Source organism: Pseudomonas sp. NFX1 (assembly GCF_051123555.1).
GTDB lineage: Bacteria > Pseudomonadota > Gammaproteobacteria > Pseudomonadales > Pseudomonadaceae > Aquipseudomonas > Aquipseudomonas capeferrum.
In genome coordinates, this window is sequence record NZ_CP169366.1 from 1,713,397 (window position 1) to 1,828,215 (window position 114,819).

At 62.9% G+C, this 114,819-nt stretch carries 101 protein-coding genes, 2 pseudogenes and 1 riboswitch (2 of these 104 cut by a window edge); of the genes and pseudogenes, 59 read left to right on the forward strand and 44 right to left on the reverse strand.

The window, feature by feature from the left end; translation table 11 throughout:
- Positions 1-613, reverse strand: partial view of a 4-hydroxyphenylpyruvate dioxygenase gene (hppD, locus tag DJ563_RS07380; RefSeq protein WP_033698024.1) — the 5' portion only. Its footprint begins 464 nt before the window's first position; 613 of the gene's 1,077 nt are visible here — the first part of the coding sequence; it begins with the start codon at positions 611-613; its stop codon lies beyond the left edge, outside the window.
- A gap of 301 nt (positions 614-914) precedes the next feature.
- On the opposite strand from hppD, the gene DJ563_RS07385 reads away from it, so the two are divergent.
- Together DJ563_RS07385 and rarD are read left to right on the forward strand one after the other, a co-directional pair.
- A complete protein-coding gene (locus tag DJ563_RS07385; protein WP_274098808.1) occupies positions 915-2,501 on the forward strand; it encodes a cyclic diguanylate phosphodiesterase in 1,587 nt (528 codons plus the stop codon).
- A 33-nt stretch (positions 2,502-2,534) separates the two neighbouring features.
- Positions 2,535-3,422, forward strand: a complete 888-nt coding sequence (gene rarD, locus DJ563_RS07390) for an EamA family transporter RarD (RefSeq protein ID WP_274098809.1) — start codon at positions 2,535-2,537, stop codon at positions 3,420-3,422.
- On the opposite strand, the gene DJ563_RS07395 is transcribed toward rarD, so the two are convergent.
- Positions 3,385-4,956 (reverse strand): TerC family protein, encoded by a 1,572-nt coding sequence (locus DJ563_RS07395; protein WP_274098810.1) that lies wholly within the window; start codon positions 4,954-4,956, stop codon positions 3,385-3,387. The genes rarD and DJ563_RS07395 overlap by 38 nt on opposite strands.
- A gap of 256 nt (positions 4,957-5,212) precedes the next feature.
- Between DJ563_RS07395 and DJ563_RS07400 the strand changes: the two genes are divergently transcribed.
- Positions 5,213-5,794, forward strand: a complete 582-nt coding sequence (locus DJ563_RS07400; protein WP_274098811.1) for a LysE family translocator — start codon at positions 5,213-5,215, stop codon at positions 5,792-5,794.
- Here the strand turns inward: DJ563_RS07400 and DJ563_RS07405 are convergent.
- The 5 genes from DJ563_RS07405 to DJ563_RS07425 form a co-directional block, all read right to left on the reverse strand.
- On the reverse strand, positions 5,787-6,578 hold the full coding sequence (locus DJ563_RS07405) for an AraC family transcriptional regulator (RefSeq protein WP_274098812.1): 792 nt from the start codon (positions 6,576-6,578) through the stop codon (positions 5,787-5,789). The two genes, DJ563_RS07400 and DJ563_RS07405, sit on opposite strands and share 8 nt — an antisense overlap.
- 10 nt (positions 6,579-6,588) lie before the next feature.
- A complete protein-coding gene (locus DJ563_RS07410) occupies positions 6,589-7,131 on the reverse strand; it encodes a helix-turn-helix domain-containing protein (RefSeq protein ID WP_186653613.1) in 543 nt (180 codons plus the stop codon).
- An 87-nt stretch (positions 7,132-7,218) separates the two neighbouring features.
- On the reverse strand, positions 7,219-8,643 hold the full coding sequence (locus DJ563_RS07415) for a short-chain fatty acid transporter (RefSeq protein ID WP_434519165.1): 1,425 nt from the start codon (positions 8,641-8,643) through the stop codon (positions 7,219-7,221).
- A 92-nt stretch (positions 8,644-8,735) separates the two neighbouring features.
- Positions 8,736-9,392 (reverse strand): CoA transferase subunit B, encoded by a 657-nt coding sequence (locus tag DJ563_RS07420; RefSeq protein ID WP_258713643.1) that lies wholly within the window; start codon positions 9,390-9,392, stop codon positions 8,736-8,738.
- Positions 9,393-9,427: 35 nt separating this feature from the next.
- Positions 9,428-10,126, reverse strand: coding sequence for a CoA transferase subunit A (locus DJ563_RS07425; protein ID WP_033698034.1), 699 nt, complete (start codon positions 10,124-10,126; stop codon positions 9,428-9,430).
- A 140-nt stretch (positions 10,127-10,266) separates the two neighbouring features.
- On the opposite strand from DJ563_RS07425, the gene DJ563_RS07430 reads away from it, so the two are divergent.
- Positions 10,267-11,172 (forward strand): LysR family transcriptional regulator, encoded by a 906-nt coding sequence (locus DJ563_RS07430; protein ID WP_274098815.1) that lies wholly within the window; start codon positions 10,267-10,269, stop codon positions 11,170-11,172.
- Positions 11,160-11,981, forward strand: coding sequence for an aldo/keto reductase (locus DJ563_RS07435; protein WP_274098816.1), 822 nt, complete (start codon positions 11,160-11,162; stop codon positions 11,979-11,981). The genes DJ563_RS07430 and DJ563_RS07435 overlap by 13 nt, the downstream gene beginning before the upstream one ends.
- A gap of 21 nt (positions 11,982-12,002) precedes the next feature.
- Here DJ563_RS07435 and DJ563_RS07440 read toward each other — a convergent pair whose 3' ends face one another.
- Genes DJ563_RS07440 through lexA form a run of 4 tightly spaced genes read right to left on the reverse strand, consistent with a single transcriptional unit; the run spans position 12,003 to position 17,742 of the window.
- Complete coding sequence (locus DJ563_RS07440; RefSeq protein WP_434519166.1) at positions 12,003-15,083, reverse strand: error-prone DNA polymerase; 3,081 nt, start codon at positions 15,081-15,083, stop codon at positions 12,003-12,005.
- A complete protein-coding gene (locus DJ563_RS07445) occupies positions 15,080-16,498 on the reverse strand; it encodes a Y-family DNA polymerase (protein WP_434519167.1) in 1,419 nt (472 codons plus the stop codon). The genes DJ563_RS07440 and DJ563_RS07445 overlap by 4 nt, the downstream gene beginning before the upstream one ends.
- 6 nt (positions 16,499-16,504) lie before the next feature.
- Positions 16,505-17,125: a translesion DNA synthesis-associated protein ImuA gene (gene imuA, locus DJ563_RS07450; protein WP_434519168.1), complete on the reverse strand. Its 621-nt coding sequence runs from the start codon at positions 17,123-17,125 to the stop codon at positions 16,505-16,507.
- Complete coding sequence (lexA, locus tag DJ563_RS07455) at positions 17,125-17,742, reverse strand: transcriptional repressor LexA (RefSeq protein ID WP_033698044.1); 618 nt, start codon at positions 17,740-17,742, stop codon at positions 17,125-17,127. The genes imuA and lexA overlap by 1 nt, the downstream gene beginning before the upstream one ends.
- A 93-nt stretch (positions 17,743-17,835) precedes the next feature.
- Between lexA and DJ563_RS07460 the strand changes: the two genes are divergently transcribed.
- Together DJ563_RS07460 and DJ563_RS07465 are read left to right on the forward strand one after the other, a co-directional pair.
- Positions 17,836-18,492, forward strand: a complete 657-nt coding sequence (locus DJ563_RS07460; protein WP_274098820.1) for an HAD family hydrolase — start codon at positions 17,836-17,838, stop codon at positions 18,490-18,492.
- Positions 18,493-18,613: 121 nt separating this feature from the next.
- Positions 18,614-19,525 (forward strand): LysR family transcriptional regulator, encoded by a 912-nt coding sequence (locus DJ563_RS07465; RefSeq protein WP_434519169.1) that lies wholly within the window; start codon positions 18,614-18,616, stop codon positions 19,523-19,525.
- A gap of 35 nt (positions 19,526-19,560) precedes the next feature.
- Here the strand turns inward: DJ563_RS07465 and DJ563_RS07470 are convergent, their stop codons facing one another.
- The 4 genes from DJ563_RS07470 to DJ563_RS07485 are packed head-to-tail and all read right to left on the reverse strand — an operon-like array spanning position 19,561 to position 23,827.
- The gene (locus DJ563_RS07470; RefSeq protein ID WP_434519170.1) at positions 19,561-20,904 is read right to left on the reverse strand and encodes an MFS transporter; all 1,344 of its coding nucleotides are present in this window, start codon (positions 20,902-20,904) and stop codon (positions 19,561-19,563) included.
- Positions 20,905-20,952: 48 nt separating this feature from the next.
- Positions 20,953-21,282, reverse strand: coding sequence for an NIPSNAP family protein (locus tag DJ563_RS07475; protein ID WP_274100673.1), 330 nt, complete (start codon positions 21,280-21,282; stop codon positions 20,953-20,955).
- Positions 21,282-23,000: an FAD-dependent oxidoreductase gene (locus DJ563_RS07480; RefSeq protein ID WP_434519171.1), complete on the reverse strand. Its 1,719-nt coding sequence runs from the start codon at positions 22,998-23,000 to the stop codon at positions 21,282-21,284. Before DJ563_RS07480 ends, DJ563_RS07475 begins: the two co-directional genes overlap by 1 nt.
- A complete protein-coding gene (locus DJ563_RS07485; protein ID WP_033698053.1) occupies positions 22,997-23,827 on the reverse strand; it encodes an SDR family NAD(P)-dependent oxidoreductase in 831 nt (276 codons plus the stop codon). The genes DJ563_RS07480 and DJ563_RS07485 overlap by 4 nt, the downstream gene beginning before the upstream one ends.
- Positions 23,828-24,007: 180 nt before the next feature.
- Here DJ563_RS07485 and DJ563_RS07490 point away from each other — a divergent pair, with 180 nt between their 5' ends.
- Entirely contained in the window at positions 24,008-24,895 is an 888-nt protein-coding gene (locus tag DJ563_RS07490) for a helix-turn-helix domain-containing protein (RefSeq protein ID WP_274100433.1), read from the forward strand.
- 15 nt (positions 24,896-24,910) lie between these two features.
- On the opposite strand, the gene DJ563_RS07495 is transcribed toward DJ563_RS07490, so the two are convergent.
- The 4 genes from DJ563_RS07495 to DJ563_RS07510 all read right to left on the reverse strand — a co-directional run bounded on the left by DJ563_RS07495 (position 24,911) and on the right by DJ563_RS07510 (position 29,790).
- Entirely contained in the window at positions 24,911-25,684 is a 774-nt protein-coding gene (locus DJ563_RS07495; RefSeq protein WP_274100432.1) for an IclR family transcriptional regulator, read from the reverse strand.
- A 69-nt stretch (positions 25,685-25,753) separates the two neighbouring features.
- Positions 25,754-27,211 carry an amidase gene (locus DJ563_RS07500; RefSeq protein WP_434519172.1) on the reverse strand — a complete coding sequence of 486 codons (1,458 nt, stop codon included), beginning with the start codon at positions 27,209-27,211 and terminating at the stop codon, positions 25,754-25,756.
- On the reverse strand, positions 27,208-28,518 hold the full coding sequence (locus DJ563_RS07505) for a citrate-proton symporter (protein WP_434519173.1): 1,311 nt from the start codon (positions 28,516-28,518) through the stop codon (positions 27,208-27,210). Before DJ563_RS07505 ends, DJ563_RS07500 begins: the two co-directional genes overlap by 4 nt.
- A 96-nt stretch (positions 28,519-28,614) precedes the next feature.
- Positions 28,615-29,790, reverse strand: coding sequence for a M20 aminoacylase family protein (locus DJ563_RS07510; protein ID WP_274100429.1), 1,176 nt, complete (start codon positions 29,788-29,790; stop codon positions 28,615-28,617).
- A gap of 342 nt (positions 29,791-30,132) precedes the next feature.
- On the opposite strand from DJ563_RS07510, the gene uvrA reads away from it, so the two are divergent.
- The 3 genes from uvrA (at position 30,133) to DJ563_RS07525 (ending at position 35,490) form a co-directional block, all read left to right on the forward strand.
- Positions 30,133-32,649 carry an excinuclease ABC subunit UvrA gene (gene uvrA / locus DJ563_RS07515; protein WP_434519174.1) on the forward strand — a complete coding sequence of 839 codons (2,517 nt, stop codon included), beginning with the start codon at positions 30,133-30,135 and terminating at the stop codon, positions 32,647-32,649.
- Between the two features lie 61 nt (positions 32,650-32,710).
- Positions 32,711-34,360, forward strand: coding sequence for an MFS transporter (locus DJ563_RS07520; protein WP_274100530.1), 1,650 nt, complete (start codon positions 32,711-32,713; stop codon positions 34,358-34,360).
- Positions 34,357-35,490 carry an HlyD family secretion protein gene (locus tag DJ563_RS07525; RefSeq protein ID WP_274100531.1) on the forward strand — a complete coding sequence of 378 codons (1,134 nt, stop codon included), beginning with the start codon at positions 34,357-34,359 and terminating at the stop codon, positions 35,488-35,490. Before DJ563_RS07520 ends, DJ563_RS07525 begins: the two co-directional genes overlap by 4 nt.
- 407 nt (positions 35,491-35,897) lie before the next feature.
- Here the strand turns inward: DJ563_RS07525 and DJ563_RS07530 are convergent, their stop codons facing one another.
- The 5 genes from DJ563_RS07530 to fdnG are packed head-to-tail and all read right to left on the reverse strand — an operon-like array spanning position 35,898 to position 42,318.
- A complete protein-coding gene (locus DJ563_RS07530; protein ID WP_274098429.1) occupies positions 35,898-36,773 on the reverse strand; it encodes an AEC family transporter in 876 nt (291 codons plus the stop codon).
- A gap of 56 nt (positions 36,774-36,829) precedes the next feature.
- A complete protein-coding gene (gene fdhE / locus DJ563_RS07535; protein ID WP_274098430.1) occupies positions 36,830-37,741 on the reverse strand; it encodes a formate dehydrogenase accessory protein FdhE in 912 nt (303 codons plus the stop codon).
- Complete coding sequence (locus DJ563_RS07540) at positions 37,738-38,373, reverse strand: formate dehydrogenase subunit gamma (RefSeq protein WP_434519175.1); 636 nt, start codon at positions 38,371-38,373, stop codon at positions 37,738-37,740. The genes fdhE and DJ563_RS07540 overlap by 4 nt, the downstream gene beginning before the upstream one ends.
- Positions 38,370-39,254, reverse strand: a complete 885-nt coding sequence (gene fdxH / locus DJ563_RS07545; protein WP_274098432.1) for a formate dehydrogenase subunit beta — start codon at positions 39,252-39,254, stop codon at positions 38,370-38,372. The genes DJ563_RS07540 and fdxH overlap by 4 nt, the downstream gene beginning before the upstream one ends.
- A gap of 13 nt (positions 39,255-39,267) precedes the next feature.
- Positions 39,268-42,318 (reverse strand): formate dehydrogenase-N subunit alpha, encoded by a 3,051-nt coding sequence (gene fdnG / locus DJ563_RS07550; protein WP_274098433.1) that lies wholly within the window; start codon positions 42,316-42,318, stop codon positions 39,268-39,270.
- Between the two features lie 756 nt (positions 42,319-43,074).
- Here fdnG and DJ563_RS07555 point away from each other — a divergent pair.
- From DJ563_RS07555 to DJ563_RS07610, 12 genes are all read left to right on the forward strand, one after another.
- A complete protein-coding gene (locus DJ563_RS07555; RefSeq protein WP_033698075.1) occupies positions 43,075-44,364 on the forward strand; it encodes an MFS transporter in 1,290 nt (429 codons plus the stop codon).
- 229 nt (positions 44,365-44,593) lie between these two features.
- A complete protein-coding gene (locus DJ563_RS07560) occupies positions 44,594-44,905 on the forward strand; it encodes a hypothetical protein (protein WP_434519176.1) in 312 nt (103 codons plus the stop codon).
- Positions 44,906-44,953: 48 nt separating this feature from the next.
- Positions 44,954-45,505, forward strand: coding sequence for a YbhB/YbcL family Raf kinase inhibitor-like protein (locus DJ563_RS07565; protein WP_434519177.1), 552 nt, complete (start codon positions 44,954-44,956; stop codon positions 45,503-45,505).
- Between the two features lie 548 nt (positions 45,506-46,053).
- Positions 46,054-47,115 carry a 3-deoxy-7-phosphoheptulonate synthase gene (locus DJ563_RS07570; protein ID WP_434519178.1) on the forward strand — a complete coding sequence of 354 codons (1,062 nt, stop codon included), beginning with the start codon at positions 46,054-46,056 and terminating at the stop codon, positions 47,113-47,115.
- Between the two features lie 79 nt (positions 47,116-47,194).
- Entirely contained in the window at positions 47,195-47,476 is a 282-nt protein-coding gene (locus DJ563_RS07575) for a peptidylprolyl isomerase (RefSeq protein WP_186661390.1), read from the forward strand.
- A 100-nt stretch (positions 47,477-47,576) separates the two neighbouring features.
- Entirely contained in the window at positions 47,577-49,376 is a 1,800-nt protein-coding gene (locus DJ563_RS07580; protein WP_434519704.1) for an extracellular solute-binding protein, read from the forward strand.
- On the forward strand, positions 49,373-50,431 hold the full coding sequence (locus tag DJ563_RS07585; RefSeq protein ID WP_274098436.1) for a microcin C ABC transporter permease YejB: 1,059 nt from the start codon (positions 49,373-49,375) through the stop codon (positions 50,429-50,431). The genes DJ563_RS07580 and DJ563_RS07585 overlap by 4 nt, the downstream gene beginning before the upstream one ends.
- A complete protein-coding gene (locus tag DJ563_RS07590; RefSeq protein WP_434519179.1) occupies positions 50,431-51,447 on the forward strand; it encodes an ABC transporter permease in 1,017 nt (338 codons plus the stop codon). The genes DJ563_RS07585 and DJ563_RS07590 overlap by 1 nt, the downstream gene beginning before the upstream one ends.
- Before the next feature lie 44 nt (positions 51,448-51,491).
- Complete coding sequence (gene hbdH / locus DJ563_RS07595; RefSeq protein WP_434519180.1) at positions 51,492-52,262, forward strand: 3-hydroxybutyrate dehydrogenase; 771 nt, start codon at positions 51,492-51,494, stop codon at positions 52,260-52,262.
- 55 nt (positions 52,263-52,317) lie between these two features.
- Positions 52,318-52,797 (forward strand): serine protease inhibitor ecotin, encoded by a 480-nt coding sequence (gene eco, locus DJ563_RS07600; RefSeq protein ID WP_434519181.1) that lies wholly within the window; start codon positions 52,318-52,320, stop codon positions 52,795-52,797.
- A 59-nt stretch (positions 52,798-52,856) separates the two neighbouring features.
- The gene (locus DJ563_RS07605) at positions 52,857-53,132 is read left to right on the forward strand and encodes a peptidylprolyl isomerase (RefSeq protein ID WP_016499499.1); all 276 of its coding nucleotides are present in this window, start codon (positions 52,857-52,859) and stop codon (positions 53,130-53,132) included.
- Positions 53,133-53,279: 147 nt separating this feature from the next.
- Positions 53,280-55,613 carry an autotransporter outer membrane beta-barrel domain-containing protein gene (locus tag DJ563_RS07610; RefSeq protein WP_434519182.1) on the forward strand — a complete coding sequence of 778 codons (2,334 nt, stop codon included), beginning with the start codon at positions 53,280-53,282 and terminating at the stop codon, positions 55,611-55,613.
- On the opposite strand, the gene DJ563_RS07615 is transcribed toward DJ563_RS07610, so the two are convergent.
- A complete protein-coding gene (locus DJ563_RS07615; RefSeq protein WP_274098440.1) occupies positions 55,610-56,233 on the reverse strand; it encodes a LysE family translocator in 624 nt (207 codons plus the stop codon). The two genes, DJ563_RS07610 and DJ563_RS07615, sit on opposite strands and share 4 nt — an antisense overlap.
- A gap of 130 nt (positions 56,234-56,363) precedes the next feature.
- On the opposite strand from DJ563_RS07615, the gene DJ563_RS07620 reads away from it, so the two are divergent.
- A complete protein-coding gene (locus DJ563_RS07620) occupies positions 56,364-57,176 on the forward strand; it encodes an AraC family transcriptional regulator (RefSeq protein ID WP_434519183.1) in 813 nt (270 codons plus the stop codon).
- Positions 57,177-57,241: 65 nt separating this feature from the next.
- Positions 57,242-57,856: a LysE family translocator gene (locus DJ563_RS07625; RefSeq protein ID WP_434519184.1), complete on the forward strand. Its 615-nt coding sequence runs from the start codon at positions 57,242-57,244 to the stop codon at positions 57,854-57,856.
- Here the strand turns inward: DJ563_RS07625 and DJ563_RS07630 are convergent.
- On the reverse strand, positions 57,804-58,529 hold the full coding sequence (locus DJ563_RS07630; RefSeq protein WP_274098443.1) for a metallophosphoesterase: 726 nt from the start codon (positions 58,527-58,529) through the stop codon (positions 57,804-57,806). The two genes, DJ563_RS07625 and DJ563_RS07630, sit on opposite strands and share 53 nt — an antisense overlap.
- 75 nt (positions 58,530-58,604) lie before the next feature.
- On the opposite strand from DJ563_RS07630, the gene DJ563_RS07635 reads away from it, so the two are divergent.
- The 3 genes from DJ563_RS07635 (at position 58,605) to DJ563_RS07645 (ending at position 60,180) form a co-directional block, all read left to right on the forward strand.
- Positions 58,605-59,120 carry a DUF3016 domain-containing protein gene (locus DJ563_RS07635; protein ID WP_274098444.1) on the forward strand — a complete coding sequence of 172 codons (516 nt, stop codon included), beginning with the start codon at positions 58,605-58,607 and terminating at the stop codon, positions 59,118-59,120.
- 77 nt (positions 59,121-59,197) lie between these two features.
- Entirely contained in the window at positions 59,198-59,941 is a 744-nt protein-coding gene (locus tag DJ563_RS07640; RefSeq protein WP_274098445.1) for a carbon-nitrogen hydrolase family protein, read from the forward strand.
- A 14-nt stretch (positions 59,942-59,955) separates the two neighbouring features.
- On the forward strand, positions 59,956-60,180 hold the full coding sequence (locus DJ563_RS07645; RefSeq protein WP_274098461.1) for a hypothetical protein: 225 nt from the start codon (positions 59,956-59,958) through the stop codon (positions 60,178-60,180).
- Positions 60,181-60,203: 23 nt separating this feature from the next.
- Here DJ563_RS07645 and DJ563_RS07650 read toward each other — a convergent pair whose 3' ends face one another.
- Both DJ563_RS07650 and DJ563_RS07655 read right to left on the reverse strand, forming a co-directional pair.
- The gene (locus tag DJ563_RS07650) at positions 60,204-60,704 is read right to left on the reverse strand and encodes a methylated-DNA--[protein]-cysteine S-methyltransferase (RefSeq protein WP_274098446.1); all 501 of its coding nucleotides are present in this window, start codon (positions 60,702-60,704) and stop codon (positions 60,204-60,206) included.
- A 75-nt stretch (positions 60,705-60,779) separates the two neighbouring features.
- Entirely contained in the window at positions 60,780-61,580 is an 801-nt protein-coding gene (locus DJ563_RS07655; RefSeq protein WP_434519185.1) for a lipopolysaccharide biosynthesis protein, read from the reverse strand.
- 305 nt (positions 61,581-61,885) lie between these two features.
- On the opposite strand from DJ563_RS07655, the gene DJ563_RS07660 reads away from it, so the two are divergent.
- Positions 61,886-62,092: a hypothetical protein gene (locus DJ563_RS07660; RefSeq protein WP_033698116.1), complete on the forward strand. Its 207-nt coding sequence runs from the start codon at positions 61,886-61,888 to the stop codon at positions 62,090-62,092.
- Positions 62,093-62,239: 147 nt separating this feature from the next.
- Here DJ563_RS07660 and DJ563_RS07665 read toward each other — a convergent pair whose 3' ends face one another.
- Positions 62,240-62,599: a hypothetical protein gene (locus DJ563_RS07665; protein WP_274098447.1), complete on the reverse strand. Its 360-nt coding sequence runs from the start codon at positions 62,597-62,599 to the stop codon at positions 62,240-62,242.
- 194 nt (positions 62,600-62,793) lie between these two features.
- On the opposite strand from DJ563_RS07665, the gene DJ563_RS07670 reads away from it, so the two are divergent.
- From DJ563_RS07670 to DJ563_RS07680, 3 genes are all read left to right on the forward strand, one after another.
- Complete coding sequence (locus tag DJ563_RS07670; protein WP_274098448.1) at positions 62,794-63,015, forward strand: hypothetical protein; 222 nt, start codon at positions 62,794-62,796, stop codon at positions 63,013-63,015.
- Between the two features lie 102 nt (positions 63,016-63,117).
- On the forward strand, positions 63,118-63,579 hold the full coding sequence (locus tag DJ563_RS07675; RefSeq protein WP_434519186.1) for a GNAT family N-acetyltransferase: 462 nt from the start codon (positions 63,118-63,120) through the stop codon (positions 63,577-63,579).
- A gap of 75 nt (positions 63,580-63,654) precedes the next feature.
- A complete protein-coding gene (locus DJ563_RS07680) occupies positions 63,655-63,897 on the forward strand; it encodes a hypothetical protein (RefSeq protein ID WP_261871797.1) in 243 nt (80 codons plus the stop codon).
- Here the strand turns inward: DJ563_RS07680 and DJ563_RS07685 are convergent.
- The 5 genes from DJ563_RS07685 to DJ563_RS07705 form a co-directional block, all read right to left on the reverse strand.
- Positions 63,869-64,168, reverse strand: coding sequence for a hypothetical protein (locus tag DJ563_RS07685; RefSeq protein WP_434519187.1), 300 nt, complete (start codon positions 64,166-64,168; stop codon positions 63,869-63,871). The two genes, DJ563_RS07680 and DJ563_RS07685, sit on opposite strands and share 29 nt — an antisense overlap.
- A 152-nt stretch (positions 64,169-64,320) precedes the next feature.
- On the reverse strand, positions 64,321-64,518 hold the full coding sequence (locus tag DJ563_RS07690) for a hypothetical protein (protein WP_434519188.1): 198 nt from the start codon (positions 64,516-64,518) through the stop codon (positions 64,321-64,323).
- 62 nt (positions 64,519-64,580) lie between these two features.
- On the reverse strand, positions 64,581-64,877 hold the full coding sequence (locus DJ563_RS07695) for a hypothetical protein (protein WP_274098452.1): 297 nt from the start codon (positions 64,875-64,877) through the stop codon (positions 64,581-64,583).
- 108 nt (positions 64,878-64,985) lie between these two features.
- On the reverse strand, positions 64,986-65,396 hold the full coding sequence (locus DJ563_RS07700) for a hypothetical protein (protein WP_434519189.1): 411 nt from the start codon (positions 65,394-65,396) through the stop codon (positions 64,986-64,988).
- 539 nt (positions 65,397-65,935) lie between these two features.
- Positions 65,936-66,259, reverse strand: coding sequence for a Mu transposase domain-containing protein (locus DJ563_RS07705; protein ID WP_152604597.1), 324 nt, complete (start codon positions 66,257-66,259; stop codon positions 65,936-65,938).
- Between the two features lie 625 nt (positions 66,260-66,884).
- Between DJ563_RS07705 and DJ563_RS07710 the strand changes: the two genes are divergently transcribed.
- The 6 genes from DJ563_RS07710 (at position 66,885) to DJ563_RS07735 (ending at position 78,914) form a co-directional block, all read left to right on the forward strand.
- Positions 66,885-67,427, forward strand: coding sequence for a hypothetical protein (locus tag DJ563_RS07710; RefSeq protein WP_434519190.1), 543 nt, complete (start codon positions 66,885-66,887; stop codon positions 67,425-67,427).
- Positions 67,428-67,544: 117 nt separating this feature from the next.
- A complete protein-coding gene (locus DJ563_RS07715) occupies positions 67,545-69,686 on the forward strand; it encodes a type I secretion system permease/ATPase (RefSeq protein WP_434519191.1) in 2,142 nt (713 codons plus the stop codon).
- Between the two features lie 3 nt (positions 69,687-69,689).
- Positions 69,690-71,105, forward strand: coding sequence for an HlyD family type I secretion periplasmic adaptor subunit (locus DJ563_RS07720; protein WP_434519192.1), 1,416 nt, complete (start codon positions 69,690-69,692; stop codon positions 71,103-71,105).
- 33 nt (positions 71,106-71,138) lie between these two features.
- Positions 71,139-71,978 (forward strand): hypothetical protein, encoded by an 840-nt coding sequence (locus DJ563_RS07725; RefSeq protein ID WP_434519193.1) that lies wholly within the window; start codon positions 71,139-71,141, stop codon positions 71,976-71,978.
- 808 nt (positions 71,979-72,786) lie between these two features.
- On the forward strand, positions 72,787-76,866 hold the full coding sequence (locus DJ563_RS07730) for a calcium-binding protein (RefSeq protein ID WP_434519194.1): 4,080 nt from the start codon (positions 72,787-72,789) through the stop codon (positions 76,864-76,866).
- 974 nt (positions 76,867-77,840) lie between these two features.
- Positions 77,841-78,914 (forward strand): IS630 family transposase, encoded by a 1,074-nt coding sequence (locus DJ563_RS07735; protein ID WP_434519195.1) that lies wholly within the window; start codon positions 77,841-77,843, stop codon positions 78,912-78,914.
- A 260-nt stretch (positions 78,915-79,174) separates the two neighbouring features.
- Here DJ563_RS07735 and DJ563_RS07740 read toward each other — a convergent pair whose 3' ends face one another.
- Positions 79,175-79,747 (reverse strand): DapH/DapD/GlmU-related protein, encoded by a 573-nt coding sequence (locus tag DJ563_RS07740; RefSeq protein WP_434519196.1) that lies wholly within the window; start codon positions 79,745-79,747, stop codon positions 79,175-79,177.
- 267 nt (positions 79,748-80,014) lie between these two features.
- Between DJ563_RS07740 and DJ563_RS07745 the strand changes: the two genes are divergently transcribed.
- The 5 genes and pseudogenes from DJ563_RS07745 to DJ563_RS07765 all read left to right on the forward strand — a co-directional run bounded on the left by DJ563_RS07745 (position 80,015) and on the right by DJ563_RS07765 (position 84,531).
- On the forward strand, positions 80,015-80,272 hold the full coding sequence (locus tag DJ563_RS07745; RefSeq protein ID WP_186655665.1) for a hypothetical protein: 258 nt from the start codon (positions 80,015-80,017) through the stop codon (positions 80,270-80,272).
- A 495-nt stretch (positions 80,273-80,767) separates the two neighbouring features.
- Positions 80,768-81,097: a hypothetical protein gene (locus DJ563_RS07750; protein WP_274098454.1), complete on the forward strand. Its 330-nt coding sequence runs from the start codon at positions 80,768-80,770 to the stop codon at positions 81,095-81,097.
- Between the two features lie 183 nt (positions 81,098-81,280).
- Positions 81,281-81,538, forward strand: a pseudogene (locus DJ563_RS07755) (site-specific integrase); the annotation flags it as partial.
- Positions 81,539-81,559: 21 nt separating this feature from the next.
- Positions 81,560-83,146 (forward strand): ABC-F family ATPase, encoded by a 1,587-nt coding sequence (locus DJ563_RS07760; protein WP_047583047.1) that lies wholly within the window; start codon positions 81,560-81,562, stop codon positions 83,144-83,146.
- A gap of 191 nt (positions 83,147-83,337) precedes the next feature.
- Positions 83,338-84,531: an MFS transporter gene (locus DJ563_RS07765; RefSeq protein WP_434519197.1), complete on the forward strand. Its 1,194-nt coding sequence runs from the start codon at positions 83,338-83,340 to the stop codon at positions 84,529-84,531.
- On the opposite strand, the gene DJ563_RS07770 is transcribed toward DJ563_RS07765, so the two are convergent.
- Positions 84,493-85,539 carry an alpha/beta hydrolase family protein gene (locus DJ563_RS07770; protein WP_274098455.1) on the reverse strand — a complete coding sequence of 349 codons (1,047 nt, stop codon included), beginning with the start codon at positions 85,537-85,539 and terminating at the stop codon, positions 84,493-84,495. The two genes, DJ563_RS07765 and DJ563_RS07770, sit on opposite strands and share 39 nt — an antisense overlap.
- A 198-nt stretch (positions 85,540-85,737) precedes the next feature.
- Here DJ563_RS07770 and yghU point away from each other — a divergent pair, with 198 nt between their 5' ends.
- The 8 genes from yghU (at position 85,738) to DJ563_RS07810 (ending at position 95,370) form a co-directional block, all read left to right on the forward strand.
- Complete coding sequence (yghU, locus tag DJ563_RS07775; RefSeq protein ID WP_274098456.1) at positions 85,738-86,577, forward strand: glutathione-dependent disulfide-bond oxidoreductase; 840 nt, start codon at positions 85,738-85,740, stop codon at positions 86,575-86,577.
- Positions 86,578-86,714: 137 nt separating this feature from the next.
- Positions 86,715-88,421, forward strand: coding sequence for an amidase (locus DJ563_RS07780; RefSeq protein WP_434519198.1), 1,707 nt, complete (start codon positions 86,715-86,717; stop codon positions 88,419-88,421).
- A gap of 72 nt (positions 88,422-88,493) precedes the next feature.
- The gene (locus DJ563_RS07785) at positions 88,494-89,195 is read left to right on the forward strand and encodes a helix-turn-helix transcriptional regulator (RefSeq protein ID WP_186665043.1); all 702 of its coding nucleotides are present in this window, start codon (positions 88,494-88,496) and stop codon (positions 89,193-89,195) included.
- A gap of 15 nt (positions 89,196-89,210) precedes the next feature.
- Complete coding sequence (locus DJ563_RS07790) at positions 89,211-90,128, forward strand: pyridoxal-phosphate dependent enzyme (RefSeq protein WP_434519199.1); 918 nt, start codon at positions 89,211-89,213, stop codon at positions 90,126-90,128.
- Between the two features lie 211 nt (positions 90,129-90,339).
- The gene (gene nspC / locus DJ563_RS07795; RefSeq protein WP_033698248.1) at positions 90,340-91,437 is read left to right on the forward strand and encodes a carboxynorspermidine decarboxylase; all 1,098 of its coding nucleotides are present in this window, start codon (positions 90,340-90,342) and stop codon (positions 91,435-91,437) included.
- Between the two features lie 31 nt (positions 91,438-91,468).
- Complete coding sequence (locus DJ563_RS07800; RefSeq protein ID WP_258713666.1) at positions 91,469-92,713, forward strand: saccharopine dehydrogenase family protein; 1,245 nt, start codon at positions 91,469-91,471, stop codon at positions 92,711-92,713.
- 129 nt (positions 92,714-92,842) lie between these two features.
- Positions 92,843-93,223, forward strand: coding sequence for a RidA family protein (locus DJ563_RS07805; protein WP_033698252.1), 381 nt, complete (start codon positions 92,843-92,845; stop codon positions 93,221-93,223).
- Between the two features lie 146 nt (positions 93,224-93,369).
- A complete protein-coding gene (locus DJ563_RS07810; protein WP_156310045.1) occupies positions 93,370-95,370 on the forward strand; it encodes a peptidase U32 family protein in 2,001 nt (666 codons plus the stop codon).
- A gap of 83 nt (positions 95,371-95,453) precedes the next feature.
- Here the strand turns inward: DJ563_RS07810 and DJ563_RS07815 are convergent, their stop codons facing one another.
- Positions 95,454-96,776, reverse strand: a complete 1,323-nt coding sequence (locus DJ563_RS07815; RefSeq protein WP_274098070.1) for a sigma-54 dependent transcriptional regulator — start codon at positions 96,774-96,776, stop codon at positions 95,454-95,456.
- 342 nt (positions 96,777-97,118) lie between these two features.
- Here DJ563_RS07815 and DJ563_RS07820 point away from each other — a divergent pair, with 342 nt between their 5' ends.
- Positions 97,119-97,385: a hypothetical protein gene (locus DJ563_RS07820; RefSeq protein WP_013972506.1), complete on the forward strand. Its 267-nt coding sequence runs from the start codon at positions 97,119-97,121 to the stop codon at positions 97,383-97,385.
- A gap of 116 nt (positions 97,386-97,501) precedes the next feature.
- Here the strand turns inward: DJ563_RS07820 and DJ563_RS07825 are convergent, their stop codons facing one another.
- The 4 genes from DJ563_RS07825 to cobW form a co-directional block, all read right to left on the reverse strand.
- Positions 97,502-98,068, reverse strand: coding sequence for a vWA domain-containing protein (locus DJ563_RS07825; RefSeq protein WP_434519705.1), 567 nt, complete (start codon positions 98,066-98,068; stop codon positions 97,502-97,504).
- A 101-nt stretch (positions 98,069-98,169) separates the two neighbouring features.
- Positions 98,170-99,174 carry an ATP-binding protein gene (locus tag DJ563_RS07830; protein ID WP_033698257.1) on the reverse strand — a complete coding sequence of 335 codons (1,005 nt, stop codon included), beginning with the start codon at positions 99,172-99,174 and terminating at the stop codon, positions 98,170-98,172.
- Between the two features lies 1 nt (position 99,175).
- Positions 99,176-102,937, reverse strand: a complete 3,762-nt coding sequence (cobN, locus tag DJ563_RS07835) for a cobaltochelatase subunit CobN (RefSeq protein WP_434519200.1) — start codon at positions 102,935-102,937, stop codon at positions 99,176-99,178.
- Between the two features lie 3 nt (positions 102,938-102,940).
- Entirely contained in the window at positions 102,941-104,008 is a 1,068-nt protein-coding gene (cobW, locus tag DJ563_RS07840) for a cobalamin biosynthesis protein CobW (RefSeq protein WP_274098072.1), read from the reverse strand.
- Positions 104,009-104,107: 99 nt separating this feature from the next.
- A riboswitch (cobalamin riboswitch) is annotated at positions 104,108-104,320 on the reverse strand.
- A gap of 111 nt (positions 104,321-104,431) precedes the next feature.
- On the opposite strand from cobW, the gene DJ563_RS07845 reads away from it, so the two are divergent.
- From DJ563_RS07845 to DJ563_RS07870, 6 genes are all read left to right on the forward strand, one after another.
- Positions 104,432-104,809: a glyoxalase superfamily protein gene (locus tag DJ563_RS07845; RefSeq protein ID WP_434519201.1), complete on the forward strand. Its 378-nt coding sequence runs from the start codon at positions 104,432-104,434 to the stop codon at positions 104,807-104,809.
- Complete coding sequence (locus tag DJ563_RS07850) at positions 104,806-105,165, forward strand: hypothetical protein (protein WP_274098065.1); 360 nt, start codon at positions 104,806-104,808, stop codon at positions 105,163-105,165. Before DJ563_RS07845 ends, DJ563_RS07850 begins: the two co-directional genes overlap by 4 nt.
- Positions 105,166-105,334: 169 nt before the next feature.
- On the forward strand, positions 105,335-106,912 hold the full coding sequence (locus tag DJ563_RS07855) for an ATP-binding cassette domain-containing protein (RefSeq protein ID WP_434519202.1): 1,578 nt from the start codon (positions 105,335-105,337) through the stop codon (positions 106,910-106,912).
- Between the two features lie 136 nt (positions 106,913-107,048).
- On the forward strand, positions 107,049-108,068 hold the full coding sequence (locus DJ563_RS07860) for a branched-chain amino acid aminotransferase (RefSeq protein ID WP_047583041.1): 1,020 nt from the start codon (positions 107,049-107,051) through the stop codon (positions 108,066-108,068).
- Positions 108,069-108,225: 157 nt separating this feature from the next.
- Positions 108,226-108,906 carry a response regulator transcription factor gene (locus tag DJ563_RS07865; protein ID WP_033698266.1) on the forward strand — a complete coding sequence of 227 codons (681 nt, stop codon included), beginning with the start codon at positions 108,226-108,228 and terminating at the stop codon, positions 108,904-108,906.
- Positions 108,884-110,275, forward strand: a complete 1,392-nt coding sequence (locus DJ563_RS07870) for a sensor histidine kinase (protein WP_434519203.1) — start codon at positions 108,884-108,886, stop codon at positions 110,273-110,275. Before DJ563_RS07865 ends, DJ563_RS07870 begins: the two co-directional genes overlap by 23 nt.
- On the opposite strand, the pseudogene DJ563_RS07875 reads toward DJ563_RS07870, so the two are convergent.
- Positions 110,263-111,033, reverse strand: a pseudogene (locus DJ563_RS07875) (AraC family transcriptional regulator); the annotation flags it as partial. The gene DJ563_RS07870 and the pseudogene DJ563_RS07875 overlap by 13 nt on opposite strands.
- Before the next feature lie 113 nt (positions 111,034-111,146).
- On the opposite strand from DJ563_RS07875, the gene DJ563_RS07880 reads away from it, so the two are divergent.
- Positions 111,147-112,037: an EamA family transporter gene (locus tag DJ563_RS07880; protein ID WP_274098062.1), complete on the forward strand. Its 891-nt coding sequence runs from the start codon at positions 111,147-111,149 to the stop codon at positions 112,035-112,037.
- A gap of 71 nt (positions 112,038-112,108) precedes the next feature.
- Here DJ563_RS07880 and cysS read toward each other — a convergent pair whose 3' ends face one another.
- Positions 112,109-113,491: a cysteine--tRNA ligase gene (cysS, locus tag DJ563_RS07885; RefSeq protein WP_033698271.1), complete on the reverse strand. Its 1,383-nt coding sequence runs from the start codon at positions 113,489-113,491 to the stop codon at positions 112,109-112,111.
- Between the two features lie 9 nt (positions 113,492-113,500).
- On the reverse strand, positions 113,501-114,819 hold the 3' portion of the coding sequence (locus DJ563_RS07890) for a glutamine--tRNA ligase/YqeY domain fusion protein (protein WP_274098061.1). 385 nt of this gene lie beyond the right edge of the window; the window shows 1,319 of its 1,704 coding nt (coding positions 386-1,704); the start codon falls outside the window, past its right edge; it ends in the stop codon at positions 113,501-113,503.

A 114,819-nucleotide genomic window follows, 5' to 3' on the forward strand; every position in this document is an offset into this window, starting at 1 on the left:
TGGCACGCGAGGTCAGGCCGGTGTACTCGCCCTTGATATCGAAGTAGCGGATCTCGCGGAAGTTGAACAGCTTCTCGTAGAAACCGGCCCAATAGGCCATGCGCCCACGGTAGACGTTATGGGTCAGGTGATCGATGATCTTCAGGCCCGCACCCACAGGGTTGCGATCCACACCTTCGATGAAGTTGAAATCGATGTCGTAGATCGAGCTGCCTTCTTCAAAGCGGTCGATCAGGTACAGCGGCGCACCACCAATACCCTTGATCGCCGGCAGGCGCAGCTCCATCGGGCCGGTTTCGATCTCCACCGGCTGGGCGCCCAACTCCAAAGCGCGGGCATAGGCTTCATGGGCATTGCGCACGCGGAACGCCATACCGCAGACCGATGGGCCATGTTCGGCGGCAAAGTACGAGGCGATGCTTTTAGGTTCGTTGTTCAGGATCAGGTTGATACCGCCCTGACGGTACAGGTGCACCTCTTTGGAACGGTGCGTGGCAACCTTGGTGAAACCGAGTATCTGCAGAACCGGCTCGAGCACGCCAGGTGTCGGCGATGCCAGCTCGATGAACTCGAAGCCCATCAGGCCCATTGGATTTTCGAAAATATCTGCCATGTTCTTGTCCTCATCTACAGCGAAAAATTAGTGATTTCCGGGGATGTAGAACAAAAAAGGCGGTGAGCACGGGATGCCGCGCACGCTGCGAGCGAGGAAGTCACCAATGATCAGTTTGAACCCATGGTTTGTCATATGGACCCATTCTCGGCGGGCTTGATTCTCCGGAGGTGGAGAACCTTATTGTTGTATTCGTAACCGGATTCTACAGTGCGTAAATTGCTTTGTCGCGCTTTAGTTAGCCACCCTCACCGACAAGCGGCTATCCTCTGCACGTTATCTTCCACCAGATTAGGCCAGCATGCCCCTTACCACTAGACGCCGCGCCGGCTGGAGTTGGCGCACCCTGCTGCCCTGGGCGATTGGCGTAGTCCCGGTGGCGTGTGGCCTGGCGGTGATGAACTGGCAGATCGATCGCGACCTGCGCGCCAGCAGCCATGCCACCGCCGCCCAGGTGGTCGAGCATGTCGAGCGCATTCTCGACAGCTTGTCCAGCACCGCCCACGCGCTGCTGCCCTTGGCAGGTAGCCCCTGCGCACAGGTCAAACTGGCCCTGCGTGGCCAGGTCACCCGCAATGCCTTCGTCCGTTCGACCAACCTGTTCCAGCACAACACGCTGTATTGCTCGTCGCTGTTCGGGGAGTTCGATGAGGTCGTCGACGCGAGCGAGTACACCAACGGCACGCTCTGGCTGATGGATGGCAACTCAGTGACGCCGGGCCATCCGCTGCTTGTGTACCGGGCCAGCGAGGGCGACCACGGGGCGATCAGCACCGTGGATGGCGACCACCTGCTCACGGCCCTGCGCCTGATAGGCCCGGACGATACGTTGCAGATTCGCGTCGGCAACGACTGGATGGGCAAGGACGGTATCGTCCACAAAGGCGTGCCCCCCACGGCTGCGACTGCCGCCGTGACGCTGAGCTCGACCCGCTACCCGTTCAGCGTGTATGGCGGCTATGGCGCCGAAAAGCAAGGCCAGTTGCTGCGCAGCCACTATCCCGCCCTGCTCAGTTTGCTGATGGTGCTCGGCGTGCTGGCCGGGGCCGCGTGCCACTGGCAAATCCGCCGTGCCACCTCGCCACGTGCCGAGTTGCAGCGCGCCCTTGAGGCTGATGAATTTCTGCCGTACTTCCAACCCGTGGTGCGCAAGGGCGATTACCGCTGGGCGGGTGCTGAAGTGCTGATGCGCTGGAACCACCCGCGGGAAGGCCTGGTGCGCCCCGACCTGTTCATCCCCTACGCCGAACACAGCGGCCAGATCGTCGCCATGACCCGCGCGCTGATGCTGCACACCGCGCAGAGCCTGGCACCGTATGCCGCGCTGCTGGAAGATGGCTTTCACATCGGCATCAACATCACCGCCGACCATTGCCGCGACCTGCGCCTGCTCGACGACTGCCGGACCTTCCTTCAGCACTTTCCGCCCGGCCGGGTGGCTCTGACCCTGGAGCTGACCGAACGCAAGCTGATCGAAGCCACCCCAGTGGCCTTGGAGTTGTTCGAGAAACTGCATGAAATGGGCGTGATGATTGCCCTCGACGATTTCGGCACGGGCCAGTCGAGCCTCAACTACCTGCGCCAGTTCAAGGTCGACTACCTGAAGATCGACCAGAGCTTCGTCGCCATGATCGGTGTCGACGCGCTGTCCCTGCACATCCTCGACACCATCATCGAGCTGTCGGGGAAACTGGGCCTGGGCATCGTCGCCGAAGGCGTGGAAACCGAGGCCCAGCGCGACTACCTGGCTCAGCACGCGGTGGACTTCCAGCAAGGTTACCTGTTCGCCCGGCCCATGCCGGCAGAGGCGTTCCTCGAAGCGCTGGCCGGACGCTCCGGTGTCTCGCGGTTGCCGCATGACGCGCCCCCTGAGATCATGCGCGGCTGATCCACACGCTCAACTCCCCTATTCGAGGCATTCGTGTCAAAAGGCATCCTTTCATCGGTCATGGCGTCTTGCTTGTTCGCTGTGATGTACTTCTATACCTCCCTGCTCACGCCGCTCGATGGCGAAGAGATCTTTGGCTGGCGCACGCTGTTGACGCTGCCCTGCCTCACCCTGTTCATGCTGGCCTCGAAGGACTGGAAACGGGTCGGCGAGCTGCTGACGCGGGTGCGGCGCACACCGGTGCTGCTGCTGGGGATGGTCGGTACGTCCTGGCTTATGGGGGTGCAACTGTGGCTGTTCCTGTGGGCACCGCTGCATGGGCGCAGCCTGGAAGTGTCGATGGGCTACTTCCTGCTGCCGCTGACCATGGTCTTGACCGGCCGCCTGGTCTACGGCGAACGCCTGTCGCACCTGCAGAAGGTGGCGGTGTGCTGCGCCGCGCTGGGTGTCGGGCACGAGCTGTACCAGCATGGCAGCTTCGCCTGGGAAACCCTGGTGGTGATGATCGGCTACCCGATCTACTTCGTACTGCGCCGACGCTGCCGCACCGACCACCTGGGCGGCCTGTGGTGCGACATGTGCCTGCTGTTGCCATGGGCGCTGTACTTCGTGATCCAGGGGCCGTTGTCAGCGGCGGACTTGATGGCCCACCCTGGCCTCTACGCGTTGATCCCGGTATTGGGGGCGATCAGCGCCTCGGCCCTGATCGCCTATGTGCTGGCCAGCCGTCTGTTGCCGTTCAGCCTGTTTGGCCTGCTCAGCTACGTCGAACCGGTATTGCTGGTGGGCGTGGCACTGCTGCTGGGTGAAAGCATCGGCCCAGATCAGTGGCTGACTTACCTGCCGATCTGGACCGCGGTGCTGGTACTGATACTGGAAGGTTTCAAGCACCTGCTGCGTCAGCGTCGCCGTTCGGTATAAGCCGTACCTGGCGCACGCGCCGCTCTTCAACGGCCTCCACGGTCATGGTCCAGCCATTCCAGGCCAGGCGATCACCCACCACCGGCAGGCGGTCCAGCAAGCTCATCACCAGGCCCGCGAGGGTCTGGTAGTCCTCGGTGGCACGGGCGCTGAAGCCGGTACGTGCCTGGACCTGGCTGAGGTTCAGGGCGCCGCTGACGACAAAGCCATTACCCTCCTCAACGATACCCGGGCCTTCCACCTCGCTGGCATCCGGCAGTTCACCGGCAATCGACTCAAGGATATCGGTCATGGTCAGCAGGCCGGTGAAATCACCGAATTCGTTGACCACGAAGGCGATATGGGTGGATTGGCCACGCATCTGTTCCAGGGCATTGAGGATGCTGAAGCTTTCCAGCAGGTTCAACGGGGCCCGCGCCATGCGTTCCAGGTCTGGCTGGCTACCCGACAGCAGCTCCTTGTACAACTCTTTCTTGTGCACGAAGCCCAGCGGCTCATCGATGCGGCCATCGCGGATCAACGGCAGACGCGAGTACGGCGAATTCGCCAGGGCTTCGGCGATGGCCGCGGCCGGCTGCGCAAGGTCGATCACATCGACTTCGGCGCGTGCGGTCATCACCGTGCGGATCGGCCGTTCGGCAAGGTTCAGTACACCACTGATCATTACCCGCTCCCGGCGGTCGAACAGCACCTCTTCGCCGCCGCCCCCGACCAGGTCGGCGATTTCTTCGCCCACCTCGTCGGCCTCGACCCGACGGCCGCCCAGCAGGCGCAGCACCGCATGGGCAGTACGCTCACGCAGCGGCCGATGCTGCTGCAGGCTGCGTTTGCGGCGCGCGCGGGCCAACTGGTTGAACACTTCGATCAGGATCGAGAAGCCAATGGCCGCGTACAGGTAGCCTTTCGGGATATGGAAGCCCAGGCCTTCGGCAGTCAGGCTGAAGCCGATCATCATCAAGAAGCCCAGGCACAGCATGATCACTGTCGGGTGGGCGTTGACAAAGCGGGTCAGCGGTTTGCTGGCGACAATCATGATGCCGATCGAGAAGATCACCGCAATCATCATGATCGACAGCTGCTCGACCATGCCCACGGCGGTGATCACGGCGTCCAGCGAGAACACCGCATCGAGCACAACGATTTGCGCAACAATCGGCCAGAACGCCGCGTGGCGTACCACGCCACTGGCCTGGGTGGCGTGCCCTTCAAGCCGTTCGTGCAGCTCCATGGTGGCCTTGAACAGCAGGAATACACCACCGAACAGCATGATCAGGTCACGGCCCGAGAAGCTCTTGCCAAACATCTCGATCAGCGGCGCGGTCAGCGTCACCATCCACGAGATACTCGCCAACAGGCCCAGACGCATGATCAGCGCCAGGCTCAAACCGATGATCCGCGCACGGTCGCGCTGATGTGGCGGCAACTTGTCGGCCAGGATGGCGATGAACACCAGGTTGTCGATACCCAGCACCAGCTCGAGGACGATAAGCGTCAACAGGCCTAGCCAGGCCGTGGGGTCGGCTAGCCATTCCATTAGCGGGTACTCACAAGGGAAGCGTCACAGGGACGGCTGGAAGATGGCCGAGAAGGCCGAAGACTGGGGGGCTCCGCGAAGGTGCTCATAGTTACCTGGGTAGAAATTGGGTAAGTGATCCTACAATCACAGCAGGTTTTTCTGACAGTGAGAAACTATTACAAAACCTGTAACAGCCCACTGGGGACTTTTGTTCAATACGCCCGAGCGCCCCTGCCCGAAGATGCTCGACAACTCCCCTCACAGGATTGCCCTCATGAGTCTGTCTTTGTCCATGGCCGCTTTCGCGCTTGCGGCCTCGATCTCCCCTGGCCCGGTCAACATCGTCGCCCTGGGCAGCGGTGCCCGCCATGGCCTGCGCGCAAGCCTGGCCCATGTGGCCGGTGCGACGCTGGGGTTCTGCCTGCTGCTGGTACTGGTCGGGCTGGGCTTGCATGAACTGTTGCTGCGCTGGCCGCTGCTGGGCGTGCTGCTGCACTGGGGTGGGGTGGCTTTTTTGCTGTACATGGCCTGGAAACTGGCCAGCGATGATGGCCAGCTAAGTGGCGAGCAGCGGCAGAGCGCGCCCTCGGCCTGGCATGGCGCAGCGATGCAGTGGCTCAACCCCAAGGCATGGCTGGCTGCGGTGGCGGGTGTCGGCGCCTACACCGGCGGCGAACAGCATCTGCTGTGGCTGTTCACCTGGATCTATGGGCCGATCTGTTTTGTCTCGGTGGCCAGCTGGGCATGGGCGGGAAGCGTGATTCGCCAGTGCCTGGGCAACCCCCGGCAGATGCGCTTGCTGAACCGCGGGCTGGCCGTGTTGCTGGTGGCCAGTGCTGCGTATCTGGTCATCTGAGCGACGGGGCACTCTTGCAGTAATGCCCCGGCGTTGCCGCCAGGTGTTTCTTGAACGCCCGCTGCAAGTGCGCCTGGTCGGCGAAACCTGCCGCCAGTGCCACTTCGGCAATAGCACGGCCCTTGCGCAGGTACGCCCGGGCGAGCTGCACGCGTTGGTCAACCAGGTAGCCATGGGGCGTCAAGCCGAAACGCTGGCGAAAGGCCCGAATCAAGTAAGACCGGGATAAGCCACTGGCCATGCAGATGTCTTCAAGGCTCAGCGGGTCGGTACGGTGTGCGCGAATGAAGGCAGCGGCTGCCTCCAACCGAGGGTGTTCCGGCACGTTCACCGCAGGCGTGTCACCTAGCAGGCTTGGCAGTATGTCAAAAAACGTCGCTACGCGGCCTTCACGACCAGGCAGATCTTCGTCGAACAGGTCTGCAAATACCTGCAACATGTGGCTATAGAGGCGCGGCGAAGTGCTACTGGTCTGTACGGGAAGCTGAAAACCCAGCGCCTGCAGCCACGGCAGATCAACAAACAGCATCAAGTAAGACCAGGCCTGGCCCCCGATGGGGTTGCAGGTATGTACAACACCAGGGTTCATCAGCACCGTCGCGCCTGCATTCACTTCGATCTGGCTATCGCCGGTCAGGTAAGTACTGCGCCCACCGGTGATGACGCCGATGGAAAAACTCTCATGGGAATGGGCGGCGTAGCACACCTGGCGCCCGTCCCCTACGCGCCGGGCCTCGACGAAGGGCAATGCCGGATCCCGCCAGAACCGCGACACCTCGATCATCACCCTGCCCTCATTCGCCGTCGTCGTGTACCACAACCAGCAACTGCGCCGGCTGCGGCCCCACAGAGCGTAACCTGTGCGGCGTCTGGGCATTGAAATGCAAGGCATCGCCCTGCTCCAGCAGCACCCGTTCGTTCATGAAATCCACCTCTACCTGGCCTGCATGAACAAACAGAAACTCCTCGCCCTGGTGCTCCTTGAACGTCGGGTCACTGAACTCGGTCGGCGGCTGGATCAAGAACGGCAACAAGCTGCGCTGACCCACCTGGCTGGTGAGTGCCGCGTACCCCGGCCCTGTGCCGTCGCCCACCAGGGCCTGGCGCTCAGCATGACGCACCAGGCTGTATCGATGCTGCGCGGTTTGTTCTTCAGCGAACAATTCTTCGACATTGACGTTCAGCGCCCGCGCCAGCTTCAGCGCCGCAGCGATCGACGGCGTGTTCAGGCCACGCTCGACCTTGGACAGGTAGCTCTTGGTCATGCCGGTTTTCTCGGCCAGCAATTCCAGGGTCAGGCCCAGTTTCTTTCTCAGCAATTTCAATCGGATAGACATGTGACGCAGTTTTCCCAGGCGAAGGCAGATGCAAGGCTCGCGCGCACCGATGATACGTGGACTGCGCGCGAAATGCTGGCCCTGATCTCAAGGCATCACAGGCGGCACATACTGCAATGTCGTACCCAATGCCCACAGCAGCGCCAGTACCAAGGGTGCATGCACCAGCAATTGCACGAACGAGAAGCCGATCAGGTCGCGCGCCTTGAGGCCCAGCACGCCCAGCAGCGGCAGCATGTAGAACGGGTTGATCAAGTTTGGCAGGGCTTCGGCAGCGTTGTAGATCTGCACGGCCCAACCCAGGTGATATTGCAGGTCATTGGCCACCAGCATCACATAGGGCGCCTCGATGATCCATTTGCCCCCGCCCGAGGGGATGAAGAAGCCCAGCACTGCCGAGTACACGCCCATCAGCACGGCGTAGGTATCGTGGGAGGCGATCTGTACGAAGAAAGTGGAAATGTGGTGGGCCAGGGTCTGTTCGTCCACGCCCTTGACCTGGGTGAGGACCGCCGCGATCGAGCCATACAACGGGAACTGGATCAGCACCCCGGTGGTGGTGGGCACGGCACGGGTCACCGCATCGAGGAAGCTGCGCGGGCGCCAGTGCAGCAAGGCACCCAGCATGATGAACAGGAAGTTGTAGGTGTTAAGCCCGGAGATGGCGGTGATTGCAGGCTTGGTGGCGAACTCCTGGTACAGCCAGCCACCGGCCAGGGCCACCAGCAGCAAGGTCAGGATCGGGCTGTACTCCAGCCACTCGCCGGGCCGGCTGCGCTGGGCCGGTGGCGGCGCGGTGAAGCTTGGGTCGACGCCGCATTGTTCCGCCGTACGCGCGCTGGTCGCGCCTGGGGCGGTGGCATAGGCCACCACCAACGATACGATCACCAGCGCCGCCAGCATGACCCCCGACTGCCAGAGGAAGATGGTTTCGGTGAACGGAATCACCCCGGTGATCGACAGAATCGACGGCGGCAAGCTGGCCGGGTTGGCCTGCAGTTGCGCTGCCGAAGACGAAAGGCCCAGCGCCCATACCGCGCCAAGGCCAAGGTAGGCGGCGGCGCCAGCGGCGCGATAATCCATTTTCAGGTCAGTGCGGCGCGCCAGTGCGCGCACCAGCAGGCCACCGAATACCAGCGACAGGCCCCAGTTGAGCAACGAGGCCAGCATCGAGATCAGCGCAACCCAGCACACCGCCGAGCGGCCGTTGCTGGGGATACGCGCCAAGCGGTCGATCAGCCGCGCGGCAGGCGGCGAGCTGGCCACCACATAGCCGCCAATGACCACGAACGCCATCTGCATGGTGAACGGGATCAAGCTCCAGAAGCCATCGCCGAAGGCCTTGGCGGTGTCGGTCGGTTTGGCGCCCATCACCAGGGCGCCCAGGCACACCAGCACTACCGCAAGGGCGGCGAATACCCAGGAATCAGGGAACCAGCGTTCAGCCCAGTTGGAACAGCGCAAGGCAAAGCGGGCGGAACGGCTGTCTTGGATTTCAGCGGCCACAGTCATGTCCTTTTATTGGTTTTATCAAACTGATCTTGAATCAACAGCAAAAACCCTGTGCAAGCTCGCTCGCACAGGGTTGATGATCACAGCAGAGGTTAGAACGTCATCTCTTTCACATCATCCGGCACGATCAGCTTGCCGGCGGTTTTCTCGATGATTTCTTCGACGCTCACCCCCGGCGCCGTCTCGCGCAGGATAAAGGCGCCATTGTCGATTTCCAGGTAGGCAAGGTCGGTCAGTACCTTGCGAATGCAACCGGCACCGGTCAACGGCAGGCTGCAACGCTCCAGCAACTTGGACTCACCGTCCTTGGAGGCGTGGGTCATGGTGACGATGATGTTGTCGGCACCGGCCACCAGGTCCATGGCACCGCCCATGCCCTTGACCAGCTTGCCGGGGATCATCCACGAGGCGATGTTGCCTTGCACATCCACTTCGAAGGCGCCCAGCACGGTGAGGTCGACGTGGCCACCACGGATCATGGCGAACGATTGCGCCGAGTCGAAGATCGAGGCGCCACGGCGGGCGGTAACGGTCTGCTTGCCGGCGTTGATCATGTCAGCATCGATGGTGCTTTCGGTAGGGAACTCGCCCATGCCGAGCAAGCCGTTTTCCGACTGCAGCATGACATCCATATCGTCGGGTACGTAGTTGGCCACCAGTGTCGGAATGCCAATGCCAAGGTTGACGTAGTAGCCGTCCTTCAGTTCACGGGCGACGCGTTGCGCCATCTGTTCGCGGGTCAGTGCCATGGTCAGGATCTCTTTGTTGTTCTGAAGGATGGCGCTCAGGCCTTGACGGTGCGCTTTTCAATACGCTTTTCGAAGGTGCCGACAATCACGCGGTCCACGAAAATACCGGGGGTGTGGATCTCGCTGGGCAGTAGCACGCCCGGTTCGACGATCTCTTCCACTTCAACCACGGTGATCTTGCCGGCGGTGGCCGCCAGCGGGTTGAAGTTCTGCGCGGTGTTGCGGTACACCACATTGCCGTAATGGTCGGCCTTCCAGCCCTTGACGATGGCGAAGTCACCGGTGATGGATTCTTCGAGAATGTAGTGGCGGCCTTTGAATTCACGCACTTCTTTGCCATCAGCAACCGGGGTGCCATAGCCGGTGGCGGTGAAGAAGGCCGGGATGCCAGCGCCGCCGGCGCGCATTTTCTCGGCGAGGGTGCCTTGGGGGGTCAGTTCGACTTCCAGTTCACCACTGAGCAGTTGGCGTTCGAATTCGGCGTTCTCGCCCACGTAGGACGCGATCATCTTGCGAATCTGCCGCTCTTCCAGCAGTACACCCAGGCCGAAACCGTCGACACCGCAGTTGTTGGAGACCACGGTCAGGCCCTTGACGCCACGGCGCTTGATCTCGTTGATGAGGTTTTCTGGAATGCCGCACAGGCCAAAGCCACCGGCCAGTACCGTCATGTTGTCGGTCAGGCCGTCGAGGGCCTCTTCATAGGTTGCTACGCGCTTGTCCAGTCCGGCCATGTTGATCCGCCTTTTGTAGTTGTTGAACCGACGAGGCTGTCGGTGAGCGTGTGCTGCCATCTTCACCGCAGACGACTGATTTGTTAATTTTGTTTTCATCATCGATTGATAACTATTTCAAAACAAACAGTAGGCCCGTCATGAACGTCAAGCAACTCCGCGCCTTCGTCGCCGTGGCCAAGTACCAAAGCTTCGCCCAGGCCGGCGAGCATCTGCATGTTTCGCAACCGGCATTGAGCCTGACCATCAAGGCCCTTGAGGAAAACCTAGGCGGCGCCTTGCTCAGCCGCACCACCCGCAGTGTCAGCCTGACCGCCGAAGGTGAAGTGCTGCTGCCACTGGCGCGGCGCCTGCTGGCCGACTGGGACGACACCGAAGAACTGCTGCGCCAGCGCTTCACCCTTCAACTGGGGCGGGTTTCAGTGGCGGCGATGCCGGCTTTTGCAGGCAACCTGCTGCCCCGCTCGCTCAAGGTGTTTCGCCAGCGCTACCCGAAGGTCAACGTCACCGTGCACGATGTGATCAACGAACAGGTACTGGAACTGGTGCGCCATCGTCGCGTCGAACTGGGCATCGGTTTCGAACCGGACAACACCGATGGCCTTGTTTTCTACCCGTTGTACATGGACCGCTTCGTCGCCGTGGTACCCGCTGACTCACCGTTGGCGTTGTTGCCCAGGGTCAGTTGGGCGCAACTGCTGGCCGAAGACTTCATTGCCTTGCAGCGCCCTTCGGCGGTGCGTCTGCTGATGGAACAGAACGTCGCGGCCAGGCACGGCAAGTTGGCGGTGGCGTTCGAAAGCCATCAGCTGTCTACCATTGGGCGCATGGTTGCCAGTGGCCTGGGCGTCAGCGCAGTACCGGCGCTGTGCATCAACCAGATGCAGGAGCTCGGCGCCCGCTGCCTGCCCTTGGTCGAGCCCTCGGTCGAACGGCGCATCGGCGTCATTGCCCTGAGCGAGCACAAATTGTCCACCGCAGCGCAAGCGCTGCTCGAGGTACTGCTTTCCCATACCCTGATCCCGGAGGTGACATGCGACACGTGAAACTGGCAGGTTCGAGCGTTCCGGCCATTGGCCAGGGCACCTGGTACATGGGTGAAGACCCCGGCCGCTGTGCAGCTGAGGTGTCTGCCCTGCAACAGGGTATCGAACTGGGCCTGAGCCTGATCGATACCGCTGAAATGTATGCCGAGGGCGGCGCGGAGGAAGTGGTCGGCCAGGCCATCGCCGGGCGTCGCGACCAGGTGTTTCTGGTCAGCAAGGTCTATCCGCACAATGCCAGTACGCGGGGCGTGCCGGCTGCCTGCGAGCGCAGCCTCAAACGCCTGGGTACCGACTGCATCGACCTGTACCTGCTGCATTGGCGTGGCCAGCATCCACTTGAGCAGACCGTCGAGGCATTCGAGCGCCTGCGCGAACAGGGCAAGATCAAGCGCTGGGGGGTGTCCAACTTCGACGTCGATGACCTGCGCGAACTGAACAACCCCGATTGCGCCACCAACCAGGTGCTGTACAACCCGACGCAGCGCGGCATCGAGTTCGACCTGCTGCCGTGGAGCCAGAAGCGTGCATTGCCAACCATGGCGTACTGCCCACTGGCTCAGGCCGGGCAGTTGCTGCAGCATCCTGTGCTGCTGGAGATCGCCGAGCGCCATGGCGCGACAACGGCCCAGGTCAGTCTGGCCTGGGTGACCCGTGAAGATGGGGTGATCGCCATTCCCAAGGCGGTAGCGCCAGAGCATGTGCGGCTGAATGCGGCGGCGGGTGTGCTGACCTTGAGCAGCGAAGACCTCCGGGCAATCGACCGGGCGTTTCCACCGCCGACCCGCAAACAACGGTTGGCGATGGTCTGACCGACACCGCCCCTACACGGCTCAGTGAAAATCGCGGCTACGGACATCCAGCCCCTGCAGCAAGGGGCTGACATCCTCCAGCCGCCGCGCGATCAGGTGGCGAACGCCATTCTCCTGCTCCAGCCGCCCGCTCACCTTGAGCAATTGCGAGCCCACTAATGCTCGCCGCTGCCGCTCGGCCAAGTCACGCCACACCACCACATTGACCATGCCGTACTCATCCTCCAACGTCACAAACGTCACCCCGCTGGCGGTTTGCGGGCGTTGCCTGCCCACCACCAGCCCGGCCACGGCAATGCTGTCGCCATGCTCGACAGCTGCCAGCTCGCACGAACTGCGACAGCCCAACGCACGCAAGCGTGGGCGCAGCAGTGTCAACGGGTGTGGCCCAAGCGTGGTGCCCAAGGTTTGATAATCGCTGACCAGGTCTTCACCCACGGTCGGCGCCGGTAGCGCCACCGCGCCCTCCGGGGCTGCGTCAACTTCAGCGAACAAGGGCAGTTGCGGTTGCACTGCCGCCACCTGCCAGCGCGCCTGGTGGCGGTCACGCGCCAGGGCCCTCAGCGCCCCGGCGTCCGCCAGGCGGGCGCGCGCACGCTGGTCGAGCCCTGCACGCAAGCACAGATCCTCGACATCGCGCCAGGGCCGTTGCGCCCTCGCCTGCTCCAGGCGCCGGGCATCGGCCTCGGCAAAGCCCCGAATCTGCCGCAACCCCAGGCGAATGGCCAGGGCACTTTCAGCCACGCGCTCGAGCGTGCAATCCCACTCGCTGTGAAACACATCCACCGGCCGCACCTCGATACCTTGGCGCCTGGCCTCCTGCAGCAGTTGGTCGGGGCTGTAGAAACCCATGGGCCAACTGTTGACCAACGCACAGGTAAAAATGGCCGGCTCATGGCACTTGAGCCAACTGCTCGCATAACACAGCAAGGCAAAGCTGGCCGCGTGAGACTCAGGAAAGCCATAGCTGCCGAAGCCCTTGATCTGTTCGAAGATGCGCTCGGCAAACGACAGGTCGTAACCATTGCGCAACATGCCCTGTATCAGCCGCTCACGGTGCGGCTCCAGCCCACCGTGGCGCTTCCAGGCAGCCATGCTGCGCCTTAACTGGTCGGCCTCGCCCGGGCTGTAGTCGGCAGCCACCATGGCCAGTTCCATGACCTGTTCCTGAAACAGCGGCACCCCCAGGGTACGCTCGAACACTTCCTGCAACTTCGGCGAGGGGTAGGTGACCGGTTCCTGCTTCAGGCGCCTGCGCAAGTAAGGGTGGACCATGTCGCCCTGGATCGGCCCGGGGCGCACGATGGCCACCTCGATCACCAGGTCGTAGAAGGTGGTGGGTTTGAGCCGAGGCAACATGGCCATTTGCGCCCGTGATTCGATCTGGAACACGCCCATGGTCTCGGCCCGGCTGATCATCGCGTAGGTGGCCGGGTCTTCAGCTGGAATGCTCGCCAAGGTCAGTTGCCGGCCACGGTGGCGTTGCAGCAGGTCGAAACAACGGCGCAAGGCGCTGAGCATGCCCAGGGCCAGTACATCGACCTTGAGCAGCCCGACCATGTCCAGGTCGTCCTTGTCCCACTGGATCACCGTGCGGTCTTGCATCGCGGCGTTTTCCACCGGCACCAGTTGGTCGAGCGGCTGTTGCGAGATGACAAAGCCGCCAGGGTGTTGCGACAGGTGCCGGGGAAAGCCGATCAGCTCAGCGGCCAGAATCAGCACCCGCCGCAACGATGGGCTGCTGGCCTCGAAACCCGCTTCGGCCAGGCGCTGTGCATCGGGGATGCGATCACTCCAGCGGCCGCAGCACTTGGCCAATGCATCCACCTGATCGGCCGGCAGCCCCAGTACCCGCGCCACATCACGCACCGCACCGGCAGCGTGATAGGTGTTGACCACGGCGGTGAGTGCGGCGCGATGCCGGCCATAGCGACGAAACACATACTGGATCACTTCTTCGCGGCGGTCGTGCTCGAAGTCCACGTCGATGTCGGGCGGCTCGTTGCGCTCGCGTGACAGAAAACGCTCGAACAGCAGGCGGTGCTGCATGGGGTCGAGTTCGGTGATCCCCAGCACGAAACACACCACCGAGTTGGCCGCCGAACCCCGGCCCTGACAAAGGATATGCTGGCTGCGGGCGAAGGCGACGATGTCGTGCACGGTCAAGAAGTAGCTTTCGTAAGCCAGCTCTTCGATCAGTGCCAGCTCCCGTGCCAGCACTTCGCGCACCTTGTCGCTCGGCCCGGCCGGCCAGCGCAACGGCAAGCCTCGCTCGCACAGTTCGCGCAGCCAGCTTGCGGGGGTATGGTTTTCGGGCACCAGTTCACGCGGGTACTGGTACTTGAGTTCGCTCAGGTCGAAACGGCAGCGTTCGGCAATGGCCAGGGTCTCGGCCAGCAAATCGGCGGGGTACAGCTCCTGCAGTTGCTGCGGGGTGCGCAGGTGACGCTCGCCATTGGCGAACAGGTGGCGCCCGGCCTCGGCCACCTGGCAATGCTGGCGGATGGCGGTCATGCAATCCTGCAGGGCACGGCGACCGCGTACGTGCATGTGCACGTCGCCACAGGCCACGGCGCGGATACCGACCTTGCCCGCCAGTTCGCGAAGCTTGCCAAGGCGCACCTCGTCGTCACTGCCTCGGTGCAAGTGCACCGCCAGCCAGAGCCGCTCGGCGAACAACGTGTGCAGCCAGTGGCCAGGCGCAGGGTCATCGGGGTCGTCGGCAATCCATAGCGCCAGCAACCCTTCATTGTGCGCGCGCAGGTCATCGCCGAACACCTGATACGCGCCCTTTTCCGCCCGCCGTCGCGCACGGGTAACCAGTGCGCACAGGCTCTGGTAGCCCGCCAGGTTTTCCGCCAGCAGCACCAGCCTGGGGCCATCCTGCAGGCGCATTTCACTGCCGACAATCAGTTGCAGCTGGTGCTCCTTGGCCGCCTGCCAGGCGCGCACGATACCGGCCAGGGTGCACTCATCGGTGATCGCCAAGGCTTGGTAGCCCTGCTCGCGGGCACGCCGGAACAACTCATCGGCACTCGACGCACCCCGCTGGAAGCTGAAGTTCGACAGGCAATGCAATTCGGCATAGCCGAACGTATTCATGCGAACCAGCCTTGCAGCCACAACGGGCCTGGCTGGCTGAGGTCGCGGTAGGCCCAGCCACGCAGGCCTTCGCGGGTTTCGATGCGGTAGTAGTCGCGACGCACGTCGCCACCGTCCCACCAGCCCGATTCGATGCGCTCGGCTTGGCCCAACAAGCGGTGCCCTGCGTCGTCAAGGGCCAAAGGCGTCGGGAGCAGCCAGCCGGGGCGGCTACCTGGCATCAGTTGCAGGCTCGCGCGTTCGCCCTGCTCCACCGTTTGCCAGGCACATTCGGGGCGATGGTCGGCCTCGGCGCTCAGCCCTTTTACCGCCTCATCGCCCAAGCGCGCACGCAACCGCTCACGCAGTTGCTCCCAGGGCTGGGCCTGCTGGGTTCGGGGGTCGAACAGCGCCTGGTACTGGGGCACGAAGGGTGGCAAGTCATCGGCGACCAGGCGCAGGTTACGAACCGGGGCGCGCAGCTGCAGCGGCTCCAGCCGCCCTTTGGCCAACTCGAAGAGCATGCCGGCATCACGCTCGGCCGCCAGCAGCCCCACCTGCAGTTGCGTGTCAGGCCCTTCGGCATGCTCAAGGTGCAGGCAGAAGCGTTGCACGCCGCAATCGCGCCCGGCCAGGAACGCGCCAAGGTCATTGAGCATTCTGCGCAATGGGAACAGCAGCGCCTGGTGCGATTCAACGTCAAAGTTCAGCTCCAGACGCGCTTCGAAGCGGTCAGGCGGCTGGTAGAAAGCCAACCCCAAGCTACGCAGGCCGAGCAATTGGTCCAGGTGCAGCTGGACCTGGGCAGAAAAGCGTTTGGCCAGGGCATCGCGAGGCAAGGCCATGACCTGGCCGAGCTGGCGCAGCCCCATACGGGCAAAGGCCTCGGCGGCCTCCTGAGGCAGCCCGACACGCTCGATTGGCATGCGTGCCAGCACTGCGCGCGCCTCTTCGGCGCAGGTCACCGCCAAGCCATCGTGGCCATTGGCGAGCATGCGCGCCGCCACCGGGTTACTGGCCAGCACGATGCGCTGACGTAAGCCCAGCTCACTGAGCTCTTGGCGCAGGCGTGCCTCGAACAATGGCCAGGGGCCGAACAATTGCAGGCTGGAGCCTACTTCCAGCAGCAGCGCCCGTGGGTAATGCAGGCTCACCTGGGCACTGAAACGATAGGCCCAGGCTGCCAGCAGTTGTTGCAACTGTTCGATGCGTTTGCCGTCGGCTTCCACGCAAGTGAAGCCATCGGCCAGGGCACGGGCCGCCGTCAGGGTTTGCCCGGCACGCAGGCCCAGTGCCGCAGCAGCGGGGTTGACCGCCTGCAAGACGCGCCGCTGAGTGGGGCCGCCAATCAGCACCAGTGGCGTATCGGGGTCGTCGCGTTCGCGCAGCACCGTGTCCAGCGCCAGCTGTGGCAGCAGAATGCAGGCCCAGAGCATGATGCATCAGCCCTGCCCGGGGCAGGCGATGGGCTGCGCCGGGGGCATGCCACCTCGGCTCTTGAGCACGCGCCATTGTGCTGGCCGGGTGTCGATGGCAATGCGCAAAGCGGCTGGCGACGGATTGTTTGCCGCCTGCTGCGGGCGACAGGCGAAGGCCAGCGCCTGGCCGGTCTCGGCGGCCACCTGCAGGCGCCGCAGTGCACGGTCATCGGCGCGTTCTGGCCAGCACAGCACGGCGGCGCAACTGCCCGAGCGCAGGCATTGCTCAGCCGCCCAGAGCGCGTCGACCGGCGCGGCGGCCACCTGGACCAGCCAGCGTAAATCCACCCCCGCTGCCTGCCAGGCAGGGGCAAAGGGAATAAACGGCGGCGCGACCAGCACCACCCGCCCGCCTTCAGCGGTCAGGCGTGCCAGTGAAGGCCATAGCAACTGCAGCTCACCGCAACCGGGGCTGGCCAGCAACAGTTCGCTGAGTGCTGCGGCCGGCCAGCCGCCCTCGGCAAGGCGTTGGTCCAGCGCGGCATGGCCGGTGGGCTGCAACCCCAGGGGCCGTGCCTGAACCTGCCGGCCGCGCCAGACCTGACGCTGGTCGAGCAGCCTGTCGAGATCGACCACCGCGCCCATCAGTCGCGCCTCAACAGGCCGCAGAACACGCCTTCGATGAAGAACGCCTGTTCAGGCCCCACATCGATCGGCGCATAGGCCGGGTTGCGTGGCAGCAGCCGGTAACCACCGGCCTGGCGCTGCAAGCGCTTGATGGTCACCTCGCCGTCCAGGCGGGCAACCACGACCTGCCCGTCACGAGCCTCGCCCTGCTGGCGAATGCCGACCAGGTCACCGTCGAAGATGCCGTCGTCGATCATCGAGTCGCCGCGCACCTTCAACAGGTAATCGGGTGTGCGCCGGAACAGGCTGGGGTCGATCAGCAATTGCTCGTGAATACCGAGGTCCGGGCCGATCGGCGCACCTGCGGCGACCTGGCCCAATACCGGCACTTCGAGGATTTCCGGGCGGCGCAGGGGCTGGGCCAGGCGAATGCCACGGGCCTGGTTTGGCGTGACGTCGATGTAACCGGCCTGGCACAGGGCGGTGATGTGCTTGCGCGCGACACTGCGCGAGGCAAAGCCGAAGCGCGTGGCGATGTCGGCGAGGCTCGGTGGCTGGCCGTGGTCGGTGATGCGCTCACGAATGAATTCGAGAATGGCGCGGCGTTTGGGGGTCATATTGTCCATGGAGCACATTTGTACTCTTTTCGCAGCGCACTGAACAGCCCCCTTCGTCGTCAGCTTTGGTTATGATCGTTGGGCTTGTGTTTTTTCATACTTGGATACCTGATGCTGACTGCCCTGCTGTTCGACCTCGACGGAACCCTTACCGATACCGATACCCTGCACTTGCAGGCTTTCCGCCAGTTGCTGCGTGAACATGATGGCCGCGAACTTTCCCAGGCCCAGTTCGATGCGCAGGTCAGTGGCCGGGCCAACGGCGCACTGTTCGCCGAGCTGTTTGCCGATGCCAGCCCACAGGAGTGCCTGGCGCTGGCAGACCGCAAAGAGGCGTTATTCCGCTCGCTGGCGCCGTCGCTCGAACCGATGCCGGGGCTGTTGCGCCTGCTGGAGCACGCCCAGGCCTGTGGCCTGGGCATGTGCGTGGTCACCAACGCACCGCGGCTCAATGCCGAGCACATGTTGCAGGCCATGGGGCTGGGGGCACGTTTCGAGCATGTGCTGGTGGCCGAAGAGCTTGAACGTGCCAAGCCGGACCCGCTGCCCTACCTGACCGGGTTGCAGCGCCTTGGCGCGGTGGCCGGTCAGGCGCTGGCCTTCGAGGACTCGCTGCCCGGGGTCAGGGCTGCCAGCGGGGCGGGTATCTTTACGGTGGGGGTAGCCACTACGCAGACAGCTGAACGGCTGATGGAGGCGGGTGCTGGGTTGGTGATTCGGGACTTTGATGATCCGCGGTTGTGGGCGTTGATTGAATCGATGGGGTGATGGCTTTGGAGCATGCCTTGAGCGCTCTAGCGCCTATGAGATCGAGCGCCGCCCGCGCGGCGCATCGCGAGCTAAGCTCGCACCTACATTTGTCCCACGCTCCCCTCCCCCAGGCCCCCACATGCTCATCGACGAAGAACTGACCCTGAAAAAGCTGGAAACCTTCCTCGCCTTCATGCGCAGTGGCAACCTCGGCCGGGCCGCCGCCGAACTCTCCACCAGTGCCGTCAGCGTGCACCGCGCCATCCACTCGCTGGAAAACGCCCTGCGTTGCCCGCTGTTCAAGCACGAAGGCCGCCAGCTGATTCCGCTGGAGAGCGCCTACGTACTGGAGAAAAAAGCCCGTCAGCTGATCCAGGACGCCGAGCAGATGGTGCGCCAGACCCGCGAAGCCGCAGGCTTCTACGCCGAACGCTTCCGCCTTGGCGCCTTGTATTCACTGACCGTGAAGACCGTGCCAAAACTGGTCATGGGCCTGAAGCTGCGCCGCAGCGAGCTCAACATCGACCTGACCCTGGGCTCGAACGTCGACCTGCTGCAACGCCTGAAAAACCACGAACTGGAGGCCATCCTGGTATCGCTCGATGAAAGTGTCAGCGACCCCGCCTGCGAGCAACTGCCGCTGTTCTCCGACGATATCTTCCTCGCCGTCCCCACCGACTCGCCCTTTGCCGAACAAGCCGAGGTGGACCTGGCAGACCTCGCCGACTCCACGTTCATCACCCTGACCCAAGGCTTCGCCACCCACCGTGACGGTGCGCGGGTATTCCAGCAGGCAGGGTTCGAGCCCAAGGTGGCCATGCAGGTGAACGATATCTTCACCCTGCTGAGCATGGTCAGCTCGGGCGTGGGCTTTGCCCTGCTGCCAGGGCGGATTGCAGCGGTTTACGAGAACCGGGTGCGGCTGATCGCTCTACAGCCGCGCTATCGCCTGCAACAACATATCGGCGTGGTGTTTCTGAAGGCGCGTGAGCGGGAACCGAACCTGTTGGCGTTGCTGGCGCAATGCAGGATGTACAGCCGGGAAAACTGAACAAGGCCTGCAGGGCTTTTGCACACCAGCACTGATTACACCACCTGCCGTGCAGCGCGTCGGCCTGAACCGGCATGGCGCCCTTGCAGCAGCACGGCCAGCGCAGCCAGCACCGCCGGTACAAGCAACGACGCGAACACCTGCGCGAAGCTCCACCCCATTGCCAGCATCTGGGCGCCGGCAAACGCACTGAGAATCGCCCCGAAACGGCCGATGCCACTCATCCAGCTGGCACCGGTCGCGCGCGCTTCGGTCGGGTAGAACGCTGCCGCCAGCGCATTCATGCCCACACTGGCACCATTGAGGCCAAAGCCCACTGCCCAGGCAATCGTGCACAGCCAGGTGAAATCCCCGGCCACCTGGCCAATGGCGAAGATCACTGCGCCGCTGAACAGGAAGGTCAGCATCAGCACGCGTTGCGGGTTGCAGCGGTCCATGGCCCAGCCCACCGAAATCGCCCCCAGCGGCCCGCCGATCTGGAAGCAGGCGGTGACGATGGCCGCTTCGGCTACCGAGAAGCCACCGCCCTCCTTCACCAGAGTGGGCAACCAGCCGCTGAACAGGTAGACCAGAAACAGCGCCAGCACGTAGCCGGTCCAGAGCATGAAGGTGCCGAAGCGATAGCGCGGCGAGAGGATGGTGCCAATCGCCCCACCGCTGCTCGGCGTGCTGGGCGGCAGCACAAAGGTGCTGTCGGCGCTGATGCGCCCCGGCGCCAGGCGGCTGACAATGGCGCGTACGCGTCGCACATCGGCACCCTTGCTGACCAGGAAGGTGACCGATTCGGGCAGCCGCCAGCACAGCAACGGCAACGTCAGCAGCGGCAGCACGCCCCCCAGCACCAGCACACTGCGCCAGCCCAGGTTCGGGATCATCCAGGCACTGACAAAGCCGCCTGCCGCCGCGCCCAGGGAAAAGCCGCAGAACGCCAGGGTGATCAGCAACGAGCGGCTGCGCGCCGGCGCGTACTCGCTGACCAGGGTGCTGGCATTGGGCATGGCGGCGCCCAAGCCCAGACCGGTCAGAAAACGCAGGGCCACCAGGGTTTCAAGGTTGGGCGAAAACGCCGAGGCCAGGGTCCAGACGCCAAACAGCAAGACGCTGCCCAGCAAGACCGCCTTGCGCCCGTAGCGATCTGCCAGGGGGCCGGCGATCAAGGCCCCGAGCGCCAGGCCGATGAGGGCGGCGCTCAACACCGGGCCCAGGCTTTGCGCGTTCAGGCCCCAGTCGCTTTTCAGCTGGGGGGCGATGAAACCGATGATGGCGACGTCCAGCCCGTCCAGGGCGATGATCAGAAACCCCAGAAAGACCACCCACTTCTGGTAGCGGCCGATGGGTTGCTGGTCGATCAGTTGGCGCACATCGATAGCGTTGTTCATGGGTATCACCTGTTGTTGTTTTTATGCGGGTGCAGGGCCCCGGTGGCATTAGCGGTGAGCGAGGCTATGCAGCTGCACCGGCCTGATGATGCGTGTCTCCTGGGCCACCACCAGGTCACGGGTGGCGTGCAGGTAGGCGGCGAAGTCCGGGTCGGCATCGCGGGCGGCGCTGCGCGTTTCGAAGTCATCCAGGCTGTCGTAGCCCCACAGGTGCACCACCTGGTTCAGCGGGCCGATGCTGCTGGTGTAGAAGGCCAGTGGCGCCCCCAGATGGCGCAGCAGAATCGGCATCGCCAGCTGGTCGAAGGCCTCGAGAAACGCCGCCATGCCACGTGGGCGGATGGTGTAGATCCGATGGTCGACGACGGCCTTGTCCATCACGCCACCTCCCGTGCATTGGCCGCAGTCGCCAGGCCCTGTTCGACGCCTGCCAGATGGCGCCCGGTGAGGTAGCCAAAGGTCATGATCGGCCCCAGGGTGATGCCTGCGCCGGGGTAGTTGCCGCCCATGATGCTGGCGCGGTCGTTGCCAACGGCATACAGCCCCTCGATGGCCCGCTCATCGGTGCCGAGCACTTCGCCGACCACACTGGTGCGGATCCCGTCGAAGGTACCCAGGTCGCCCATGATCACCTTCACGGCAAAGTAAGGCCCCTCGCCCAGCGGCGCCACGCAAGGGTTGGGCGTGTGTTGCGGGTCGGCCAGATAACGATTGAAGCGGGTAGTGCCACGCCCGAACTGGCGGTCCTCACCCTGAACGGCGCCCAGGTTGTAATCACGCACGGTCTGCTCCAGCCCGGCGGCATCGATCCCGGCCTTGCCGGCCAGCTCTGCGAGGCTGCGGCCCTTGAGCAGGTAGCCATTGCGCAACAGCGGCCCCAGCGGCATCGGCGCGGGCTTGGCGAAGCCCAGGCCGTACTTGGCCAGGGTGCGGCGGTCACAGACCAGCCACATGGCGGTTTCCGACTGCTCGGCACATGCCTCGATCAGCGCTGCACCCACATCGTGGTAGGAATTCGATTCGTTGGTGAAGCGCTTGCCCGAGCGCAGCACCCCGATCACTCCGGGTTTGTAACGATCGAGCAAATGCGGAAAGGCAGCGTAGCGCCCTGCCCCCATGGGCACTTTCGATACCGGCATCCAGGCCGCTGCGGCTTGCAGGCGGATATCGACCTTGGCGCCCAATGCTTCGGCCATGCGGGCACCATCACCGGTGTTGCCTTCGGGCACCGGCGAAAAATGCTCACCGCCGCGACGCACATGCGGGTAGGCCTGCTTCAACCGCTGCAGGTCGTGGGAGAACCCGCCACAGGCCAGCACCACACCCCGCCGCGCCTCAATGCGCAGTTCGTTGTTGCCTTGCTCGGCCAACACCCCCGTGACTCGGTTGCCTTCACGCAACAGTTGCCTGGCCGGCGTGCCGGTCAGAATCGGAATACCCAGGTCCAGCGCCGACCTCACCAGCCGCGCCGCCAAGGCATTGCCGCTGGTTACCTGAGTGCCACGCCGGTACAGCGCCAGCTCTTTGAAGTGGGTCAGCAAGCGCTTGGCCACATAAGCGAACGACGTCAGTGAACGCGTGACATTGAAGAAGTGCTTGAGGTCGGCATTCGACGAGTTGAACATCATGCCGATGAAAGTGATGGTCTTGAGCGGTGGCCGCAGGCGTGCCATGTCTGGCCCCAGGCCACGGATATCGTAGGGCGCCGCCAGTATCGAGCGGCCGACCTCGACGCCACCCTCCACCTGCGGGTGGTAGTCGGGGTACAGCGTGGGGACGAACTTGACGGCCGTCTCGCGCTCGAAGAAGTCCACCATACGTGGCCCGTGGCGCAGAAACGCCTTGACCGCCGCTTCGTCGAAGCAGTCGCCGGTTTCGTTGCGCAAGTAGGTAAGTGCCGCCGCCTCGCTGTCGTTTACCCCATGTCGGCTGCACGGCACCCACAGCACCCCGCCGGAAAACGCCGTAGTGCCGCCGAAGCAGTCCGCCTTCTCGATCACGATCACATCCAGGCCGTGCTTTTTCGCGGTGATCGCTGTCGCCAGGCCACCGGCCCCCGCCCCCACCACCAGTACATCGCAGTTGCGCGTGTTCATGGACGTACGCCCTCGAAGCCTGGGCGTGGGATCAATGCCATGGGCATGCTCTCCAGCCCGCCATCGACAGTCAGCTCGGCGCCGTTGATGTAGTCGGCGCGCGGGCTGGCGAGAAACAGGACTGCTTCAGCGATGTCCTGCGGCTCGCCGATCCGCTGGTTGGCGGTCATGGCGCTGCGCTGGCGCTCGATGTGCGGGTCGGCGTAGAACGCGGCCGACAACGGCGTGCGGATCAACCCAGGGCACACCGCATTGCTACGCACCCCGCGCGGGCCCCACTCCACGGCTATTTGCCGCGACAACAGGCTGACACCGGCCTTGGCCGCGCTGTAGGCACCGCTATTGGGTTGTGGGTAATGAGCGGCGATGGACGCAATATGCACGATGCGCCCCTGGCCACGGGCAAGCATCGAACGCCCGAAGGCCTGGGAACACAGCAGGTAGCCGCTGAGGTTGACCGCCAGTACCTGGTTCCATTGCTCCAGGCTCAGCGTTTCAAGGGCACCGGGGCGCAACACGCTGGCGTTGTTGACCAGTACATCGCAGCGACCGTGCAGCGCCTGCACCTGTGCCGCCGCCTGGCTGACGCTGTCGGGGTCGGCGATGTCGCAGCCCAGCGCGCTGACCTCGCCGACGCTGTGCTCGCCCAGGGTCGCTGCCAGCTCGCGGCATTTATCCAGGTCGCGATCCAGCAACACCACATGGGCATGCTGCCCCACCAACGCGGCAGCCAGGGCCGCGCCAATGCCGCCGGCCGCGCCGGTTACCACGCAAACGGCAGAGTCCAGGCCCAGCCAGTGATCAGTCGTCATCTTGTTGTTATGCATGCTGCTCTCCAGAGTGTCGCTTCATCTGGCAAACAGCCTAGGGCCGGCACGTGCCCGGGCAGAATGGACAAAACCTGCAACCCACCCCACATTCCCGACAATTTCGTCCACTGGCCCTTAATCCGGCAAGCCGCTGTGGCACAGTAGCCGGGTATCGATCACAACAATAACTACAAGACCATGAACAAGATCCCCAACTACGCCCTATACGGCGAAACCGCGCAGCCGGTGTGGCACGAGTCCCTGCATGTGGAGTCGATCTCGCAACGCTCCGGCGCCCACAACTGGGAGATTGCCGCGCACCGTCATGAAGGCCTGCTGCAGCTGCTGTACCTGCAAAGCGGGGCCGGTGAAGTGCTGTTCGACAGTGACCACGTGCAGGCCCGGGCGCCCTGCGTGGTGTACGTGCCGGCGCAGGTGGTGCATGGTTTTCATTGGGCCGGCGCGGTCGAGGGCCAGGTGATCACGGCGGCGCAGCATCCGCTGGAAAGTATCGCCCAGGTACTGGCACCGAACCTGCTGGCACAGGTGCGCAAACCCCAGGTGATCGCCCTGCCGCAGTGGGACGCCGAAGAAGACCCGCTGCTACCGCTGTGCCGCGCACTGCGTGAGGAATACCACAACCGCGCCCGCGAGCATGTGGCGTGCAGCATGTCGCTGCTGCTGACGCTGGTGATCCAGGTGTTGCGCCACGAGCCGCAGGCCCGCGCCGGCGAGCAGCGCCTACCGTCGAGGCGCAGCCAGCAACTGACCAGGTTCCGTGAGCTGGTGGACATGCACTACCGCGCGCATTGGTCGCTCGGTGATTACGCCGGTGAGCTCGGGCTGACCTTGGCGACGCTGGGGCGGTTGTGCCAGGAGCATCTGGGCATGACGCCGATGAATGTCATCAATGCCCGCCTGGTGCTTGAGGCCAAACGGGCGCTGGGGCATTCGAGCCTCAGTGTGAAAGAAATTGCCCATGAGCTGGGGTTTGTCGATGTCGGCTACTTCAGCCGGTTTTTCCGCAAGCATTCAGGGGTGAGCCCGAGTGGGTTTCGTGAGGCCGCAGGGCGAAAGGGCCCGTAATTTCGCACAGCACCCTCAAGCCTCCAGTGCGTGCTGCACCTGGCCCACTGTCGCCGCCAAGCGCTGCAGATGCAGGCTCAACACCCGCTCTACCGGCGCCTGGTCCTCCGGCCAGTGCAAGGCAATGCTACCCGCCAGCCGCCCTTCAACCCGCACCGGCAACGCGATCGCCCGGATCAGAAACGGCAACCGCACCGGGTACTCCCAGTGCCCCTCGGTGCGCTGACCAAAGCCCTTGTGCGCATCGTCCTCGATATCGCGCAACAGCGTTTCATCACCCAACTGCTGGTGGCTGGCCAGGCGCTGCACTTCGTCGCTGTGCATTTCCCCCAGGCATGCCCGCCCCATTGCCGAGTGAAACAGGCTGGCATGGTGCCCGACGATCTGGCAGTTGTTCGGGTAGCGCTTGCGCAGCACCAGGGGGATGGCGCTTTCCATCACTTCAAGGCGCTCACCATCGAAGCACGACAGGTCCGCCACCAGCCCGGTGCACTCGCTCAGTTCCAGCAACCAGGGCGCTGCGTGTTCGACCAGGCGCCGCTTGAAACGCAACTGGCGGTCACCGAACAGGCGCCGGGCGCACAGGCGATAACGCCGATCACTCAAGCCCCGGTAGACCCAGCCCTGCTCCTGCAAGGTGGCCAGCATTCGCGACACCGTAGCCTTGGGCAGGGTCGTCAGGTAATGCAGCTCCTCCAGCCCTAACGCCTGGTGTTCGCCGAGCAAATCGACGATGGCCAGCGCCCGCTCCACCGAGCGCACGCCGCCGCTGTCTGTCGTGGTGCCCATGTGTCTGACCTCCCTGTCTCTGCGTGGATGGTCATGATGCCCAGCAAAAAACGCGCCTGCCCAGGGTGCTCAACGTGATTGCAGGCAATTAGGCGGCTGCCGCTCGACCCAACGGGTCAGTTGTTCATGGGCATACGCCAGCTGCAGCACGGCATGGTCGGCCTGGGCGGGGCCTATGATCTGCAGCCCCATCGGCAGCCCCGCGGCATTGAAGCCAACCGGTACGCTCATGCTCGGCAAGCCGGCCAACGTCGGCCCGATGACTACCTCCATCCAGCGGTGGTAGGTGTCCATCGCCTGCCCGCCGACCACCTTCGGCCACGCTTGGGCTGCGTCGAAAGGGAACACCTGGGCAGCAGGCAACAGCAGAAAATCGTAACGTTCGAACAAGGTGTTCAACGCCTGGTACCAGGCGCTGCGGTCCAGTGAGGCCTGGTAAACGTCCGCCGCCGTCAGGCGCAGGCCCCCTTCGACCTCCCAGCGCGCCTCGGGCTTGAGCAGTGCGCGCTTCGCGGGGTCGGCATAGGCTGCACCCAGGCTTCCATGCACCAGGAAGTGGCGGTGGGTCAGCCAGCATTGCCACAGGCGCGCCATATCGAAACCTGGCTGGCAGGCCTCGACTTCGCAACCCAGCGCGGCGAAGTCCGCCAAGGCCGCTTCGCACAGGCCCATTACCCCGTCATCCATCGGCAGGTAACCGTCATGGCTGCCCAGCCAGCCGACCCGCACGCCCTTGAAATCACGCGACAGCCCATGGGCGAAGTCGCGCGGGCCGTCGCGCAGTGACAATGGCACCCGCGCGTCATGGCCGGCCTGAACCGAGAGTAGCCGCGCCACATCTGTCACCGTGCGCCCCATCGGGCCCTCGGTGGCCAGCTGCTGCATGAACAGCTCCGGTGTCGGCCCATATGGCACCCGCCCTTGCGAAGGGCGCAGGCCAAACACATTGTTGAACGCCGCCGGGTTGCGTAGCGAGCCCATCATGTCGCTGCCATCGGCCACCGGCAGCAAGCGCAGGGCCAGGGCCGCGGCTGCCCCGCCACTGCTGCCACCGGCCACGCGGCTCGGGTCGTAGGCGTTGAGGGTGGTGCCGAACAGCGTGTTGTAGCTTTGCGAGCCGAGGCCGAACTCCGGCACATTGCTCTTGCCGATGATGATCGCCCCGCTGGCGCGCACCCGCGCCACGCTGAGCGCATCCTGCTCGGGCACATGCTCGGCGAACAGCGGCGAGCCCAGCGTGGTACGCAGCCCCGCCGTGGCCGCCAGGTCCTTGACCGCCTGCGGCATGCCATGCATCCAGCCTCGCGACTGGCCGCCCGCCAGCTCGCGATCACGCGCGTCGGCCTCGGCCAACAGCACCGCGCCCTCGCGCAGCGACACCAGCGCATTGACCTGCGGGTTGAAGCGTTCGATATGGCCCAGGTAGGCCTGCATCACTTCACGGCACGACACTTGGCGGGCATGAATCGCCTGGGACAGCGCCTCGGCATCCAGGGCAACGATCGGGTCGATGGCTAACAGGCTCACGGTTTCACTCCAAGGTTGAAGGCAACAGCCTTGCCAGCACGCGGGGCCTCTTTCAGGCAATAGGTACCCAGCAGCGTCAGCAGGCACGCGAATAGCACGTAGAACGACGGCGCCACCGGCGTGCCGAGCACCTTGCTCAGCCAGGTGACGATCAGCGGGGCGAAGCCGCCGAACACCATTACCGCAACGTTGTAGGCCACCGACACCCCGGTGGAGCGCACCTCGATCGGGAACTGCTCGGCCAGGGCGGTCGGCGCCGGGCCGAAGAAGCCGCCGATGGCAGTGCACAGCAGCAGTTGCATCACCAGCAGACGCTCGATCGATGGCGCCGCCGCTACCCAGACATACAACGGGTAGACCATCACGAAGAACGCCAAGGTAAAGGCCATCAGCACCGGCCGCCGGCCCAGGCGGTCCGATAACGCACCCGCCAGGGGGATCACCACGGTCATCAGGCCCACGGCCAGCATCTGCACCAGCAACACCTGGTCCAGCGGCAGGCCCAGGTTCTTGTGGGCGAAGGTTGGCATGTTCACCAGCACTACATAGAACGACACCGTCGCCCCACAGGCCAAGCCCATCGACACCAACAGGCTGCGGCGGTGCTCACGCAGTACCTGCCACAAACTCGGCGCCTGGCCCTTGGCCTGCTTGCGGGCTTCGAGGAACTCCTCGGGCTCTTCCATGTGCTTGCGAATCCACAGCCCCACCGGGCCGATCAGCAAGCCGATCACGAACGGGATCCGCCAGCCCCAGCTGTCCAAGGCCTCGGGCGTGCACAAGTGGGTGACCAGCGCCACCATCGCCGCCCCGCTGAACACCGCCAGGCACTGCCCCACCAGTTGCCACGAGCCATACAGCCCCTTGCGGTGGGCCGGTGCGCTTTCCACCAGAAACGCCGTGGCACTGGCGTACTCACCGCCCGTGGCAAAGCCCTGCAGCATGCGCGCCACCACGATGAGCAGCGGCGCGCCCATGCCGATGGCCAGGTAGCTGGGGGCAAAGGCGATCATCGCGATGGACACCGTCATCAGGCGGATGATCAGTTGCATCGCCGCCTTGCGCCCCTTGCGGTCGGAGTACATGCCCAGCAGCACCCCGCCCACCGGGCGCATGAAAAAGCCCACGCCGAAGGTGGCCAGGGCCATCAGTAGCGAGGCGTACTCGTCGTCGGAGGGGAAGAACTGGCGGGCGATGATGCTGGCCAGAAAGCCGTACACGATAAAGTCATACCACTCCAGGGCATTGCCGATGACCGCCGCGACCACTTGCCGGGTACGCGACGCGCCTGTATTGGAAATCTGCATGCGGAGCACTCCATCAATCTGTTGGCCAGAAACGCTTCAAGTGATCGCCCAGGCACGCTCGCGCCCGGGTTCCAGCGGCAGTCGTCAATGCAGGGTTCAGGCCGGCTCGAGCCAGCGCTCGGTCAGCGCGCCCCAGTAAGCGGCGCCGGTCAGCAGGATGTCGTCGTTGAAGTCATAGGCCGGGTTGTGCACCATCGGCCGCTTCACACCATTGCCGATGAACAGGTAGGCGCCGGGGCAGCGCTGCAGCATCCAGGCAAAGTCCTCGCTGCCCATCAGCTTGCGGGTATTGCCATCCACCGCGTCGGCGCCGAGCAGTTCGACACCGACCTGGTGGGCAAAGGCGTTTTCAGCGGCGTGGTTGACCAGCACCGGGTAAGCGGGTCGATGCTCGATGCTGGCGGTGCAGCCATAGCTCTGCGCCTGGCTGACGATGATCGCCTGCACCCGCTCCAGGGTCTGTGCGCGCACCTCGGCATTCAGGGCGCGCAAGCTCAGACGCAGCAGGGCCTGCTGCGGGATCACGTTGGCTGCCTCACCCGCCTGCAACGCACCGACGGTCACTACTGCCGCTTCCTGCGCATCGATGTTGCGCGCCACCACGGTCTGCAACGCCATCACCACACTGGCCGCTGCCACCAGCGGGTCGACCGTCAGGTGCGGCATGGAACCATGCCCACCGACCCCCTCGATGGTCACCGTGAGCAAGTCCTGCGAGGCCATCATCGGCCCCTCACGGAAGCCCAGGTGCCCCGCTGGCAGCCCGGGCATGTTGTGCATGCCGAACAAGGCATCGCAGGGGAAGCGCTCCAGCAGGCCGTCGGCGAGCATCGCCTCGGCGCCACCTTGGCCCTCTTCAGCCGGCTGGAAGATCAGCGTCAGCGTGCCATCGAACTGGCGGGTAGCAGCCAGGTAACGGGCGGCACCCAGCAACATGGTGGTATGCCCGTCATGGCCGCAAGCGTGCATGCAGCCCTGGTGGCGGCTGCTGTAGGCAGCGCCGGTGGCCTCGTGAATGGGCAGCGCGTCCATGTCGGCACGCAGGCCGAGCTTGCGTGGGCTGCTGCCGTTGCGCAGCACGCCGACCACGCCGGTCTTGCCGATGCCTGTGTGCACTTCGTAGCCCCAGTCTTTGAGCAATTGCGCGACCAGGGCCGAGGTGCGGCTTTCTTCGAAACCGAGTTCGGGGTGAGCGTGGATATCGTGGCGGATGGCGTGCAGGTCGCTGGCCACCTCGTTGAGCCAGGCCAGGATGTGCTGATGTTGCGGCATGTGGAATCTCCTCGCGCGGGTGGGTCCCGTTCTTGTTGTTCGCTTTGAGATCACGACGGGGAAGGCAGGTCGTGGTTACGGACAGATAAGCGCGACGGGGGCCGGAGCACAATTGAATGTGGTTCCACGGGGTGGAACATGGCAGCGAGGGGGATTGCGGGCGGGCCGCTGGGCATGCCTTGGGAGGTTCAGCGCCTGCGAGATCGAGCGCCGCCCGCGCGGCGCTCGATCTCGCAGGCGCTAAACCTCCCAACCCCTACACCTGCCAGCCCCACCCCAATCCCCGCACAGACCCTCAAATTACTGCTACCGTGCCCCATTTACCCAGCCAAGGAGCGCCCAATGCCACCACGCACCCCAACCCCTACCGGTTTCGTCCGTGTCCGTGGCGCTCGCGAGCACAACCTCAAGAACATCGACGTGGACATCCCCCGCGACGCGCTGGTGGTGTTCACCGGTGTATCCGGCTCGGGCAAATCTTCATTGGCCTTCTCCACCCTGTATGCCGAAGCCCAGCGCCGCTACTTCGAATCGGTCGCGCCCTATGCCCGGCGCCTGATCGACCAGGTTGGCGTACCCGACGTGGACGCCATCGAAGGCCTGCCCCCTGCGGTGGCCCTGCAACAGCAACGCGGCACGCCAAGCGCGCGTTCCTCGGTCGGCAGCGTCACCACATTGTCCAGCTCGATCCGCATGCTCTACTCGCGTGCCGGCCACTACCCGGCCGGGCAGGCCATGCTGTACGCCGAAGACTTCTCGCCCAATACCCCACAAGGGGCCTGCCCCGAATGTCACGGCCTGGGCCGTGTCTACGAGGTGAACGAGGCAACCATGGTCCCCGACCCGTCGCTGACCATACGTGAGCGGGCGGTGGCCGCCTGGCCGATGGCCTGGCAGGGCCAGAACCTGCGCGACATCCTGGTGACCATGGGCTATGACGTTGACACCCCCTGGCGCGACCTGCCCCGGGAGCAACGCGACTGGATCCTCTACACCGAAGAAACCCCCACCGTGCCGGTCTACGCCGGGCTCAGCCCGGCGCAGACCCGCGCCGCACTCAAGCGCAAGCTCGAACCCAGCTACCAAGGCACCTTCAGCGGCGCCCGGCGCTACGTGATGCACACGTTCATGCATTCGCAGAGCGCGCAGATGCGCAAACGCGTCTCCCAATTCATGCGCCCAAGCCCCTGCCCGCTGTGCCAGGGTAAACGCCTCAAGCGCGCAGCGCTGGCCGTGACCTTCGCCGGCCGCGACATCGGCGAGCTGTCGCGCCTGCCTTTGCAGACGCTGGCCGAGGTGTTCCGCTCGGTGGCAGCCCCCGGTTATCTGCAACAGCACGAAGACACCCTGACCCTGGAAAAGCGCCTGGCCGCCCAGCGCATCGCCCACGAACTGCTGGAACGGATCGCGCCGCTGATCGACCTTGGCCTCGGCTACCTGGCCCTGGAACGCAGCACGCCGACGCTGTCCTCGGGCGAACTGCAACGCCTGCGCCTGGCCACCCAGCTCAACTCGCAACTGTTCGGCGTCATCTACGTGCTCGACGAACCGTCGGCCGGCCTGCACCCGGCCGACAGCGAAGCGCTGTTCGACGCCCTGCAACGGCTCAAGCGGGCGGGCAATTCGGTGTACGTCGTTGAGCACGACCTGGACACCATGCGCCGCGCCGACTGGCTGGTGGATGTCGGCCCTGCGGCCGGCGAGCATGGCGGGCAGGTGCTGTACAGCGGCCCGCCCGCAGGCCTGGCCGAGGTCGAGGTATCGCGCACCCGCGCCTATCTCTTCGCCCCGCAGCAGCCGGCCGCTCGAGCGCCACGACAGCCGCAGGCCTGGCTGCAGCTGGAGGGCATCACGCGCAACAACCTCAACAACCTCAGCACCCGGTTCCCTTTGGGGTGCTTCACCTCGGTGACCGGTATTTCCGGCTCGGGCAAGTCGAGCCTGGTCAGCCAGGCGCTGCTGGAGCTGGTCGGTGCCCACCTGGGCCATGCCGAACAGCGTGCCGAGCCCGAGGAGCAGAGCCTGGAAGACGAGCCCGAGCAGACCAGCGCAGGCCGTGTCCGCGCGGGCCTGGACAACATCAAGCGGCTGGTGCAGGTCGACCAGAAGCCCATCGGCCGCACGCCGCGCTCCAACCTTGCCACCTACACCGGCCTGTTCGACTACGTGCGCAAGCTGTTCGCCAGCACCGAGCAGGCCAAGGCGAACGGCTTCGATGCCGGGCGGTTTTCGTTCAACGTTGCCAAGGGCCGTTGCGAGAACTGCGAGGGTGAAGGGTTCGTCAGCGTCGAGCTGCTGTTCATGCCCAGCGTGTATGCACCCTGCCCCACCTGCCATGGCGCCCGCTACAACCCCGATACCCTGGCAGTGACCTGGCAGGGCATGAACATCGCCCAGGTGCTGCAACTGACCGTCGATCAAGCCCTCGCGGTGTTCGCCGAACAACCGCCGGTACGACGCTGCCTTCAAGTCCTGCAGGATATCGGCCTGGGCTACCTGCGCCTGGGCCAGCCGGCCACCGAGCTGTCCGGCGGCGAGGCGCAACGCATCAAGCTGGCCACCGAACTGCAGCGCACCGCGCGCGGGGCGACGCTGTACGTGCTGGACGAGCCCACCAACGGGCTGCATCCGCAGGACATCGACCGGCTGCTGGTGCAACTCAACCGCCTGGTCGATGCCGGGCATAGCGTGGTGGTGGTCGAGCATGACATGCGCGTGGTGGCGCAAAGCGACTGGGTGATCGACATCGGGCCGGGGGCTGGGGACGCCGGCGGCAAGGTCGTGGTCAGTGGGACGCCGCAAACAGTCGCCCAGTGCAAAGACAGCCGCACCGCCAGCTTCCTGGCCAAGGCGTTGTAGGCGCGGCAAACTTGAGCGCAGACAGTTTTAATGCCCATGCCCCTAACGTACAGTCTGCCCCATGAACAAATACGCCCCACGCCAGTGGCTCCCTCACGAAAAACCCAGCCTGCCTGGGTCGCCCTCCACCCCCCTGCACACGCCCGGGAAACGCCTGGCCTATGGGGTGGTGGGGCTACTGGTGGCGATCACGGGTGGCCTGGGCAGCGCGCTGGTAACGGCCAACTTGGTGTTCCTGCAGGGTGCCCTTGGCGCGACCACCGCCGAAATGGCCTGGCTGCCGGCCGCCTATGTGATGACCAACGTGTCGATGAACCTGCTGCTGGTCAAGTTTCGCCAGCAGTTCGGCTTGCGCGCCTTCACCGAAGTGTTCCTGGTGCTCTATGCACTGGTCACCTTCGCCCACCTGTTCGTCAATGACCTGAACTCGGCAGTCGCGGTGCGCGCCGCCCACGGCATGGTCGGCGCCGCGCTCAGTTCGCTGGGCCTGTACTACATGATCCAGGCGTTCCCCGCGCAGTGGCGGCTCAAGGCCATGGTCCTGGGCCTGGGCGCCTCGCAGCTGGCCTTGCCGCTGGCGCGGATCTTCTCCGAAGACTTGTTGCAGATCGCCGAATGGCGCGGGTTGTACCTGTTCGAGCTGGGCCTGGCACTGGCCGCACTGGGTTGCGTGCTGATGCTCAAGCTGCCGCCTGGCGACCGCTTCAAGACCTTCGAGCCGCTCGACTTTCTGACCTTCACCCTGATGGCCAGCGGCACCGCCCTGCTTTGCGCCGCACTGTCGCTGGGGCGCATCGACTGGTGGCTGGAGACGCCTTGGATCGGTGTGGCCCTGGCGTCGTCGATCGGCCTGATATTCAGCGGCCTGGCCATCGAACACAATCGCCAGAACCCCTTGTTGATGACCCGCTGGCTGGGCAGCGGCACGATCATCCGCCTGGCCCTGTGCGTGATCCTGATTCGCATGGTGACCTCGGAGCAGTCCACCGGCGCGGTGGGTTTTCTGCAGGCGCTGAACATGGGCAGCGAGCAGATGCGCACGCTGTACGCGATCATGCTGTTCGGCGCGGTGGCCGGCCTTGCCACCAGCGCCCTGACCATCGACCCCAAGCACCTGGTCATCCCCCTGCTGGTTTCGCTGCTGGCGATGGCCGTCGGGGCCTTCATGGACAGCAGCTCTAGCAACCTCACGCGCCCGGCGCAGATGTACCTGAGCCAGTTCCTGCTGGCCTTCGGCAGCACCTTCTTCCTGGGCCCGTCGATGGCCCTGGGCATCAGCCATGTACGGGCCAACCCGCGCAACCTGGTGAGTTTTTCGGTGCTGTTCGGCATCTGCAACAACCTCGGCGGCCTGATTGGCGCAGCGCTGCTCGGCACCTTCCAGACCTGGCGGGAAAAATTTCACTCCAGCCACCTGATGGACCGCCTCAGCTACCTTGAACCGCTGGTCAACGCCCGCGTGCAAAGCGGCGGCGGCGGTTATGCCGGTCTCCTCGCCGACCCAGCGCTGCGCAGCGAAGCCGGCCTGCGCGTGCTGGCCAGTGCGGCCACCCGGGAGGCCAACGTGATGGCCTACAACGATGTCTTCATGCTGATCGGCAGCATCGCTATCCTGACCATGGTCTGGATCTGCATCCGCAGCACCTGGCTCTGGTACACGGCCGCCAAGGCCACCTCCTCCGACTCTAGCCGTAGCGCGCCTACCCGATGACCGACGAAACCCGCACGACCACCACCACCGCCCTCGCCGAGACCCCGGAAGGCACGCCGCCCCCCAGTGAACCGACCAGCCCGGTACGCTCGCGTCGGGTGCGCATCCTGTCGACGATCAGTTTTGCCTGCGTGGCCCTGGCCGGCATCCTGCTGGTGCTCTATGCCTGGCGCCTGCCGCCGTTCGGCAGCGCCATCGAGAGTACCGAAAATGCCCTGGTGCGCGGCCAGGTGACCATCATCGGCCCGCAACTCAGTGGCTACATCGTCGATGTACCGGTACATGACTTCCAGTTCGTCAAGGCGGGCGACCTGCTGGTGCAACTGGACGACCGCATCTACACGCAACGCCTGGCCCAGGCCATCGCCCAATTGCAACAGCAACAGGCGGCACTGGCCAATAACCTGCAGCAACGCAACAGTGCCGAGGCCACCATCGCCCAGCGTCAGGCGGCCATCGGTGATGCGGCAGCCCAGGCGGCCAAGGCCAAGGCCGACCTCGGCCGTAATCAGGCACTGGTCAGCGACGGCTCGGTGTCGCGCCGCGAGCTGGACCTGGCCCGTGCCAGCCAGGCGGCTGCCGTCGCCAGCCTGGCCCAGGCCAAGGCAGCGTTGGAGATCGCCCGCCAGGACCGGGAAACCGTGGTGGTCAACCGGGCTGCGCTGCAAGCCGCGGTGGAAAACGCCAAGGCCGCCGTGGAGCTGGCCCGCATCGACCTCGACAACACCCGTGTGACCGCTCCGCGCGACGGCCAGTTGGGGCAGATTGGCACGCGCCTGGGGGCCTACGTGAACTCGGGTGCGCAATTGATGGCGCTGGTGCCCGACACCCTGTGGGTGATCGCCAACATGAAGGAAACCCAGATGGCCGCAGTGCGTATCGGCCAGCCGGTGAGTTTCACCGTGGATGCCTTGAACCACCTGAAGCTGTACGGCCATGTGCAGCAGATTTCACCGGCCACCGGCTCCGAGTTCGCGCTGCTGCAGGCGGACAACGCCACCGGCAACTTCGTCAAGATTGCCCAGCGGATCCCGGTGCGCATCACCGTGGATGCCGACCAGCCGCAGGCAACGCGGTTACGGCCAGGTATGTCGGTGGTGGTGAGCATCGACACCCGTGACGGGCAGTAGGTACCTGCCGAGGTGCCGTCTTGCCGCTTTAGGCCGTGGGGTTTGTCTGGCTTTGGCTTGGCGGTGGTGCTGATATCGAGCGCCGCCCGCGCGGCGCATCGCGACGCAAGGCCGCTCCTACATTTGTTTCGGGCCAATTATTCCTGAGGCATTGGCGCGCGGCCCCTTGGTGCCCCCCTCAATATATCGCGTCGTACAAACAAGGCGGTCGCGCGCAAATGCCACTGGCCTCACTGGCCCGAAACAAATGTAGGAGCGGCCTTGCGTCGCGATGCGCCGCGCGGGCGGCGCTCGATTTCCGCCCCCCTGAAGAAACCAAGCCAGGCACCTGATGCCCCTCCCTACAATCTCCAGCCCCCCCAAAAACGCGAGCAATACAACTGCCCCCCACAACGTAAACCTGCGCGCTACATCCATGCAGCCAGCACAACCGGCAACCAGGCAAACGACAGCACAGTCGAACACATCACCAGGTTCGCCACCTGCTCGGGCGAGCGATTGGCCCGCACCGCCATCAGGTAGTTGAACACTGCCACCGGCATCGCGGACTGCAGCATCAGCACCGCCCGCTCCAGCGGCTCCATGCCCAGCCCCGCGCCCACGGCCCAACCCACCGCCGCGCCCAGCACGATGCGCAGCCCACCCAACAGGATGCCGCTGCCGACATGCTGCAAGCGGATGCTGGCCAACGATACCCCCAGGGTCAGCAGCATCAGCGGTATGGTCATGCCGCCAAGCAGGTCTGCCGTGTTGGCCAACCAACGCGGCAATTCGAAATCGAGAAAGATGATCGGCATCGCCCCGGCCAGGCTGATCACGATGGGGTTGCGCAGCAACGCCTTGAGCGACGCCGCCGTGCCCGAGATGGCCATGCCGATGGTGAACTGCACGATCGACAGGGTCAGGAAAAACGCCACCGCCAGGGCCAGCCCATGCTCGCCGAAGGCGTACAGGCTGATCGGCAGGCCCATGTTGCCGGTATTGGGGAACATGAACGCCGGCAACAGCACACGCCAGTGTTGGCCCGAGACGCGGCACACCAGCAACCCTGCCAAGGCCATGCCCAACGTGCACAACAGGCAGGCCACTGCCATGCTGGTGAACGCCGTCGGGTCCAGTTCGGTGCGGCTCAAGGTCGACAGCACCAGCGAGGGGGTGCCGACCGTCATCACGATCCTGGCGATGAACTCGGTGGGGTAGTCCAAGCCTTTGCGAGCCCAGGCGAAACCAATGCCGGCAACGATGAACACGGGTGCCAGAACGGCGAACAACGATGCCAGCATGAGCCTTACCTTCCTGGGTTGGGGAAGGCGTCAGTATGCCGCAGTGTTACGCCGCATCAACCCGGAAACAGAAATGGGTTGATGCTGCTACGGGCAAAGCCTTGCCCTTCAAGCTCGGCATCCAGCCGCAGCGTGGCCAGGTCATCGGCGACAGGTTCCAGCGCCGGGTCGTGCTCGTAATAGAACGCCTTGAGGTAGCTTTCGCAGTCGCCGCAGCTTTCTGCCTTGACCGCACTGTCCTGACGCTCCAGCGACCAATAGTCCAGTTTGCCGGTGTGTTCGCAATTGCTGCACTTGACCCGCACCATGTGCCAGCGGCTCTCGCACAGCCCGCAATGCAAATAGCGCAGCCCGGCACGTTTGCCCGTGAGGATGACGCTGGCCACCGGCGCGCTGGCGCATACCGGGCAGAACTGGCGGTGCTCCCCCACTGCCGCGTGGGCATGGGCAGGCAGTGCCGCCGCCAGTTGCACGAAGTACAGCCCCAGGGCGGCCCACAGGAACAGCGCCTGGCCGCTGTCCACTTCGCCATAGCGGCCCTGCAGCAGGTGCTCGGCGCAGGCTTCGCGCTGTTCGTGGCTCAATGCTGCAAGCGCATCCAGCGCGGCGCGTACCGGGCCGCTGGCCTCAGCGCGCAGGTCCTCGATCAACGCTTCGAGCGCTTGCTGCCAGTAACGCGAACGCGGCAACTGCTGCACCGCTAACGGCGCAGCGTCGCCCACCCGCTGGGCAAGGGCCTCAAGCTCGGGCGCAGGCACCGGAAAACGCTCCAGCAGCCGCTGCTGGGCCTGTGCAACGGTGGCGGCGAAGCCCAGGTAATCAGCCTGCTCATGCCCCTCGGCCAGCTGGCGCAAACGCGCTGCGCGCTTGGCGAAGTGCTGACCCAGTTGCGGCAGCAACAAGGCGCTGATAGCGCCCACGCCACCGCTGGGCTGCTCGACCGCCGTCAGTTTGATGCTGCTGCTCATTTCTTCTCACTCTTGTTGCTGATCTGCTGGTACCAGCGATCATGGTGCGACTTGGCCCAGGTACGCGAGACGTAGCCTGTGATCATGCCGCGAATCGAGCCCTTGACCCAGAACGCCAGGTAAGCGTGGCCGATGATCAGCAAGATCAGCGAGATGCCCGCCAGGGCGTGGGTAAACAGGGCAATGCGGATCAGCGGGATGCTGAAGTAGTCGGCAAACCATGGCCGCCAGATGATCACGCCACTGCCCATCAGCAAGGTGATCAGGCCCATGATCCCCCAGAACAGGATCTTCTGGCCGGCGTTGTACTTGCCGATGCGCAGCGGCTGGCTGTGATCGCCCGCCAGCACCTTGTTGACGTTGCGAAACCAGATGGCGTCTTCACGCTCGGGCAGGTTGTACCTGACGAAGCGCACGAACAGGAACATCAGCACCACAAACACCACCACCCCGAAAAACGGGTGAAGGATACGCGCCAGCTGTGGCGTGCCGAACACTCCGTTGAGCCAGTTCAGCGACGGGAAGAACCACGACAGCCCCGACATCGCCACCAGGAAGAAACAGATGACCATGAACCAGTGGCTGGCCCGGTCGATGAAGCGCGTGCGCAGAATCAGTCGGTCCTTGTTCATACCTGGGTCTCCTTTTCGTCTTCCTCGACTTCGTTGGGGCCAACACCGATGTAGTGGAACACCGTGCCCGCCAGGGTGGCGAAGAACGCTGCGGCGGCCACCGGCTTCAGCCAGCCTTTCCAGCCCTCGATGGCGCCGCTGATGCGCGGGTCCGGGTTGAGCTTGTGGTACAGCTGCGGCTTGTCGGCGTGTTGCAGCACGTAGAACACATGGGTGCCACCCACGGCCTGCGGGTCGTAGATGCCGGCACCGGCGAAGCCGCGGCCTTGCAGTTCGCTCACGCGCTCTTCGGCCTGCACCAGCATGTCGGCCTTGCTGCCGAAGTTGATCGCGCCGGTCGGGCAGGTTTTCACGCAGGCCGGTTCCTGGCCGACCGTGACCCGGTCGACGCACAGCGTGCACTTGTAGGCCTTGTTGTCCTTCTTGCTGATGCGCGGCACATCGAACGGGCAGCCGGCCACGCAGTAGCCGCAGCCGATGCAGTGCTCGGACTGGAAGTCGACGATACCGTTGGCGTACTGAATGATCGCACCCGGTTGCGGGCAAGCCTTCAGGCAGCCAGGGTCGGCGCAATGCATGCAGCCATCCTTGCGGATCAGCCACTCCAGCTTGCCGTTTTCGTCCTGGTGCTCGTCGAAACGCATCAGCGTCCAGGTGTCTGGCGTGAGATCGGCCGGGTTGTCGTACACGCCGACGTTGTGCCCGACCTCATCACGCAGGTCGTTCCACTCGTTGCACGCTACCTGGCAGGCCTTGCAGCCGATGCAGATGCTGACGTCGATCAGCTTGGCCACCTCTGCCTGGTGGTCGCGGGCACGGGGCGCGGGGGTGAAGGCGTTGGTCGCCGAACGGCGAATGATGTCTTGGGATTGCAGGGACATGTGCGTCGCTCCGTCAGGCCTTTTCCACGTTCACCAGGAACGCTTTGTATTCCGGGGTGTTGGTGTTGGAATCACCCACGCCTGGGGTCAGCGTATTGGCCAGGAAACCCTTGCGGGTAGCGCCTTCGAAGCCCCAGTGGCACGGGATGCCGATGGTGTCGACCATCTGCCCGGCAACCTCCAGGCGCTGGACCCGCTTGGTGACCACCGCCTTGGCCTTGATGTAGCCGCGCTTGGTGGTCACCCGCACCAGGTCGCCCTGGACGATGCCCTTCTCCTTGGCCAGCACTTCGCCAATCTCGATGAACTGCTCGGGCTGGATGATCGCGTTGAGCCGCGAGTGTTTGGTCCAGTGTCGGAACAGCTCGGTGATCGAATAGGTGGTGGCCACGTAAGGGAACTCCTCACGGCTACCCATGCGCGCCCGGTCGCTTTCGTACAGCCGTGCGGTCGGGCTCTTGCTGACATTGGGGTGCAGCGGGTTGGACACCAGCGGGCTTTCGATCGGTTCGTAATGCTCAGGGAACGGCCCATCGTTCATGGCGCCGACCGAGAACAGACGCCCTACCCCTTCGGGCAGCATGATGAACGGGTTGACGTCGCTGCCGGGCGCGGCGGTAACCGGATAGTCCGGCACATCGCTGCCAGCCCAGCGGCTGCCATCCCAGGCAATGATTTGGCGCTTCGGGTCCCAGGCCTTGCCCTGAGGGTCGGCCGAGGCACGGTTGTAGAGGATGCGGCGATTCTGCGGCCAGGCCCACGCCCAGCCCGGCGTGCAGCCCAGGCCGCTGTCGGCGTTGTCGCGGCGGGCCATCTGGTTGCCGGCTTCGGTCCAGGAACCGGCGAACACCCAGTTGAAGCAGGCGGTACTGCCGTCGTCACGCAATTGGGCGAAGTTGTCCAGCAACTGGCCCTTGCGCAGCACCAGGTTGCCCTTGTCGTCATGCAGGTCGGCCAGGGCGTAGCCGTTGGACTCCTTGGCGACTTCCTCGGGTTCTGGGTCGTAGGGGTTCTTGTAGTCCCAGGCCATATTCAACACGGGCTCCGGGCACACACCGCCCTCGCGGCGATACAGCTCGCGCAGCTTCATGAACAGGTGGCCGAGGATCTTGCCATCGTGCCAGGCTTCACCCGGCGGTGCCGCGCCGGCCCAGTGCCATTGCAGCCAACGGCTGGAGTTGACGATCGAGCCGTTCTCTTCGGCGAAGCAGCTGGAGGGCAGGCGGAAGACCTCGGTCTGGATGGCTGCCGGGTCGACGTCGTTGGACTCGCCATGGTTCTGCCAGAAGCTCGATGTCTCGGTCGCCAGCGGGTCGATGATCACCAGGAACTTGAGCTTGGCCAAGGCCTCGGCAGCCTTGTTCTTGTCCGGGAAGGCCGCGATCGGGTTGAAGCCCTGGGCAATGTAGCCGTTGACCTTGCCTTCGTACATGCGGTTGGAATAGTTGAGCACATCGTAGCTGTCGTCCCACTTGGGCAACCAGTCGAAGCCCCAGTTGTTCTCGTGGGTGGCCTGGTCGCCCCACAGGCTCTTCATCAGGCTGATGAAGAACTTGGGTGTGTGCTGGTAGTAGTTGACCTGCCCCGGCAGCTGGGCGCTGGGGGTGGTTTCCTTGAGGTAGGTTTCAACGCTGGTCTGGTTGTCGGACGGCAGGTTCATGTAACCCGGCAGGCGTTGCGACAACAGCCCCAGGTCGGTATAGCCCTGGATGTTGGAGTGCCCGCGCAGGGCGTTGACGCCGCCACCGGCCATGCCGATATTGCCCAGCAGCAGCTGGATCATGCCCGAGCCGCGGATCATCTGGGCGCCCGTGGTGTGGTGGGTCCAGCCCAGGGCATAGAGGAAGGTCGCAGTCTTGTCCGGTGCGCTGGTGCTGGCAAGGATCTCGCAAATCTGCAAGAAATCGTCCTTGGGCGTACCGCACAACTCGTTGACCCGCTCCGGCGTGTAGCGGCTGACATGCTGCTTGAGCAGGTTGTACACGCACCGCGGGTGGCTGAGCGTCATGTCGCGCTTGGCAAAGCCCTGCTCGTCGAGCTCGTAGGCCCAGGAGCTGCGATCGTAGCGCCGGGTGCCAGCGTCATAACCGCTGAACAGGCCGTCGTCGAAACTGTAGTCGCTGCGCACGATCAGGCTGGCATTGGTGTAGGCACGCACGTACTCATGCTGGATACGGTCGTGGCTGATCAGGTAATTCACCACCCCCATGAGGAAGGTGATGTCGGAGCCGGCGCGGATCGGCGAGTACAGGTCGGCCACCGAGGCGCTGCGGTTGAAGCGCGGGTCGACCACGATCACCTTGGCGCCGTTGCGGATCTTCGCCTCGATCACCCACTTGAAGCCCACCGGGTGCGCTTCGGCGGGGTTGCCGCCCATGATCAGCACCACGTTGGCGTTCTTGATGTCCACCCAGTTGTTGGTCATGGCCCCACGGCCAAAGGTCGGTGCCAGCGCCGATACGGTCGGGGCGTGACACACCCGGGCTTGGCTGTCAGTGCCGAGGATGCCCAGGGCCCGGGTAAAGCGCTGATCGAGCGAGCCGGTTTCGCTGCTGGCCGCCGAGGAACAGAGCATGCCGGTGGACAGCCAACGGTTGACGGTTACGCCCTTGGCGTTCTTTTCGATGAAGTTGGCATCGCGGTCGTCCTTCATCAACCGGGCGATGCGCTCGATGGCATGGTCCCAGCTGATGCGCTGCCACGTGTCCGAGCCTGGCGCGCGGTACTCCGGGTACAGCAGGCGCTGTTCGCTGTGTATATAGTCCACCAGCCCCGCCCCTTTCGGGCACAGCGAGCCCCGGCTGACCGGGTGGTCCGGGTCGCCTTCGATATGGAAGATGCGTGCCTTGGCGTTCTTCGCGCCGTCGCCCAGGCTGTACATGAGGATGCCGCAGCCTACCGAGCAGTAGGTGCAGTTGTTGCGTGTCTCTTTGGCGCGCAACAGCTTGTATTGGCGTGACTGGCTGGCATTGGCCACCGCCGGTGCAAAGCCCAGCGACACGCTGGTCGCTGCCGCCGCCCCGGCCGTGCAAAGTTTGAAAAATTGTCGTCTGCCAAGTGCCATGGGCATCTCCTCATCTAAGCCCGGCTCGGTACCGGGCGAACAGGCGTTACTTATCAACGGGTGTTATCGGCAAGTAGTTCTAGTTGGGTGACGGGCACTAATCGGCGGCAATAGGTATTTGCAGTGCGTTGATATAAACGCAACTTGTTGGCAAACACTAAATGGGCCGTGGCATCACTCGTTTATCAAGGCGCCCCTTGCAGGCCGCGGCCGCCATTGTAGTGGCAGGATGCCGCAGGGACCAATTGACCGGCTTGATCGCTTGATAAGTTTTATCGATCAATACACTGCGATGGCAAATAACTGCATAACTGTATTGATCCAGATCAATAAACGGACTCGGCAACTCGACAACCCCATGAATCAATACGACTAAAGTTATTTTCCCTTACAAATTATTATTAGCAGGCCGTATTCTGGGTGCAGCTGCACTGCCCCTGCGGCGTCTCGTCGCAGGCCAATGCCCCTTGGGCAAATCGATGCAAGCACGTAGAATCGCGCTTCCTTTTCGCCCGTCGCCTTGAACGGTGGCAACCGGCAGCAACGACAGAGTCCGTGCCTGAACACATGAACGCACATGTGAAATAGGCTCAACCCACCCCGCCCGGCCCAGTTCTTCCAAGGCCCAGCGGTTGAGTCTTGCCCAGGTCGCATCCCTCCCAGGCACATCCGTGCAGCCTCTTGGCCCCTTGTCGGGCCATGTCGGCGTGCGCGTCCGAAGAGGCGCTCATTCCGCTCATCCACCTTGAGGTACATATGTCTCCGCGTTTGCTGGCCATGGCGCTGGCGCCCCTGCTCGGGCTGTTTATCATTGCCCTGGGCAACGGCTTCATGTCTTCCCTGACCACCCTGCGCCTGGGCGCTGCCGGTGAATCGGCAACCACCATCGGTATCGTGTCGTCGAGTTACTTCATTGGCCTGACCCTTGGCGCGATCTTCAATGACCGGCTGATCCTGCGCATCGGCCATATCCGCGCCTACACCAGCTTCGCCTCGCTGATCGCTGCAACCATCCTGCTGCAGGGGATGTTCTACGACACGACTTGGTGGTCGATCCTGCGTTTGATCAACGGCTGGGCCGCGGTGGGCGTATTCCTGGTGATCGAGAGCTGGCTGCTGCTGGCCGGCGACGCGAAGATCCGTGGTCGTCTGCTGGCGCTGTACATGATTGCCTTCTATGGCGCTGGCGTGATTGCCCAGGCAGGCCTTGGCGAGATCACTCGCCTGGGCGATACCGCACCGTTCATGCTCGCCGGCATGCTTGCGGCGCTGTCGGTGCTGCCGATCGTGATCCTGCCGCGGGTGTCGCCGCTGCTGGACCAGGTCGAACCACTGAAACCGCGGCAACTGCTGGGGGTCGCACCGTCGGGCCTGGTCGGCTGCTTCGGTTCGGGCGTGGCGATTGCCGGCATCTATGCCCTGCTGCCGCTGTACCTGCAGCGCATCGGCCTGGACGTGGGGGAAGTCGGCAACATGATGGCCTGGGTCATCCTCGGTGCCATGCTGCTGCAATACCCGGTTGGCCGCTGGTCTGACCGCAAAGACCGCCAGGACGTGCTGATTGCCCTGGCCGGGCTGTGCGTGGTGCTGTCGTTGATCACGGTGTTCCTGCCGTCTGAATCGTCATTGCTGCCGGCGATGCTGTTCCTGCTGGGTGGCGGCGTGTTCGCCCTGTACCCGGTGGCGGTAAGCCACGCGGCCGACCGTGCACCGTCCGACGCCCTGGTGCCGATGATCCAGGGCTTGCTGCTGATCAACTCGCTGGGCTCGGCGCTGGCGCCATTGGCGATTTCGCCGATGATGACGTCGTTCGGCGAAGCGGGGCTGTTCTGGGCCTTTGCGGTGGTCAACTTGGGGATGGTGAGCTTCTTCCTGTGGCGCCGTGGCAAGCGCCCGGCGGCGGAGCACCCGGCACCGTTCACCGCTTCGACTACCTTTTCGCCCACCGGCGCGGAGCTGCGGGTGACCGAAGACCTGATGCATGCGGCGCAGGAGCATCCGCCGCTGGAACCCGTGGAAAGCACCCGCCCCGACCCCATCCGCTAATCGCTTTTTGTAGGCGCGGCCTTGCGTCGCGAACGGGCTGCGCAGCAGCCCCGGCAATCTCTGCGGCCAAGCTGAAATCCCGGGGCTGCTGCGCAACCCGTTCGCGACGCAAGGCCGCGCCTACACAAGGCGGGATCCGGGCTGTGCATGACCACCCGTCGCCCGAAGGGCACCGCGCCGGCGCTGCCCGGCCAAAGGAATGACAGATCATCCGCAAGGGAGATACACCATGATCCGCATTCGTCCCCTCTCGCTGTGCCTGGCCCTGGCCTTGGGCGTCATCAGCGGCACCAGCTTTGCCGCCACCGAGCCCACCAATACCGACAGCCACCCGCAGACCGATCAATCCGGCGGCAAGACCGCCGGTGATGACAGCAGCGTCAACAGCCCCGGCAGCGGCCAGGACAACGACAGCAGCAACACCGGCACCAGCAGCGATGCCGCAGACGGCGCCAGTGGCGGTTCCAACAGCACGGGCGAGGCCACAGGCTCGGGGGCTGGCAGCAGCGGCGGCACCGCCGAGGACCAGGACAGCCGTTAAGGCCAGCCTGGACTACACTGCGCCCCATTGCCCTGCCAAGGAATTGTCATGAACATCAAACCGTGGCTGCTCGCAGCCCTGCTGCCGTGCAGCGCACTGGCCGCAGGGCCGGGTTCTGGTGCGCTGTCGATCAGCTCATCGTCGTTCACTGACGGCGGGGTGATCGCCTTGCAACAGGTCGGGCCAGACCCGGCCTGTGGTGCCGGTGAGGAACGCACGCCGCAGTTGAGCTGGGACAACCTGCCCGCAGGCACCCGCTCGCTGGCGTTAGTGATGTTCGACCCCGATGGCGGCAAGGGCCTCGGGGTGGTGCACTGGCTCGCCTACAACATCGACCCGGCCCTGGATGGTTTGAAAGAAGGTGTGGCCGGGCAAACCACCCATGCCGTGACGGTGGGGCGCAATTCCCGCGGCACCGCCAGCTACCGTGGCCCCTGCCCGCCCGCCGGGGACAACCCGCACCACTACGCTCTGACCTTGATCGCCACCGACCTGGCACCCGGCATCCTGCCAGCTGAACTGGACCGCAATGGGCTGCTTGAATTGCTGCAAGGCCATGCACTAGGAGCGCAAACCTTGGTAGGACGTTACGGCCACTGATATTACAGTAAATGATCAGCGCCATAGCATTTACCCATTGAACGGCGCGCCCGATCTGCAGTAAGCTCGGGCTCATTCACTGGAGAGCAACATGCCGAAACACACCTGCAATCACGCCAACCACACCGGTCGCAACCTGCGCCCTGTGCTGGCCGTTGCCGGTAGCATGGCCCCTGCCAGCTTTTATTTTGGGTATTGGTTTAGCCACTAGGCGCCGCTGATACCTACACGGCGCCCACTTACGAGGGGCCGCCGAACATGAGAATACTCAAACCCCCGGTCGGCTCCCCGACCGGGGGTTTTGCTTTTCAGGTCTTTGAACAACACCGATTCATATTGAGGACAGATCCATGAACTACGCCACTTATTACTCCGCAAGCACCTATGCCTGGCGATTTAGCCAATCCCGTTCGGGCCAGCCTGCCGCCTCCGTTCGGTCCCTCAAGGGTGGCAACGCTGCAGACAACACACACTCAACGATCTGTCGAACACCTCGATAGGGCCGACCGCGCGGGCCACAACCCGCCGTCCGCCCAGGGAAAAACGCCATGCAAGCCTCGAACCTCGCCCTGCCCCTGACCCAACCGCAAGCTGCCAACACCACCGTCAGCCAGCGCCTGCCCAGCCCGCACCTGCTCAAGCAGCAAATGCCGCTGACCGCTGATCTCACCCAACAAGTTCATGCCCATCGCCAGGCCATCCGCGCCATTCTCGAAGGCCGCGACGAGCGCCTGCTGGTGGTAGTCGGCCCATGCTCGATCCATGACCCACGCTCGGCCCTGGAATACGCCGACCGCCTGGCCGCGCTGAGCCGCCAGGTGGATGACAAGCTGCTGCTGGTGATGCGCGCCTACGTCGAAAAACCCCGCACCACGGTGGGCTGGAAAGGCCTGGCTTACGACCCGCACCTTGATGGCAGCGATGACATGCATGCGGGTATCGCCCTGTCGCGCGGCCTGATGTTGAACATGATCGAGCGCGGCCTGCCGATTGCCACCGAACTGCTGCAACCGATGGCCGCGGGCTACTTCGACGACCTGCTGGGCTGGGCCGCCATCGGCGCGCGTACCACCGAGTCGCAGATCCACCGCGAAATGGTCAGCGGCCTGGATTTGCCCGTGGGTTTCAAGAACGGCACTGACGGTGGCATCGGCGTTGCCAGCGACGCCATGCGCAGCGCCGCCCACCCGCATCGCCACTTCGGCATGGATGCGCAGGGCTACCCGGCGATCATCGAGACCCTCGGCAACCCCGACACCCACCTGGTGCTGCGTGGCGGCCACAAGGGCCCGAACTACGATGCGGCAAGCATCGCCCAGGCCCGCCAGGGGTTGGCCAAGGTCGGTTTGCAGGCGCGGATCATGGTCGATTGCAGCCATGCCAACAGCGGCAAGGACCCGGCGCGTCAGCCAGCGGTGTTCGAGGACGTGCTGGCGCAGCGCCTGGCCGGTGACCGCTCGATTGTCGGTGTGATGATCGAAGGGCATCTGTTCGATGGCTGCCAAGCCTTGGGCAAAGGCGCTTTGAAGTACGGCGTGTCGATCACCGACGGTTGCCTGGGCTGGGCCGCCACCGAAACGCTGCTGCGCGAGGCTGCACAAAAACTGTAGGAAGCCACCAGCAAGCCTTGCGAGACATTTCCCGAACAAGTGCGCTAGGCTTGCATTTTTACCCTAAGGAGCAGTACCCATGGCCCGTGCCACCGCCCGCCACATCCTGGTCAGCAGCGAAGACAAGTGCAACGAACTCAAGGCCCAGATCGAAGCGGGTGCCGACTTCGCTGAAGTCGCCAAAACCAACTCCACCTGCCCTTCCAGCCGTCAGGGCGGCGACCTGGGCTCGTTCGGCCCAGGCCAGATGGTGAAGGAGTTCGACACCGTGGTCTTCAGCGCGCCGCTGAACGTTGTCCAGGGCCCGGTGAAGACCCAATTCGGTTATCACCTGCTGGAAGTGACCAGCCGTCAGGACTGATGCCACGTTGTTCCTCTGGAACGACGTATCACCTGTAGCAGCACCCGCGTGCTGCTACCGGGGCTTGTATCGCCTGGGCTGGCTGGCATTGGCACTGTGCCTGGCCCAGCCCGCCCACGCCGGCCCCAGCCACGCCTTGACCGTCTATGGCGAAGCCCCCCGCTACAGCGACACCTTCCGCCATTTCGACTACACCAACCCCGACGCCCCCAAGGGCGGCATGCTACGCCGCTCGGCCCTCGAGATTGGCCAGTTCGACCACATTCTGCCGTACATCGACAAGGGCACCGGCGTCAGCGAAGTCGATGGCTGGCTGTACGCGCCGCTGGCCGTGCGCGCGTTCGATGAACCCTACACCGTTTATGGCCTGATCGCCCGGCGCATGGAACGCGGCCCCGAAGATGCCTGGCTGCGCTTCGAGATCGACCCGCGCGCCACCTTCGCCGACGGCAAGCCGGTGCGCGCCGAAGACGTGCGCTTTACCTTCGAGCTGCTGATGCGCAAGGGCAGCCTCAAGTACCGCACGCAGTTCGCCGATGTCGTCGGGGTGACGGTCGAAGGCCCCCATCGCGTGCGCTTCGACTTCAGGCAAGGCCACGGCCGCACCCTGCCGCTGGACTTGGCGAGCCTGCCGGTGCTGCCCGAGCATGACTGGCAGCAGCGCGATTTCGCCAACGGCGGCGGATTCGAGCGGCCGGTGGGCAGCGGCCCGTACCGCATTGGGCCGATCGACAATGGCCGCAGCATCACGTTTGAACGGGACCCCAACTGGTGGGCCAAAGACCTGCCTGTCAGCCGTGGCCGCTTCAACTTCGACAGGCTGCGCATCGAGTACTTCGGCGACACCGAAGTGGCGCGCCAGGTGCTCAAAGGCGGCGGCTACGACTACAACCGCGAATTCTCCGCCACCGGCTACACCCTAGGCTACAACGGCGCACAGCTGGACGACGGCCGCCTGCAGCGGGCACACCTGGGGCCGGCCAAACCGCAAGTCGCCCAAGGTTACGTGTTCAACCTGGACAAGCCGCAGTTCCACGACCGCCGCGTGCGCCAGGCGCTGGGCATGCTCTGGGACTACGAGTGGAGCAACCGGCAGATGATGCGCAACCTCTACATCCGCCAGCAGAGCGTGTTTTCCAACACCCCGCTGGCAGCCCGCAAACTGCCGGACGCCAGCGAGCTGGAACTGCTGGAACCGCTGCGCGGCAAGGTACCTGATGAGGTCTTCACTCGCGTTTTCACGGCCCCGGTTACCGATGGCTCTGGCATTGTCCGCACTCAGCAGTTGCAAGCGCTGGCCTTGCTTGAGCAAGCCGGCTGGCGCCCCGAGGGCGATCGCCTGGTGAACGCCCACGGCGAGCCGCTGGAATTCACCTTCCTCAATGGCCAGGCTGGCCTGGAGCGCCTGCTGCTGCCCTGGAAACGTAACCTGGCGCAGATCGGTGTGACCCTCAACATCCGCAATGTCGACTCGGCCCAGTACGTCAACCGCCTGATGGCCCGTGACTACGACATGATCGTCACCGGCTACCCGGTGACGCTGTCGCCCGGCGCCGAGCTGTACAACTACTTTGGCTCGGCAGCGGCCCACGACCCCGGCTCGAACAACCTGATGGTGCTCCAGGACCCGGCCGTCGACAGCCTGGTCGATGGCCTGGTGCGCGCCAGTACGCAAGCCGACATGCTCCGCCATGCCCATGCCTTGGACCGCGTGCTGCAGTGGAACTACTACTGGATCCCCAACTACTACCCACCCGGCAGTTCCACCCTCTGGTGGAACCGCTTCGGCCTGCCCAAGGTGCAGGCCACCTATGACGAAGGCCTGGACACTTGGTGGGAAGTCAGCCCTACCGCGCTGACCAACGCGCAGATGGCCGAACGCAGGCAGGCCACCCCATGACCGCCTATGTGCTGCGTCGCCTGTTGCTGATCATCCCGACCCTGCTGGCGATTCTGTTGGTCAACTTCGCCATTGTCCAGGCTGCGCCGGGCGGCCCGGTAGAGCAGGCGGTGGCGCGGCTGCAGGGCATCGGCGGCGGCGCGCCAGGCGCGCGCGCCGAAGGGGTGCACAGCGAATCGCGGGCCACCCGTGGCCTGGACCCGAAGCTGATCGAAGAGATCAAGCGCCAGTACGGCTTCGACAAGTCAGCCCCCGAGCGCCTGTGGCTGATGCTCGGCCAGTACGCCCGGCTCGACTTCGGCCAGAGCTTCTTTCGCGGGGCCAAGGTCACCGACCTGATCCTCGACAAGCTGCCGGTCACCTTGTCACTGGGCTTCTGGGCCACGCTCATCACCTACCTGGTGTCTATCCCGTTGGGCATCCGCAAGGCCGTGCGCCACGGCAGCCGGTTCGATGCCTGGAGCAGCGCGCTGATCGTGATCGGCTATGCCCTGCCCTCGTTTCTGTTCGCCTTGTTGCTGATCGTGCTGTTTGCCGGTGGCACGTCGCTGAACTGGTTCCCGGTGCGCGGCCTGGTATCGGAGAACTTCGACCAGTTGAGCCTGCTGGGCAAGGTCGCCGACTATTTCTGGCACCTGGTGCTGCCGGTCGGCGCACTGGTGATCGGCGGTTTCGCCACCCTGACGCTGCTGACCAAAAATGCCTTTCTCGACGAGATTTCCCGCCAGTACGTGGTCACCGCCCGGGCCAAGGGCCTGAGCGAACGCCGCGTGCTCTACGGCCATGTGTTGCGCAATGCCATGCTGCTGGTGGTGGCTGGGCTGCCGCAGGCGTTGATCACGGTGTTTTTCGCAGGGTCGCTGTTGATCGAAGTGATCTTTTCCCTCGATGGGCTTGGGCGGATGAGCTATGAAGCGGCCGTGTCGCGCGACTACCCGGTGGTGTTCGGCACGCTGTTCATCTTTACCTTGGCAGGTTTGTTGATCCGCCTGATCGGCGACTTGTGCTACACCTTGCTCGACCCGCGCATCGACTTCGACACGAGGGCCAACTGATGCTCTCGCCCGTCTCGCGCCGCCGCCTGCAACGCTTTCGCCGCAACCGCGTTGGCTGGGTGTCGCTGTGGCTGTTCGCCGGCCTTTTGCTGCTGAGCCTGGGCGCGGAGCTGGTGGCCAATGACAAACCCTTGCTGCTTGGCTACAAAGGCGAGCTGTACACCCCGGCGCTCAAGCGTTACACCGAGCAGCAATTCGGCGGCCAGTTGCCGTTTCAGCCGGACTACCGCAGTGCCTACGTCCGCCAGCTGATCGACAGCCAGGGTGGCTGGATGCTGTTCGCACCGATCCCGTTCAGTGCCGACACGCCGAACTACGATTTGCAAGTGCCGACCCCCAGCCCGCCCAGCGCAGCCAACTGGCTGGGTACCGACGACCAGGGGCGTGACGTGCTGGCGCGGGTGCTGTACGGCACCCGGGTATCGCTGCTGTTCGCCTTTGCCTTGACCGTGGTCAGCGTGCTGATTGGTGTGACCGCAGGGGCCTTGCAGGGCTATCACGGTGGTTGGGTCGACCTGCTCGGGCAGCGCCTGCTGGAGGTCTGGTCGGGCTTGCCGGTGCTGTACCTGCTGATCATTCTCAGCGGCTTCGTCGAACCGGACTTCTGGTGGTTGCTGGGGATCATGGCGCTGTTCTCCTGGCTGGCCCTGGTCGACGTGGTGCGTGCCGAGTTTCTTCGGGGGCGCAACCTTGAGTACGTCAAAGCCGCGCGCGCGTTGGGGCTGCCCGACAGCCAGGTGATGCTGCGGCACATCCTGCCCAATGCCATGAATGCCACGCTGACGTATGTACCGTTCATGTTGACCGGGGCGATCACCACCTTGACCGCGCTGGACTTTCTGGGCTTCGGCATGCCGGCCGGGAGTGCTTCGCTGGGCGAGTTGGTGACCCAGGGCAAGCAGCACCTGGAGGCCCCTTGGCTTGGGTTTACCGCGTTTTTCGCGCTGGCACTGGTGCTGTCGTTGCTGGTATTCATCGGCGATGCACTGCGTGAGGCGTTCGACCCACGCGGGTAACAGCCGCCTCAGACAGTTTGATCACGTAGACAGGGAGCATCCGCATGACCCTCAAAGGCAAGACTGCACTCGTCACCGGCTCCACCAGCGGCATCGGCCTGGGTATCGCCCAGGTGCTGGCCCGCGCCGGGGCCGACATTCTGCTCAATGGTTTTGGCGACCCGGCGCCGGCACTGGCCGAAATTGCCCGCCACGGCGTGAAGGTCGCCCACCACCCCGCCGACCTGTCGGACGTGGCGCAGATCGAAGCCCTGTTCGCCCTCGCCGAACGGCAATTCGGTGGCGTGGACATCCTCGTCAACAACGCCGGTATCCAGCACGTGGCCCCGGTGGAGCAGTTTCCGGTCGAAAGCTGGGACAAGATCATCGCCCTGAACCTGTCGGCGGTATTTCACGGCACCCGCCTGGCCCTGCCCGGCATGCGCGCGCGCAACTGGGGACGCATCGTCAATATCGCCTCGGTACATGGCCTGGTCGGCTCCACCGGCAAGGCCGCCTACGTGGCCGCCAAGCATGGCGTGGTCGGCCTGACCAAGGTCGTGGGGCTGGAAACCGCCACCAGCAATGTCACCTGCAATGCCATCTGCCCGGGCTGGGTGCTGACCCCGCTGGTGCAAAAGCAGATCGACGATCGCGCCGCCAACGGTGTCGACGCGCAGCAGGCACAACAGGACCTGCTGGTCGAGAAGCAACCTTCATTGGCCTTCGTCACGCCCGAGCAGTTGGGCGAGCTGGTACTATTTCTGTGCAGCGAGGCCGCAAGCCAGGTCCGCGGAGCCGCCTGGAATGTCGATGGCGGCTGGTTGGCCCAGTGAGGGCTGGCCCTGATCTGGCAAGGGTCTCGCACCTTTCAACTGCAAGGAGGCCTTAATGCGCCCAATCACACTTTCCGCGATCCTGACCTTGACCCTGGCTGCTGCCGCTCCGGCGATGGCCGCCAGCTTGAAGGACGTCGCGCCCTATCCCGAGGCGGAAAAAGGCTACACCCGGCAGGTCATCCACCTGCCCGCCCAGGCTGATGAAGCGGCCCACAAACTGGAGATCCTCGCGGGCAAGACGCTCAAGGTCGACTGCAACCGCCAGCACCTGGGTGGCAACCTCGAAGAACGTACCCTTGAAGGCTGGGGCTACAACTACTACCGTCTGGACAAGGTCGGCGGCCCGGCCAGTACGCTGATGGCCTGCCCGGATGGCAAGAAGACCGACGCGTTTGTGCCCGTGGTCGGTGAAGGCTTCATGCTGCGCTACAACAGCAAGTTGCCGGTAGTGGTGTATGTGCCCAAAGGGGTCGAGGTGCGCTACCGCGTATGGTCGGCTTCGCAAGACGTGCAAAAGGCAAAAGTGGAGTAAGCGCGCTGCACGATCAGGCATAATGGCGCCCTTTTTTTACCCCGAAGCACAGGTGCCCCATGAAAGCTCAAGCCCGCCACATCCTGGTCAAGACCGCTGACGAAGCCGAAAAGCTCAAGCAGCGCATCGCCAATGGCGAGGCTTTCGATGTGCTGGCGAAGAAGTTTTCCATTTGCCCGTCAGGCAAGCGCGGCGGTGACCTGGGTGAGGTGCGCCCCGGCCAGATGGTCGGGGCGATCGACCAGGTGATCTTCAAAAAGCCGCTGCGCGTGGTGCACGGGCCAATCAAGAGCAAGTTCGGCTACCACCTGGTGCAAACCTTCTATCGCGATTGACAACCACAGGGTGGCAACACGCCACCTAGTATTTTTGCCAGTTGTTCAACGCCGGGCATTTCCCTACAACTCAGGCAGGACCGAGGCGGCACGTTCATGTGCCGCTTCAGGTAGTGGTCCCTTTCCCAAGGGCCCGGAGACCTGCCTATGCGTTACTACCGCCTGCTCGCACCTGCTGCATTGCCTCTGCTGGTACTGCCCTCGCTTGGCCATCCAGCATCACTGACGGTCTCGCCCGGCGACACCCTCGGTGCCCTCGTGCAAACCCAGCAGATCGACACCTTCACCATGACCGGGGGCACAGTGCAGTCATTGAACCAGGGGCAAGGGTTCGATGACTTCACGATGTCTGGCGGGCGCATCGTCGGCGCCTTCGAGGATGGCGATCATGCCGTGTTCTCTGGCGGCCAAATAGGCCGGGTTGACTTGAAGCTGGCTGACAACTACTTCGAGATGTCCCAGGACACGCCCGTGGTGACGCAGATCGACGGCAACCTGGTGAGCGGTTTTGGCAACGACACCATCCTGCTGCGCGGGGGCTCGATCGGCGGCAACATCAGCACCAGCGGCGGCCAGGACATCATCACCATCAGTGGCGGCGCGCTGAAGGGCAATGTGCTGGCCAGCGCGGGTAACGACAGCTTCACCTGGTCCGGCGGCAGCATCGGTGGCCGGGTCGACATGGGTATCGGCGATGACAGCGCACGCCTCGACAGCCTCAACGCCAACACCTTGAATATCAGCGTCGACGGTGGCGCCGGCAATGACACGCTGGTGTTCAACCGTAGCCAGATGACGCGCGGGGCGTTGTACGCCAACTGGGAGTCTGTCGCGCTGGCCAACGGTAGCCAGTTCACCCTGGACGACACCTTGACCCTGGGCGACCTGGGCACCGACACCCTGCCTGCAACGGGCACTGGCGCCTTGAAAATCGATGCAAGCAGCGCGCTGATCGCCCGCCAGGGCAGCATCACAAGCATCCAGAGCGCAAACAAGGTAGCCGTCACAAACGCTGGCCTGATCGACCTCACACGTGGCAACGACGCCCAAGGGCGACTGACCGTTCAGGGCGATTACGCAGGCAACAACGGCACCCTGCGCCTGAACAGCGTATTGGCGGCGGACGGGGCAGCCTCCGACCGCCTGGTGGTCAGCCAGGGCAAAATCACCGGCACGACCGGCTTGCAGATCAACAACCTGGGGGGCGCAGGCGCGTCCACCGCGCACAATGGTATTGAAGTGGTCGAAGCCCGCGACGGTGCCACCAGCAGCGCCAGCGCCTTCGTCCAGACCCAGACCCTTTCGGTGGGTGCCTACGACTATCGCCTGTTCAAGGGCGGCGTCACGGCGGGCAGCGAAAACAGCTGGTACCTGCGCTCGACCTTGGTCGCCCCACCCGCTCCAGCACCAGCGCCGCAACCCGGGGAGCCGCCCGTGATCGCACCTGCTGCCACCCCGCCCGTCGCCGCGGCGGCGCCCGGTCAAGCTGATTTGCCGCTGCCGGTGCAGGGTAAACCCTTGGCACTGTACCGGCCCGAAGTGCCTGTATACGCCGCCGCCCCCAGAGGCGCCGCGATCATTGCCCGGCAAGCCTTGGGCACCTTCCACCAGCGCCAGGGCGATCAACAGTTGCTGGCCGGCCAAGGGGGCCTCGCAGCCAGCTGGGGCCAAGCCTACGGCGGTACCCTGCGCCAGCAATGGAGCGGCACGGTCAGCCCTGGCCTGGACGGCGATCTGTATGGCTTCAAGGTAGGCCAGGACCTGTATGCCAAGGTCAGTGACAGCGGCTATCGCCAGCAGGTCGGCCTTTACGTCAGCCACAGTCGCCTTGACGCCGACGTCAAAGGTTTCGCCCTGGCGGTGCAAGACCGCAGCGTCGGTGACCTGAAGCTCGATGGCGATAGCGTTGGTGCTTACTGGACGCTGGTCGGGCCACAGCGCGGGTATCTGGATGCCGTGCTGCAATACACCGCCCTGGATGGCCGGGCGCGCTCGCACCGTGGCGACAAACTGGACCTCGACGGCCATGCCTGGGCCGCTTCGCTGGAGGCCGGCTACCCGATCGCCATGTCGCCACGCTGGTCCTTGGAGCCACAAGCCCAGCTGATCGCCCAGAAGGTCTCGCTCGACACCGCCAGCGACAGCGTCTCGCGCATCAGCCATGACGCGCAGGTAGAACTGACCGCGCGCCTGGGCGTGCGCCTTGAAGGCACCTTCACGGGTACCAGCGGGCGCTTGCTACAGCCCTATGCGCAGGTCAACCTGTGGCACGGCGACGGTGGCCGCGACACTTTGACCTTCGATGATGTCGATACGATCAAGACCGACTACCGCTATACCTCGGTGCAACTGGAAAGCGGTGTGGTGGCGCAGGTCAGCGAAGCCCTGAGCCTGCATGGCGGGGTGCACTACAGCGCCAACCTGGACAGCCGCCAGCAGGAAGCCAGCGGCGTCAACCTGGGGGTGCGCTGGCAGTTCTAGCGGCGCGCCGCCAGCAGACCAAGGCCAGCGCAGCCCAGCAAGGCGGCGCTGACCCGGTTGAACAGCCGGCGCGGCCCTGGCTGGCTGAACCAACGCTGCATATAGGTGCCAAGGCCTGCATAAATGGCGATGGCCGCCCACTCCAGCAGCAGGAACATCACACCGAGCCACAAGAATTGCTCACTGACCGGCGTGGCGCTGCCGACCGATACGAACTGGGGCAGGAAGGCCGTGAAGATCAGAATGGCCTTGGGGTTGCCCGCTGCCACCCAGAACTCCTGCCGCGCCAGGCGCCAGGTGCCGCGTGGATGGTCAGCCGCGACCACGGCCTCAGCCACCGGTGCCCGCCACAGCTGCCAGGCGATGTAGAACAGGTAGGCAGCGCCGATCACCTTGATGGCGAGAAACAGGTATTCGCTGGTATGCAGCACCACCGCCAAGCCCATGGCGGCCAGCGCGATCATGCCGCTGAAGGCGACAATGCGGCCACCGCCGGCCACGCAGGCCGTGCGCAGGCCATAGCGGCTGGCATTGTGCAAAGACAGCAGGTTGTTGGGCCCGGGCGCCATGTTCAGGGCGAAGCAGGCAGGGATGAACAGCAGCAGGCTGGAAAGGTCCATTTTTGTTTTCCTATGACATCAAGCGCTTATTTCGACGGCTGACGCGCGCGGGGTCAAGCTACAGCCAGGCGAAGAAACTGTATGGGTCACCTGCAACTGTTAAGCTTTCGCCCTTGCCGAGGACCCCTTCATGCCCCGCTCACAAGCCTCTATCTGGCGCGATGCTGCCCTGCCCTTCGTCGAAAGCCGCCGCGCCTGCCACAGCCGGGCCTGCTACAAGGCGCATAGCCATCCGACCTTCTCCATGGGCGCAGTGGATGCCGGCTTCAGCCTTTTCACCGGCGCGGGCCGTGCTACGCAGCGCCTGACACCCGGCACCTTGGTGATGGTGCCGGCAAGGCGTGTACACGCCTGCAACCCTGAGCCGGGGCAGGCCTGGAGCTACCAGATGCTGCATGTGGATGCCGGCTGGTTGACGCACCTGCGCCAGGAGTCTGGGCTGCGCGGTGCACAACCTGGCGAGCCGGCCCGCATCAGCCGCGCGCCCGCCCTGTACCGTCAATTCTGCGCACTGAATGCACTGCTGTTTTCCACGGCCAGCCATGGCGAGAAAGAGGCGGCGCTGATTGCCTTCATGGGCGATCAGGACTTCTGCGTACACCCCACACTGGAGGCGGAACCCGCGCTGGGGGCGTCCATGCTCAGTGGGCTGGTCGAGCGTATAGAGGCAGCCGACCCTGCACGCTTGAGCCTCGAGCTACTGGCCCGGGAGTCGGGGCTGGGGCGCTATCAGTTGATCCGTGTGTTCCGCGGCGCCACCGGGCTGACCCCGCATGCCTACCTGCTCAATGCCAGGGTCAACCGCGGGCGGCAGCTGCTGAACCAGGGCCAAGCGTTGGCGGAGGTCGCCTACCTGCTCGGGTTTGCCGACCAAAGCCATTTTCAGCGGGTGTTCAAGGCGCATGTGGGGGTGACGCCGGGGCAATACCGGGGCACGCAATAATCTTCAATACGCTCACCCGGCGCGACGCCAGACTACGGCTTTCCCCAGCCGGAGTCGTACCGTCCATGGAGCAGTTGCTGATCATCGCCCTCGCCCACTTCCTTGCCCTGCTTTCACCCGGCCCGGACTTTTTCCTGGTCGCCCGCACTTCGATCAGCGGCGGTTGGCGAATCGCCAGCGGCGCCTGCCTGGGCATCGCACTGGCCAATGGCGCCTTCATCGCCATGGCGTTCACCGGCCTGTCGATACTGCGTGAAGGCAGCCCGCTGTTCATCGGCTTGCAGCTGGCCGGCGCGGCCTACCTGCTGTACATCGGCACCCAGTTCTTGCGCCATGCGGGGCGCTCCAGCCTGGTCGCCGTAGTCGGCAATGGGGCGGTGCCGGGCTGGTGGCGCAGCGTGGTGCTGGGGTTTCTGTCGGGCATTCTCAACCCCAAGAACGCCCTGTTCTATGCCAGCCTCGCCAGCATGGTGGCCAGCAGCAGCGTCGGCTGGAAAGTGGTCTATGCGAGCTGGATGTTCAGCATGGTACTGCTCTGGGACCTGCTGGTAGCCGTGGCCATTGGCAATCAACGCGTGTTGCAGCGTTTCGCGCGCACCTTGCCATGGCTGGAACGGGCCTCAGGGGTCATGCTGATCGTGTTGGCAGTGGGGCTGGCCCTGCACCTTGCCCGGGGCTGACCAGTTCAAGGGTTGCCAGGTCGATCAGGCTGAAATGGCCATTGGCCCAACCGCCGGTATCCAGGTGCCAGACATTACCCAGCAGCTTGGCTTGCAGCACGGGCGTGTGCCCGACCAGCAAGGCGCGGACGCCGTGCACGGGTTGGGTGTCGCCCTCCTTGAGCCGGCGCCGCGACCATTGGCAAACTTCACGCACTTCGGGGTCGTCATCCAGCTCCAGCCAGGTGCGCAGAACGGCCCAGTCGGCGAACGGGCTGTCGGCATGCAACAGGCCGATCAGTCCCCGCTCGTTTTCGACCTCCATGGCGATCGGCAATTGCTCGAAGCGTTCGACGAAACGCACCTGCTCGCTTCTGGGCAGGTCGAGAAACCAGCCACCACCGGCGGCGCGATACATCTGCAGGTCGAGCCGGCCACCGCGCAGGTAGGTAATCGCCAGCGCCTCATGGTTACCTTGCACCGCGTGGAACCAAGGCCGGTCCAACCATTGCAGCGCTGCTTCACTGTGAGGGCCACGGTCGACCAGGTCGCCGACGCTGAACAAGCGGTCTACCGCTGGGTCGAACCCAGCCTGCTCCAGGCACATCACAAGGCGCCCGAAGTGCCCGTGGATGTCGCCTACCGCCAGGTCGCGCCCCTGGGTATTGGCGGCTAGCCGTAGAAACCGACTCATTACAATCTTCCTCTGCTGGCACTGCCCTGCCAGGCGTAGAATGGAGCTACACGCAAACCGTCCCGGAGGTGCATCATGCGTACCGCCCTTGTGTGTGCCGTGCTCATGGCGCTTTCACTGAACAGCATGGCACAAGGCGCCCCGGCCGCGCAGGTCGAGGTGCGTTTCGACCACCCCGAAAAATTTCGCGATGCCAGCCTCGACAGCCCCGGATACGAGCGCGGGGCCGATGCCTATGTCATGAAGTCCCTGACCGAGTACCTGCAGAAGCTTGGCCAGCGCTACTTGCAGGCGGACCAGCAACTGGTCATCGACATCCGTGACATCGACCTGGCTGGCCGCTACGAGCCTTGGCACAGCCGTGCCTACGATGTGCGCTTCATGCGCGAAATCACCTGGCCGACCATCGACCTCAGCTACACCCTCAGCCAGCCCGGCAAACCTGCCCAGCAAGCCCAGGAGCGGGTCAGCGACAAGATGTACCTCAGCCGCCCCGGGCGCGTAACCAGCAGCAGCGACCGCCTGTATGCCGAAAAGGCGATGCTGAACGACTGGTTCCGCCAGCGCTTCGCGCCGCATCCGGCTTCCTGAAAAACCCTTCACTGGTACAGGTGTTGCCACCGATAGTATGCTCGGCCTTTCTGTCTGTACCAGGGAAGGAGCTGTAGATGAAACTCTGCGCCGTGCAATTGGCATCGCTCAAGGGCGACCTACAGGGCAACCTCGAACGCCACCTTGTCTGCATCGAGCAGGCGGTGGCGCTGGGTGCCGAGCTGGTGGTGTTTCCTGAACTGTCGCTGACCGGCTACGAGCCGACCTTGGCCCGCCAGGTCGCCTTGCCGCTGTCTTCGTCGCGGCTCGACCCGCTGCAGGCGCTGTGCGATCGACATGGCATCACGGTCGCCGTAGGGCTGCCCTTGCCGACACCTGACGGCGTCCAGATCGGCATGCCAATCTTCAGCCCGGGTGCGCCTCGCCAGGCCTATGCCAAACAACGCCTGCACAGCGACGAGCTGCCCTACTTCACCACAGGTGATCAGCCCTTGCTCCTGGACGTGGCTGGGCATCGGGTGGCGCCCGCCATTTGTTACGAGTCGATGTTCATCGAACATGCGGCAGAGGCTCACGCACAGGGTGCGCAAGTGTACCTCGTGAGTGTGGCAAAAACGGCCAAGGGTATTCGCGAAGGTCATGAGCATTACCCCGAGGTCGCGCGCCAGCTGGGCCTTGGCGTATTGATGGCCAACTGCGTGGGGCCGGCCGATACCTTCATTGGCGCAGGCGGGTCGGCGGCCTGGGACAGCCAAGGCCGGCTGCTGGCCAGCTTGGATGACCGCTGCGAAGGGCTGATCGTGCTGGATACCGCCAACGCCAGCGCGACTGCCGTACCTTTGAGGGCACTCCCTGCGTGAAGTATCTGTTAGTGATGCTGGCGAGCTACGTGTCGACTCATTACCTGGTCGGGTTGTTGATCCAGGGCCAACTGGCCAATATCGCTGAAGGCCTGCGCCACCGGCCCGATGCCCCGACCCCTGGCGAGTACCTGCGCGAGGTCAGGCCGCAGGCACGACGGGCCCACAGGCAGTACACCTTGATGGCGGGCTCAGCGCTTGCGCTGGTGGCTTGCCTGATCGCGAGTTGGTTTGGCTGATCGATACCTTGCGGTGGCCCGGCTCAAAGCGCCAAGGCCAGGCTCTGCCGCCCTTCCAGCGCCAGCAGGTATTGCTTTGCCGCAAGCCCGCCGGCAAAGCCGGTAAGGCTGCCCGAAGCGCCGATCACCCGATGGCATGGCGCAATGATCGAGATCGGGTTGCGCCCATTGGCTGCGCCCACCGCACGGACAGCGCTGGGGTTACCGATCTGTCGGGCAATGTCACCGTAGCTGCGGGTTTCGCCGAAGGGAATGGCCAGCAATGCAGCCCACACTTCACGCTGAAACGGCGTGCCAGCGAAGTCCAACGCCAGGTCGAAGCGCCGACGCTTGCCAGCGAAGTACTCGCCCAACTGGCGGGCGGTGTCCAGCAGAACCGGGCAGTGATCATCGCGATGAAGGGCGCCGAGCCGCACGCGGTTCTCCCGCTCCTCCTCCCACAAAACTGCTGCCAGACGCTCGCCGCGGGCCACCAGCGTCAGCGTGCCGACGGGCGATTGCATCAAGGTGAAGGCGCTGGACATAGGGGGCTCCTGCTGAGTGCGGTACGGTCAGCGCACTCTACCCATGCACAAGGCTGTGCGCACCCGCTTTCTTGCTCAACCAATCGCGCAACCGGCAATGCGCCTGGCTTCGGACAGGTTGACCTTGGGGATCAGCTCGGTCGGAATACGCGAAGCCGCCGACAGGTTGTAGACGTGAAAGTGCTCATTGACCACTTGCCGCGCCATCAGCGTCAGTGACGGCAGGATACGGCTGTCCCAATGTTGGTCCAGGCCGCAGGGCGAGTGTTCACCTTCGGCGGTTTCGTAGAAGCGCCCTACCGTCTGATCAAGATCTACGCCCACCAGCAACACCTCTTCAAAACCCAGGTGATACGCCAGTTGCAGGGCCACATAAGCGACCGTGCGGGCATCGAAAAAGCCCTGCGACAGGTCTTTGCTGAAGGCAATGGAGCGGGCTCGTTTGCTCCACAACGCTCGGTTGCAGACACAACTGTCACCGTGCCCGCGCATACCGTCGAGCAAGCCTGGCATGTGCGCCTTGTGCAAGGCATAGCATTCGCTGGCGGCAGGAATATCGGCACCTTCGAACTGCTCTGGCCATAACGCCAGGCGCTGGCTGTCACGCAGGGCGGTGGCGAACAGCGCTGGTTGCTGTTGGCCAAAGCTCTTGTCGGTGCACACGTAAAAGAACGGCTTCACGCCATGCTCGGCAGTCATGGCAACTGAACCATTCATGGCGATGATCGGTAGATGGGCAAATTCGCCCAGGGGGAAATGCTTGGCTGAGGCGCCCGAAGCCAGAATTACCACGGGGCCTTGCTGGGTATTGCGACACGCCTCGAAACTGGAGAACGCCCCGCGTTCAGCGCTTGGCTGCGACGGAAGTGTGTTCATCATTTGCTACTTTGGACTGGACAGTACAAAACACGATACCGATCCTTGTACGCGCAGCGGACGCTTTTACATAAACCTTACACAAAGCGACTGAAGGGTCTAGATCTGTCCAAAAACTAAGTACACACCGTTTTCCATACAGGTGCTGTGTCTTTCAGACCTGCGCATTTCGTACCCGTTCCCCGGCCTTCGGCCTGCCTCTGCATTTTTGCCACTTGAACTATTCGTCGTTTCTTCATGAGCCTCCTTGATGGTTACCCATTGCGAGACTAATACTTAAGTCTCTGCCTGGGGAGGCACGAAACATGCAACCAAGATTCGTTATCGTTCCGGCGGTACCCATCGAAAAGGAGTCCTTCCGCATCGCTAGCCGCTATTACGCGGCTACCGTAAGCGGCGGCTTCGACATCTATGACAACTTGGCGAAGGAGCGGCTGAAACCCAGTTACCCGAGCAGAACCGATGCGCAAATGCAATGTGAGCGGATGAATAACAAGCTCGAAATGAGATGATTGGCACACAGCACAAGGCTGCCCCAATGCAGCCTTGTGCCGTCTAACAGTAGACAGAACCGGCTTCAAGACCTGCGCCAAGTGGCGCAATGCCCAGCACAAGGCCAGGCAGCCAGTGACCAACATGGGCGGCGCGGATTACTGACCTCAGTCCAGACACTCCCTGGCCGCCACGCGCAGCTTGTCGCCTGACAGGAAACTGCCCTTGTAGAACGTTGCCCGGCTACCGTCACGTACGTCGACTACCTCCAGCACATCGTCAGAGGCCACCGCGCTGGGCGCCGTCAACCGATAGCCGTGGGCGATGGACTTCTGGTTGGCAAGTGGCGCCAGTGCTCGCCACTTCGGCATCACGCACGCGGCAAACTGCGCGGGGGTTTTATGTGTCAGCTTGCTGGCTGTGGGTTTACCTGGCGTTGCGCAACCGGCAAGGCTGGCAGCCATGAAAACGCTGAAGAAGATACGAAATGTAGGCATTTGCAATTGGCCATTAGGGGTACGCGGCATTCTACCGAGGGTTACGCACGGGTACCAATCAACCAAGGTCGTGGACACTCAGCGTTTGTCCATGCCTGGGCATGTTGCTTAAGTACAAGCGCGCCGGCACCTGTCAATTCTGCCAGTAGCGAAAACCGTAAAGGGGGAAGATAGTTTGCCTTACGGATGTTCACCCACCTGGTACACAGCAAGGACCCTACCCTATGCCAACCGACCGCACGGTTTTCTTCTACCAGAACGGCAGCCTCCACACATTGAAGACGGGCGACGAAAGCCGCGTCATCTTTCGTAGCGCAGACATGCCACTTGCAGAGTTGCAGCCTGACACTGTGCAAGGCACTGGGTTGTTGGCTACGGATGATAAAGGCTCAGTGCTCCAGGTGCAGGGTGGCGACATCGAAACGTCAGACACGGACCCCGCTTAGCGTTGAACCAAACCGTGTAAAACGCGAGCTAGCTGGACTTGCCACACCCTCTTCAATGGTGTGTGATGATGCGCTTTACAGCTTGATCAGCGCAGGACGCCCATGCCTCAAATTGACTGGCTAGAAAACCATATGAACCATTGCGACACATTCGCTCAATGGATTCATCAACAATTCCAGTATGAGTTCGAGGACATTGACCTCGCCCAATGGCAGCTGGACTTCGCGCAAGGCCAGGGCAATGGCCAATGGCAATGCTTGGTCGCACTGGATCAAGACCACTTGCTGGGTGGCGCTGCCCTCGCCAAGGAAGACCTGCCGTCCCGCCCGGAGCTAGGCCCCTGGCTCGCCTGCGTGTTCGTGGACCCGGCAGCCAGAGGTGCCGGTATCGCCGAGCAGTTGATCGAGGGCATATGTACCCACGCACGTGACACCGGCCTAGAAACCTTATACCTGCACACCAGTGACAAACAGGCTTACTATGCCAAGCGAGGCTGGGCGGTGATCGAGCAGTTCGAGGCCTGGGGCAAGGCGCAGTGGCTGATGTCGCGATCGCTTCGCTGACCCTGCGCCCAAACGATGCCGCAGCGAGGCCCAACTGGGCCGTAGACGCACACTTCAAGGAACGCAGCCAAGATTATGGAACCGCTTCAAACCATCAAATCAGACCTCGTCAAAACGGCCGATCACCTCAATGAACTCAGCAAGGCCATGACCGGGCATGCCAAGTTCATGGAGGCCAGAGCGACTCCGGAAACCAAGATCGATGTACGCGCTCATATCAAGTCCATCGACGGCGTCGCCGATGAGTTGAGGTCAGTTGCCGCAAAAATCACAGACACCGCTCTGCCCGCTACTTCGAACAGGCAAATTGCTCGTTGACAGGCATCGCATCGCTCGCAATACGCCGCGCTCGGCCTACGCCCCAGGCCAAAGCGCGAGTCATCGACTCGCCTGGGCGCGAATCGAATGCCTCTTCATGAATCGCCATGCCGCTAGGGGCATAAACACCGATGAACATCTGCGTGCTGCCTGTTCGCGACAGTCGCACCTGAACATCGATGTAGGTTCCATCGTTTAACGTTTCGTCGTGTGACCGATGGTGAAGCGTTGGGTCCGCCCATCCCCAGAAAACGTCGCCGCGAATCCGCATGCCGCCCTCCTACGACTTTAGTTGTATGCGTAAATGCCACCATAGCCAAAGCCAAACGGCATGCAACTGCACTTAGTCGGAATGAGCGCTGAATCGGACAACTGGCTGTCAGGCGAAAGTGAAGTCATTTTCGCCTCTGCAATACCAACGCCTCAGGGTTTACCGCCCAGCTCTGGCGGCCATGCGCTCATGAAAATGATGACCCCAGGTATGGAGAGCGCGAGCAAGTACTGCCCAGGGTGCACCACCACACCCATGGCCCAGGCCGCCATCAGAGCCCCGCCGACAATACGCCGTTTTTGGGGCGTGAAGCGCTTTTGAAAGGTTTCCAGTTTTTTACGCCAAGCCATTACACATTCCTTGTTGCACACTCAGGTCCATCGCCTCGGCGCGTGGCTCCGTTACAGATTCTTCAATCTTGCTCTGTCAGTTCACAGACACCATTAGCGCGACCCTTGCCGGTGTACGAAACGCCCGGCGATCCGTCAGGGTTAACCATGATCGATACCGTTACCCCTGCGCCCTTGGCTTCGAAGTACGTGTCACTGAATTTCTTCAATTTCGCTTCCTTGCCGTTGATGTAGACAGGGCCGCCCTCATCGGCATGCACCTCGATATTCCCCGGGCATGTGGCATTGACCAGCGGGATCTGCGCATTGGCGATACCCGCAATGGAACACAACGCCGCACCTAGCAGTAACTGCTTCATTAAAACCTCCTGATTTGGCGGGCTATAAAAGTTTTAGAATTAGCCCAGTGCGAATGATCGCGCAACCCCTTCCGGCGGCGATGGATCACTTAATCACAGATGCGCAGATTAGCGCCGCTCTGTCGCCAGGCTCGAATCGACATTCAGCACTCGCAGGAGTTTGAGGGCATCTTCAAGGCAAGCGACCCTCACTGACCAGTGCTCCTTCTGAGCCGAGTCAGTGAAGCCTTCTGGAAACTCGTTTCGCAACAGGGCGACCCGAAACCTCTTTGTTCTTGTCACTGGCGGCCGCCATTGGAATGTTACCCACTTCTTGGCAGGAATGATCGTGTACCAACACTCGCCATCGACTTCGATACCTACCGAGCGGACTTCGCCCTGGGGCTTACGCCCGCAACGAAACTTTCCCAGACACGCGAATGTACCAATCAAAAGCGCGAACGCCTCCTTGGCGCGCTTGTCTTCGATGTACTCATAAAAGCTCGTTATCCATCGCCCATCGTCATCAGCGCTCAGCATCTCAAAGCCCCCATTTGACCGCTAACTGTATCCGAACCGGCGGGCCCTGCCAGTTCGGCCGTCTGCCGGCAGATGAAATCAAGCTTCTCTTTCACTGCCATTAGCGAAAAGCCCAGCTGAATGCATGCCTATCTCATTCATCACAGGCCAAATCTGCTCGCTGCTCCTGCAGGGTCAGGTATCCCAACTTACGGGGATTGCCACACAGCCAGCAGGAACAGACTTTGCCGTGATTGGCGAACAGCCCTGCATTGCGTGGATTAGTCGTCCAGCATTCGTGGAAGCGCTGCTTCCGGTAGAAGCGAGCCTTGATTCGGCGTGTATCGTGTCGGCGTTGTGCTCTGGTCATATATCCTCCTAAGCCAAAGCCGACGAAGCCCCGGCAGATTTCTCTGGCGAGGCTTATTGGGGATCATTCCTCGACAACCACAGGAACGACAGGTAAGGCCATACTGGCTCAGTGGTTTACTGCCAGTCAAACCACATTTGCCGTCACCAGGCATCGGCGCAAAACGAAAAGCCCCGGCGATGGCGAGGCGTCAAGGTTGATAGGGGCCGATGGATTCGGCCCAGACCAGCAAGGCTTCTGGCTGGATGTCTCGCTGATGCCGGTGCTGAGGCGGCAGGTGCTCCGGCACCGTGGTGACGCCGACGCCTTGAGCCAGGGCATGGCTGGCAATCTGACGACGCTGATGAAACACCATCAGGCGATCGCTGTTGACCCGGATATCCACCAGCAGGTGGATATAATGAAACGGCACGGAGTAGTGCAGCCAGTCGGCTACTGTTTGGCTGGCCACTGCCGTGGCGTAGAGGTAGCCCGAGGCTCCCAGAGTACCGACACAAACTTGAGCCTTGGACACTTCTCAGGTGTCGCGGTTGACGATGGGCATGGTACGTCCGCAAAAATCCACAAACAGCTTGTCGCCGGGTTTATGGATCTACCGCATGCTGATTTTCTGCTGGTTACGCCAGGCCCGGTAGAGGCGAGTGAACTGCGCGTAGGACACGCTATCCGGCTCGCCCACGCGGAACTCTTGCCAGAGCAGATCCAGCGTGACGTCCCGCTGCTGCAATTGCTCATGGACAGTCGTCCAACTGGGTACAGCTCGACGGCTACCGCCCGTACGCCACCGCTGAAGCGGGCCTGCAAGGCGGCATCCTCCAGGTCGCGCAACTGTTCCCAGCCCTCACCCCGCTGGCTCAGCCGATCTCGCAGGCCGCGAACGGTATTGGGTGATATCTCCACTAGGCACGCCACCGCCCGATGCGATAGCGAAGGATTGCAGGCATGGCGAATAGCCTGCCGGAGTTGCTCAATAGTCAGTCTCATAGGTTCTCCCCGCGACAGGCGTGGTTACGCAGGCGGTGCTGTTCGAACCTGTCGGTGGTATCGAGGTTTACTGGCAGCGGGCCAAAGTCACCGTCGTACTGATGAGAAAGCTGGAGCGCATTGCTAGCCTGGATGCCCTGGCGGCATTGACCTAGTTGCTGCGCGAAGCCATCGTGCAGGGCAACCGCAAGAATACGGAGCGATTGGCGCGCAGTATTTATACGGCGCTGCTGATAATGGGCATCGAATGGCAAAACCGGGAGCTGGCGGAGCCGCTGCTCAAGCTGTTTGCGCAGCGTATTCTGCCGCTGGGTTCGCCACCCCATCGGCGCTTCTGCATGAGCGGGCAGGACATGCTTGAGTGCTCTGCCGCACTCAATTTGATTATGTACCAAACCACCGACGGTAAGCGTCGCGGCCTGACATGGCTGCAGCGGGTGCACATCATGCGTCGGTTACTGGCTGGCATGACGGGCTTCCATGTAGTGCATGCCCTGGCACCCCAGTACATATCCGCAGGCACCAATGTACCGGCAGAAGTCATATACCGACTCGAACAAGATGAGCGCTGCCGGCAATGGGGGTGGAGCAGTATCAACGCTCTCCAGCCTGAGCCATTTCCACCCAAGAGCATTTGGCTTCCGCGCCCATTAGACGCAGAGAGGCCAGCTCCTGGATACCCACCTTTGAGCAGCTGAGGGTTTCCCCACACGCATCTCTTGGTAGCCAGCACCTTGTCGGAGTGGCGCATGGCCGGTACATTGCGCAGCCATTGGCCACGCATGCTCTCGCGAGGCTCGTGTCAAAGGAATGAAATGCAAGACGAACTCCAAGGATTGGGCGTTTCGCCTGAGGTCGACACAGGCCTTGCCTGTCTGGTCATGCTGGCGCGTTTTCATAACGTAGCCGCCTCCCCCGAACAACTCGCTCACGAATTCGCCGAAGATGGCCGCCGCTTCGGCCGTGCCGAACTCCACATCGCCGCCAAGAAGCTGGGCCTCAAGGCCAAGTCCGCGCGCAGCTCGCTTAGCCGCCTGGATACCACCCCGCTGCCCGCCATCGCTGCCGACCGTGACGGCCGCTACTTCATCATTGCCCGGATCGACGATGGCAAGGCGTTGATCCACGATCCGCGTGCGCACCGTCCTGAAGTGCTGAGCTTCGAGCAACTGGAGCAGCGCTGGACCGGCGAGCTGTTGCTGATCCGCTCCGAAGCCTCGCTTGCCGGTGAGCTGAGCAAGTTCGACTTCACCTGGTTCATCCCGGCCATCGTCAAGTACCGCAAGCTACTCTGCGAAGTGCTGCTGGTCTCCTTCGTGCTCAACATTTTCGCGTTGCTCACGCCGCTGTTCTTCCAGGTGGTGATGGATAAGGTGCTGGTGCATCGCGGCCTGTCGACCCTGGACGTGATTGCTGTCGGCCTGCTCGGCATCATGCTCTTCGAGACGCTGCTCAGCGGCCTGCGCAGCTACGTGTTCGCCCACACGGCCAGCCGCATCGACGTGGAGCTGGGCTCACGGCTTGTCCGCCATCTGGTGACCCTGCCGCTGGCTTACTTCCAGGCCCGACGGGTGGGTGACTCGGTGGCGCGAGTGCGCGAGCTGGAGAATATCCGCAGCTTCCTCACTGGCAACGCCATCACCCTGATCCTCGATGTGCTGTTCTCGGTCGTGTTCATCGCCGTGATGTTCTACTACAGCGGCTGGCTGACCCTGGTGGTGGTCCTCTCGCTGCCGTTGTACTTCCTGATCTCCCTGCTGATCACTCCGGTGCTACGCGCGCGGCTCAACGAGAGTTTCTCGCGCGGCGCGGAGAACCAGGCCTTCCTGGTCGAGACGGTCAACGGCATCGACACCCTCAAGGCTATGGCCGTAGAGCCACAGATCAACCGCAAGTGGGACAATCAGCTGGCCGGCTATGTGGCCGCCAGCTTCAAGACCCAAACCCTGTCGACCCTGGCCTTTGAGGCCGTCGGCCTGGTGGGCAAGCTGGTGACAGTGGCCACCCTGTGGCTGGGGGCGCGCCTGGTGATCGACGGCGACATGTCGGTGGGTCAGCTGATCGCCTTCAATATGCTGGCCGGTCGGGTATCGCAGCCGATCATGCGCCTGGCCCAGCAGTGGACCAACTTCCAGCAGACCGGGGTGTCGGTGCAGCGCCTGGGCGACATCCTCAACGCGCGCACCGAACTGTCCCAGGCCACCCGCAGCGCCTTACCGCCGCTCAAGGGGCAGATCGAGTTCGACCAGGTGCACTTCCGCTACCGCCCTGATGGCTCGGAGGTGCTGCGCGGAGTGAACCTGCAGATCAACGCCGGCGAAGTGATCGGTGTAGTCGGCCGCTCCGGCTCCGGCAAGAGCACCCTGACGCGTTTGCTGCAGCGCCTCTATACCCCCGAGCGTGGACGCGTGCTGGTGGACGGAATGGATCTGGCTCTAGCCGATGTCTCCTCGCTGCGCCGGCAGATCGGCGTGGTGCTGCAGGACAACATGCTGTTCGCCCGTAGCATCCGCGAGAACATCGCCCTGACCGACCCGGGGGCGCCGCTGGAAGCGGTGATCCAGGCGGCTAGGCTGGCCGGTGCCCACGAGTTCATCCTCGAGCTGCCAGAAGGTTACGACACCGTGGTCGGTGAGCACGGTGCCTCGCTGTCCGGCGGTCAGCGCCAGCGTATCGCCATCGCCCGCGCGCTGATCGGCAACCCGCGGGTGCTTATTTTCGACGAGGCCACCAGCGCCCTGGACTACGAGTCCGAGCGGGTGATCCAGCAGAACATGCAGGCCATCTGCAAGCGCCGCACGGTGATCATCATCGCCCACCGGCTGTCTGCCGTGCGCGATGCCAACCGCATCCTGGTCATGGACCGCGGGCAGATAGTCGAGCAGGGCACCCACGCCGAACTCCTTTCCCACCAGGCCGGCCACTACTCGTGCCTGCACCGACTGCAGCAGGGCTGAGCCATGGGCGCCAAATGTGAACTCCTCAATCGTTACCGCAGTGCCTGGCGCCATTCCTGGCAGCGGCGCAAAAGCATGGATTCCCCTGCGCGGCTGAACCACGAAGTGCAGTTCCTGCCCGCCGCCCTGGCGTTGCAGGAAGCGCCGGTGCACCCGGCGCCGCGGATCATCCAGTGGACCATCATCGCTTTCGCCGTGCTGGCGCTGATCTGGGCCTGCGTCGGCGAGATCGATGTGGTCGCCACCGCCAGCGGCAAGATCGTGCCCAGCGGCAAGAGCAAGATCATCCAGCCCAGCGAAGTGGCGGTGGTCAAGGCCATCCACGTCTACGACGGCCAGGCGGTGAAAGCTGGCGAGCTGCTGGTGGAGCTGGATGCGCAGATCACCGGTGCCGACGTGCAGCGTCTGAAGAGTGATCTACTCGCCGCCCAAGTTGACAGTGCTCGTGCCGGCGCGCTGCTGGAGTCGATCGAGTACAGTCGCCCACCAGCCCCGCTGGCTGTTCGCATCCCCCAGGCCACTGCGCAACAGCAGGCCTCGGCGCAGACCTGGCTCCAGGGCCAGTACCTGGAACTTCGGGCCGCCCTGGAACAGAGCGACGCCGAGGTCGCCCAGCGCATGGCCGAGATCCAGGCCGCCCAGGCCTGGGTAGCCAAGCTGCAGGAATCCCTGCCCATCACCCGCCAACTGGTCGCCGACTACAAGCGCCTGCTGGACAAGGCCATCATCGGCAAGCACGCCTTCCTGGAGAGAGAACAGCGGCGCCTGGACCAGGAGCGCGAGCTGGCCATCCAACAGGCCCGAATCCTCCAGCTCAAGGCCGCCAAGCTGGAGGCCGAACGCCGCCGCCAGGGCGTGCTCGCCCAGACCCGCCGCACCATGCTCGACCTGCAGCACGAGTCGGAGCAGCGTGCCGCTGGCCTGCAACAGGAACTGGCCAAGGCCGAACAGCGCGATCGCCTGACCCGCCTCACCGCCCCGGTGGACGGCACCGTGCAGCAGCTGGCCATCCACACCCCGGGCGGCGTGGTCACCGAAGCCCAGCCGTTGATGGTGATTGTGCCCAAGGACCAGCCGGTGGAGGTGGAAGCCATGCTGGAGAACAAGGACATCGGCTTCGTGCGCGCGCGCCAAGAGGTGGAGGTCAAGGTTGAGACCTTTACCTTCACCAAGTACGGGGTCGTGCACGGCACCGTGCTTAACATCTCCAACGACGCCATCGAGGACGAGAAGCTGGGGCTGGTGTATAGCACGCGGATTCAACTGAAGGAGAACAGCATCCAGGTCGGCGAGAACCGTATCGACCTGTCACCGGGCATGGCAGTGCGAGCGGAAGTGAAGACAGACAAAAGAAAGGTTATTGATTATTTCTTGAGTCCGCTCCGAGAATACAAAGATGAAAGTTTGATGGAAAGATAGTTTGTATATTTGGCTTTTATTGGGATGTGAAAAATGATCCGTAATGTGCTGACAAATTGGCGCGGTGCTAGATTTTTATTTACTACACTAGCAGTTTTTGCAGTGTCCTTTATTGGCTACATCGCCAGTGGCTGGGTTGAGCTAGGTAAATTTTGGCTCTCTGAAGGTGCCTGCAGGTCTTGCTCTACCGGAGATATAACTGGGGTGCTCGGCGGGATGAAAATCAAGATCCCACGCGATTGCGCTGAGCTTGTGGAGTACGACGGCGATCCAGGTCTTGGAGAAAGACCGAGCAATGCCGCATCAAATAGAAATACGCGAAATATTCGTAGTTTGGGAATGGATGTGCGGCTGCCGGAGATGTCCTGCAAAAGCAGCAAAGAACTAAAAGACGATTATCGATCAAATTTCCTGAACAAGCATAGCCTCTGGCTGAGCATTGGGGTTAATTCTGGAGAAATATACCCAGGACCTCAGGCTGCTCAGCGCCAATTGGACGCTGTTTTAAGTAGCATACAATCTCCGAATGAGTTTTGGCTTGATAATTACGAGCGCACCCCTGAAATGATATATGGTCTAGATGCTTTTGTGGTTTCAGGGACTGACCCACAACTGGGGGGACCTGCAAAAGATAACGAAAGAGCAAGCGATAAATTCTTTGGTCATAACGAATCTGACGCAGCTGACTTATATATCTCCTGTGGCAAAACCTATGTGCCGAGAGGTGTCGCGACCTGCGTCATGAAATTCAGCATGGAGCCTAGTGCTAAGGCTATGCTCTCTGTTCGATTCTCTAGAGAACATCTATCGCAGTGGCGTGAAATTAAAAATGCAGTAGTGAGCTTTGTTAGCGGACTTAAACCTGAAAATTGACCCTCAGCGAACACGTAAAAAGTATTCGCCCGAGCCCTGTAATAATTTAAATGGAAATTAAATTATGACTCAATTGGTTACGGTTGCCCAGCTTGGAGCTTACCAGCTGTCTATTCAGAGCGGAGGAGCCAGTGCTGCTGCCAATGCATATAGCAGCCTATATAGCCAAGGATATAACTATGCTGGCTGGGTTCAAGGGGTTGCCACAGGGGAGTCTGTTAGTGGCCAGGCAGCATTGAGCTATATGCAAGGTACTGCCTTGTCAGGCATGGGGGGGGATCAGTGTCGAGATTTGAGTCAGCAGCAAATTGACAAGATCCGCACTGATATGGCTTACGAGACCTTTGAGAAATATAGAGAAATCGCACTAGATAATGGCGGCACACTTAATCGCGATCTTACATACCAAGAAGCGAAAGACATCCATGACAAGGTCTTCAGAGACAACGGATTAAGTCTAGACAATTGGACCCTAAATACCCCAATGGAGCTTATTCGGCAGGAATATGGCGACCAGGCAGTGGAGGGAATGTGGGAGCAAATACGCGACACTGGTGGTGACTGGGCTGACGCAGCAAACATTAACTTCATGCTGCTAATATTCATGTGGGGGGCTCGAAATTCGCAAAATCCTGAGGCCCGACAAAAGGCTGAACAATGGATGGAGCAATTTGACTGGTCTAAATGGGCGGGGATTATAAGTGACTTTGTTAACGCAAACTTCACAGCCGCACTTAAAACGGCATCTCCTATAGTCCTAGACTTAGATGGCGACGGTATCGAAACATACGGAGCTGAAGGCCAAGTATTGTTCGATCACGATGGCGACGGCGATAAACACGGCTCTGGCTGGGTCAAGTCCGACGATGGCCTGCTGGTGCTGGATCGCAATGGCAATGGCACCATCGACAGTGGCCGTGAATTGTTCGGCGAGAATACCCTGTCGGCCGATGGCAGCGAGGCCAAGGACGGCTTCGAGGCCATGCAGGATGCTGATAGCAATGCCGACGGCAAGCTGGATGCCAGCGATGCTGTCTGGGCTGACTTGCGTGTATGGCGCGATCTGAATGGTGACGGTATCAGTCAGTCCGGTGAGCTGTTTACTCTGCAGGAACTGGGCATCGAGAGCATCAGCACCGGTTCGGATGGCAAGACAGTCAATCTGGGCAATAACAACCATATCGAAGGTTTCGGCACCTTCCAGTGGGATCAGGCCCATGGCGGCGGTACCGGTGTTGCCGCCGATGTTTATTTCGAAGAGAACAAGTTCTACCGGGAATTCGACGATATGGTGGAGATCCCCGCTGAGCTGGCTGGTGAGCCCAATATGCGCGGCTCTGGGGCTGTCCGCGATCTGCGCGAAGCCGCTGTAGGCAGTCAGTCCCTGCAGAGCGCCCTGACCGCCTATTCCCAGGCTGGTACTCGCCAGGAACAACAGGCATTGCTGGGGCAATTGATCAGCGCTTGGGCAGCAACCTCCGGTTTCCGCATTTTTGACGAACGGGTTGCCGATCTGGCCGGTGATGCTTCCTATGATGTGGCCTTCGCCTATTCATGGGAGTTACACGAGATGAAACTGGCCGCTGGTGGTTCCGGCTCCGGTTCTGGCGGAGGTTCGCTCGCGCTTGGTGAGGGGCAGGAAGACGACTCTCCGACCACCGCCCTGCTCGAGACGAAAGATCTGCTGGAAATGGTCAAAGTCCTCGAAGTGTTCAACAATCAGAACTTCTTCGAGTTCAAGCCAGCCACATCCAGTAAATCGGGTGACTTGGTCAGTTTTTCGTACTCCGCTGGCGCCCAGGGGCTCACTGGCTCTGGAAGTCTGGCCTTTGGTACGACCTATTACCTGACCGAGGAAGACTTCAGTTTCGGCCCGCATCAGGAGGCCAATATTCGAGCGGCCTATCAGGCGCTGATGGACTCGGTATATAGCGGTCTGCTGCTGCAAACTCGTCTCAAAACCTACCTTGAAGAGGTTTCGTTCGCTCTCAATGAGAACGGCGTGACCCTGGACTACAGTGGTGCCATTGCTCGAGTGGCGCAGGTAAATGGCAACGACCCAGTCAAGGGCATCGTTGACCTGATCGAGTTCAGCTCAGCGATGGCCGGCATTACCGGCTGGGCCTCCAGCCACATCGAGCTGGCTGGTACTTGGGTGCGGCAGCTGAATAGCCAGCAGCTCGACGAGCTGAAAATACAGCTGGGCACTGGTAGCAGCTTAGTGGTCGATACGGTAACCGACAGCACCTTGCAAGGTGGCGCAAGCTCCGACTTCCTGTTTGGCGAGGCCGGCAACGACAACTTGTATGGCAACGATGGTGTCGATTTCTTGGATGGAGGCGCCGGCAATGACCGCCTGCACGGCGGTAATGGCAATGACATACTGCTGGGCGGCGAAGGCAACGACAGCCTGTACGGCGGCACCGGCAACGACATCCTCGAAGGCGGCGCCGGCAACGACACCCTGAGCGGCGATGCCGACAGCGACGTGTACCGTTTCAGCCGTGGCTGGGGCCAGGACACGGTCAACAACAACGACAGCAGCACCGGCAAGGTGGATGCTATCGAGTTCGCGGCGGACATCGCGCCGAGCGATATCCTGGTCACCCGTTCGAGCAACAACCTGATCCTGTCGCTGGCGGGCTCGACCGACAAGATCACGGTGAGCAACTACTTCAACAGCGATGGTGCGAGCAGCTACAAGCTGGAGGAGATCCGCTTCGCCGACGGCACCACCTGGAGCATCGACAAGGTCAAGGAACTGGCATTGCTGAGCACAGCTGGCAACGACACCCTGACCGGCTATGTCACTGCCGACCAGATCAGTGGTGGAGCGGGCAATGACCGTCTGTATGGTGAGAATGGCAACGACCTGCTGCTGGGTGGTGAAGGCAACGACATCCTGTACGGCGGCAATGGTAACGACATCCTCGAAGGCGGCACCGGTAACGACACCCTGAGCGGCGATGCTGGCAGCGACGTATACCGTTTCAGCCGCGGCTGGGGCCAGGACACCATCAACAACAACGACAGCAGCACCGGCAAGGCGGATGCTATCGAGTTCGCGGCGGACATCGCGCCGCGCGATATCCTGGTCACCCGTTCGAGCAACAGCCTGATCCTGTCGCTGGCGGGCTCGACCGACAAGATCACGGTGAGCAGCTACTTCAACAGCGACGGCGCAAGCAGCTACAAGCTGGAAGAGATTCGCTTCGCCGACGGCACCACCTGGAGCATCGACAGGGTCAAGGAACTGGCACTGCTGAACACGGCTGGCAACGAAACCCTGACCGGCTATGCCACTGCCGACCAGATCAGTGGTGGAGCGGGCAATGACTACCTGTACGGTGCGGCCGGCGATGACCGGCTCAGCGGCGATGCGGGCGATGACCGTCTGTATGGCGACGATGGCAATGACATCCTGTCGGGCGGTGAAGGAAACGATTACCTGTACGGTGGCAATGGCAACGACATCCTCGAGGGCGGCGTCGGCAACGACACCCTGAGCGGCGATGCCGGCAGCGACCTGTACCGTTTCAGCCGTGGCTGGGGCCAGGACACGGTCAACAACTACGACAGCAAAACCGGCAAGGTGGATGCTATCGAGTTCGCGGCGGACATCGCGTCGAGCGATATTCTGGTCACCCGTTCGAGCAACAACCTGATCCTGTCGCTGGCGGGGTCGAACGACAAGATCACGGTGAGCAACTACTTCAACAGCGACGGCGCAAGCAACTACAAGCTGGAAGAAATTCGCTTCGCCGATGGCACCACCTGGAGCATCGACAAAGTCAAGGAACTGACACTGCTGGGCACGGCTGGCAACGATACGCTGACCGGCTATGCCACTGCCGACCAGATCAGTGGTGGAGCGGGCAATGACCGTCTGTATGGCGAGGATGGCAACGACCTGCTGCTGGGTGGCGAAGGGAACGACATCCTGTACGGCGGCACCGGCAACGACATCCTCGAAGGCGGCACCGGTAACGACACCCTGAGCGGCGATGCCGGCAGCGATGTGTATCGTTTCAGCCGTGGCTGGGGCCAGGACACGGTCAACAACTACGACAGCAGCACCGGCAAGGTGGATGCTATCGAGTTTGCGGCGGACATCGCGTCGAGCGATATCCTGGTCACCCGTTCGAGCAACAACCTGATCCTGTCGCTGGCGGGCTCGACCGACAAGGTGACGGTGAGCAACTACTTCACCAGCGACGGCGCAAGCTACTACAAGCTGGAAGAGATTCGCTTCGCTGACGGCACCGTTTGGAGCTATGCCCACATCAAGGCGATGACCCTTTTTGGGACGGACCATGACGATGTGCTGACTGACTGGGACAATCTGGGCGAACTGCACGGCGGCGCGGGCAACGACACCCTCGACGGCGGCAGCGGCAGCAACCGTCTGTACGGCGATGCCGGCGATGATGTGCTCAAGGACAGTACCAGTGCCTCGAACAACCTCTTCGTGGGTGGCACGGGCAACGACAGTCTGTACGGCAGCTACAACAGCGACACCTACGTGTTCAACCTGGGCGACGGGGTGGACAGCATCGTCGAGACCGGCAGCTACACCGGGGCGGTCGATGTTCTGGACTTTGGCGAGGGTATCGAGGCGGAGTCAATCTGGCTGAGTCGCTCGGGGAACGATCTCAAGCTCCAGGTTCTTGGCACAGACGATAGCGTCAGTATCAAAAACTGGTATTCGAGTAGTTCGGCTCAAGTCGAGGAGATTCATGTGGCAGATGGCCTTGCCCTGAGCGCTAGCCAGGTGCAAAACCTGGTGAATGCGATGGCTTCCTTCGGCGTGCCGGCTGGCGGTGAGGGTAATCTGACCGTCGGCCAGCGTCAGCAACTGGATGTAGTCATCGCTGCTAACTGGCAGTAAGAGCTACATAGTGAAAAACAGAAGGCCCGAATCTGTCGGGCCTTCTGCATTTTGGGTACATGGCTCCATCAACCTTTGGGCAGTCGGCTGCACATGCCACTTCTCAAATGAAACGCAATTGGGTGTTCACACCGAGTGCAATTGGCTGTTCAAGTAGAATACAATCAAGTGGTTAAGTGGATGCAATTTCGCACGGGGCAGCTGTCAGTCAGGAAAAGACCCTGAATGCTACCCAGCTCGTCACCAGGGCAAATGCCGCCCCTGCGAGAGCCGAGAGGATAATGCTACGTGTTTCATGTCGAGAGGTACTGTTAACCTCATTGCCCAACTGGGCAAGGTTTCCCGCGTCTGATAACTTGATCGTAGCTCATGGTCTTCCTCGCTCGGGATCATTTTTTTGGGCAGACATAATTGCTGAAATCCCGGCCACGACAGGCCGCCATCCGTCAGTCCCTTGGCACCCTGTCCTCAGCTTGTAGCCCAAGAGATGTACTCATCCTAATGGGAGATACATCATGAAACGGACTAGTCCGCAGACCCTGCTGCTCGCCCTTTGCCTGGGCGTCATTACCCCTATGGCCTTCGCGGCCAGCGATATGAACGACAACGGCGCAGGCTCGCCTGGTACGCCAGGCGCAAATAGCGGCCAAGGTAGCCCTAGCGGCGGCGGAGCAAGTGGCTCTGGTACGCCGGCAGATGCCATGGGCACCGGCGCAGGCACCGAAAGAAACGGAACCGATAAAACAGGCGGCGATGGGACTGATCACACGGGTTCGGGTAATAGCGGTACCGCCGGCCCGGGGAGTAGCACCGGCGGCAGTGGTACGGGTAGCAGCGGTGCCGGTGGGGGCGCAGGTGGCAGCGGTGGGGCAAGCGGTGGGTCGGGTGGCGGCGGAAGCTAGTGTGGTGTTTCACAAATACCGCTGAAAATCTGAGCTAGGCTCTGTGGAAGCCAACTCTCCAAGGGCATCGACATGGGCCGACCAGCAACCGTCATTACCCTTTCCGAAACTGAAAAGTCGGAACTGCTACGCCGGATCAAACTTCGCAAAGGCGCTCAGGATGCCCGCCTGCGCGCAGAGATAATTCTCGGCTGTGCCGCAGGCGAATCAGGCAATGACATCGCTCAGCGCTTAGGCACGAGCAAGGATGTGGTTTCGCGGTGGCGTCAGCGCTTCTCTAAGTTGGGGCTGCTGGGGCTGAACGATGAACCGCGCTCTGGCCGGCCTCGCACTATTTCCGATGAGCAAGTTCAGCAAGTGGTAAACCAAGTGCTGCAAGGTAAGCCCGACGACTCCAGTCATTGGAGCACGCGACGGATGAGTCGTGAGACGGGCCTGTCTCCTGCAAGCGTGATGCGCATCTGGCACGCGTTCGGGATCAAGCCGCACTTGGAAAAGACCTTCAAGCTTTCCACTGATCCGTTGTTTGTCGACAAGGTTCACGACATCGTTGGGCTCTACTTGAACCCACCCGAACGAGCCTTGGTGCTTTGCGTTGATGAGAAGAGCCAGATCCAAGCGCTGAACCGCACGCAGCCGGGCCTACCGCTTTCCCCAGGTAACCCAGCAACCCGCACACATGACTACAAACGACACGGAACGACCTCGCTGTTCGCAGCCCTGGATGTGGCAACCGGTGAGGTGATTGGCCGACTCAAACGACAACATCGCAGTACCGAGTTTCTCGCCTTCCTAAGGGAGATCGATGTGTCAGTGCCTGCCGATATGCCGATCCATCTGATCATGGACAATTACGCGACTCACAAGACCGACAAAGTCAGGTCGTGGCTTGCGGCGCGACCGCGCTACAACATCCACTTCACGCCGACCTCGGCATCTTGGCTGAATCTGGTTGAGCGGTTTTTCTCAACGCTGAGCGAGAAGTGGATCAAGCGGCAGGCACATGTCAGCGTTAAAGATCTGGAGGCGTCGATCGAGTACTACCTGGAAACCTACAACCAGAACCCGAAGCCATTTCGTTGGCACAAGAAGGCCGAGGACATCCTTGCCTCAGTCGCTCGCGCGGCGCGAGCGCTGGGCAAATGATTTTCAGCGGTATTTCTGAAACACCACACTAGGTTCTGTACGAAAAGTATGGTCATCCATCGTTGTGGGAGCGGGCTTGTCCCGCGATGGAGTGCGAAGCGCTCCTGTACCCGATATCAAATGGTGTCAAAGAAGCCGCGAACTCAGGCTTTGCTGCCGCGTTGCGGCAGATCGCGGGGCAAGTCGGATCGCCGCACCGCCGCTCCCACAACGATGAATGACCATACTTTTCGTACAGAACCTAAGCTCGCGGCTGCAACTTACACCGCGTCCGGCTCTACCAGCCACTTCTTGAATTTCGCCGGAGAGCCGGCATAAAGCGCATTGGCGACGACATCCTCAGTCACCACACTGTTGGCCGCAACCACACTGTTCTGGCCAATGTTGACGCCCGGCAGGATCACGGCCCCCGCGCCTATCCATGCATTGTCGCCCACGGTGATCGGCGCTATGTAGTCGTTGCTCTTGCGCCGATCCGGGTGTACATCGTGGCTGGTCGTGCACAGTCGTACCTGTGGTCCCAGCATCGCCTTGCGCCCAATGCGGATAGTTGCCTCGTCGAGTAACACGCAACCGCTATTGATAAACGCGCCCTTGCCCAGTTCCAGGTTGCCGCGCTCGAAGTAGATCGGTGGGCGAATGACAACGCTGCCTTCAGTGCGAATACCCGCCTTGGCCATAAGGCGATTAGTCTGCTTCTTGCCCAGATCATGGGTATCCAGCAATCGCATGAACTGGCGCGGGGTCAAGCTGCGTTTGAGTTTTGCGATGAATAAAAACAAGCGGTAAGCCCAATGAGGTGATGGTTGCTTAAGGTCGGATTGTCGACCCATGCGGCAAGCATGGCCGAGCTGAAGCGCTAACGGGCCCGTGCCAAAGGTACACTTATATAGCGTCGTTTTATCGGCGACCTTGCACACTTCTTTAGCCTATCGTGTCGGGCTCATGGTCGCCCATGCAGCCCCTGGCCACCCATCCACCCTGGACGCAAACCCAGTAACCCACCTGCCCTGCTCCGTAGTAGCGTCTCGGCCTCAACGAACTTCCAGGTCCGTCACTTTGCAGCCCACGGACCTGGGCGATTCAGACCAGGAGGTCAAATGCAGCGTGTTCAGGTGGTTGATCAAGCAGCTTTGGATTCGGCACTGATAGCGTTTGCCCGCTACAAAACCGGAGAAACAAAACTCTTCGATCTAGAGCGTGCAATGAGCTTTGAAGTAGGTGAAGCCCTGTCGAGGAGCGAGCTGGTGCGATTCACGATTACCAAAATGGTGTCGGGTCGGTATCGCATCCGTGATGAAGGAGAGAACGCCATCACCGATGCCGGGCGGGCTCGCCTCGAGGTGATTCGAGGCTAGCGCCGCCCTCAATAGCGCGTTCAGCCAGCTTCACCTCAAGCGCTCGGCAGGTATGCACCTCCCGCTTAGCATCGAGGTGAAGCCCCACGCCCAGTTCACAACGAATAGACAGGTCCTGCTTCAGGTGGCCAGAAGATACGCGGCGACACCCTTGATCAAGCGCCAGGGCTTCCAGAGTGAAAGGTGCTCGAACAACCTGCTGGAGTTGCCCGCCAAGCCTGCAATCCAGAGATAGACGAACCACTTTCGTAGCAACCTGAGGGTTTTCTTTGTTCTCACTCGCAACAGTCAACACACCTTGATCAATGCCCCTGCCGGCAAAAATGAGAAGCACGTGAACACGCACACACTCTGGCAGACAAATCGGTTCCAAAAAAAGCGGGATTAGACCGCCTGTGACCGGCATTCTACAAGGGTCGCCGTTTAAGTTTTAAACGCATTTCAGCGAAAACCATCAGGGTCAGCTAGAGTTTTTATGAGTTCAAGCACCGTGAGATGACGATCATGCTAAAACACGAAGCGGATGACGTGATTGAGCGTATCAGGGACGATTTAAAACGGCACGGAGTACTGATCGGCTACGATCCCGAGTTCACCACGCCTGAATTCGGCTGCGACCTGGATCACCACGTTGCTCAGATCAGAGAAGATCCGGAAAGCCATGTCGTGCGCATCGTGATCCATGACGAAGGCTTGTGGGCGCAGCTCAGACAGGGGTCCGTGTATCGCTGCGTCGTCAGTGAATGTAAAGGGAAGCTATTCGGCATGCCAATTACCATCGAACCTCGAACCGATGCGTCCTACACCATCCAGTACAAGCTCTGAAGCTTCTGCAGGGTTGTCTGGCGGCAGGACTGCCCTGCAGATCGAAAGCCGAACAATTCAGTGAAGCCCACTCGGCCTCCCAAGCCGTTAAGTGCTGGTTTCCGCTCATGCCCGTGTGCATCTTTCTCTCTTTGTCCATCGCGCGCGCCTGCGAGAGAGGGGTTGATTCGTGCGGTTCGAAATCTGCACCCTCAATGGCGCCCGCCCCCTAAGACGCTGGGGATCAGATACCGCCCCCCGTATAACTGCCGCCATACCTATGCGACAATAGGCTCAATGTCTGGTCTCAACCCCGCATTTATCGCCCAACAGCTCGGGCATGGCGTGCAGATGCTCTTATCGACTCATGCGCGCTGGATTGACACGTCCAACGACTGGCAGGAGCTGGAACCGCTCCAGATTGGTCCGAAATGGGCTCGCAGCTGCGACGAAGCCACGTAAGTTATTGATAGGTAAGCTCCTTTGATCTCCACCGCTAACATCACCATGCAGTTCGGCTCCAAGCCGCTGTTTGAAAACGTTTCCGTCAAATTCAACAACGGCAACCGCTACGGCCTGATCGGCGCCAACGGTTGCGGCAAGTCGACCTTCATGAAAATCCTCGGCGGCGACCTCGAGCCGTCCGGTGGCCAGGTCATGCTCGAGCCGAACACCCGCCTGGGCAAGCTGCGCCAGGACCAGTTCGCCTACGAGCAATTCACCGTGATCGACACCGTGATCATGGGACACGGCCAGCTGTGGAAGGTCAAGGCCGAGCGCGATCGCATCTACTCGCTGCCGGAAATGACCGAGGAAGACGGCATGGCCGTCGCCGAGCTGGAAACCGAATTCGCCGAGATGGACGGCTACACCGCCGAATCCCGCGCCGGTGAACTGCTGCTGGGCCTGGGTATTCCACTGGAACAGCACTTCGGCCCGATGAGCGAAGTGGCTCCGGGCTGGAAGCTGCGTGTGCTGCTGGCCCAGGCGCTGTTCTCGGACCCGGACGTGCTGCTGCTCGACGAACCGACCAACCACCTGGACATCAACACCATCCGCTGGCTGGAAACGATCCTCACGGCGCGTAACAGCACCATGATCATCATTTCCCACGACCGGCACTTCCTGAACAGCGTCTGCACCCACATGGCCGACCTGGACTACGGTGAACTGCGCCTGTTCCCAGGCAACTACGACGAGTACATGACCGCAGCGACCCAGTCGCGCGAGCAGCTGCTGTCGGACAACGCCAAGAAGAAAGCCCAGATCGCCGAGCTGCAGACCTTCGTCAGCCGCTTCTCGGCCAACGCCTCCAAGGCCAAGCAGGCCACCTCGCGGGCCAAGCAGATCGACAAGATCCAGCTGGCCGAGGTCAAGCCGTCGAGCCGGGTCAGCCCGTTCATTCGCTTCGAGCAGACCAAAAAGCTGCACCGCCAGGCAGTCGTGGTCGAGAAAATGGCCAAGGCCTTCGACGACAAGGTACTGTTCAAGAACTTCGACATCACCGTCGAAGCCGGCGAACGCGTTGCGATCATCGGCCCTAACGGTATCGGCAAAACCACCCTGCTGCGCACCCTGGTAGGCGAGATGACGCCGGACGCAGGCTCGGTGAAGTGGACCGACAGCGCCGAAGTGGGCTACTACGCCCAGGACCACGCCCACGACTTCGAAGACGACCTGAGCCTGTTCGACTGGATGGGCCAGTGGACCTCCGGTGAGCAGGTGATCCGCGGTACCCTCGGGCGCATGCTGTTCTCCAACGACGAGATCCTCAAGTCGGTGAAGGTGATTTCCGGTGGTGAGCAAGGCCGCATGCTGTTCGGCAAGCTGATCCTGCAAAAGCCCAACGTGCTGGTGATGGACGAACCGACCAACCACTTGGACATGGAGTCGATCGAGGCGCTGAACCTGGCGCTGGAAAACTACCCAGGCACGCTGCTGTTCGTCAGCCACGACCGTGAGTTCGTGTCGTCGCTGGCCACCCGCATCATCGAGCTGTCGCCGGACGGTGTCGTCGACTTCAGCGGCACCTATGACGACTACCTGCGTAGCCAAGGCGTCGTGGTCTGAGGTAGCTGAGATGGCCTGGCCCTTTTGAGCTGGCCAGGCCGGTCTCTTCGCGGGTGAACCCGCTCCCACGATGTGGAAGCGGTTTCCCAGCGCTCGATACACTCAACGAATAATTCGTTAGCCTGCTTTCATTTCCTTCGCGCAGCGGCCATGATGAAACAACGCCCCACCGCCTGCCCGCGAACGAGCCCATGACCGCGCAACAACCCGCCCCCGCCAGCAACACCTTCAACATCACCCTGCAGATCCTGTCGATCGTCTTCTATACGTTCATTGCCTTCCTCTGCATCGGCCTGCCGATCGCGGTGCTGCCCAGCTATGTGCATGACCAGCTCGGCTTTGGCGCGGTGATCGCGGGGGTGACGATTGGCCTGCAATACCTGGCCACCCTGCTCAGCCGCCCGTTCGCCGGGCGGGTGGCGGATACCCTTGGCGGCAAGCAGGCGATCCGCTTCGGCTTGCTGGGGATTGCCAGTTGCGGGGTGCTGACCCTGCTCTCAGCCTGGACGCTGACGATGCCGCTACTGAGCCTGGCGCTGTTGCTGGGCGGCCGCTTGATGTTGGGCATCGCCCAAGGGCTGATTGGTGTGGCCACCTTGAGCTGGGGCATCAGCCAGGTCGGCCCGGAACACACGGCCCGAGTGATCTCGTGGAACGGTATCGCGTCATATGGCGCCATTGCCATTGGCGCGCCGGTGGGTGTGCTGGCCGTGGATGGCCTGGACTTCAGCGTGCTGGGACCGACCTTGCTGGTGCTGGCGCTATTTGCCCTGCTGGTGCTGCGCAAACGGCCGGACGTGGTGGTGGTGCGTGGCGAGCGGCTGGCGTTCTGGTCGGCATTCAGCCGGGTTGCGCCCTGTGGCCTGGGCCTGACCCTGGCGTCGATCGGCTACGGCACCCTGACCACGTTCGTCACCCTTTATTACCTGGAGCGCGGTTGGGCCGGTGCGGCCTGGTGCCTGAGTGCCTTTGGGGTGTGCTTCATCATTTCGCGGCTGATGTTCGTCAACGCAGTTAACCGGTTTGGCGGCTACAACGTGGCGGTGGTGTGCATGGCCACCGAGGTGGTCGGTTTGGGCCTGCTGTGGTTGGCGCCCTCACCGCCTTGGGCACTGGCAGGCGCCGGGCTCACGGGCTTCGGCCTGTCGCTGGTGTACCCGGCGCTGGGCGTCGAGGCCATCAAGCAGGTGCCCAGCAGCAGCCGCGGCGCAGGGCTGGGTGCCTATGCGGTGTTTTTCGACATGGCCTTGGCCATCGCTGGCCCGGTGATGGGCGCGGTGGCCGTGCACCTGGGCTATGCCTCGATCTTCTGCGTCGCAGCCCTGCTTGCCCTGGTAGGCGTCGGCTTAACGCTGCTGTTGGCGCGGCGCAGCCGACGCGGCTGAGCGCTGGTCCAGCGCTGGCGCGCCCAAGGTCTGGCTGAAGAAGGCTGCGGTGTCGCGTTGCAGCGAGTGGTGAATATGCCGGCGGTCGACGCCGTCCGCGTCCTTGCACAGTGCCGGCATGCGCGCGCGCTGTTCATCGTCACAGCGCGCCATGAACACAAAATGCCCAGCGCCGGCCAGCAGGCGGTAATCCGGTGTGATGGGCAGCTTGCGGGCCAAGGCTTCGGCGTTGCGGTCCACAGCCACCAACTGGTCACTGTCACCGCTGTAGATCAATGCCGGGATATGCACCCCGGCCAGCGCATGACGGCCGAACAGCAGGCTCAGGGGTGCCATCAGCATCACCGCCCCCACCCGTGAGTCGGCCTCGGGCGCCAGCTCGCTGCGGTCGGCAATCAGCACGCCATGGGTCTTGCAGGCGTCGGCATCGCCGGGGCGCTCCAGGCAGTACTGGCGCAAGCGGTCCAGGTCGGGTTGCGCCCCCGACACGATCAGCGCCGTTTCGCCCCCCGCCGAATAGCCGATCACACCGACCTTGCCATCGTTCAGGTAGGGCCCCAGCAGCGTATCGTCACGGGCCGCCGTGATCGCGGCGCTGACCTGCAGCGGCCGGCCATACAGGTTGCTGAGGGTACCCAGCCGGCTGTGATCGCGCGCGTTGTCACCCGGGTGCACGACCGCCACCACCACGAACCCCTGGCGCGCCAGGGCGGTGGCCAGGTAATGCAAGGCCAGCGGGCTGCCGGTATTGCCGTGGGAGAGCACCAGCAAAGGGAATTGCCCCAGCGCTACCGGGGCTTCTTCGGCGACATCGACCGGGTAGCCGTCGATACGGCTGCTGCGGGTGGCGCCAATGGCAGGGTAAAACGCCAGCGCCTGCATGGGCCGGTCATCGACGGGGTCGGTCAGGGTCATGTGGTGCAGGCCGGCGACCCACGGCGCGGCTTCGGCCTGGGCCAACAGGCCGCCGAGCAGGACCAGCGCCAGCAAGCAGCGAGGGATGTTCATCGGCCGGCTGTTCCGTGCAGGGCGAAGGGATAGCGCCAGCATAAGGCTGCTGCCGGCAATGACAGATGAAAACTGGATGAAAAACGCGCCATGCAGCCAGCGCCAGCGCCTATGCAATTGCGCTTTTCCACGAACCCGTGGCATAGATGCAGGTCAACGTCTTTAGCTGACCCTTTCGCGGCATTCAAGGAGCACCCCATGAGCAAGCCCCCTTACGCCCCACCCAAGGTCTGGCGCAATGACGCGGCCTCCGGTGGCCAATTCGCCAGCATCAACCGCCCGGTTGCAGGGCCAACCCACGACAAGGCGCTGCCAGTGGGCAAGCACCCTCTGCAGCTGTACTCCCTGGCCACGCCCAATGGCGTGAAGGTCAACATAGCCCTTGAAGAGCTGCTCGCCCTGGGCCACAGCGGCGCCGAATATGACGCTTGGCTGATCCGCATCGGCGAGGGCGACCAGTTCTCCAGCGGCTTCGTCGATGTAAACCCCAACTCGAAGATCCCCGCCCTGCTCGACCGCAGCGTCGAGCCACCGGTGCGGGTGTTCGAGTCGGGGGCGATCCTGCTGTACCTCGCAGAAAAGTTCGGCGAACTGTTGCCCAAGACCGCAGCTGCACGTACCGAAAGCCTGAACTGGCTGTTCTGGCAGATGGGCGCTGCGCCGTACCTGGGCGGCGGCTTTGGCCACTTCTATGTCTACGCACCGGAAAAGTTCGAGTACGCCATCAACCGCTTCACCATGGAAGCGAAGCGCCAACTGGACGTACTCGACCGCCGCCTGGCCGAAAGCCGCTACCTGGGCGGTGATGAGTACAGCATCGCCGATATCGCCGTGTGGCCGTGGTACGGCGAACTGGTGCGCGGCAATCTTTACGGCGCGGCGGAGTTTCTGGCGGTGCACGAGTACACCCATGTGCAACGCTGGGCCGAAGCGATCGCCCAACGCCCCGCAGTACAACGCGGGACACGGGTCAATCGCACCTGGGGCGACGAGGCCAGCCAGGTGCCGGAGCGGCACTCGGCGGCAGACCTGGATTGACTGCCCGGGGCCGCCGTGCGGCCCCGACAATGCCCGCCTGCACAAAACCATTTGCCCCTGCGCAAACCTGCGTACACCAAAGCCTTCTTGTACACTCCTCGCACTAGCCCCCACCTGCAAAAATTTTTGGTGAAAGCATGATCGAGGTAACCGAGGTTTCCATTGCCGAGCTGCGCGACGCGCTCGAGTCGGGCCGCACCACAGCGGTCGAGCTGGTCAAGGCCTACCAGGCGCGTATCGACGCCTACGATGGCGCCAATACGCCGACCGCGCTCAACGCCGTGGTGGTACGCAACCCAGACGCACTCAAGGAGGCCGAAGCCTCCGATGCCCGACGTGCCAAAGGCCAGCCGCTGAGCCCGCTGGACGGCATCCCCTACACCGCCAAGGACAGCTACCTGGTCAAAGGCCTCACCGCCGCCTCCGGCAGCCCCGCCTTCAAGGACCTGGTAGCCCAACGCGACGCCTTCACCATCGAGCGCCTGCGGGCCGCCGGTGCCGTGTGCCTGGGCAAGACCAACATGCCGCCCATGGCCAACGGGGGCATGCAGCGGGGGGTGTATGGTCGAGCCGAGAGCCCGTACAACGCCAACTACCTGACCGCCCCCTTCGCCTCGGGCTCGTCCAACGGTGCCGGTACTGCCACCGCCGCCAGCTTCAGCGCCTTCGGCCTGGCCGAAGAAACCTGGTCGAGCGGCCGCGGCCCTGCGTCCAACAACGGACTGTGCGCCTATACCCCTTCGCGCGGGGTGATTTCGGTACGTGGCAACTGGCCGCTGACGCCGACCATGGACGTGGTGGTGCCGTATGCCCGCACCATGGCCGACCTGCTGGAGATCCTCGAGGTCGTGGTGGCCGATGACGCCGACAAGCGCGGCGACCTGTGGCGCCTGCAGCCGTGGGTTGCGATCCCGGCCGCCTCTTCCGTGCGCCCGGCCTCGTACCTGGACCTGGCAGTGGATGCCAGCGCCCTCAAGGGCAAGCGCTTCGGCGTGCCGCGCATGTACATCAATGCCGACCCCGAGGCCGGCACCTCCGAGAAGCCAGGTATCGGCGGCCCGACCGGCCAGCGCATCAACACCCGCGACAGCGTCATCGAGCTGTGGCAGCAGGCCCGCCAGGCCCTGGAAGCAGCAGGCGCCGAAGTGCTCGAAGTGGACTTCCCGCTGGTCTCCAACTGCGAAGGCGATCGCCCTGGCGCCCCAACCGTGTACAACCGCGGCATCGTCAGCAAAGCGTTCCTGCATGACGAATTATGGGAACTGTCGGGCTGGGCCTTCGATGACTTCCTGCGCGCCAACGACGACCCCAAGCTCAACCGCCTGGCCGATGTCGAAGGGCTGAAGATCTTCCCCCACGACCCAGGCACCCTGCCCAACCGTGAGGACGACCTGGCCGCCGGCATGGACGAATACGTCAACATGGCCAAGCGCGGCCTGAAGACCTGGGACCAGATCGAGACCTTGCCCGATGGCCTGCGCGGGCTGGAAAAAACCCGCAAGCTGGACCTGGAAGACTGGATGGACGAGCTGGGCCTGGACGCGGTGCTGTTCCCGACCGTGGCCGACGTGGGGCCGGCAGATGCCGACGTCAACCCGGCTTCGGCGGACATTGCCTGGAGCAACGGCATCTGGGTGGCCAACGGCAACCTTGCTATCCGCCACTTGGGTGTACCGACCGTGACCGTGCCGATGGGCGTGATGGCCGATATCGGCATGCCGGTGGGGCTGACCTTCGCTGGCCGTGCCTATAGCGACAACGACCTGCTGAGCTTTGGTGCGGCGTTCGAGGCTACCGGCTCGCGCCGCATGATCCCGCCGCGTACGCCAGCACTGGGCGCGTAAATTCGCGCCCGCATCGCCAATTTCAACTTTGTGTGTAAAAATGCACAAACCGTTGAAATTGGTGATGCTTTCATGCCGCTTTCCCCGCCCGAAGAACGCCAGCTAACCCTCACCATCCTCAAGGCCGCCATCCAGGCTCTGGGCAGTGTTGCCGCCCGCAACATGGAAATCCTCCTGCACGACCTCGACCACCCGGAGCACTCCGTCGTGGCGATCGTCAACGGCCACCTTTCCGGCCGCGTCGTCGGCAGTCCGATTCTCGCCGCACCCGAACAGGATCAAGGCTTCAAGGCACTGATGCAAGCCAGCGCCGAACGGCACGGCTGCGACCCTGTGGTGCTGCCCGACTACCCCACCACGCTCAAGGGCCGCACCCTGCGCAGCGCCACGGCCATCTTCCGCGACAGCAGCGGCCACCCCTTTGCCAGCCTGTGCATCAACACCGACGTCACCGGCCTCGACACCGCCCTGAGCTTCTTGCAGCAGCTGCAGCCAGTGGGCGCTTCGCCTGCATCGACCACCCCCCAGGAACCTGCAGACATGGAACTGTTGATGAGCGAGATCATCCAGAACTCGCTGTTGCGCAGTGGCCAGGGCCGGATGAACAAGCAAGCCAAGGTCGAGGCCGTGCGAGTGATGCAGGAGCGCGGCCTGTTCATCGTCAAGGGCGGCGTGGAAAAGGCCGCCAACGCCCTCGGCGTGACCCGTTACACCGTTTACAACTACCTGGAGCAACTGCGCGGCGAGAGCCCTTCGGTTGCCCGTGAAGACTGACCTGTGGAGCACGCCATGACCTTGCATATCCAGACACCCCTGATCGAATCCCGCCCCCTGTCGCTGGCCGCTGGCCGTACGGTCTGGCTCAAGCTGGACGCCCTGCAGCCTTGCGGCTCGTTCAAGCTGCGCGGCGTGGGCCATGCCTGCGAAGTTCACCATGCCCGGGGCGCACGCCATTTCGTCTCGTCATCCGGCGGTAACGCCGGGCTGGCGGTGGCCTATGCCGGCCGCAAACTGGGGGTGCCGGTGACGGTGGTGGTGCCCGAGACCACCACCGAGCGCGCCAAGGAACTGCTGCGCCTGGAAGACGCCAATGTGGTGGTGCACGGCAGCTCCTGGCAGGAGGCCAACGAGCTGGCGCAGACCTTGCTCGGCAGCGGCGATGCTTTCATCCACCCCTTCGACGACCCCCTGCTGTGGGCCGGGCATGCCAGCCTGATCGACGAAGTGGCCGCCAGCAGGGTCAAGCCCGATGCGGTGGTGTTATCGGTCGGCGGCGGCGGTTTGCTCAGTGGCGTGGTCGAGGGCCTCAAGCGCAATGGCTGGGATGACGTGCCGGTCCTGGCAGTGGAAACCACCGGTGCTGCCTCGCTGCATGCAGCCGTGCAGGCAGGCCACCCGGTTGAACTCGAGCGCCTAGCATCGGTGGCGACGTCCCTGGGCGCCAAGCGCGTAGCCGACCAAGCGTTGGAGTGCGTGCGTAGCCACCCGGTGCACAGCCACCTGGTCAGCGACCGTGTGGCACTTGAAGCCTGTGAACGCTTCTTGCGCGACCACCGGGTACTGGTAGAGCCTGCTTGTGGCGCTGCGCTGGCACTGGCCTATCAGGCCGACACCCTGGCCCGCTACAGCAACGTGCTGGTGGTGGTCTGTGGCGGTGCGACCGCAACGCTGGAGCAGATCCACACCTGGTTGCAACAGGCCGATTGAGGACTGCCCCTCCCTCCTGGCGGTGACCGTTTTGCACGGGCAATGATTACGACGGTCACATGGGCCTGATCTACTGAGCCTGCCGCAACCGGAAAAAACCCTGCGCAACGTCTGCAACAGTGACGAAATGCATGTCTTACCCTTTCGGTCTGCGGCAAGTGAAGGCACAATGCGTGTCCTTTTTTTGGCCGGCCTTGCCGGGGGCCTTTAAATGATCAAGACGCCGTACTACCTCATCGATAAAACCAAGCTGCTGAGCAACATGGAGAAGATCGCCTACGTGCGTGAACACTCTGGTGCCAAGGCGCTGCTCGCCCTCAAGTGTTTTGCTACCTGGTCGGTGTTCGACCTGATGCAGCAATACATGGACGGCACCACCTCTTCGTCGCTTTTCGAGCTCAAGCTCGGCCGCCAGAAGTTTGCCGGCGAGACCCACGCCTACAGCGTGGCCTGGGCCGACGACGAGGTCGAGGAAATGCTCGAAAACTGCGACAAGATCATCTTCAACTCGATCGGCCAGCTGCAGCGCTTTGCCGAACAGTCCGAAGGCAAGGTCCGTGGCCTGCGCGTCAACCCGCAAGTCAGCAGCTCCGACTACCTGCTGGCCGACCCGGCTCGCCCGTTCAGCCGCCTCGGTGAGTGGGACCCGGAGAAGATCGAGAAGGTCATCGAGCAAATCTCCGGCTTCATGTTCCACAACAATTGTGAGAACGGTGACTTCGGCCTGTTCGACAAGATGCTCAGCCACATCGAAGAGCGCTTCGGCCACCTGTTGCACAAGGTGCAGTGGGTCAGCCTCGGTGGCGGCATCCACTTCACCGGTGAAGACTATGCGGTCGATGCGTTCTGCGCGCGCCTCAAAGCCTTCTCGGAAAAATACGGCGTGCAGGTTTACCTGGAGCCGGGCGAAGCCGCCATCACCAACAGTGCCTCGCTGGAAGTGACCGTGCTCGACACCCTGTACAACGGCAAGCACCTGGCCGTGGTCGACAGCTCGATCGAAGCGCACCTGCTCGACCTGCTGATCTACCGCCTCAACGCCAAGATGGCCCCCAACGATGGCGAGCACACCTACATGGTCTGCGGTAAATCGTGCCTGGCCGGTGACATCTTCGGCGAGTACCAATTCGATCGTCCATTGGCCATTGGCGATCGCCTGTCGTTCATCGATACGGCGGGTTACACCATGGTCAAGAAAAACTGGTTCAACGGTCTGAAAATGCCCTCCATCGCGGTCAAGCAGCTCGACGGCAGCGTCGAAGTGGTGCGCGAGTTCGGTTTTGAAGACTACGTTTCCAGCCTGTCGTAAGACCGGCATTCAGTAAGGAGCAAGGGATAAATTGAAGAAGAACGTTCTTATCATTGGTGCAGGAGGTGTCGCCAAGGTGGTGGCCCACAAGTGCGCGCAGCATAACGACGAACTCGGTCGTATTGCTATTGCGTCACGGAACATCTCCAAATGCCAGGCCATCATCGACAGCGTCAAGGCCAAGGGTAGCCTCAAGGTACCCGCCGACATCCAGGCCTTCTCGCTCAACGCCCTCGATGTCGAGGCGACCAAGGCACTGATCCGCGAGACCGAATCGCAGATCGTGATCAACGTGGGCTCTGCCTTCCTCAACATGTCGGTGCTGCGTGCCTGCATCGATACCGGTGTCGCCTACCTGGACACCGCGATTCACGAAGAACCAGGCAAGATCTGCGAAACACCGCCCTGGTACGGCAACTACGAGTGGAAACACCTCGAAGAGTGCCAAGAAAAGAACATTACTGCCATTCTCGGCGTCGGTTTCGACCCGGGTGTGGTGAACAGCTACGCAAAACTTGCGCAGCAGCAATACTTCGACCGCATTGACTCCATCGACATTCTCGATGTCAATGCCGGTTCGCATGGCAAGTACTTCGCCACCAACTTCGACCCGGAAATCAACTTCCGCGAGTTCACCGGGCAAGTGTGGAGCTGGCAGAACAGCCAGTGGACCAGCAACACCATGTTCGAGGTCAAGCGTACCGACGACCTGCCGGTCGTAGGTTCGCAAAACCTCTACCTGACCGGCCACGATGAAGTGCATTCGATTTCGAAGAACCTCAACGTACCGAACGTGCGCTTCTGGATGAGCTTCGGCGAGCACTACATCAATGTGTTCACCGTGCTGAAAAACCTTGGCCTGCTCTCCGAGCAACCGGTCAAGACTGCCGAAGGCCTGGAAGTGGTCCCGCTGAAAGTGGTCAAGGCCGTGCTGCCTGACCCGGCCTCCCTGGCCCCGGGCTACACCGGCAAGACCTGCATCGGTGACCTGGTCAAGGGCACCAAGGACGGCCAGCCGCGCGAAGTGTTCATCTACAACGTGGCGGATCACGAAGAAGCCTTCGCCGAGACCGACAGCCAGGGTATTTCCTACACCGCCGGTGTACCGCCAGTGGCTGCCGCCCTGCTGGTCGCCCGTGGTGAATGGGATGCCAAGCGCATGGTCAACGTCGAAGAACTGCCAGCCGAGCCGTTCCTCAAGGCGCTGGACGTGATGGGCCTGCCGACCCGCGTCAAAGATGAGAAAGGCGATCGTCCGTGGGACGCTGAAGCCTAAGCAACACCAGGAAGGGCGCCAACAGGCGCCCTTCTTTTTATCCTGCATTCGCCACTGCCCATGGCTCGACCCCTGCCGCTTGCTCGCGTAGGCTTGCCGTTTTCCTTCCGTCGCAAGGCAAACGTTCCCATGGCAAATACAGACATCACCTACACCCCCGACCCGGATGCCGATTCCATTTCGTCCGACGTCGCCGAGTACAACGGCGTATTGGTCACCACCCAGATCCCGACCCACGCCGATGGCAGCCTTGAGCTGGGCGATATCGTTGCGCAAAGCGAATGCACCCTGCAGGCGCTGAAAGTGGCCCTGGAGAAAGCCGGCAGCGGCATGGACCGCGTACTGCACCTGACCATCTACCTCACCGACATGGCCGACCGTGCTGCGTTCAACGAGGTGTACCAGCGCTTCTTCAGCAACCCGTGGCCGGTACGCGCCGCCGTTGGCGTGGCGTCGCTGGCGTTCGACGGCATGCGCGTGGAAGTGACCGCGATGGCGGCCAAGCGCTGATCCCTTTGTGAACGGCCTTGCCGGGGCGCCGGCCAGGCCGCTCACACACCGGTTGCGCAAGCAGGGGATGCAGCGCAGGGATGCCAGCAACCCGTTTCACCGCTACAATGCCCGCCTAAACCGTGACCGCCCGAAAATATAACGACATGTCCCTTCCAAAGAATCACCTGGAACTGCTCAGCCCTGCCCGTGACGTGGCCATCGCCCGCGAAGCGATCCTGCACGGCGCTGACGCCATCTATATCGGCGGCCCGAGCTTCGGCGCGCGCCATAACGCCTGCAACGAAGTCAGCGAAATTGCCGAACTCGTCGAGTTTGCCCGTCGCTACCATGCACGCGTGTTCACCACCATCAACACCATCCTCCACGACAACGAACTGGAGCCCGCGCGCAAGCTGATCCATCAGCTTTACGACGCCGGCGTCGATGCCCTGATCGTGCAGGACCTGGGGGTGATGGAGCTGGATATCCCGCCGATCGAGCTGCACGCCAGCACCCAGACCGACATCCGCACCCTGGAGCGGGCCAAGTTCCTCGACCAGGCGGGCTTCTCGCAGCTGGTACTGGCCCGCGAGCTGAACCTGCAGCAGATTCGCGCCATTGCCGCCGAAACCGATGCGGCCATCGAATTCTTCATCCATGGCGCGCTGTGCGTGGCCTTCTCCGGCCAGTGCAACATCTCCCACGCCCAGACCGGCCGCAGCGCCAACCGTGGCGACTGTTCACAAGCCTGCCGCCTGCCCTACACCCTCAAGGATGACCAGGGCCGCGTGGTTGCCTTCGAAAAACACCTGCTGTCGATGAAGGACAACAACCAGACCGCCAACTTGCGCGACCTGGTCGACGCCGGCGTGCGCTCGTTCAAGATCGAAGGCCGCTACAAGGACATGGGCTATGTGAAGAACATCACCGCCCACTACCGCAAAGAGCTCGACGCCATCCTCGAAGACCGCCCGGCCCTGGCCCGTGCCTCGAGCGGCCGCACCGAACACTTCTTCGTCCCAGACCCGGACAAGACCTTCCACCGCGGCAGCACCGACTACTTCGTCAGCGACCGCAAGATCGACATCGGCGCCTTCGACTCGCCGACCTTCACCGGCTTGCCGGTGGGTGTGGTGGAAAAGGTCAACAAGCGCGACATGCTGGTCATCACCGATGTGCCGCTGACCAACGGCGACGGCCTCAACGTGCTGGTCAAGCGTGAGGTGGTGGGTTTCCGCGCCAACATCGCCGAACCCCGCGGCGAATTCGAGGAAGACGGCCAAAAGCGCTACCGCTACCGCGTCGAACCCAACGAGATGCCCGACGGCCTGTACAAGCTGCGGCCGAACCACCCGCTGTCGCGCAACCTCGACCACAACTGGCAGCAAGCCTTGCAGCGCACCTCGGCCGAGCGACGGGTGGGCGTCGAGTGGCACGCAGTACTGCGTGAGCAGCGCCTGATGCTGACCGTCAGCAGTGAAGAAGGCGTCAGTGTGCAAGTGGCCCTGGATGGCCCGTTCGGCGCGGCCAACAAGCCGCAACAGGCACTCGAGCAGTTGCACGACCTGCTGGGCCAACTGGGCACGACCCAGTACCACGCCAACGCCATCGAGCTGGATGCGCCGCAGGCGTACTTCATCCCCAACTCGCAGCTCAAAGCCCTGCGCCGTGAGGCCATCGAGGCGCTGACCGCTGCCCGGGTCAAGGCGCACCCGCGTGGCGGGCGCAAGGCCGAGACCACGCCACCACCCGTGTACCCGGAGTCGCACCTGTCGTTCCTGGCCAACGTGTACAACCAGAAGGCCCGCGATTTCTACCACCGTCACGGCGTGCAATTGATCGATGCGGCCTACGAGGCCCATGAAGAGCACGGCGAAGTGCCGGTGATGATCACCAAGCACTGCCTGCGCTTCTCGTTCAACCTGTGCCCCAAGCAGGCCAAGGGCGTGACCGGCGTGCGCACCAAGGTCGCGCCGATGCAGCTGATTCAGGGTGACGAAGTACTGACCCTGAAGTTCGACTGCAAGCCGTGCGAGATGCACGTGGTCGGCAAGATGAAGAGCCACATCATCGACCTGCCGACCCCCGGCAGCGCGGTGGCCCAGGTGGTGGGGCATATCAGCCCGGAAGACCTGCTCAAGACCATCCACCGCGCCCCGCACTGATCGATCGGGGTATCAGGGAACTGTGGGGGCGGGTTTACCCGCCCCCACAAGGTCGGCAGCTACGCACAGTCTAAGGCTTGTTGTCAGCGGATCTGGTGCTTGTGCAACAGCCGATAGAACGTTGGCCGTGAGATCCCCAGCACCTTCGCCGCGATGCTCAAATTGTCGCTGTGACGGTTAAGCACATCACACAAAGCCTGGCGCTCCGCCCGGTGCTTGTACTCCTCCAGCGTCCCCAACGGCTGCTGTTCCTGCTCGATCTGCAAGCCCAGGTCCGGCGCTTCAATCTGCCGCCCTTCAGCCAACACCAACCCGCGTCGCACCCGGTTGGCCAGCTCGCGCACGTTGCCGGGCCAATCATGCCGGCCCATGGCTGCCAAGGCATGGTCACTGAACGAGCGCGGCCTGCGCCCAGTTTCAAGGCTGTAGAAATGCGCAAAATGGCTGGCCAGCATCGACAGGTCGCCATGCCTGTCACGTAACGGCGCGGTCACCACCTGCAACACATTGAGCCGGTAATACAGGTCCTCGCGAAAGCGCCCCTGTTCGATGGCCTTTTCCAGGTCCACGTGGGTGGCCGCAAGCACCCGTACATCCACCGGGATCGGCTGGCTGCCTCCGACCCGTTCGATGTGCTTCTCCTGCAGAAACCGCAGCAGGTTGGCCTGCAGCTCCAAGGGCAAGTCACCGACCTCGTCCAGAAACAGGGTGCCGCCATGGGCCGCTTCGATTCGCCCGGCCTTGCGCTGATGGGCGCCGGTAAACGCGCCCTTTTCGTGCCCGAACAACTCGGACTGAATCAGGTGTTCGGGTATCGCCCCGCAGTTGATGGCGATAAACGGCTGATCGCGCCGCTGTGACTGGCGATGCAGGGTGCGCGCCACCAGTTCCTTGCCTGTGCCGCTCTCACCGCGGATCAGCACCGGCGATTCGGTGGGCGCCAGCTTGCCCAGCAATTTGCGCAGTTCGCGAATAGGGCGGCTTTCACCCAGCAGCTCATGCGTCGCCTCGTCCACCCGCGCCGCGCCCTTGCCGCGCAGGCGGGCCATGCCAAAGGCACGCCCGAGGGTGACCTGCACGCGGGAAACATCGAACGGCAAGGTATGGAAGTCGAAAAACCATTCGCAGACAAAATCACCCACGTTCTGCATACGCAACTGCTCGGCGCTGAGCACGGCAATCCACTCGGTATTACTGCGCTTGATCATGTCCTTCACGGCGTCGGGATGGCGCAGGTGCGATGCCTGCAGGCGCAGCAGGCCAACATCGCAGGTGTGCTCCAGCGCGGCGCCGAGGATACAACTGTCCACGTCCCAGCCGGCACTGCGCAGGCCCGGCAGCAATTGGTGGCAGTCGTCGCAGGGGTCGACGATGAGCAAACGGCGTTGGGAAGCGGGTTGCTGCATGACCGTTCCTTGGCGCCAGAGTTTGGTTTTGTGAAGTAAAACAGCAAGTTGTGGCGCCCAATTAACAGTAGCAACGAACTTGACGGTGCCCAGTACCGTCTGTCTGCCGAATCATTTTTTTACAATCCATGACGGGAATTTTCGCACTTTATCGACATCACATGGCGGCGTAAGCGTGAACAGATTCGCCCCTGACAAAAATTTTTACATCCAATGTGTGACTTCCCCCCGGACAACGAGCATCAGTACACATAACCCCGCGCTGCACTTCGCGATTATTGAGGCGACTTTGAAGCAACGCGGACTTTACTTCGATGTTTGGGACCATAGAGAGACCGAACCATGAATGCCCCGCTCCGTGTCAACGAAGCACTGCTGATTGCCGACCACGCCTTCGAACCTTTCCAGTGCGTAGCCTGGGATGCACCCAACGGTACTGGTGAGCTGAGCCTGGCAGTGATCGACCGGACCAGCACCCGCATCGGCAGCAAGCAAGTGTCCTCGCGCATTTATTCCGACCCTGCGCAATGGGCCAGCCTGATCGAGGAAGTGCGCGCCGAACTGTGCGAAAAAGGTTACGACCTGCAACCGTGGTCGATGCCGAAGTAATACCGATTACCCCGCCAAGTGCGTGCCCTGTCACGCACTTGCGCAACTTCCCAGCTGCGGCTCTCGCAACTTTTGTTATTGCGACATAGTGTCGCAACCTCCCCCGCCGCCGTAACTCAATCCACAACCTTGAACTGTTCCAGGTGCTGATAATCCGCCTGCAGTTGTTCTGCCAACTGTTGTGCGCGCCCCAGACGAACGGGCGCCAGTTCCATGTCGACCAATAGCGTGGCACACGGCATGGGCTGCACGGCATCCCAGCGCTGCAGCCGTCCGTCGGTAAACACCAGGCAACGCACAGCCTCATTGGGGTGGGCCTGCTGCCGAGTCTGCAGCCACTGCCGTGCCTGCTCCAGCGCAGCGATCAACGGCGTACCACCGCCCGCTCCCAGCGCTTGCAACCAGGGCTGCAGGGCTGCCGAGGCCTTCAGGCCGTGACGCTGCCACTGCGGTGTCCGCCCACTGGCGGTCAGCAAGGCCAGCCGGGCGCGCTGCCGGTATGCCTGGTCGAACAACGCCGCCAGCAAGCCTTTGGTTTGCGCGAGAGCCTGATGGCGGCGGGTTGAAGCAGATGCGTCGACGATTACCAGCCACAGTTCGTTAGCCTGGCCCTGGCGCTGTTGCCAGCACAGGTCGTCACGCAGCCGGGGCCGCCCCTTGAGCAAGGTCGGCAACCACGCCACCCGGCCCGCCGCGTCACTGCGCGCACGACCACGGCTGGCGCCTGCCAGCTTGCCCACGCGTGGTCTGGCATCCGCCCCTTGAACCTGCCGCGGGCGGATGCTCAGGGCTTTTTTGCCCAGTTCGGCACCTCGCGACGCGCGCCACTCACTACCGGTTGAGGTGGCAGGGCACCCCAATCACCCTGCCCGCCTTGATTGTCTGCGCCCTGCTGGCCTGCCTCGGGCGGTGTCGAAGGCGGCTGTTGTTGCTGCGGCGTCACCCGGCGGCGATGGCGCAGGGCGAACTCAGCCACCGCGTCCACATCGGCTTCTTCTATGGCCGCGCCCCCGCGCCAGGCGCAATGCGCCCGTGCAGCGCGCAGCCAGACCAAGTCAGCACGCAGGCCATCGACCCCGGCGGCATAACAGCGCTCGGTGATCCAGGCCAGGGCCTGATCGTCCAAGGCAATCAGGGCAAGGGCGTGGCGCGCTTGCTGGCAACGCTCACGCAGTTGCGCCTGGGCGGCCGCCCATTGCGCGCAAAAGGCCTGCGGGTCGCTGTCGAACGCCAGGCGGCGACGGATGATCTGCTGGCGTGCGTGCGGTTCTGGTAAACCTTCTAGTGCCACATTCAAGCCAAAACGGTCGAGCAACTGCGGGCGCAACTCGCCTTCTTCCGGGTTCATGGTGCCAATCAGCACAAAGCGGGCGCTATGCCGGTGCGAGATGCCGTCGCGCTCGATGCGGTTGGTGCCGCTGGCTGCCACGTCGAGCAACAGGTCGACCAAGGTATCGGGCAGCAGGTTGACCTCGTCCACGTACAGCACACCGCCATCGGCCTGGGCCAACACGCCTGGCGAAAACTGTGCCTTGCCCTGCCCCAGTGCAGCGTCCAGGTCGAGGGTGCCGACCAGGCGCTCTTCGCTGGCGCCCAATGGCAGCGTGACGAACGGGCCTTCGCCGAGCAGGTCGGCAAGGCCGCGGGCCAAGGTGCTTTTGGCCATGCCGCGCGGGCCTTCGATCAGCACGCCACCGATCTTCGGGTCGATGGCGGTCAGGCACAGGGCCAGTTTCAGCTCATCGGCACCGACCACTGCAGCCAGCGGAAATTGTACGGGTTCACTCATTTCAAGCCTGTTCCTCGCCGTCGAGCAACTGCTCCTCAAGGGCTTCGCGGTAATCGCCAGGCGCCTCCCAGAGGCCGCGTTGCTGGGCCTCCAGCAAACGCTCGGTAAGGTCGCGCAGGGCCTCGGGGTTGTGCTCGCGCATGAAGTCGCGGGTCGCCGGGTCGAGCACGTAGGCATCGGCCAGGGACTGATAATTATGGTCATCGATCAGGTGCGTGGTAGCGTCGAAGGCGAACAGGTTGTCGACTGTCGCCGCCATCTCGAAGGCGCCTTTGTAACCATGGCGCTTCACTCCGTCGATCCACTTCGGGTTGAGCGCACGGGCCCGGATGACCCGGTTCAGCTCTTCCTTGAGGGTGCGGATACGCGGCCGATCGACCTGGCTGTGGTCGCCGTGATAACTGGCTACCGACGCGCCAGACAAGGTTTCAGAGGCGGCCAGCATGCCACCTTGGAACTGGTAGTAATCGTTGGAATCGAGCACGTCGTGCTCGTGGTTGTCCTGGTTCTGCAGTACCGCCTGGACCTGGCCCAGGCGGTGCGCGAACTGGGCGCGGGCCGGGGTGCCCTCGTCGCTTGTGCCGTAAGCGTAGCCGCCGTGGTTGAGGTAGACCTCGGCCAGATCGTCACGGCTGTGCCACAAACGGCCCTCGATGGCGTTCTGCACGCCAGCGCCATAAGCACCGGGCTTGGCCCCGAACACCCGCCAGCCAGCCTGGCGGGCCGCCTGCTCAGCGTCGACGCCCTGTGCCTGCAGCGTTTCGCGCTCGTTGCGCACCCGTGCTGCCAGCGGGTTGAGGTCATCGGGCTCATCCAGCGCCGCTACAGCCTGAACGGCGGCATCGAACAGGCGAATCAGGTTGCCGAAGGCATCGCGGAAAAAACCCGAGACGCGCAAGGTCACATCCACCCGCGGGCGATCAAGCACACCCAGCGGCAGGATTTCGAAATCGTCGACCCGCTGGCTGCCGGTGGCCCAGACCGGGCGCACCCCCATCAAGGCCATGGCCTGGGCGATGTCGTCACCGCCGGTGCGCATGGTCGCTGTGCCCCATACCGACAGGCCCAATTGGCGCAGGTGGTCGCCGTGGTCCTGCAAGTGGCGTTCGAGAATCAGGTTTGCCGACGCGAAACCCAGGCGCCAGGCCGTGGTGGTGGGCAGGTTACGCACATCCACGGTATAGAAGTTGCGACCGGTGGGCAGCACGTCCAGGCGCCCGCGGCTTGGCGCGCCACTGGGGCCCGCCGGGACGAAGCGGCCAGCCAGGGCCGCCAGCAGGCCGTCGATTTCTGCCGCGCCACAGGCATCCAGGCTCGGCGCCACCGTTGCACACAGCGCTTGCACCACTTCGTGCACCGGTTGCCATTCGCTCACTGCAGGCAGTGCCGAAGCTCCGTCCAGTGCCTGCTCAATCACCTGCAGGGCCAGCAGTTCAAGGCGCTCACGGGTATCACCGCAGGTGCGCCATGGCGCGTCGCTCACTGCCTGCAAAAGCGCTGGGCACAGGCCCTGCCAAGGCTGTCCGAGGTCACAATCGAGTGGGTCGAAGCCGGGCACCAGGGCCTTGGCCAGTGTGCGCAACAGGCTGGCATTGCCACCCCGGCCGTCGCCGCGCTCCACGCGCAGCAACGCCAGCAAGGTGTCCAGGCGCAGCCTACCTTCAGGTGACTGGCCAAACACATGCAAACCATCGCGGATCTGCGATTCCTTGAGGTCGCACAGGTAAGTGTCCAGGCGCGGCAGCCATACGGCGGCATCGTCCAGCTGGCCTTCCAGTTGCAGTTCGCGATCGATGTGGTTGGCCTTGACCAGTTCCAGGATGTCGCGCTGCAGCTCGCGGGCCCGCCGCGGGTCGAGCAACTGCGCCTCATAGAATTCGTCGGCCAGTTGCTCCAGGTGACGCAGCGGGCCGTAGGTTTCGGCGCGCGTCAACGGCGGCATCAGGTGATCGATGATGACCGCCTGGGTGCGGCGCTTGGCCTGCGCGCCCTCCCCGGGGTCGTTGACGATGAACGGGTAGATGTTCGGCAACGGGCCAAGCAGCGCGTCTGGCCAGCATTGCGCCGACAGGCCGACCCCTTTGCCGGGCAGCCACTCCAGATTGCCGTGCTTGCCAACATGAATGACCGCATCGGCAGCAAAGGCATGGCGCAGCCAGAAATGAAACGCCAGGTACCCGTGTGGCGGCACCAGATCGGGGTCGTGGTACACCGCACTTTGATCAACCTGGTAGCCGCGTGCCGGCTGGATACCGACGAAGGTCTGGCCGAAGCGCAGGCCTGCCACCATCAGCCGCCCACTGCGGTACATGGGGTCGTGTTCCGGCGCGCCCCAACGCTCCAGCACCGCTTGGCGATTGGCCTCCGGCAGGCGGGAAAACGCTGCCTGATAGTCATCCAGGCTCAGGCTCTGCGCGCAGGGGCGCTGGTCCAGATGGTCGAGGTCGTTGGTCACGCCGCCCAGCAACTGGTGGATCAATTGGGTGCCCGTGCCCGGCAGGTCGGCCAGCGGATACCCTTCGCCCTGCAGCGCCTTGAGGATGTTCAACGCAGCCGCCGGCGTGTCCAGCCCCACACCGTTGCCGATGCGGCCGTCGCGGGTCGGGTAGTTGGCCAGCACCAGGGCCACGCGCTTCTGGCCATTGGGCAAGCGGGCCAGCGCTACCCAGCGCCGGGCCAGTTCAGCGACGAAGTCCATGCGCTCGGGATGGGCGCGGTAGCAGACCACGTCGGACTGGCTGCGCTCGCTGCGCCAGGCCATGTCCTTGAAGCTGACCGGGCGCGTGATGATGCGCCCGTCCAGCTCCGGCAAGGCAATGTGCATGGCCAGGTCGCGCGCGCCCAGGCCTTGCTCGCTGGTTTCCCAGGTGGGTTGGTTGTCTTGCGCGCAAATAGCCTGCAGTACCGGGATATCGCGGCGGAACGGGCGCAGGTTGGGGCGCTCAGGGCTGGACAAGGCAAACCCCGTGGTATTGATCAACACCTCGGCACCGACCTCGTCCAGCCAGGCTTCGACCTGTTCCAGGCAGGCGATTTCCTTGAGGCTGGCGACGGCGATCGGCAAAGGGTTGACCCCGGCCGCCAGCAAGCGCTCGCAGAATACGTCGATGAATGCGGTATTGGCCGCCTGCAGGTGAGAGCGGTAGAACAGCAGCGGTGCCACCGGGTGTTCCGGGTGCCACTGCGCATACCAGTCTTCAAGCGCTGCACTGCCCTTGGCCGGGTGGTACACCGAGGTGCGCGGCAAGGGCTGCGGCTCGTCCCAGCCATAATCGCGGCCCAGCCACTGGTTGGCCAGGCAGTTGAAGAGGTTGATGGCGTTGGCCTTGCCGCCCTGGCGCAGGTAGTGCCAGAGGCGCTCGGCCTGCTCGCCGGTCACCGTGCCCAGGCCGGTCAGCTCCGGGTCCGGGCGGTCGTCGCCCGGCACCAGGATCAGTTGCACGCCCTGGGCCGCCAGTGCGACCAGTTGCTCTACGCCATAGCGCCAGTAGCCAACGCCACCGTGCAGCGACACGAGGATGACCTTGGCATGGCGCAGCACCTGGTCGACATACAGGTCGACCGAGGCATGGTTCTGCACCTGCATCGGGTTGGCCAGGCGCAAACTGGGGAAGTCGTCAGGCAATTGCTCGGCCGTGTCGGCGAGCAATGCCAGGTGTGAATCACCGCTGCAGAGGATCACCAGATCGGCGGGGCTCTGGCCGAGGTCGGCGATGCTGTCATCCGGCACGAAGCCGCCGGGCTGGGTCCGCAGCAGGTGCATGGGTCAGGCGCCCAGTGCTTGGCGCAGACGCGCTTCGAGTTGCGCAGCGTCAAGCTCTTGACCGATCAGTACCAAGCGCGTGATACGCGGCTCGTCGGCGCGCCAAGCGCGGTCGAAGTGCTTGTCGAAACGGGTACCCACGCCCTGCACCAGCAGGCGCATTGGCTTGCCCGGGATGGCGGCAAAGCCTTTGGCGCGGAGAATGCCGAACTCGACCACCAGTTGGGTCAGGGCATCGAGCAACAGGCTTTCGTCAGCCTCGGGCAGGTCGATGGAGATAGAATCAAAGGCGTCGTGGTCATGATCGTCGTGGTCGTCGCCATCGTGGTGCGAATCATGGTGAGTACGGCGGCCATCGATGTGCGCCTCGGACTCGGCGCCCACCCCCAGCAGCACTTCCAGCGGCAGGCGACCGCTGCTGGCCTCGACCACCTTGACGGCGGGCGGCAGCTCTTCAGCCACTTCGGCACGGACCTTGGCCAGGCCTTCGGCGTCGATCAGGTCGGCCTTGTTCAGCACCACCAGGTCGGCACTGGCCAACTGGTCGGCGAACAGTTCGTGCAGCGGCGACTCGTGGTCCAGGTTAGGGTCGAGTTTGCGCTGTGCATCCACCTGGTCCGGGTAGGCGGCAAAGGTACCGGCCGCCACGGCCGGGCTGTCGACCACGGTGATCACCGCGTCGACGGTGCAGGCGTTGCGGATTTCCGGCCACTGGAAGGCCTGTACCAACGGCTTGGGCAAAGCCAGGCCACTGGTTTCGATGAGGATGTGGTCGAGGTCACCACGGCGCGCGACCAATTCGCGCATTACCGGGAAGAATTCTTCCTGTACGGTACAGCACAGGCAGCCATTGGCCAGTTCGTAAACGCGGCCGCTGGCTTCTTCTTCGGTGCAGCCGATGCTGCACTGCTTGAGAATTTCGCCGTCGATGCCCAGCTCGCCGAATTCGTTGACGATCACCGCGATACGGCGGCCCTGGGCGTTGTCGAGCATATGGCGCAGCAAGGTGGTCTTGCCCGAGCCGAGGAAGCCGGTAACGATGGTGACGGGGAGTTTGGCCAGTGTTTTCATGTCGCGGTGCCCTTGGCAGATGGCGCGGGCATGCAGGACGACAGCCACGGGCCAGGTCGGCCGGGCTTGTTCGCCACCGGATCACCCCGCCCGGTTGAAAGTCGAAAGCGCTTCGAGGCAGGTCTCCTGGCTCGCACCATGCCTGCTGCTCGGTAAAGAGCAAGGCGGGCCGGATGACGCCTTCCCGCGCGCTTGCGCAGTGGCTGTGTCGATCCTTTGTCGGTGCTTACAGTTGCGGGGGCAGCCGCGGCATGTACCGCGTTCCCGTCTTAGCTTCGGCCTGGCCGAAGAACCTCGAACAGGCAAGGCTACGCAGTGGCCGGCAGGTGGTCAACCATTGCCGTCGGCCCGGCAGCCAGAGACGCGCAGGCGACCGCCTAACTGCGCTACAGTGGCACCTTTGCCAACGGTCAAGGACGCCTTATGCCGCTCGCCGCCGCCATCCCGGTACTGCGTATTTTTTCGGTCGACAAGGCCAAAGAGTTCTACCTCGATTTTCTCGGTTTCAGCCTCGACTGGGAGCACCGCTTCAGCCCGGACTTGCCCCTGTACGCGCAAATTCATCGCGACGGGCTGATACTGCACCTGACCGAGCACCATGGAGACGCTACCCCTGGTTCAACCGTATTTGCCCGTATTGACGACCTGCGCGCCCTCGAAGGCGAACTGCAGGCCAAACGCTACGGCTACGCCCGCCCTGAGGCCGAAAGGCTGGACTGGGGCCTGCAGATGCAGGTGTACGACCCGTTCGGCAACCGCCTGCGTTTTTGCCAGCAAATAGATAATGAGGCCGCCCAATGAAGGCTATGGGTAAGCGCGAGGTGGCACGCGTGGAGCGTGAACTGGTAGTTTGCCTGACGGAGGCCTGCGAAACGGCCAAGGCAGAAATCGTCGGGTTCACCTGGCTCACCCACCGCCTCGACCCCGACAACTTTCCCGCAAGCTTGCGCATCACCTGGGTTTTCCAGCGCGAGGCAGACAAAGCTGCAGCGCTGGCTGGGGTGGCCAAGGCGCGCATGCTGGCGCTGACCTGTCAGGCGCTGGATGAAGTAGGGATACGCTTGGATCATCCGGCCTGGCATGTGCGTTTTGACAGTGAAGAGGCCTGTAGCCGCAGCCACAACGGTGACTGGAACAAGCGCCTGCAAGTGCACTGAGGCCTATCGGCGGACGGCGCTTTACCTGCCTTCACCGGTTCGATACGATCCGTCTTCCATTCCTGCGAGGTGTTCGTCCAATGCGCCATTGATGCCGCCGTCTTTTCGACGGCCAGCCTTCAGCCTCCGGTTTGCTCCGGAGATGTCGCGGCATTGAGTGGAGTTGTGCATGACGAATACGTCGATCCTGACGCTGGATAGCGTCTCCTTGGCTTTGCCTGATGGCAGGCTGCTGTTTTCCAATCTCAACGAATCGTTCGATCAGCGCCGTACGGGGCTGGTTGGGCGCAATGGCGTGGGTAAAAGCCTGCTCGGACAGTTACTGGCAGGTCAGCGCGAACCCACAAGCGGGCGCTGCCTTCGCCAGGGTCGCATTCACCACCTGCATCAACAGGTCATCCAGCAAAGCGCCACGGTAGCCGACCTTGCCCAGGCAGGCACGGTGATCGCGGCGTTGAAGCGTATTGAACAAGGCAGCGTCGACCCCGTCGATTACGACACGGTGGGTGAACGCTGGGATATTCGCGAGCAACTCCAGGTGCACCTTGACCGACAGGGCCTTGGCCAACTCGACTGGCGCCAACCTGCCCGCAGCCTCAGCGGTGGCCAGGCCATGCGCGTGGCCTTGATCGGTGCCTGGCTCAGCGACGCCGACTATTTGATTCTCGACGAACCGAGCAATCATCTGGACACCGAAGCCCGCGCACAGTTGCTGAGCATGATCCAGGCTTGGGACCGCGGCTTGCTGGTTATCAGCCACGACCGCGGCCTGCTTCAGCACATGGCGCGTATCGTCGAGCTGTCCAGCCTCGGCTTGCAGGCATTTGGAGGCAATTTCAACCTTTATGTCACGCAAAAAGCCAAGCAGACAGAAGTGGCCCAGCAGCAACTTGCGCGGCTCAAACTGGAGCGCAAACGTCACGCCCACCAGTTACAGCGCCAGCGCGAAGACCTTGAGCGCCACCAGGCGCGTGCCGGGCGGCAGGCCAAGCATGCAAACCAGGCGAAAATTCTGCTGGATCGCCAGCATGAGCGCAGCCAGGCCACGGCTGGCAAACAACGACGCGACCATCGGGATGCCTTGCAGGCCCTGCAGGGCCAAGTCCGTGATGCAGCCTGCGAGGTTGAACAGAGCAGCACCATCATCCTGCACACACCGACGCCTCAACGCCACCCAGGCAGGGAAGTACTGGCGGTGCATCAGCTGCGCCTGCCGCACGGCAACCGCAAACACTTGTGCCTGCGGCTGTGTCTGGGCCAGCGTGTAGGCCTGGTCGGCGCCAACGGCACTGGCAAGTCCACCCTGCTGCAAGTGCTCAACGGCACGCTAGCCGTGCCGTCCGACACCGTCCACGTTAGCGGCGAAGTGGCTTTACTCGACCAGCACTGCAGCGTGCTACCGGGGCAAACCACCGTGCTCGACCACTTGCGACAGGCCAACCCGACGCTGGCACAGAGTGATTTGCGTTGTCGGCTGGCGCAACTGGGCCTCGATGCGGGACGCATCGAGCTGCCCAGCGCCCTGCTCAGTGGCGGTGAACGGCTGAAGGCCTCACTGGCCGCTGTGCTGTACCGCGAGCGGCCGCTAGACCTGCTGTTGCTGGATGAGCCCAGCAACCACCTGGACCTTCCGTCACTGGAGGCGTTGGAATGCATGCTTCGGGGTTTTCAGGGGGCGCTGGTGGTGGTTTCCCATGATGCAGTACTGCTCGAACGGCTCGCGCTGGATGATTACTGGCAGCTTTAGAGCCAGCAACCCCGCATCAGCGGCCAGCAATTCGTGACTGGCCGTTCCCGATCCGCGACGGATGTATTATCGTGGCGTGGTGCGCATATAACAGCAGCCCGAGCAATCGGGCATCTGCAAGACAATCGAGGGTGTCATGAGTAACGAGAGCATTAATTGGGACAAGCTGGGCTTCGACTACATCAAGACCGACAAGCGCTACCTGTCCGTATGGCGCAATGGCGAGTGGGACAAGGGCACCCTGACCGAAGACAACGTACTGCACATCAGTGAAGGCTCCACTGCCCTGCACTACGGCCAGCAGTGCTTCGAAGGCCTCAAGGCCTACCGCTGCAAGGACGGCTCGATCAACCTGTTCCGCCCAGACCAGAACGCCGCGCGCATGCAGCGCAGCTGCGCTCGCCTGCTGATGCCGCACGTGCCGACCGATGTGTTCATCGAGGCCTGCAAGCAAGTGGTCAAGGCCAACGAGCGCTTCGTGCCGCCACATGGCAAAGGCGCCCTGTACCTGCGCCCGTTCGTCATCGGCACCGGTGACAACATCGGCGTGCGTACCGCGCCCGAGTTCATCTTCTCGGTCTTCGCCATCCCAGTGGGTTCGTACTTCAAGGGCGGCATGAAGCCGCACAACTTCCAGATCTCCAGCTTCGACCGCGCCGCCCCGCAAGGCACCGGCGCAGCCAAGGTCGGTGGCAACTATGCCGCCAGCCTGCAGCCGGGCGCTGAAGCCAAGAAGGCCAACTTCGCAGATGCCATCTACCTCGATCCGCTGACTCACACCAAGATCGAGGAAGTCGGTTCGGCCAACTTCTTCGGCATCACCGCCAACAACGAGTTCATCACGCCGAAATCGGCCTCCGTACTGCCAGGCATTACCCGCCTGTCGCTGATGGAACTGGCGTCCTCGCGCCTGGGCCTGAAAGTGATCGAAGGCGATGTCGAGATCAACAACCTCGACCGCTTCATCGAAGCCGGCGCTTGCGGTACCGCCGCGGTGATCACCCCGATCGGTGGCATCGAGTACAACGGCAAGCTGCACGTGTTCCACGACCTGGAGAAAGTCGGCCCGGTCACCCAGAAGCTTTACAACGAGCTGACCGGCATCCAGAGCGGTGACGTCGAAGCACCGGCAGGCTGGATCGTCAAGGTCGCCTGAGGCGCTGCGACAGCCTGAAACGGGGCATGCCAGGCAATGGCATGCCCTTTTTTTTGGCCGCTTGGTCGACCGTGCTTTGCCAGATGAATTTTTCTTAAATCGCCGTTTGTCTATTCTTTGGCACAATCAAGCCTCTATTCGCCGCCCAGGAACCAGCATGCCACGCGTACTGACCATCGAAGACGACGCCGTCACCGGCCAGGAAATCGTCGCCGAACTCTCCAGCCACGGCCTGGACGTGGATTGGGCCGATAATGGCCGGGAAGGCCTGGCCAAGGCGATTGCCGGTGGCTACGACCTGATTACCCTGGACCGCATGCTGCCCGAAGTCGATGGCCTGACCATCGTCACCACCCTGCGCAGCCTGAAGATCGCCACACCGATCCTGATGATCAGCGCCCTTTCCGACGTCGACGAACGGGTGCGCGGCCTGCGTGCCGGGGGTGACGACTACCTGACCAAGCCCTTTGCCTCGGACGAGATGGCCGCCCGGGTCGAGGTACTACTGCGTCGCAACAGCGTGCCCATGACCCAGACCCGCCTGCAGGTCGCCGACTTGCAACTGGACCTGATCAGCCACGAAGCGCGGCGCGGCGAGCACACGCTCAACCTGCTGCCCACCGAATACAAGCTGCTGGAATACCTGATGCGCCACAGTGGCCAGGTCATCACCCGGATGATGATCTTCGAGGAGGTCTGGGGTTATCACTTCGACCCCGGCACCAACCTGATCGATGTCCACATTGGCCGCCTGCGCAAGAAGATCGACTCTCCCGGCCAATCGCCGCTGATCCGTACCGTACGGGGCTCGGGCTATGCCATTGCTGAACCCGTCTAAGGGCTGGAGTTCCTCGACCAGCCGCCTGCTGGCGCTGTACAGCTTTCTGTTCGTGGCCTGGAGCAGCATCCTCATGGGGGTGCTGTACTTCGAGGTGTCCAGCTACCTGAACAAACTCACCCGTCATTCCATGCTGCAGCGCCAGCACCTGTTCGCACACATGAGCGGCAAGCAACTGGACGACGCGCTGATTGCCAGCCAGGCCTTCGAAGAACGCAGCTTCGACGCCTACGGCCTGTTCGATGCCCAACTCAACCCGCTCGGCGGGCGTATTCGCACCCTGCCCTCCGAGCTTGGCCTGGACGGCAAGGTTCATGAGCTCAAACGCTGCCTGGACGCCGACGACCCGCACATGCCACGCGACAGCTGCGATGCCGTGGCGATCAAGGTGCAGGATGGCCGCTGGCTGGTGCTGGTGCGCGACAACGGCTCGTTGTTCGTGGTCACCCGGATCATCCTGCATGCCCTGCTCTGGGGTATTTCTCTGACCCTGATCCCAGGCTTTGCCGGCTGGTACCTGCTGCGGCGCAGGCCGCTCAAGCGCATCCGCGCCATTCAGGCCCAGGCCGAGCTGATCGTGGCAGGCGACCTCACCCACCGCCTGCCGCTGTCGGCCCGGCGCGACGAGCTGGACATGCTGGCCGCCATCGTCAACGCCATGCTCGACCGCATCGAGCGGTTGATGCATGAGGTCAAGGGCGTGTGCGACAACATCGCCCATGACCTGCGCACGCCATTGACCCGCCTGCGCGCCCAGCTGTACCGCATTCGCCAGCAGAGCGACAGCGATTCGGCGCAGGCCGAGGCACTCGACCAGGCGATAGGTGAAACCGACACACTGATGGCACGCTTTCGCGGCTTGCTGCGTATCAGCGAACTGGAAGACCGTCAGCGCCGTGCCGGCTTCGTTCAGCTCGACCCGCATGGGCTGCTGGTGGAACTGCACGACTTCTACCTGCCATTGGCCGAAGATGGCGCTATTCGGCTTGAATTGGACCAGCCCGAACAGTTACCGGCGCTGCACGGTGACCGCGAATTGTTGTTCGAGGCGCTGGCCAACCTGGTGGGCAACGGCATCAAGTTCACGCCTGAGGGCGGCTGCGTGCGGGTTTCGGCGACGCAGGATGAACGGGGCCTGCATATCGCCATCGAGGACACTGGGCCGGGCATTCCTGAAGAAGAGCGCACCGCTGTGTTGAAGCGCTTCTATCGCAGCGAAGAAGGCCACCGTCACCCGGGCTTCGGGCTGGGTTTGTCGATCGTGGCGGCGATCGTAGACCTGCATGGGTTCGGATTGGAAATCGGCTCCAGGGAACTGGGCGGGGCCAAGCTGGTGCTGCATTGCCCATTGGCGGGATCGGCGAAGTAGCGGCTGGGAGCAGCACCGAGCAAACGCTTGAACACCGTCGCGAAAGCGCTTGGGCTGCTGTACCCAAGCGCTGTCGCAACGCGCGTAACGGGCTCCCCATTCCCCAGTCGGACCACGGCTGCCAGCAAGCATGCCTGCTGGCGCCATTCGTTAAAACTGATCCCGGTGTGCAGGCGAAACTGGCGGGTGAAGGTGCGCCGGCTCATGCTGGCGCGCTCCGCCATCCCGTCGATGCCTGTTTGCAACGAGGGCTCCGCCAGAAACGCCCTGCAAGCACGTGCAAGGCGTGGCTCCTCGGGCATTGGGGCATTGAGCGACAAACCCGGCATGCCAGCGACCTCATGAAGCAGCAGCCCCATCAAACAGGCATCGCGCCCCTGCGCGGGATACTGGGCGGGCACGTCAATGGCCTTCTCAAGCAACTCGCGCACCAGGGGCGAAACGGCAAAGACCTGGCAATGCTCAGGCAGGCCCACCCGCTGGGCTGCCTGGGGGCAAATATAGGCGTTGAGCATGGTGACGGGGCCGCGCATGTGCATGGCGTGCGCAAGCTCGGCAGGCACCCAGATGGCCCGCAATGGCGGTACTGCCCAGGTGCCCGAAGCGGTCGCTACCGTGATCACGCCGCAGGCGGCGTAGGCAAACTGGCCGCGCCTGTGGCTGTGCATCGGGAACAGCTCGCCATCGGCAAAGGCCCTCCTCGTCACCACCACATCGCAAGCGGTGTCTTGGTACAGCGTGTCATCTGCATGCGTCATGGCCTGATTTTAATGGTATTTGACCTTGAATTGAAAGCAGGCCAAACCACGCCCCGGCATATTGGCAAATGCGTCAAGGCCCCCTGCCGCGACTTTCACAAGGCTGTCAAACCATGCGTAGAAAACACCTGATCCTCGCAGTGCTGGTTACTGCGCTATGGGGCATCAACTTTCCGATTACCAAACTGGGCTTGGCCCACGTCGACCCGCTGCTGCTCTCAGGCATCCGCTTTGCGCTGTGCGCCTTACCGTGGGTGTTTTTCGTGAAGCGCCCGAATGTCGCGATCGGCTGGCTGGGTGCTTATGGCTTGATCTTTGGCGTCGCCATGTGGGCTTTGATCAACCTGGGGATTGCCATGGGTGTGCCGCCAGGCAGCGCCTCGTTGCTGATCCAGTTCAGTGCATTCTTTACGCTGGCCTGGGGCTGTTTGCTGTTTCGCGAACCCCTGGCCTGGCCCCAACTTATCAGCATCGTGCTGGCGGCAACCGGCTTGCTTGGCATCCTCGCCGCGAGCCCTGGCAAGACCACGACCATCGGTTTGACGCTGGTGATGATCAGCGCACTGGCCTGGAGCATCGGCAATGTCATCATCAAGCTGTCAAAGGTGCGGGAGATATTCGCCTTCGTCGTGTGGGCCAGCCTCTTTGCGCCGGCACCCTTGCTGTTGCTGACCTGGTGGCTGCACGGCACGAGCCCGTTTGTGGCGCTGGTCACACAAGCGAATGCCGTCTTGGCCTGTTCACTCGCGTTCCAGGTGTATGCCGCGACGCACTTCTGCTATTGGGGGTGGAACTGCCTGCTGCGCGAATACCCGGTGTCGACGGTGGCGCCGTTGTCGTTGCTGATACCGGTGTTCGGCATCGTCAGCTCGGCCGTGATCGTGCATCAGGTTCCGAGCGGATGGGACTGGCTATCGATCGCGCTGATCTTGTTGGCGCTTGCGGTCGGCATGAAGAAAGGGCGTGCGGTGTTGGGAAGAAAAGCGGTTTCTGCTGTTTCGTAGTGTGCCGCAAGGCTTGAAGCCTGGGCCAGGTGTCGTGAAAGGGCTGCCTGGCAGCCCCTTCACTGCAGCCATCAGTCAGCCAGGCGCCAGGTGGTTGCGCCTTTGCTGTCTTCCAGTACCACACCCATGGCGGTCAACTGGTCGCGGATACGGTCGGACTCGGCCCAGTTCTTGTCAGCCCGTGCCTGCAGCCGTGCCTGGATCAAGCTTTCAACCTCAGCAGCATCCACCTTGCCTTCAGCGCCGGCCCGCAGGAAGTCATCAGCCTCCAGCTGTAGCACACCCAGCACATCACCCAGCTCACGCAGGCGACCCGCCAGGCCAGCAGCAGCCTCAAGATCGCTGTCACGCAGGCGGTTGATCTCGCGCACCAGGTCGAACAGCACAGCGCAGGCTTCCGGGGTGCCGAAGTCGTCGTTCATCGCCATGCTGAAGCGCTCGACAAACGCTTCGCCACCTTTGGCCGCCACGCGCGGCAGACCGCGCAGTGCGTGGTAGAAGCGCTCCAGAGCGCCCTTGGCATCGCGCAGGCTGTCCTCGGAGTAGTTGATGGCACTGCGGTAGTGGCTGGCCACCAGCAGGTAACGCACCACCTCCGGGTGGTACTTCTCAAGCACGTCGCGGATGGTGAAGAAGTTGTTCAACGACTTGGACATCTTCTCGCCATTGATACGGATCATGCCGCAGTGCATCCAGGCATTGGCGTACTGCTTGCCAGTCGCCGCCTCGCTCTGGGCAATCTCGTTCTCGTGGTGCGGGAACTCAAGGTCGCTGCCACCGCCATGGATGTCGAAGCTTTCGCCCAGGCAGCAGGTGGACATCACCGAGCACTCGATGTGCCAGCCCGGACGGCCCGGGCCCCACGGCGATTCCCAGCTTGGCTCGCCCGGCTTGACGCCCTTCCACAGCACGAAGTCCAGCGGGTCCTGCTTGGCCTCGTCGACCTCGATACGCGCACCGATGCGCAAGTCTTCGATCTTCTTGCGCGACAGCTTGCCGTAACCGACGAATTTGCCTACCCGGTAGTACACGTCGCCGTTACCTGGCGCGTAGGCGTAACCTTTGTCGATCAGCGTCTGGATCATTGCGTGCATGCCAGCGATGTGGTCGGTGGCACGCGGCTCCTGATCCGGCGGCAAAATGTTGAGGCGGCGCTCGTCTTCGTGCATCGCGTCGATCATGCGGGCGGTCAGCGCATCGAACGTCTCGCCGTTCTCGTTGGCCCGGTTGATGATCTTGTCGTCGATGTCGGTGATATTGCGCACATAGGTCAGCTCATAGCCGCTCTTGCGCAGCCAGCGGGTGACCAGATCGAAGGCCACCATGCTGCGACCATGGCCAAGGTGGCAGTAGTCGTACACGGTCATGCCGCACACGTACATGCGCACCTTGTTGCCATCGAGCGGCTTGAAGGCTTCCTTGGTTTTGCTCAGCGTGTTGTAGATGTTAAGCACGACGGTTCCTTAGCTGCCCCAGGAGTCACGCAGGGTGACGGTGCGGTTGAACACCGGGCGGCCCGGCTGGCTGTCCTTGAGGTCGGCGCAGAAGTAGCCTTCGCGCTCGAACTGGAAGCGGTCTTCAGGCTGCGCCCGACCCAGCGACGGTTCGGCACGGCAGCCGGTCAGCACTTGCAGCGAATCCGGGTTGATGTTGTCGAGGAAGCTGCCGCCGTCCTCGGTCTTTTCCGGGTTAGGCGAGCGGAACAGGCGGTCGTACAGGCGCACTTCGCATTCGACGCTGCCTGCGGCCGGCACCCAGTGGATCACGCCCTTGACCTTGCGGCCCTCGGGGTTCTTGCCCAAGGTGTCCGGGTCGTACGAGCAGCGCAGCTCGACGATGTTGCCGTCGGCATCCTTGATCGCCTCATCGGCGCGGATCACGTAGCTGCCGCGCAGGCGCACTTCACCGGCTGGCTCCAGGCGCTTGTAACCCTTCGGCGGCTCTTCCATGAAATCGTCGCGGTCGATGTACAGTTCGCGTGCGAACGGCAGTACCCGCACACCCATGTCTTCCTTCGGGTGGCGCGGCAGTTCGAGTTGCTCGACCTGGCCTTCCGGGTAGTTGGTGATGACCACTTTCAGCGGGCGCAGCACGCACATGGCGCGTGGCGCGGTGCGGTCGAGGTCGTCCCGGATGCTGAATTCGAGCATCGACATGTCGACCACGCCGTCGGAACGGTTGGTGCCGATCATTTCGCAGAAGTTGCGAATCGACGCCGGCGTGTAGCCGCGGCGACGGAAGCCGGACAAGGTCGACATGCGCGGGTCGTCCCAGGCATCGACGTGTTTCTCGTCGACCAACTGCTTGAGCTTGCGCTTGGAAGTGATGGTGTAGTTCAGGTTCAGGCGGCTGAACTCGTACTGACGCGGGTGCGCCGGTACCGGCAGGTTATCCAGGAACCAGTCGTACAGCGGACGATGCCCTTCGAATTCCAGGGTGCAGATGGAGTGGGTGATACCCTCGATGGCGTCCGACTGGCCGTGGGTAAAGTCGTAGTTGGGGTAGATGCACCACTTGTCACCGGTCTGGTGGTGGTGGGCATGACGGATGCGGTAGAGGATCGGATCGCGCAGGTTCATGTTCGGCGACGCCATGTCGATCTTGGCCCGCAGTACGCGCTCGCCGTCCTTGAACTCGCCGGCCTTCATGCGGGCGAACAGGTCGAGGTTGTCTTCGACGCTGCGCTCGCGGAACGGGCTGTTCTTGCCTGGTTCCTTGAGGTTGCCGCGGTACTCCTTGGCCTGATCAGGGGTCAGGTCGCAGACATAGGCCTTGCCACGCT

Excerpts from the sequence above, each read along its gene's own strand:
- DJ563_RS07610 (WP_434519182.1), top strand. The coding sequence starts at position 53,280 with ATGCGTTACTACCGCCTGCTCGCACCTGCTGCATTGCCTCTGCTGGTA.
- DJ563_RS07845 (WP_434519201.1), top strand. The coding sequence starts at position 104,432 with ATGCCGCTCGCCGCCGCCATCCCGGTACTGCGTATTTTTTCGGTCGAC.
- DJ563_RS07820 (WP_013972506.1), top strand. The coding sequence starts at position 97,119 with ATGAATGCCCCGCTCCGTGTCAACGAAGCACTGCTGATTGCCGACCAC.
- DJ563_RS07815 (WP_274098070.1), bottom strand. The coding sequence starts at position 96,776 with ATGCAGCAACCCGCTTCCCAACGCCGTTTGCTCATCGTCGACCCCTGC.
- DJ563_RS07650 (WP_274098446.1), bottom strand. The coding sequence starts at position 60,704 with ATGTCCAGCGCCTTCACCTTGATGCAATCGCCCGTCGGCACGCTGACG.
- DJ563_RS07440 (WP_434519166.1), bottom strand. The coding sequence starts at position 15,083 with ATGAATACGTTCGGCTATGCCGAATTGCATTGCCTGTCGAACTTCAGC.
- imuA (WP_434519168.1), bottom strand. The coding sequence starts at position 17,125 with ATGGGCGCGGTGGTCGATCTCGACAGGCTGCTCGACCAGCGTCAGGTC.
- DJ563_RS07495 (WP_274100432.1), bottom strand. The coding sequence starts at position 25,684 with ATGGGCACCACGACAGACAGCGGCGGCGTGCGCTCGGTGGAGCGGGCG.
- DJ563_RS07525 (WP_274100531.1), top strand. The coding sequence starts at position 34,357 with ATGACCGACGAAACCCGCACGACCACCACCACCGCCCTCGCCGAGACC.
- DJ563_RS07850 (WP_274098065.1), top strand. The coding sequence starts at position 104,806 with ATGAAGGCTATGGGTAAGCGCGAGGTGGCACGCGTGGAGCGTGAACTG.
- lexA (WP_033698044.1), bottom strand. The coding sequence starts at position 17,742 with ATGTGCTCCATGGACAATATGACCCCCAAACGCCGCGCCATTCTCGAA.
- nspC (WP_033698248.1), top strand. The coding sequence starts at position 90,340 with ATGATCAAGACGCCGTACTACCTCATCGATAAAACCAAGCTGCTGAGC.
- DJ563_RS07405 (WP_274098812.1), bottom strand. The coding sequence starts at position 6,578 with ATGATCGAGGTGTCGCGGTTCTGGCGGGATCCGGCATTGCCCTTCGTC.
- DJ563_RS07445 (WP_434519167.1), bottom strand. The coding sequence starts at position 16,498 with ATGCTCTGGGCCTGCATTCTGCTGCCACAGCTGGCGCTGGACACGGTG.
- DJ563_RS07655 (WP_434519185.1), bottom strand. The coding sequence starts at position 61,580 with ATGAACACACTTCCGTCGCAGCCAAGCGCTGAACGCGGGGCGTTCTCC.
- DJ563_RS07410 (WP_186653613.1), bottom strand. The coding sequence starts at position 7,131 with ATGTCTATCCGATTGAAATTGCTGAGAAAGAAACTGGGCCTGACCCTG.
- DJ563_RS07735 (WP_434519195.1), top strand. The coding sequence starts at position 77,841 with ATGGGCCGACCAGCAACCGTCATTACCCTTTCCGAAACTGAAAAGTCG.
- DJ563_RS07690 (WP_434519188.1), bottom strand. The coding sequence starts at position 64,518 with ATGGCTTGGCGTAAAAAACTGGAAACCTTTCAAAAGCGCTTCACGCCC.
- DJ563_RS07720 (WP_434519192.1), top strand. The coding sequence starts at position 69,690 with ATGGGCGCCAAATGTGAACTCCTCAATCGTTACCGCAGTGCCTGGCGC.
- DJ563_RS07615 (WP_274098440.1), bottom strand. The coding sequence starts at position 56,233 with ATGGACCTTTCCAGCCTGCTGCTGTTCATCCCTGCCTGCTTCGCCCTG.
- fdhE (WP_274098430.1), bottom strand. The coding sequence starts at position 37,741 with ATGAGCAGCAGCATCAAACTGACGGCGGTCGAGCAGCCCAGCGGTGGC.
- DJ563_RS07560 (WP_434519176.1), top strand. The coding sequence starts at position 44,594 with ATGATCCGCATTCGTCCCCTCTCGCTGTGCCTGGCCCTGGCCTTGGGC.
- DJ563_RS07530 (WP_274098429.1), bottom strand. The coding sequence starts at position 36,773 with ATGCTGGCATCGTTGTTCGCCGTTCTGGCACCCGTGTTCATCGTTGCC.
- DJ563_RS07585 (WP_274098436.1), top strand. The coding sequence starts at position 49,373 with ATGACCGCCTATGTGCTGCGTCGCCTGTTGCTGATCATCCCGACCCTG.
- DJ563_RS07725 (WP_434519193.1), top strand. The coding sequence starts at position 71,139 with ATGATCCGTAATGTGCTGACAAATTGGCGCGGTGCTAGATTTTTATTT.
- DJ563_RS07810 (WP_156310045.1), top strand. The coding sequence starts at position 93,370 with ATGTCCCTTCCAAAGAATCACCTGGAACTGCTCAGCCCTGCCCGTGAC.
- DJ563_RS07630 (WP_274098443.1), bottom strand. The coding sequence starts at position 58,529 with ATGAGTCGGTTTCTACGGCTAGCCGCCAATACCCAGGGGCGCGACCTG.
- DJ563_RS07865 (WP_033698266.1), top strand. The coding sequence starts at position 108,226 with ATGCCACGCGTACTGACCATCGAAGACGACGCCGTCACCGGCCAGGAA.
- DJ563_RS07805 (WP_033698252.1), top strand. The coding sequence starts at position 92,843 with ATGGCAAATACAGACATCACCTACACCCCCGACCCGGATGCCGATTCC.
- DJ563_RS07425 (WP_033698034.1), bottom strand. The coding sequence starts at position 10,126 with ATGGCCGGACTGGACAAGCGCGTAGCAACCTATGAAGAGGCCCTCGAC.
- DJ563_RS07570 (WP_434519178.1), top strand. The coding sequence starts at position 46,054 with ATGCAAGCCTCGAACCTCGCCCTGCCCCTGACCCAACCGCAAGCTGCC.
- DJ563_RS07685 (WP_434519187.1), bottom strand. The coding sequence starts at position 64,168 with ATGCGGATTCGCGGCGACGTTTTCTGGGGATGGGCGGACCCAACGCTT.
- DJ563_RS07420 (WP_258713643.1), bottom strand. The coding sequence starts at position 9,392 with ATGGCACTGACCCGCGAACAGATGGCGCAACGCGTCGCCCGTGAACTG.
- DJ563_RS07765 (WP_434519197.1), top strand. The coding sequence starts at position 83,338 with ATGACCGCGCAACAACCCGCCCCCGCCAGCAACACCTTCAACATCACC.
- DJ563_RS07575 (WP_186661390.1), top strand. The coding sequence starts at position 47,195 with ATGGCCCGTGCCACCGCCCGCCACATCCTGGTCAGCAGCGAAGACAAG.
- DJ563_RS07695 (WP_274098452.1), bottom strand. The coding sequence starts at position 64,877 with ATGAAGCAGTTACTGCTAGGTGCGGCGTTGTGTTCCATTGCGGGTATC.
- DJ563_RS07605 (WP_016499499.1), top strand. The coding sequence starts at position 52,857 with ATGAAAGCTCAAGCCCGCCACATCCTGGTCAAGACCGCTGACGAAGCC.
- DJ563_RS07830 (WP_033698257.1), bottom strand. The coding sequence starts at position 99,174 with ATGAGTGAACCCGTACAATTTCCGCTGGCTGCAGTGGTCGGTGCCGAT.
- eco (WP_434519181.1), top strand. The coding sequence starts at position 52,318 with ATGCGCCCAATCACACTTTCCGCGATCCTGACCTTGACCCTGGCTGCT.
- DJ563_RS07395 (WP_274098810.1), bottom strand. The coding sequence starts at position 4,956 with ATGGAATGGCTAGCCGACCCCACGGCCTGGCTAGGCCTGTTGACGCTT.
- DJ563_RS07640 (WP_274098445.1), top strand. The coding sequence starts at position 59,198 with ATGAAACTCTGCGCCGTGCAATTGGCATCGCTCAAGGGCGACCTACAG.
- DJ563_RS07715 (WP_434519191.1), top strand. The coding sequence starts at position 67,545 with ATGCAAGACGAACTCCAAGGATTGGGCGTTTCGCCTGAGGTCGACACA.
- DJ563_RS07435 (WP_274098816.1), top strand. The coding sequence starts at position 11,160 with ATGCGACACGTGAAACTGGCAGGTTCGAGCGTTCCGGCCATTGGCCAG.
- DJ563_RS07510 (WP_274100429.1), bottom strand. The coding sequence starts at position 29,790 with ATGCCGCAACATCAGCACATCCTGGCCTGGCTCAACGAGGTGGCCAGC.
- DJ563_RS07480 (WP_434519171.1), bottom strand. The coding sequence starts at position 23,000 with ATGAACACGCGCAACTGCGATGTACTGGTGGTGGGGGCGGGGGCCGGT.
- DJ563_RS07675 (WP_434519186.1), top strand. The coding sequence starts at position 63,118 with ATGCCTCAAATTGACTGGCTAGAAAACCATATGAACCATTGCGACACA.
- DJ563_RS07520 (WP_274100530.1), top strand. The coding sequence starts at position 32,711 with ATGAACAAATACGCCCCACGCCAGTGGCTCCCTCACGAAAAACCCAGC.
- DJ563_RS07670 (WP_274098448.1), top strand. The coding sequence starts at position 62,794 with ATGCCAACCGACCGCACGGTTTTCTTCTACCAGAACGGCAGCCTCCAC.
- DJ563_RS07870 (WP_434519203.1), top strand. The coding sequence starts at position 108,884 with ATGCCATTGCTGAACCCGTCTAAGGGCTGGAGTTCCTCGACCAGCCGC.
- yghU (WP_274098456.1), top strand. The coding sequence starts at position 85,738 with ATGAGCAAGCCCCCTTACGCCCCACCCAAGGTCTGGCGCAATGACGCG.
- DJ563_RS07505 (WP_434519173.1), bottom strand. The coding sequence starts at position 28,518 with ATGCAGATTTCCAATACAGGCGCGTCGCGTACCCGGCAAGTGGTCGCG.
- DJ563_RS07645 (WP_274098461.1), top strand. The coding sequence starts at position 59,956 with ATGCTGGCGAGCTACGTGTCGACTCATTACCTGGTCGGGTTGTTGATC.
- DJ563_RS07780 (WP_434519198.1), top strand. The coding sequence starts at position 86,715 with ATGATCGAGGTAACCGAGGTTTCCATTGCCGAGCTGCGCGACGCGCTC.
- cobW (WP_274098072.1), bottom strand. The coding sequence starts at position 104,008 with ATGAAAACACTGGCCAAACTCCCCGTCACCATCGTTACCGGCTTCCTC.
- DJ563_RS07635 (WP_274098444.1), top strand. The coding sequence starts at position 58,605 with ATGCGTACCGCCCTTGTGTGTGCCGTGCTCATGGCGCTTTCACTGAAC.
- DJ563_RS07485 (WP_033698053.1), bottom strand. The coding sequence starts at position 23,827 with ATGCATAACAACAAGATGACGACTGATCACTGGCTGGGCCTGGACTCT.
- DJ563_RS07620 (WP_434519183.1), top strand. The coding sequence starts at position 56,364 with ATGCCCCGCTCACAAGCCTCTATCTGGCGCGATGCTGCCCTGCCCTTC.
- DJ563_RS07700 (WP_434519189.1), bottom strand. The coding sequence starts at position 65,396 with ATGCTGAGCGCTGATGACGATGGGCGATGGATAACGAGCTTTTATGAG.
- DJ563_RS07490 (WP_274100433.1), top strand. The coding sequence starts at position 24,008 with ATGAACAAGATCCCCAACTACGCCCTATACGGCGAAACCGCGCAGCCG.
- DJ563_RS07555 (WP_033698075.1), top strand. The coding sequence starts at position 43,075 with ATGTCTCCGCGTTTGCTGGCCATGGCGCTGGCGCCCCTGCTCGGGCTG.
- DJ563_RS07785 (WP_186665043.1), top strand. The coding sequence starts at position 88,494 with ATGCCGCTTTCCCCGCCCGAAGAACGCCAGCTAACCCTCACCATCCTC.
- uvrA (WP_434519174.1), top strand. The coding sequence starts at position 30,133 with ATGCCACCACGCACCCCAACCCCTACCGGTTTCGTCCGTGTCCGTGGC.
- DJ563_RS07475 (WP_274100673.1), bottom strand. The coding sequence starts at position 21,282 with ATGGACAAGGCCGTCGTCGACCATCGGATCTACACCATCCGCCCACGT.
- DJ563_RS07465 (WP_434519169.1), top strand. The coding sequence starts at position 18,614 with ATGCTCATCGACGAAGAACTGACCCTGAAAAAGCTGGAAACCTTCCTC.
- DJ563_RS07590 (WP_434519179.1), top strand. The coding sequence starts at position 50,431 with ATGCTCTCGCCCGTCTCGCGCCGCCGCCTGCAACGCTTTCGCCGCAAC.
- DJ563_RS07565 (WP_434519177.1), top strand. The coding sequence starts at position 44,954 with ATGAACATCAAACCGTGGCTGCTCGCAGCCCTGCTGCCGTGCAGCGCA.
- DJ563_RS07385 (WP_274098808.1), top strand. The coding sequence starts at position 915 with ATGCCCCTTACCACTAGACGCCGCGCCGGCTGGAGTTGGCGCACCCTG.
- fdxH (WP_274098432.1), bottom strand. The coding sequence starts at position 39,254 with ATGTCCCTGCAATCCCAAGACATCATTCGCCGTTCGGCGACCAACGCC.
- DJ563_RS07750 (WP_274098454.1), top strand. The coding sequence starts at position 80,768 with ATGACGATCATGCTAAAACACGAAGCGGATGACGTGATTGAGCGTATC.
- DJ563_RS07625 (WP_434519184.1), top strand. The coding sequence starts at position 57,242 with ATGGAGCAGTTGCTGATCATCGCCCTCGCCCACTTCCTTGCCCTGCTT.
- DJ563_RS07860 (WP_047583041.1), top strand. The coding sequence starts at position 107,049 with ATGAGTAACGAGAGCATTAATTGGGACAAGCTGGGCTTCGACTACATC.
- DJ563_RS07790 (WP_434519199.1), top strand. The coding sequence starts at position 89,211 with ATGACCTTGCATATCCAGACACCCCTGATCGAATCCCGCCCCCTGTCG.
- hbdH (WP_434519180.1), top strand. The coding sequence starts at position 51,492 with ATGACCCTCAAAGGCAAGACTGCACTCGTCACCGGCTCCACCAGCGGC.
- DJ563_RS07660 (WP_033698116.1), top strand. The coding sequence starts at position 61,886 with ATGCAACCAAGATTCGTTATCGTTCCGGCGGTACCCATCGAAAAGGAG.
- DJ563_RS07880 (WP_274098062.1), top strand. The coding sequence starts at position 111,147 with ATGCGTAGAAAACACCTGATCCTCGCAGTGCTGGTTACTGCGCTATGG.
- DJ563_RS07460 (WP_274098820.1), top strand. The coding sequence starts at position 17,836 with ATGCTGACTGCCCTGCTGTTCGACCTCGACGGAACCCTTACCGATACC.
- DJ563_RS07430 (WP_274098815.1), top strand. The coding sequence starts at position 10,267 with ATGAACGTCAAGCAACTCCGCGCCTTCGTCGCCGTGGCCAAGTACCAA.
- fdnG (WP_274098433.1), bottom strand. The coding sequence starts at position 42,318 with ATGGCACTTGGCAGACGACAATTTTTCAAACTTTGCACGGCCGGGGCG.
- DJ563_RS07680 (WP_261871797.1), top strand. The coding sequence starts at position 63,655 with ATGGAACCGCTTCAAACCATCAAATCAGACCTCGTCAAAACGGCCGAT.
- DJ563_RS07470 (WP_434519170.1), bottom strand. The coding sequence starts at position 20,904 with ATGAACAACGCTATCGATGTGCGCCAACTGATCGACCAGCAACCCATC.
- DJ563_RS07740 (WP_434519196.1), bottom strand. The coding sequence starts at position 79,747 with ATGGGTCGACAATCCGACCTTAAGCAACCATCACCTCATTGGGCTTAC.
- DJ563_RS07855 (WP_434519202.1), top strand. The coding sequence starts at position 105,335 with ATGACGAATACGTCGATCCTGACGCTGGATAGCGTCTCCTTGGCTTTG.
- DJ563_RS07400 (WP_274098811.1), top strand. The coding sequence starts at position 5,213 with ATGAGTCTGTCTTTGTCCATGGCCGCTTTCGCGCTTGCGGCCTCGATC.
- DJ563_RS07540 (WP_434519175.1), bottom strand. The coding sequence starts at position 38,373 with ATGAACAAGGACCGACTGATTCTGCGCACGCGCTTCATCGACCGGGCC.
- DJ563_RS07745 (WP_186655665.1), top strand. The coding sequence starts at position 80,015 with ATGCAGCGTGTTCAGGTGGTTGATCAAGCAGCTTTGGATTCGGCACTG.
- cobN (WP_434519200.1), bottom strand. The coding sequence starts at position 102,937 with ATGCACCTGCTGCGGACCCAGCCCGGCGGCTTCGTGCCGGATGACAGC.
- DJ563_RS07415 (WP_434519165.1), bottom strand. The coding sequence starts at position 8,643 with ATGACTGTGGCCGCTGAAATCCAAGACAGCCGTTCCGCCCGCTTTGCC.
- DJ563_RS07665 (WP_274098447.1), bottom strand. The coding sequence starts at position 62,599 with ATGCCGCGTACCCCTAATGGCCAATTGCAAATGCCTACATTTCGTATC.
- DJ563_RS07770 (WP_274098455.1), bottom strand. The coding sequence starts at position 85,539 with ATGAACATCCCTCGCTGCTTGCTGGCGCTGGTCCTGCTCGGCGGCCTG.